This window comes from Massilia sp. TSP1-1-2 (genome assembly GCF_049896185.1).
GTDB lineage: Bacteria > Pseudomonadota > Gammaproteobacteria > Burkholderiales > Burkholderiaceae_D > Telluria_A.
In genome coordinates this window covers 1-94,555 of sequence record NZ_JAFCTU010000023.1, presented here as the reverse complement: position 1 = coordinate 94,555, position 94,555 = coordinate 1, and the positions used below count along the sequence as shown (strand labels likewise).

The following is a 94,555-nucleotide window of genomic DNA, read 5'->3' as shown; positions in this document are numbered from 1 at the left end:
TGACATCACGCTACAAATCCCTATTGCCGGCGCCAGATGACATCTCGGACGAGACTGCGGCGGTGCTGACCGGGGTCATGTTTGCACTGGCCAGTGTCTGCGAAGTACGCTATCTGGACAAGATTCTGCGCCACCAGGCAGTCAAGCTGGGGGCGAAGAGTCGGGACCATGATCCGGATCACCCTTGGGAGCGCCGCCCTCCGGATTAAGTGGCGCGCACAAATTCAAGCATGGCCCCTGCCAGCCGCTTTCAACGTGGTCTATCCGGCAGGGGCGATTCGAGCCGAGCGGATGCGAGGTCGCCCATTCAGGGCGTACCCCTGCGTTCGTCCGGAGCTCCTCCAGAGCGGTCGGCCACGGAACCAAATCTGCCGCCACTGTAATGCTCCCGCCCCATGAACGCAGGCGGAAAAGGTCCTCCGAAAAAACATCGCGACAAGTTCCAAAATTCAACCTCGAATAGGATGGTACGCCGCCCCTAAAATACTGCGGAACGTAACAATTGTGGGCGTAGCCGGGGTTTGAGGTGCAGTGGAACAGTTATGCAAAACTTTCCATGAACGTTCTATGGAAGTGCGTGGTTATGCCAGGTTGCGGTCGAACAACCCCGTAGATGCAAGGCGCAGACCTTGATTTTGCTTTCCATAAAATGCCACGTGTCAGCCGAAATTGGCACGATCAAGATAAATCTGGAATGACCGGTAACGCCCCGAAGCAGACGTAGCGCCAGTCGATCTGACCGCTACAAAGCGGCCACTCACGCTGCGCGTAGTGTCCCCTAGTCTCACTCAGCCTGGTCAGGCGTTCCTAGCCGCGCAATGATCAAGGACGAGAAGCTGCTTACTCCGACTCTGATGCTTTCTTCATCTACTTGAAAATCTGGAGCATGGTTCATAGCAATGAAACCTTTCTCGGCATTTGATCCGCCGAGGAGAAAGTACACGCCGGGAATTTTCTGTTGAAAGTAGGCGAAGTCATCATTGAAGAACGGTACCTGCCCAACAGCTTGCCTGACCGCGCCAACTCCGCGGCTTCGCTGCAGTGTGCGGATGGCAAAGCGAGTCAATGAGGCGTTGTTGAGCACAGTGGGATTGTCTTGTACGTATGACACGGAGACAAATTGGCTCTTGTGGCCGCTGGCATCAATCACGCGCTCGACGCGAGAAATGATGCCCCCCAGCTTCGATGCGGTGGTTTCATATAGATTGAAGTCAAGAACAAGCTCGTCGTTTTCTGTGCGAGTGTCAAAGGTCGCATCCATGATCAGGTAGTCCTGAAACACCGTACTCCGGGAAGTCAGTCCGATCACAGGATCGCCAATATGTTGAATCTCCCAAGGCTTCTCGCCAGTCCGGCTCCGAGACAGCTCACCGTTCACATTCTTCGTCAACTGCACTACATCCGCCCTCGACAATTCGTTTTTCAGCCTGATGCTCAGTCGCCGCTGATATGCGTACATCTCATCCGCCCGGACGACAATCTGTCCAACGGGCAATGCCGTCACGTGCAGGCCGTAGATCTCATCCGGGGTGATGGACGAGAAAACGCCCCGGTCGATCAGGGCCTTTGCGCCCTTGAAGGTCTCCTCTTCCGGCTGAAACACGAAGACAACCGTGCCACGCAAGGACTTCCGCTGCTTTGCAAGGACCTCGGCGATTCCTAGAGCAATTGCAATGTGGATATCGTGCCCGCAGGCATGCTGAACACCGGGATTCTGCGACCTGAAGAGTGCGGGATCACGGAACTCGCCAGGAAGCGCATCAAGCTCGGCTCGCCATGCAACCGTCTTTCCCGGGTGCACGCCTCGTAGTATTCCGATAACACTGTGGCCGTACTGGCCAGTGTGAACTTCTAGCCCCATTTCACGCAAGTGCGCGCTTATTGTCGCTGAAGTTCGAGATTCATAGCCCGCCAGTTCAGGGTGCTGGTGGAGATCTCGCCTGACGGCGACAAGCTTCTCGAAAAGGCCATCAGTGTGCATTTGAATCGCATCCGGGGCAGCGCGCTGGCTTGGGTTATATTGGCAAGCGCCGAGTAGCAGTCCGAAGACACTTGAGAGAATAGTTAAAAGTCGCTTCATGGTTCTGGGCTTTAGCGGTAGGGTGAAATTCCGTCTATGACCTCGAACATCATTCCTGAAATGTCTTCAGAATGTTCTTCGGGCAATGTGGGTCGGGCTATCCAACTTCGTAGAGATTGGCGAGTACCGCCGAAGTGCAGCCGTCGAATCGAGTATGTCACGCGTCAATTCACGTAGCACCCCAATTGCGACGAAACGCAGTTCACTGCGATGAAATCCAGGAAAATGCGGGTCAGCGCCGATGATCTGCTCACCGATACCGTGATGAGTTAAGCACTCTCGCACGTATTTGACATGTTTAAACTGATTGACGACAGCATGGGCCGGTCCAAGGGGGGCCTGGGTATCGGCCTATTTATCGTCAGGCGCCTGGTCGAGATGCATGGCGGGTCGATCGAGGTTCTAAGCGATGGCAAGGGCAATGGCAGCGAATTCGTGGTGCGCCTGCCCATAGCGACCTCGCTTGCGGCCCCGGAGCCAAGTATGCTGCCCGCCCCCCACATTGACGCACCTCACCACCATATCCTGGTGGTGGACGACAACGCCGATGCCGCAGAAACTTTGAGCATGTTACTCACCTTCATGGGAAACCGGACGCTGACAGCGCACGACGGGCCCCGTGGGCTGGAACTTGCGGCGCAGCTCCAGCCGAGCGTAATTTTTCTAGATATCGGAATGCCTACCCTCAACGGCTACGAAGTTGCCCGGCAAATTCGGCTGCAGGCGTGGGGCAAAGACATGGTGCTGATCGCCCTGACCGGGTGGGGCCAGGATGAGGACAGACGGCTGGCAAGCGAAGCTGGTTTTAACTTTCACTTGACCAAGCCGGTACTGCCTGCGGACCTGGAAGCGCTGTTAGGGCAATTTACTATTGCGAAAGATGGCGGGCTTTCAGCATGAAGCGATCCGACATTGTTGGAATTTTTCGAATATAGGAACGCGAGCTTGGGATCGGCCTAGGCAACCATAGGCCAACAGTGAATGTCCGCTCATGGCCGGTTGCCGTCGATTGTACCCGACACAACAGTACGAGGCTCCACAGGCGCCGGTCAGCGCCTACAATCGCCTGTGGCGATCAAGCGCCCGTGCGCACTACCTGGCCTTTAATGATTCGATCAGCTGGTCTGGAACTGTAAATCGACCTCGCTTCAGCCTTAACGGCGTTATACCTTCAACGGTCTCTATTTTTTCGATTGGATCAGCCGGTGGTGGGACAGCGCCAATCAAATCAAGAAGCGAGAAAGAATACAGGCACTCTGGTGGACATGGCGGCAATTGCCACTTGGGTAGTGCAGACGACCGCGGGCCGAAAGGAAGTCGCGCAGTTGCGTCACGGCAGCACGGTCGAGGGGAGCCGTACCGAGTCCGACCGATTCCGGCCACCGCCCACGCGGCAAAGTTGGCCACCTCTCGAACATGAGGCCTTATGGAGACACGTCGGTAGCTTTGGTTGGACCGCCAAGCGACGAAGCGGTCGAGATGCGGGCCGGCATTTCCGGCCCGATACCGCGCAATGGTTGGCGCAGATTTGAAATAGGCAGTAACCATGCTGCGCTCCTTCCTGGTTGCCCTGAAGGACGGCGGCATTCTGTGAAGCGAATCAGAGCAGTGTGACAGATCGGACCCAAGTCAAACAGGCGTCGCCGTCGCCCCAGATCGGTTTACTCCGCATAACAATATCCTTTTCATAAGAACGTATGCAAAGCTTTCCATAAACGCTCGACGACACCTCATACCCCTAGCCTGTAACAAACCCTTGTTTGCTTCCTGCCAGTCTCAAGGAAAGGGTGAGGCAATGTAATTTCACTACATCTAACCAAAAACCCTGGAAAGATTTTCATTGTTTTGATAGGAATCTATGTTATTTTGCTACAAAAACCAAAGGAGATGTGATGAAACGACTAGCCCTCATGCTGCTTGCCAGCGTGTTTTTATCCAGCGCCCACGCTGCAGACTTCCAAATCGCCCACGTTGAGCCGATGCACTGGTGGGTCGGCATGCACGATCCGCAATTGCAGGTGATGGTCCATGGCGAAAACATCGCCAGCCTCAAGCCGGAGGTCAATTACCCTGGCGTCAAGCTGGTGCGCGTCGACCGCACGGACAACAAGAATTATGTCTTTCTAAACTTTCAGATTGCCCCGAGTGCGCGCGCCGGCGCGTTCGACATTGCCTTCAAGCGCGGCGGCGCCACCTTGGCCAGCACCCGCTACCGCCTCGAGCAGCGGCGCCAGGGCTCGGCCCAGCGCAAAAGTTTTAGCGCCGGCGACGCCATTTACCTGCTCATGCCCGACCGCTTCGCCAACGGTAGCGCCGCCAACGACACGCTGCCCGGCATGGTGGAGCCGGCCGACCGCGCCAACCCGGTGGCCCGCCACGGCGGCGACCTGGCGGGCATGACGGCGCACCTGGACTACATCAAGCAGCTCGGCTTCACCATGGTTTGGCCGACGCCACTGCTGGAAAACAACCAGCAAGCGTATTCCTACCACGGCTACGCCCTGACCGATTTTTACCGCGTCGATCCGCGCTTTGGCAACAATGACGATTACCGGCGCTATGTCGCCGCCGCCAATGGCCTGGGCATGGGCGTCATCCATGACGTTGTGCTCAACCACATCGGCAACGGCCACTGGTGGATGAAGGACATGCCCGCCGTCGACTGGCTCAATGTGCCCGCCACGCGCGCGCTGACCAACAACCAGCACAGCACCGTGCACGACATCCACGCCGCACCCGAAGACCGCGCGCTGTTCCAGGATGGCTGGTTCGTCGATTCCATGCCGGACATGAATCAGCGCAATCCGCTGGTGGCCCGCTACCTGATCCAGAATACGATCTGGTGGGTTGAATACGCCAATTTGTCGGGTATCCGCGAAGACACGTTTTCCTACGCCGACTCGCGCTTCCTGTCCGCCTGGTGCAAGGCGGTGCTGGCCGAGTATCCGAACCTGAATATCGTCGGCGAGGAAATGGATGCGCAGCCCCAGCTGGTCGCGTACTGGCAGAAGGGCGCCCGCAACCGCGACGGCTACGATTCGGGCTTGCCGAGCGTGATGGACTTTCCCCTTGTTGAAGCGCTGCCCGCCACGCTGAACAACAGCGAACAAGGCTGGGACGGCTTCCACAAGCTGTACGACATGATCGCCAATGACTTCCTGTACCCCGACCCGATGAATCTGCTCGTGTTCGTCGACAACCATGACCGCTCGCGCATGCTGCCTTTAGTGCATGGCAATGTCGACCTGCTCAAGACGGCGCTGCTGTTTACGGCAACCACGCGCGGCATTCCCCAGTTCTTCTATGGCACGGAAGTGCTGACCAGCAGTCCGGTCGAACGCGACGACGGCCGCCTGCGCGCCGACATGCCGGGCGGCTGGGAAGGCGACCATGTGAACGCCTTCACCGGCGCCGGCCTTACCGCGCAGCAAACCGACATGCAAGCCTTCACGCGCAAGCTGTTCAATTGGCGCAAGGGCAGCGCCGCCATCGCCGGCGGCAAGCTGACCCACTTCATCCCGCAGGACGGCTGCTATGTCTACTTCCGCTACGACGGCGCGCACACCGTCATGGTCGTGCTGAACAAGAATGCGAGTCCGGCCACGCTCGACTTGACGCGTTTCAAAAGCATGATCAAGCAGGCCGCGCGCGGCCGTAACGTCTTGACGGACGAGACCGTGTCGCTGCGTGCGCCGCTGGCCATGAAACCGATGACCTCGCTCGCTATTGAGTGGTAGCGTCGTTCGCTTGAAGTGGGCAGGGCGGGCAATCCGCCTGCCCGCCGGTGCGCTTCGGCGTGCTGCAAAGCGCTTTCCCTCCGTACCACCCCCCAAGCCCTCATTTCATGTAGTAATACAACGCCGATCAACGTTCTAGTTTACATTGAAGTAAAAAACAAGTTTGCAGCACATTGCAAATTGCTGTTTTTTAGAGCTATTTCTACATTTTGTGTAATCGTCCTCATAAAAATTTCATGTTTTTCTGCCGGGTTGTAGGTTTACTACAAAATATCCATGTATTATTACTACACAATAATCTCGGTGACGGTCAGGATGAGCGCAGACATGAAGGTCGATAAATGGGCAGCGATGGCGCGACCGAAGTCGCTGGATGGCGTGCGCAGCTGGCCGCGACCGGCGCTCTTCAGCCTGTGCGTGCTTCTCTCAGGTATGGCATTTGGCGCCGACGGTTTCCAGGCCCGGCGGCTGCCGGCGAACCAGCAGATCCACCTGGACGGCACCCTCAACGACGCCGCCTGGGCCAGCGCCCCCGTCTACGACAGCTTCTTCGAAACCCAACCGGTCGACAACGTGGCCGCCAAAGTGCGCACCGAAGTGAAGGTGCTGTACGACCAGCGCTATCTGTATATCGGCGTGCGCGCCCACGACGGCGAGCCGGGCCGGATCCGCAGTCCTTTCGCCCGTCGCGACAAGCTGAGCAATGACCAGGACTACATCGGCTTGTTCCTCGATTCCGGCGGCAGCGCCAAATCGGCCCAGGTCATCTACGTCAACGCGCGCGGCGCCATCAGCGACGGCTCCCACAGTCCCGCCGGCGGCGACAACTTCGCGCCGGACATCGATGTCGACGCCGCCACCGCCCGCTTCGACGGCGGCTGGACCATGGTGGCGCGCATTCCGTTTGCCTCGGTCGCCTATGTGCGCGACGGCACGGCGCCGTGGAAGCTGCTGGTGATGCGCAACCTGACGCGCGAGCAGCGCTACCGCATGTACAGCGCCCCCGTCACCCGTAATACCAACTGCATCCTGTGCTTCGCCACTCCGGTCGCCCAACTGAACGATTTGCCTACGGGCTTGAGCTGGAGCGCCACCCCGCAACTGGTCATGAGCCGCAACCGCAGCGAGCAGACCGGCTCCGCCGATGTGCGCACCGACAAGCGCAAGCTCAGCCTGGACGTCAAGCTGCGGCCCGATTCGGCCAGCGTGGTCGACCTCACCATCGAGCCGGACTTTTCGCAGGTCGAACTCGATGCACCCCAATTGTCCGGCAACACCCGCTTCGGCTTGTTCGTGCCGGAAAAGCGCCCCTTCTTTCTTGAGGGGAGCGACCTGCTGCAGACGCCGCTGCGCGCCATCAACACCCGCACCATCGGCCAGATCGGGTTCGGCGCACGCTACACCCGGCGCGGCGAGAGCAGCGACCTGACCGCCTTGTACGCCAACGACCGCGGCGACAGCCTGGTCCAATTGCCCGGTCCCTACGGCACCGGGTATGCCCGCGTCAGCGAAGGCTCGAAAGCGGCGCTGGGGCGCATCCAGTTCAAGCGGGGCGATCTGGTGCTGGGCATGACCGGCAGCGAACGCCGGTATGCGGGCGCTCGCGGCTACAACAGCCTGGCCGGTCCCGACCTGAGCTGGCAGCCGGGCGCCTACGACCGCGTGCGCGCCCAGTTGCTGGTGAGCGCCACCACCGCCAAGGCCGACGGCCACGGCGCGCTGGTGGCAGGCGAGCGCAGCAGCGGCCACGCCGCCATGCTCGACTGGAGCCACGACCCGCAGAACTGGTCCCTGCAGGGCAGCCTGGAAGACGTCAGCGATGGCTTTCGCGCCGATAACGGCTTCTTTTCGCAAGTCGGTTACCGCTTCGTCAACGGCCAGACCTCGCGCAAGCTGGGCCGCACCGGTCCCTTTAATGAAATGAATCTCTATTTCTACGCCGATCGCCGCGTTGACCGCAGCGGCGCGCTGATCTCGACCGACATTTTTCCCGGCATCTGGATCGCCGGCCCCCTGGACAGCGAATTCGAACTGCACGTCAAGCCGGCCAACCGCACCCGTACCCTGGCCGGTGGCGAGGTGCTGACCACGGCGCTGGCGGGCGGGCGCGTCGGCATCACGCCGGGCCCGGTGCTGGCGCGTCTGCAGGCCGAACTGACGTACGGCGACCAGATCGACGTGCTGGCCACGCGCGTGGGCAAGGGCGGCACGCTGACCTTGTATGGGCGCGTGCGCCCGTCCGAACGACTCGAGTTCGAACCGACCTACACCATCAACTGGATCGATGGCAAGGACGGGGCTGAACAGGGCCAGCGCCTGTACACGGCGCAGGCGGCCCAGCTCAATGGCATCTATCACTTCAGCGCGCACGATTCGCTGCGCATGATCGCGCAGTGGACGCGCACCGAGCGCGCGCCGCAGTGGTATGCGCTGCCGGTCGCTGCCCGGAGTACCCAGCAGGTCGCCTCGTTCGTCTACGGCCACACTGCATCGTTCGGCACGGCGGCCTATGCCGGCCTGACCTTAACGCGCGGCGACGCCCCCGGCAGCGCGCCCCACACGGCGCAAAACGAGGTATTTCTCAAATTGTCATGGCAAATCTAAATCCCCAGCAGGAGAACCCAATGCAAACAGGCGTACATCACATCGACGGTACCTTCCATTCCCGCGCCGCGGCAGAATGGCGCTACAGCGTCGACATGACCGAGGGTGTTTTTGACCCCGACAACGAATTATTGGCCGGCTACTGCGAAGGGCGGCAGGTGCTGGTGTTTTCCAGCGGCGTGGTCGACTCCCTGTACGGCGAGGCCGTGCGCGCCTATTTTGCGGCCCACCTGCCGGAGGGCAGCTGGCAGTACGTGGTGCTGCCAACGGGCGAGCATAACAAGAATTTGCGCAGCGTCGAAGCGATCTGCGAGCATGCCAAACAGGCCCGCATCGACCGCCATGGCTTGCTGGTCGCCGTCGGCGGGGGCATCGTGTGCGACATCGTCGGCTTCGCCGCCTCGATCTACAAGCGCGGCATCGGCTTCATCAAGGTCAACACCACGCTGGTGGGCCAGATCGACGTCGGCGTGGGCATCAAGACCGGGGTCAACTTCCTCGCGTCCAAGAACATGGTGGGCACCTACTACCCGGCGCACGCATCGATCAACGACCCGCGCCTGCTGCAGTCGCTGCCGGCGCGCCAGATCAGCTGCGGTCTGGCCGAAATCATCAAGATGGCGATCATCGTCAGCGCCGAGCTGTTCGAACTGCTTGAAGTGCACGTGGCGTCGATCCGCGCGCGCCGTTTCGCCGATGGCAGCGTGCAGGACGGCCAGCGCGATCTGAAGGTGCTGACCATGGCGATCCGTCTAATGATGGACGAACTGTGTCCCAACCTGCAGGAACGCGAGTTGGCGCGGCTGGTCGATTTCGGCCACAGCTTTTCCCCGATGATGGAAATCGAAAGCGACCACCAGCTGCACCACGGCGAAGCGGTGGCGATCGACATGGCGCTGTCGGCCCGCATCGCCGTGCGTCTGGGCTTGCTGAGCGAGGCCGACTGCGCGCGCATCCTGGCGCTGCTGGTGGCCAGCGGCCTGCCGGTCTACCACGCCGCCACCTGCAGCGCGGCGCTGCTGGGCGAAGCCCTGCGCGACATGGTGCTGCACCGCGGCGGGCGCGTCAATCTGGTGGTGCCGACCGGCTTGGGGTGCGCCGATTTCATCCGCCACAGCGAGGCGCTGCCGGCCGAGTTGGTGGCCGCCGCCGCCGACGATCTGCGCCGCTATTGCAATACCCGCGCCGCGCTCAGCGAGGAGGACGTGCATGCGCTTGCCTGAGGCCGCCAGCGGCACGGTCAGCAATCTGTACCGTGACCATCTCGCCGAGCAGCCGCACTGCCATGACGGCCAGGGCAGCGTTTCCGTGTTCCGTCCGTTCCAGCGCTCCGCAGGCGCGCCCGGGGTCGAGTTCATCGACCTGGTCGTCATTCCGCCCGGCGCGAGCATCGGGCGCCACCGCCACGGCGACAACGTGGAATGGTATGTGATCCTGTCCGGCAGCGGCAGCATGTGGTTCGCCGAGCAAGAGCGCCGAGTCGAACCGGGCGATATCCTGGTCAACCCGCCCTTTGGCGAACACGGTTTGCGCAACGATTCGGCGGCCGCTATCGGCCTCTTGGTGTTCCAGGTCTCCGCCGCCGAGGCGCCATGAGCACGCCGGGAGCGCATCAGGCCGAGCAGCTCGCACGCGAGCAGCGCCACCTGGCCAGTGGCATTTCCGAAGAAGCGCAAGTGGGTGCGCGCGTGTTCGCCAGCGGCAGCGGCGACCATTTGTTCGACACCGAGGGCAATCGCTATATCGATTTCGCGGCCGGCATCCTGACCCAGTCGGTCGGTCACTGCCACCCGCAGGTGGTGGCGGCGATGCAGGAGCAGATCGGCAAGCTGTGGAACGTGCACGACTGCGCCACGCCGGGCCGCGCCGCGCTGGGCGAGATGCTGGCCAGCCTGATGCCGCACGGCCTGGACGCGTTTTGTTTTCTGTCGACCGGGGCCGAGGCGGTCGAGGCGGCGATCCGCGCCGTCTGGTCGATCGCCGCACCGGGGCGCAACCGGGTCGGCGCGCTGCGCTACGGCTTTCACGGCAAGACCGCCGGCGCGCGCCAGCTGGTGCATTGGGATATCGGGCACCAAAGCTTTTCGGGCAACAGCATTCTGGCCTATTCGCCGTATTGCTACCGCTGCCCGCTCGAATTGAGCTACCCCAGCTGCGATCTGCAGTGCGCCAAGCTGGCCAAGCGCCATATCGCGCGCGACAACGTGGCCGCCTTCTTTTTTGAGCCGGTGCTCGGCGCGGCCGGCGTGATCGTGCCGCCGCCCGGCTACTGGGACATCATCGGCGAAGCTTGCCGCGCACACGGCGTGCTGCTGGTGGCTGACGAAATCGTCACCGGCGGCGGGCGCGCCGGGACCTTTCTGGCCTCGACCCGGCTCGGCATCGAGCCCGACCTGGTGACCATGGCCAAGGGCCTGGGCTCGGGCTTTCCGTTCGCGGTGCTGGCCGGGCGCAAGGAGATCATGAATTCGCCCGCCTTCGGCGCGCCGGGCAGTTCCTCGTCGACCTTCGCCAGCAATCCGCTGGGACTGTGCGCGGCGCAGACGACGCTGGACGTGATCGTGGCCGAGGATTTATTGGCGCGCGTGCTGCGCCTTGAGCTGCGCATCGCGCCGCAGCTGCAGCAACTGGCCGAGCGCTTTGAGGCGGTCGGCGAGGTGCGCGGCCTGGGCTTGTTGTACGGGATTGAATTCGTGCGCGACAAGGCCAGCCGCACGCCCAACCCGCAGGCGGCACGGCGCGTGTTTACGCTGTGCCTGGACATGGGGCTGCGCCTGTGCCTGGGCGGGCATATCCTGCGCCTGGCGCCGCCCTTCAACGTGGCCGAGGAGAGCGTCGACGAAGCGCTCGCCATCCTCGAGCGCGCCATCGCGCAACAGCAACAGGAAGCTTGAGATGGCACCCATTATCCGGGTCGAGGGATTGACCAAGCAATACAAACTGTACGAGCGCAAGCCGGGCCTGTGGGGCAGCGTGTCGACCCTGTTCTCGCGCCGCCACCGCATCGTGCGCGCGGTGGACAATATCTCGTTCAACGTAGCGCCCGGCGCGCGGGTGGCCTACCTTGGGCCCAACGGCGCCGGCAAATCGACCACGATCAAGATCCTGGCCGGCATCGTCACGCCCACCAGCGGGCGCTGCGAAGTGGCCGGGGTGGTGCCGTACCGCGAACGGGTGCGCAACGCCGCCAATATCGGCGTCGTGTTCGGCCAGCGTTCGCAGCTGTGGTGGGACTTGCCGGTAGCCGATTCGTTCGCCATCCTGCGCCGCATCTACGCCATTTCACCGGCCGTCTACGACAAGAACATGCGCCTGTTTCGCGAGTTGCTCGACATCGACCAGCTGGCCGCAGTGCCGGTGCGCAAACTGAGCCTGGGCCAGCGCATGCGGGTCGAAATCGCCGCCAGCTTCCTGCATGATCCGCGGGTGGTGTTTCTCGACGAGCCGACCATCGGCCTGGACGCCATTCTCAAGCAAGCCATCCGCACCCTGATCCGGCGCATGAACGAGGAAGTGGGCACCACCATCGTGCTGACCAGCCATGACATGGATGACGTCAGCGAAATTTGCGACGACCTGATCTTGATCGACAAGAGCCGCGTGGTCTACCAGGGCACGGTGGCCGCTTTGAATAGCATGGAGCAGCGCCGTTCGGTGCTGTTCGACTACCGTCCGGCGCCGGCGGCGGCCGAGGCGCTGGCCCGGCTGGCACAGCATTTCCCAGCGATCGACGCGGTCACGCCGCAGGCGCAGGGCAGGGCGCGCATCGACTTTCGGCGCGACGCGCTGGACTTGCCGGCCCTGATCGCGCACCTGTTCCGCCAGTTCGACATCGTCGACTTCTATTCGCTCGCGCCCGACCTCGAAGAGATCATCCGCGGCGTCTACCAGGCCGGCATGCCCAACCAGAGGGCGGCATGACGGAGGGCAGCATGACGGAGGGCGGGATGACAGAGAGCGGGATGACAGAGAGCCGCATCATGACGACGCTTCGCCGTTACGGCCTGCTGACCGCCTGCGCACTGCAGGCGCAACTTGCCTACCGCGCCAGCCTGGTGCTCACGCTGGTGGCCAGCGCCACCAGCCTGCTGGCCCAGTTGTACCTGTGGCGCGCCATCTACGGCGCTGACGGCCACGCGGTGCTGGCCGGATTCCGGCTGGCCGACATGACCAGCTACCTCCTGTTTAGCAACCTGCTGTTCCTGATGCTCGACAACCGGGTCGATCACGAGATCGCCGCCGACATCATGCGCGGCGATATTCTGATCCACTTCGTGCGCCCGGTCAGCTACACGGTGCAAAAGTTTTTCACCTCGCTGGCCACGGTGCTGAGCAACGGCGTGCTGGTCGGCCTGCCTCTGTGCGTTCTGGGCGCCGTGCTGTTTGGCCTGACAATGCCGCGCGGGCCCGACGTGCTGCTGTTTGCCGTCAGCGCCACCCTGGCGCTGCTGATCGGCTTTCTGCTCAACGCCTGCGTCGGGGCGCTGGCCTTCGTCACCACCAATCTGTGGGGCATCCAGATGATGAAAACGGCTACCGTCGGCATCCTGTCGGGCTATCTGATTCCGCTCAGCTTTTTCAGTCCGCCCTTGCGGCAGGTGGCTGACTGGCTGCCATTCCAGTCGATGATTCACACGCCGGTCGCGCTATTACTGGGCAAGGCCGGCGGCCTGGGCGCGGCGTTTGCGCTGATTGGACAGCAGCTGTGCTGGGTGCTGCTGCTGGGCGCCGCCTGCGCCGCCCTGTGGCGCCAGCTGGGCAAGCGGCTCGATGCGGTGGGGGGCTAGCATGCACACTTACAAGCACTACCTGGGCCTGTCCCTGTTTCTGGGCGGCGTATTTCTGCGCAAACTGATGCAGTACCGGGCCGACTTCCTGATCGGCGCCTTCGGCTTCGTCGTGTCGGTCTCGACCCGCGCCTTGTTCATCTACTTGGTGTTCCGGCACGTGAACACGATTTCGGGCTGGAGCTACCATCAGGTGCTGTTCCTATTCGGTTTTTCGCTGATCCCGCGCGGACTCGATCACATGTTCTCGGACCAGCTGTGGGAACTGGGCCGCAAGCTGATCCAGCGCGGCGAATTCTTCAAGTACCTGATCCGCCCCATCAATCCCCTGTTCCACCTGGTGTCGGAGCGCTTCTTCTACCCTGACGGGCTGGGCGAAATCGGCGCCGGCATCGCGATTGCCATCTACGCGGCGGGTTCCTTGCCGATCGCGATGAGCCCGACCAAGGCGCTGATGATGCTGCTGCTGGTGCTGTCGGCAGCGCTCATCTACCTGTCGGTCAAGCTGGCGTTCGCCTCGCTCGCCTTCTGGACCGTCAACAGCCTGCCGGCCATGAACGCCGCTTACCAGCTATCGAGCTTCGTCAAGTACCCGCTCGATATCTTCCACCACGCAATCCAGTTCGCGCTGTTGTGGGTGCTGCCGTTCGCCTTTACCGCCTATGTGCCGGTGCTGTACATCTTGCACGACGACTGCACGCTGGTGTACTGGACGCCGGTGGTGGCGCTGCTCAGCTTTACCGCCGCCTACCGGCTCTGGCTGGCCGGTATCGAACGCTACGACATGACGGGGAGCTGAAAATGGATGATATTGTCGATGAGGTGGCCATTGACGGCCTGTCGGCGTCGGTGCGGATCGGCATTGCCGGTACCACTGGCGCCCTGCGTTTCTTTGCCGTCTCCGGCAGCCGCGACGTGCTGGCCGAGCCCCTGTTCCAGCAAGAGGTGCTGGGCCGGTTGATCGCATGCGGGAGCGTGCCGACCCGGCATGGCGTGATCGAATTCGAAGCCGCTTCAGTGTTGCCCGCGCTGCCCTGGTCCCTGGCGGCGCGCGACACTGGTTCATCGAGCAATTGCGTCAGCCGCCTGTTGGCCGGCGCCGTCCCGCTGGTGCACAAAGTGTACCGCCAGCTAGCGCCCGCCAATGTCGAACTTGATGCCAGCATGCGTCTGGACCAGGCCGCGCCCGGCGTGCTGGCGCGCTGCCTGGGCGGCTACCGCTACCGTAGCACCAACGGCGAACAGCTGGTGCTCGGCCTGGTGACCGAATACGTGCGAGGCGAGGGCGTGTACGCCGCCATGAGCCGCGACCTGCGCGCGCTCTGGTCCGGCGACGCACGCCAGGCCGACCCGCACTTGCTCGAGCAGCTGGCCGGGTGGCGTGATTTTCTCGGCAGCTTCCATGACACCATCGAGCGCACTTTTGGCGGCGGCGCGGCCGCTCCGGATTTTGACCTGGCCGCCTTTTGCGCCGATGCCCGCGCGCGCCTGGGCCGCCTGCGGGCCCACCTGCACGGCGATCCGCTGCTCGGGCCGCAGACCAGCGGCCGCGTGGCCCGCTTGTTCGACCAGCTGGAGTCAAGCTGCTTTGCGGCCGGCGCAGCAAACGACCTGCGCGCCAGCGCCTGCCATGGCGACCTGCACCTGTCGCATTTGCTGGTGCAGGCCGAGGGCACGCAGCGCCGCCTGATCGACTTTTCGCCGCTTGCGCTGACAAAGGACGAGGCGCGCTTTCGCGCCAGCAGCAAGCTGCTCGACTGGGCCGCGCTGGAACGCGCGCTCGACTATTTTTTTCTCGACGAGGCGGCACTGGCGCTGTCGCAACACACGGGGCAGGACCAGCAACTGGCCATGCAGGGCTTGATCGGGGCCAGCGCGCCGCTGGTCGAGCGCGCCGGACAGTGGCGCACGCAGGTGCGCGCCGCCCTGTGCGGCCCGGAGCGCGCCAGCGCGGTGCGGCGGCGCTTCTACTTCGCCCGCCTGCTGCAGGAACTCGAATACAACTACGATCATCAGCGGCCCTACTACCGCTGCATCGACTTCTGTTCGCTGATCAAACAATTTTTACATTTACCAAAGGAGGGCACGCGTGCATATCGTTGAATGCTATTTCGAATCAGGCGGTTTCGATTTCAATCTGCTCAAGGGCGGCATTTCGGTCTATATGTGGAACCTGTCGCGCCAGTTCGTCGCGGCCGGACACCGGGTATCGATCATCACCGCCACCAACGGCCGGCTCGACTACCTGGCCAGCCACTACCAGCTTGAAACGGTCGATTACCGCTACGCTTACCGCTTGCCGCTGGTGCTCGATCCCCTGGTGTGGGAAGGCCAGAGCGAAGTCGAGGTGCCGCTTGAGACCAGCGTCTACAAGATGACGCTGGAAGGCATCGACGTCTACTTCCTCGACAACGAGATGCTGCGCCTGTATCCGGACACCTGCTATCCGCCCTACCAGAGCAAGGGCAGCGACATCGGCTTTTACAAGCCGCTCGCGTTCCAGGTCGACTGCATCAAGTTCATCCAGAAGCACTTTGCCGGCCAGCCTTTGCTGATCCACGCGCATGAGCCGTATTACCAATATCTGATGCCGTTCGCCTTCCGCGACGACCCAGACCGGATCATGGTCAGTACCGTGCAAAGCAATATGCCGGTCAACAAGAAGGTCTACAAACCCAAGGTGGCGCGCCTGCTTGCCCTGCTTGGCATCGAGGCCGACCTCGATCAGTTCGACGACCGGCTCGACCGCAGCGATCCGCTGCTGCGCTGCATGGAGCAGCACCTGCCCGCGTCCCATCTTTACTATCCGTACCGGGACGACTATCTGAACCTGCTAGCGCCAATCGTCGCCTACAGCGATTATGTCGATTTCCTCTCGCCCGGCCAGCTGCGCTTTTACACCAGCTTTGCCGACACGCCGTTCGAGCAGCTGTTCGGCCAACTGGCCATTGCCAAGGTGCTGGCCGAGCATCGCAGCAAATTGTTCGTAGGCTGGTGCGCCATTAGCGACAGCTGGCACCAGTTCGACCCGGCCAGCGTGGCGCGCGACGACGTGCTGCGCGGCCTCGGGCTCGACCCGGCCAACCCGACCTTCTATCACAACGCCCGTTACGCGGTCGAGCACAAGGGGCAGGTCGAGCTGATGCGCGCCATCGAGCAGGCGCTCGAGCGCGATCCGAAGCTCAACTTCATCGTGCGCTGCATTTCCGGCACCGGCATCGACAACCCGTACTTCCATCAGGTCAAGGCGCGCTTCCCCGCCAGTATTCACCTCGACTGGAGCATGGTCAGCGAGCAAACGCTGATGCAGTATGCCAGTGCGGCCGACTTCAGCCTGTTTCCGTCCAAGTTCGAAATGGACACCTTCCTCATCGCGCAGGGCGAATCGATGCTGTGCGGCGCAGTGCCGATCGCCACCGCCCAGGAAGGCACCAGCCACTTCGAACACGCGCTGCCGGTGACGCACCCGCGCGCCACCGGCCTGGCCGTGAACCGCTCGTTCGCCGAGGACGACCCGCTGCTGGCGCAAGCGCTGGCCGAGCGCATCATCGAGGCGGCCGCGCTGTATCGCCACGACCAGCCGTGCTACCGCAAGCTGGTGCGCAATGCGCGCGCGGTGGCATCCCAATTTACGTGGGAGATGGCGGCCCGCGCCCACCTTGACGTATTCGAGCGGGCCGAGGCCGAGCGCCTGGCGCGCCATGCCGATACCGAAGCGCCGGCCGCGCGCGCCGCGCAGCAGTTCGAACAAGCCTACGCGCGCGCCGATTTCGAGGCTTGCGCGGCGCTGGCCGGCCATCTGGACGCGCCGGCCCTGTCCGAGCGGCTCGCGCGCCGCTTCAGCGTGGCATCCAATACGGTGTCGTACCGGCACGAGCAAGTGCGCGGCGTGGAGCTGTTCGCCCGCTTCGACGCCGGCGTTGACCGCTTCGAGTGCGTCCCGATGCAAGCCAATGGCGCGCAGTTTGAAGTGGCGCTGCCGCAGCAGCCGGTCGAGCGTGAATTGTATTTCCGCCTGACGCTGGCCAACGGGCGCGTATGCTGGGACCGGAGCGGCCATGCGTGAAACCCGCTTGACTTTGCTGGCCGGCGGCATGGGCGTGCGCATGGGACGCCTGGGCCACGGCCGCCTGAAACCCCTGATTCCGTTTGGCGGCGCCTGCCACCTGATCGACTTCAGTATCGAAAACGCGCGCCGCAGCGGCGCCAGCGAAGTGCTGCTCATGCCCCAGTACAACACTGGCCAGCTGCTGCGCTACATGCTCGAGACCTGGTGCAGCGGGCCCGGTTTCCAGGTGCACCTGGGCGCCTACCAGGGCGTGCGCGCCGATAACGTGGACGCCACGCTGGAGCGGGTGCAGCGCCCGACCGAACGCGGCACGGCCGATGCGCTGATCAAGAATGCGCCCTATATCTTCGGTCCCGCCACGCGCGACGTGATGGTGCTGCATGCCGACCATGTGTACCAGTTCGACTACCAGCCGATGCTCGACCATCACCGCCGCAGCGGCGCCGCGCTCACCATCGGCTACCAGGAGATCGAACTGGAGTACGTCAAGCTGTTCGGCATGGTGCAGTTCGACGACGACGGTAATTTGCGCAGCTTCGTCGAAAAGCCCGCGGCGCCGACCGCCAACACCGTGTTTTCTGCCGTGTGCGTATTCAATGCCGAAGTCCTGCAGCGCTACTTGGCCCTGCTCGACGGCAGCAACTGGCAGCACGACATCAGCCGCGACGTGATTCCCGCCATGCTGGCCGGCGGCGAAACGATCAAGGGCTTTTGCTTTGACCACTACTGGGAAGACATCGGCACGGTTGATCGCTACCTGCGCGCCAACTTGCGCATGCTGGACGCGGCGCCGACAATGGCGCTCTCGCAGCTGCCGGTGACGATCGCGCCCGAGGTGGCGCGCCGCTACGTGGCCGCCGAGGGCAGCCTGAGGCAAGCCATCGTCGGCGCCGATTTCGACAGCGGCGCCAGCATCGAGCGTTGCATCGTGTACCCCGGGGCGCGCGTCGCCGACTCGGCCGTCATACGCAACAGCATCGTGATGCCGGGCGCCGTGGTGGCGCCGGGCACGCGCCTGGACAACGCGATCGTGCTCGCGTCCGACCAGCCGGGTGTCCCCGATCCGCTGGACGTGATCCAGCTGGAGGCTTCATGAGCGGCGCCTATATCGTGCTTGACATGGGCGGCACCACGCTGCGCAGCGCCTTGTACGATCCGGCCAGCGGCGTGTTGTCGAACACGCGCCGCGAGCCGACCGACAACTTCATCGGCTGGCCCGAGCTGACGCTGGCGCAGCTTCAGGACAAGGTGTTCGAGCAGCTGCAGCGCTGCATCGCGGCCCAGCGCGCATGCGCGCCGGCGGCCGCCGCCTGCATCTCGTTTGCCGGCCCGGTGGCGCCCGATGGCCGGGTGGTCGGCGCGCCAACCATCTGGGGCAAGACCGGCGCGCCGCTGGCGCTGGGCGCGCGCCTTTCCGCGGCGCTGGACATGCCGGTCCATTTGCTCAACGACGTGACTGCCGCCGCCTGGCGCTACAGCGAGCAGGTCGACGAGCCGTTCTGCCTGATCACGGTCAGCTCCGGCATCGGCAACAAGGTGTATTACGACGGCCAGACGCTGGTCAACGGCGACGGCTTCGGCGGTGAAATCGGCCACTTACGGGTTGACTTCGGCCCCGATGCGCCGCTGTGCGATTGCGGCGAACGGGGCCACCTTGGCGCGCTCGCGTCCGGCCGCGGCACGCTGGAAGTGGCGCGCCGCTTTGCACTTGCCGATCCCGACGCATTCGCGGCCTCGCTGCTGGCGCGCCTGTGCGGCGGCGAGGCCGACGCCATCACCACCTACCACCTGGTCGAAGCGGCCAAGGCCGGTGACGCCTTTGCCGCCGGCTGCGTGCGGCACGGGATCGGCTTCATGGCGCGCGCCATCGCCACCATCTATGCGGCCATCGGCGTGCGGCGCTACCTGTTCATGGGCGGCTTTGCCCTGGCGCTGGGCGAGCTATACCACCAATGGCTGGCAGCCGAACTGCGCACCATCGGCCTGTTCGGCGTGGCGCCGGAGGCCGTCGCCGATGTGCTGGAAATGACCGAAGAAGACGACGACCACGGCCTGACCGGCGCCGGTCGCTACCTGCGCCATACGCTGGCGCATCAAGAAAGGGAAACGCTATGAAGCATGACTACGATGTATTGGTGGTAGGCGGGGTCGGCATCGACACCATTGTGCGGGTTCCCGCGCTGCCGCTGCCGCTGGCCGATTCGATCCACGTGGGACCGGTGCGCGACTACGTGGCCCACACCGGCAACGGCGTGGCCCTGGCTAGCCACGCGCTTGGCCTGCGCACCAAGCTGGTCGACTTCATCGGCGCCGACGCCCAGGCCGAGCTGATACACGCGCGCTACCGCGACACCGGCCTCGATTTCAGCTATATCGTGCACCCGAGCGGCACCCGGCGCAGCGTCAATTTGGTCGACCCGAGCGGACGGCGCCTGTCGCTGTATGACGGGCGCCATCCGCACGAACTGCGCATGGACAGCGCGTTCTACCTGCCTTTCCTGCGGCGCGCGCGCCACGCCCACTTCTCGATCATGAACTGGGCGCGCGACCTGTACGAGGATGCGCGCGCGCTTGGCGTGACGGTCTCGAGCGACCTGCACGACTGGGACGGCGCCAGCGACTACCACCGCGATTTTGCCTTGCAGTCGGACCTGGTGTTTGTCAGCACGGCGGCGCTGGGCGGACGCCACGAACAAGTGATGCGCGCCATCCTGGACCAGGGCAGGGCGCAGACCGTGGTCGCCATGGCCGGCGACCAGGGCAGCTACCTGCTGCGCCGCGGCGACAGCGCGCCGCGCTACATGGGCTGTGCCCAGCTGGGACGCACGATTGTCGACTCCAACGGCGCCGGCGACGCCTATGTGTCGGGCTTTTTGTATGGCCACTTCAATGGCATGGGCAGCGACGCCTGCATGCGCCTGGGCGCGGTGGCAGGTGCCTACGCCTGCGGCATCGAAGGCACGGCCGAGGGCTTCCTCACGCGCGGCCAGCTGCTTGACTACGCCGCCACGGCGGCGCTCTGACATGGCGCTGCAATCGACGCCCCCACGCCAGAGCATGCTGGTACTGGGCGGCAGCAGCCTGTACATGCTGCTGCTGTTCAAGGCCATGTCCGCAGCCGGGCTATGGGACGCTCTGCAGCGCGTGACACTGTTCGGCCGCTCGGCCGAGCGCCTGGCGTTCCTGGCGCGCGCCGGCGCCGAGGTGGCGGGCGCCTGCCAGGTCGATTTTGCGACCGACTACGCCAGCTGCGTGGAACAGGACTACGACATTGTGTTCAACCAGATCCGCTTCGGCGGCCTGGAAAAGCGCGACCTGGACGAGCGCACCGCGATCGCGTGCGGCTTTGCGGCCGACGAAACGCTAGGCATCGTCGGCGTGAGCAACGCGCTGCGCACGATCAGCGGCATGGCGCCGTTTTTGGCCCCGCTGATCGGCCGCGCCCACCAGCCGCGCTGGATCAATTTCACCAACCCGTGCTCGATCGTCACCCAGCACCTGGTCAACACGCTGGGGCCGCGTTCGGCGATCGGTATTTGCGACTATCCGGCAGTGTTTCGCAACAAGATCGCGGACCATTTCAAGCTCGGCGCCGAGCGCGTCGAGATCGGCTACTTCGGCCTGAACCATTTCGCCTTCGTCTACGAGGTACGGGTCGATGGCCGGCAGCGGCTCGAGCAACTGCTGGCCGGGGGCTTCGCGCTGGCGATCGGCGCCCAGCGCTGGCTGGACTACCTGGTGGTGCCGTCCTGGAACATGGTGTTCGATCCGGCGCGGCTGCACGCGCGCCAGAGCGCCGAGCGTAACCGCGCCGGCACGCTGCTGGATATCGAACGCGACTGCGAGCGCCTGCTGGCCGCCGGCGCCGGCGCCGAGCGCCTGCTCGCGCTGCTGGCGCAGCGCGACTGCGCCTGGTACGAACTGGCGGTGGTGCCGCTGCTGGCGCTGTGCCTGGGCCGCCGGCCTGGCGAGGCGATCGTCAACCTGGCCACCGGCGATGTATTCGACCTTGGTCTGGAACACTGCGTGGTGGAAGCCAATGCCATGGTCGACGCCGCCGGCGCGCGCGCGCTGGCGTTGCCGCAGGCGCTGCGCCGCAGCGTGCTGTTCGACTACTGCCGCGCCATGAAGCGCGCTGAAACGACGCTGCTGGCCGGTATCTGCAGCGGCGACGGCCGCGCCGTGCTGCGCGCCTGTCTGGCCAACCCGATGATCGCATCGGCGCCCCGGAGCGCGCTGTACTTCGAACGCCTGGCCGCGCTCGACCCTGCGATCGCCTTATTTTTCGCCGGCCTGCCACTTGGCGCCGGCGCCTCGACTTCACCGGAGAGCATCCCATGCAGCCTTTGAAACTGTTATTCGTTACCTCGGAACTGGCGCCGTTCAGTTCAACCGGCGGGCTGGCCTATGTCGCCCAATCGTTTCCCAAGCACTTGCGCGAGCGCGGCGTCGACGCCCGCATCGTCGCCCCCAAGTTCGGCCGCCTGCTGGGCAGCATGGCCGATCGCCTGCACAAGGTGGGCGAATGGGACATCACCGTGGCAGGCGTGACGCGCCGCTGCGAGATTGAACTGCTCGAACATGGCGGCAACCTGATCTATTTTGTGGGCAACGACCATTACTTCGACCGCGAGAACCTGTACAACTACCCGGACGAAGCCGAGCGCTTCCTGTTCTTTAACGAAGCGATCGTGCAGATGGCCGCGCGCGGCGTGTTCGCGCCGCATATCTTCCATGCCAACGACTGGTTGTCCTGCCTGTTGCCGTTCCTGCTGCGCACCCGCTTCCACGACCACCAGGAACTATCGCGCAGCAAGGTCATGCTGAGCATTCGCAACCTGCGTTACCAGGGCGTCTTCCCCAAGCAGGTGTGCGAGCTGCTGGGCGTGGACTGGGCCGAGCTGGAAGCTGCGGACCTGGCCTTTTACGACTACGTCAACCTGCTCAAGATCGGCATTCATTACGCCGACATGATCGTCACCTCCAGCCCCAGTTATGCGCTCGAGATCCAGAGCCCCGGCTACGATCCGTTAACGGACGCCTTGCTGCGCCGGCGCGACGCCATCCACGGCGTGGGCGAGGGGCTCGACGTGCAGGTCGACGATCCGCGCACCGACCCGCGCTTGCTGCACAACTACGGCGAGGGCGACGTGGCCGAGGGCAAGGCCGCCAACAAGCGCGCCTTGCAGGCGCAACTGGGACTGCCGGTGCGGCCCGATGTGCCGTTGATGGGCTGGATCAACCGGCTGACGACGCAAAAGGGCGTCGATCTGTTGCGCCTGGCGGTCGGCAATGGTTTGCTCGACGAAGATATCCAGATCGTCGCCTGCGCCGACGGCGAACCCATTTTCGAGCATTTTTTCGCTGAGCTGGCGGCCTCCCGGCCCGACAAATTCGTCTACCTGCACTACGACGAGCGCACCGCTTACCGGCTGTATGCTGCGGCCGACATGTACCTGATGCCATCGAGCTATGAGCCGGGCGGCATCTCGCAACTGATCAGCATGCGTTACGGCACCGTGCCGATCGTGCGCGCCACCGGCGGCCTGCGCGACACGGTGGTGCCGTTCGATAGCGCCACCGGCATTGGCACGGGCTTTAGTTTCGACTTCAAGAGCACCTGGCTAATGATGCACACCATCCGGCGCGCGCTGCAGGCCCACCACGACAGCGCCGTGTGGCCGCGCATCGTCGCCAACTGCATGCAGCACGACTGCAGCTGGAACGGGCCGATCGACGCTTACCTTGCCCTGTTTGACACCTTGCGCCGCGCCCCCGCACCGACGCGCGCCATCGACCAGATTCCCGTTTAAGGAGCGCCATGACCATTCTTGCCACTCCCTTGCTGGCCGGCGTCGCGCTAGCGCTGGTGGCGCCGGCGCCGGCCCACGCCGGACCTGCCCAGCGTACGCTCAAAGCGGTCAGCGAGCGCGCCGGCAGCCTTGAGCTGACCACCAGCGACGGCAAATACGTGCTCACCGCGTATTCCGATCGCGTGGTCCAGACCACCTTCATCGCCACCGACGACCAGCCGGCGCCGCCATCGCACGCGGTGGTGGCCGCGCCGCAAGCGGTGCGCACCACGCTGCGCCAGAACGCCAAGCGGATCGAATACGCCACTGCCGGCATTGTGGTGACGATATCGCGCGCGCCATTCCAGATCGCCTATTCCTACCAGGGCCGCCCGCTGGTGGTTGAACGCGGCGGCTACCAGAAGGGCGCCGACGGCGAGAGCGTCGACTTCACGCTCGACGCCGACGAGGCGCTGTTTGGCGGCGGCGCGCGCGCGCTCGGCATGAACCGGCGCGGCCACCGGCTCCAGCTGTACAACAAGGCCCACTACGCCTATGAAAGCCGCAGCGAGCTGCTGAACTACACGATGCCGCTGGTGCTCTCCTCGAAGCGCTACATGATCCATTTCGACAACGCGACGGCCGGCTGGCTCGATCTCGACCAGCAGCACCGCAACGTACTGCGCTACGAGTCGGGCGGCGGGCGCAAGACGTACCAGGTGATCGCCGGCGCACGCTGGGAAGAGCTGTTCGACAGCTACACGGCGCTGACGGGGCGCCAGCCGTTGCCGCCGCGCTGGGCGCTGGGTAACTTCGCCAGCCGCTTCGGCTACCACAGCGAGGACGAGGCGCGCGCCACGGTGGCGCGCTTCGCCGCCGAAGACATTCCGCTCGACGCCATCGTGTTCGACTTGTACTGGTTCGGCAAGGAGATCCAGGGCAGCATGGGCAACCTGGCCTTCGACCGCGAGGCCTTTCCCCACCCGGAAGGCATGATCGGCGACTTCGCCAAGGCCGGCGTGAAGACCGTCCTGATCACCGAACCGTTCGTGCTGACCACGTCGCAGCGCTGGCAGGACGCGGTCACGCACAAGGCGCTGGCCACCAACGCAAGCGGCGCGCCGTACACCTACGATTTCTATTTCGGCAACACCGGCCTGGTCGATATCTTCAGCGATGCCGGGCGCAGCTGGCTATGGGATACCTACCGCCGGCTGCACCAGATGGGCGTGCGCGGCTGGTGGGGCGACCTGGGCGAACCGGAAGTCCACCCGGCCGACTTGCTGCATGCCACTGGCACGGCGAACCAGGTGCACAATATCTATGGCCACGCCTGGGCCGGGCTGATCGCGGAAGGCTACCGCAAGGAGTTTCCGAAAGAGCGGCCCTTCATTTTAATGCGGGCTGGCTATTCCGGCTCCCAGCGCTTCGGCTTGATACCGTGGTCGGGCGACGTCAACCGCAGCTGGGGCGGCCTGCAGCCGCAGCCCGAAATCGCGCTGCAAATGGGGATGCAGGGACTGGCCTACATGCACTCGGACCTGGGCGGCTTTGTCGGCCCCACGCTGGACGACGAATTGTATGCCCGCTGGCTGCAATACGGCGTGTTCCAGCCCGTGTTCCGCCCCCACGCGCAGGAAGAGGTGCCGTCCGAACCGGTCTACCGCGCGCCGCGCGCGCTGGCGTTGGCGCGCGAAGCGATCAAGCTGCGCTACGCGCTGCTGCCTTACAACTACACGCTGGCGTTCGAAAACAGCCGCACCGGCATGCCCTTGATGCGCCCGTTGATGATGGAAGAGCCGGACAACGTGCGTCTGCGTACGCTGTCGGCCACGTATCTGTGGGGCCGCGAGCTGCTGGTCACGCCCATCCTCGCGGCGGGCGTGCGGCAACAGCAGGTGGTGTTCCCGGCCACGGCCAGCTGGTTCGACTTTTACACCGGCCAGCGCCACGCGGGCGGCGGCAGCGAACTGGTGCCCGTGGTCGACGAGCATATCCCGGTGTTTGTGCGGGCCGGCGCTTTCCTGCCGATGGCCCCGCCTATGGCCAGCACCGACGCCTATACCGGCAGCGAGCTGACGCTGCGCTATTACCACGACCGCGCCGTCAAGGCGTCAGCCGGACAGCTGTACGACGACGACGGCCATACCGCACAGGCCTGGGAGCAGGGGCAGTTCGAGCTGCTGAAGTTCGCCAGCGAAAGCGCGGACGGCACACTGTCGATCCGCGTCGCCAGCGCGCCGGGCGCCGCCTACCGCGGGCCGGCGCGCGCCATCACGCTCGAAGTACACAACGTCGAGGCGGCGCCGGACGCAGTGCTGCTCGACGGCGGCCCAGTGGCCACCGCCTGGGACCCGGCGCGCAAGGTGCTCAGCTGCACGCTGACGCTGGCCGCCGGCGCCACCCGCACCGTGCGCATCATTAACAAGGAAAGCAAGCATGACTAAACAACCAAGCAACTACGGCATCACCGAGCAGCACATCGAACAGTTCCGCAACGACGGCTATTTCCTCCTCCAGTCGGCACTGTCGCCCGAACAATTGGCGCTGCTGCGCGCCGAAGCGCAGTTTTCCATCGACCGCATGGACGCGCAGATGGACGCGCTGCAGACCGACATGATCGGCATCAGCCACCGCAACCGGCGCTACTTCGCCGCCAACGTGTTCCGCCAGCGCCCGGCGCTGGAAAGTTTCCTGTTCGGCGACCTGATGGCCGAGCTGTGCCGCGCCACGCTGGGCCAGCAGGCGCACTTGTTCTGGGAGCAGTACGTGATCAAGTGCGCCGAGGGCGACATGCGTTTCTCGTGGCACCAGGACAGCGGCTATATCGGCCACAAGGTCAAGCCCTTCATGACGTGCTGGATCGCGCTGGACGACGTGGACGAAGAGAACGGCACGGTGTACTTGCTGCCGCAATCGGTGAGCGGCATTCGCACCTGGGTCAAGCATGAACGCGAGCCGGCCACCAATGACATGGTCGGCTACTTCGGACGCGAGCCGGGCGTACCGGTGGTGGGGCCGGCGGGCACCATCGCCTGCTTCGCCAGCACCACCTTCCACCGCAGCGGGCCCAATCTCAGCGGCAAAATGCGGCGCGTCTACCTGGCCCAGTATTCGGAAGAGGTGATCTGCAAGAACGATGGCACGCCGTGGGAAAACGATATCGCTTTCCTCGACGGCGGACGCATCGTGGCGCAGGGCCGCTAGTGACCGGCCAGCTGGCGCAGCACGTCGACCACGAGCGCGTGGTCCTGTTCCTGCGACAAGCCCGAGACGGTGATGGTGCCGATGCAGATGCCGCCCTTGAGCAGCATGGGAAAAGCGCCTCCGGCAGCCGCATACACGCGCGCGTCCAGGCCGGTGTGCGCTTCAAAGGTGGTGCCGCGCGCCCGGTAGCACGCACCCATGTACAGCGAACTGTGGCAGTAGCGCTCGACCACCCGGTTCTTGCGCGCGATCCATTCGACATGGTCGGGCGTGGTGCCGGCCATGGCATGAAAAAACAGCTGGGCGCCGTTGCGGCTGATGTCGACGGCGATCGGCTTGCCGGCGCGCTTGGCCGCCTCGATCAGACGCAGTCCCGCGTCGAGCGCCAGCGCGTTGCCAAAGCTGACGAACTGCAAGGCTTGTTCCTGTTGCAGAAGCTCGGCCGCGAGCAGTTGCAGGTCTTCCATTTGAACTCCCGGAAACAATTTGTATGAATACTACATGCGCAATTCCCCGATGACCGATTATCTGAGCAAAAAAATCAAGATCCTGTCCTTCCTCGCCATCGTGATGGTGGTGCTGGTCCACGCATACAACCAGCCGGAACGGGTGCTGCATTCATGGAAGCTGGTCAAGACGGGCGAGAACTGGAACGCCTGGGCGCAGCTGTTCATTTCGAACGGGGTGGCGCGCTACGGCATTCCCTTTTTCTTCCTGGTGTCCGGCTGGCTCAATTACCGCAAGGCGCGCGGCGCGTTTGCCGATCTGGCGCTGACGCGCCTGCGCACGCTGGCCTTGCCGTATTTTCTGTGGAGCGCCATCAGCCTGTTCGTATTCTGGCTGGCGCAGCAAAATGACTTCATGTGGGCGCTGATGCAGGCCAACCCGATTGGTCCGTTTGCCACCACCCGCTTGGCCGACTACAGCGCCAGCCAATGGTGGACGCGTTCGGTGGTGTACCCGGTGGCGTTCCAGCTGTGGTTCCTGCGCGACCTGTTCGTGTGCAGCTTGCTGGCGCCCTTGCTCATTGCTGCCTTTGCGCTGCCGCGCGCGCTGGTCGCGCTCATGTTTGCCGGGTTCGCGGTGTTGTTTTTCAACGGCGCCGATTTCTATCTGGTTGAAGGGGAAGGGCTGCTGTTCTTTTCCGCCGGCCTGCTGCTGGCCCACTGCGGGGCCGACGTGCAGCAGGCGCCGCGCTGGTTCCGACTGCGCTGGTGGGCCGTGCTGTGGCTCGCCGTGATCGCGCTGAAAACCGGGCTCGCGTTCGCGCACTGGGACGTTTCCCGGCCACTGGCCATCATCGCGCTGTACCGCCTCAGCCAGGTGATGGGCATTGCCGTGGTCTGGTTCGGTTACGACCGCGTCATGCGCGGCGCGGCGCCGGCGCCGGCCGCGCTGCGCATGGCATCGCACGCCTTCATCGTCTATGTTCTGCACGTGCCGTTGCTGAACCTGGCGACCCAGGCGGCGCTGACCCTGTTTGGCAACACCGATGCAATGCGCTTTGCCGTCTACGCCGGTAGCGCGGCCGGCAGCATCGGCGTGTGTGTGCTGGCCGGACGCGCAATGACGCGCTGGGCACCAACGCTATCGGCACTGCTCACGGGAGGGCGCGCCACGCCACCACCATCCACTCCAACACCGGCCACACCACAACAACTGACAAGCGAGACCGTATGACAAGCAAGCATTTTTTGAACGCAGCCGTCGCCTGCGGCCTAGCCCTGGCCAGCGCGCTGCCCGCAGCGGCGCAGGCGCCATTTTCGTGGAACAACGCCACCATCTACCTGGCGTTTACCGACCGCTTTAACAACGCCGACCCGAGCAACGACTTCCCGTACGGGCGCAAGGCGAAAGGTGCGCCGCTGCGTTCCTTTGCCGGCGGCGACCTGGCCGGCATCAGCGCCAAGATCAAGGATGGCTATTTCAGCCGCCTGGGCGTGGACGCCATCTGGATCACGCCGCCGGTCGAGCAGATACACGGCGCGCTCGACGACGGCAGGGGCGACATGTACGGCTTCCATGGCTATTGGGCCAAGGACTTTACCAGCGTGGACGCCAATGTCGGCACGGCGGCCGAGCTGCACACGCTGGTCGATACGGCGCACGCGCACGGCATCCGCGTGCTGCTCGACGTCGTCATGAACCAGACCGGCCCTGTGACCGCCGTCGACCCGGTGTGGCCGGCCGAGTGGGTCAGGACCGATCCCGTGTGCAGCTACAAGGACTACCGCAGCACGGTCGAGTGCATGCTGGTGCCCAATCTGCCGGATTTTCGCACCGACAGCAACACGGCGGTCGCGTTGCCGCCCGCGCTGGTGCAGAAATGGAAGGCCGAAGGGCGCTACGAGCGCGAAACGGCCGAGCTCGACGCTTTCTTCGCGCGCACCGGCTATGCGCGCGCGCCGCGCTACTACCTGATCAAATGGCATGCCGATTGGGTGCGCAAGTACGGCTTTGACGGCTTTCGCGCCGATACGGTCAAGCACGTCGATCCCATCGCCTGGAAGGAACTCAAGCGCGAAGCGAGTACGGCCTATGAAGAGTGGAAAGGCGCCCATCCGCGCCAGAAACTGGGCGACGACAAGTTCTACATGATGGCCGAGGTGTACAACTATGCGATCGGTCATGGGCAGTTGTTCGATATCGGCGGCGGCATGCGCATCAACTATTTCGACTACGGCTTCGACGCGCTGATCAATTTCAGCATGAAAAGCGACGCCCGGGCCGACGAGGAGACGCTGTTTTCCAGCTATTCGGCGCTGTTGCAGGGGCCGCTCAAGGGGAGGGGCGTGGTCAATTATATGAGTTCGCATGACGACGACAGCCCGTTCGACCCGACCCGCAAGCGTCCTTTCGAAACTGCCACCAAGCTGCTGCTGGCGCCGGGCGCGGCGCAAATCTATTACGGGGACGAGACCGCCCGCTCGCTGGTGGTGGCAAGCGCGCCGGGTGATGCCACCTTGCGCTCGTTCATGAACTGGGACGCGCTGGCCAACGATCCGGAAACGAAACGCATCCACCAGCATTGGCAACGCCTTGGCCAGTTCCGCCGCGCGCATATAGCTGTTGGCGCCGGCGTGCACCAGATGTTGCAGGCGTCTCCTTACGTTTTCAAGCGGACCTTTGAGTCCGCGGAGGTGAGCGACCGCGTGGTGGTAGCGCTCGGGCTTAGCGGCGACAAGCCGATTGCGATCCCGGTGGGCGGTGTGTTTCGCGACGGGCAGGTGGTGAAGGACTGGTATTCCGGCCAGCGCGCCACGGTGGCGGGCGGTAAGGTGGTGTTTGCAGCAGCTAGCGCCATTTTGCTGATCGCGCAAGAGTAGGGGCGCTACCTGAAAAGAGGAGGGCGGGGTTGCGCAAAAAAGGAGGCTGAGGCTTCCTTTTTTGTCGGGCAGGACCATCGCGCTATCAAGCGGTTGAGCAGGCCATTGCTTAGTTCTAAGTCATCATCGCGCCGCCAGGATTGCCCCCGAGTCCACAAGCTTGGAGATTGAGTCGACCGCGTTTTGTGTACCGTCCGGGCGCTAGTGCGGATTGAAGCGAACAGATTCCTTCATTTCATTGTTCAAGCCGCGGCACTGACGGTCCATTGTTAACAGCTCCCCCCTCATTACATTGCCGAAAAGCACAATATTCTCGCTCACGCCGCAGATTCCGCCAGTTCCTCGGTGCCAGACTACCCGCCATGCAAGCGCGCGACAATCTCTGTGACATCGACAAATTGCGCGGCGCTATAGATGGCCAGCAAGCCCAGTACAACAATAAACAGGGTACACAGTGATTTTTTCATGACATTTCCTTTAAAGATGCGACAGTGATTGCTGAATAGTGAAACGCGATGCCTTCCAAGCGGGCACTGCAGACGCTATAACCGCGCCGGCCAGGACCAGCCCAATCCAGATCAACACGGCTTTGGCAGAGAGCGCCAGCGGAAAGGCGACGCCAAATAGCATTTCGCCCAAAAAGGTGCCGATCGCCGCCGATATGGGCAAAGCCAGCAAGATGGCCAACGGCAGGCTAAGCAGTGCAATAAACACGCCCTCGCAAACAATATTGCGCAGCACCACACCGGAGCGCGCGCCAATGCAGCGCATGATGCCAAATTCGCGGCTGCGCTCGCTCACGCTGCTGCTCATGGCCGAGCCGAGGCCGACGCTGCCAACCAGTGCCATCAGGACAGAAATGAACAATAGCCCCGCGATCAGCAAGTCGAAATGTCCATCACTGTCCTTGCGCAGCATGACTTCCGTGATGCTGATGCGGGTACCGATACGATTTTGCGCCAGCGCCTTTTCGACAGCAGCAGTCACCACCGCGATACTGCGCTCGTCATGGGAACGCATCACTACCCGGTACGTGCTGGCGCGTCCTGCCTGCCCGGCCAGGTCGGCATAGCTCGCTGGCGTAACGTAGGCCGTGGCCGCCGCCATGGCTTGGCGCGCGATGCCCACCAGGCGCAAGCGCGCTACTTTGCCGTGGCTGGCCAAGCTGATGTCGTCGCCGACCTTCACATGCGGGAAGAAATCCAATGCCGCGCTGTTGAGCACCACTGTGCCGGGCTGGTCTGCCCTAAGCCAATGGCCTTCGCGCATGCTCAGCTTGAGCATCGTGCTCGATAGCGGCGGCGCCGCCATGCTCAAACTGCCGTGGACACCGTCAGGATAGACACGTTCAATTTCCAGACCGTCAGCGCGCGCCTTGCTGGTGGCGCTGCTGTTCCACGGCTCGACCTGCGCCACGCCGGGCACCGCACCGATGATGGCGCACACCGCGTCGATCGCTTCAAAGCGATTGAGCGCGATTTCCATATCATAGTGGCGCTCCAGTGCCGCCTCTACCAGGTGTTGTTGCGAGGCCTTGCGCACGTTCAGGCTGCTGACAAACATGGCGCCCGCCATGGCCAGCAAGGCGAGGATGAACAGCAGGCGGCTCCGACGCCGAAAGCTGTTTCGCAGCGCCATCAACAAGTTGCGGTCCAGCCAAGGAAGCAAGTTCAGCCAGCGAGCGCGGACGGGGTAATCCTGGCGCGCGCTGCCAAAATCGGTGATGGCGGCAAGCACCGTCATTTGGCTTGCCTGCCAAATAGGCACGGTTGCCAGCAGCAGCGGCACCAGCACACCGGTGGCGGCCAGCAACAGGTAACTAGACCAGGGCAGCGCGTCGCTGAACATCGTGAAGTTCAAGATTTGCCTGAGCACCACGGCAGAAAACGCGCGCCCGGCGGCCAGACCGGCCCACGTGCCAAGCGCTGTCGCCAACAGCCCTATCATGAGCACCATCGACAGATACAGCACAGCAATTTGGGTAGTGCGCGCGCCGATGGTTTTCATGACGCCGATCTGGCGCGTCTGCTGCGCCAGCATGCTGCCTAGCATCGTGGCCGTCAGCATCGCGCTCAGGACACACGCGATGCCGCTAAAAATGAGTAGCATGAACGTGATCGACGACATCACTTTCTGGTGCGGGTGCTGGCCTGGCGGCGGAATGCGGATCTGCTCGACGCTGCGGCCCTGGCTTTGCAGCCATAGCGCGAGCGGGGCGACGCTCGCTTCGATGGCCTCGATGTCGAAGGGGCGGTCGCGCACTTTCAGCTTAAGCTGGCGCAAATCGCCATCCAGACCCATGCCGGCCACGGTGGCCGCAGTCGCGTAGGCATACACGGTTGAACCGCGGCTGGCCGGTGGCAACGCCGGGTCGTGCAAGGTGCCTGAAATGGCCAGCGCATACTGCACGCCGTCTGCGGTTCTGACCTTAAGCGGCGCACCGATGCGCGCTCCCATCATGGGCAGCACGTCGCGTTCGAGCAGCAGCGTGGCCGGTGGCGGCGGCCAGGCGCCGGCCTCCCGGTACACGGTGTTGATGCGCAGCGCGCTAAAGTCATCGACGACAAATATGGTGAGTGGGAGCCAGGCGGCGCCGACCTGCACGGCCGCGCCCACGATCGAACTGGCCTGGGCGTCAGCAATGCCAGGAAAGCGCCGCACCGCCGCCATCAGCGGGGCGTCGATGCGGTCCAGCTGCATCGTGGCCGAGGGGGGATTGGTGTCCAGGTAGTTGCGGGTGGTTTCGCGGCTCAGGATGGTGTAGCTGCTGAGCATGGTAGCCATGCCGCACACGCCAGCGGCAATGGCCAGCACCATCAGCGCAATGCGGCCCGGCGTGGCTTGGGCGTCGCGCAGCAATTTGATCCAGCGCGGGCTAAGCATGCTGCACCCGGCTAGACGTCGTCGCTTCAATGGCGCCATCGCACAACGTAATGATGCGAGTAAAGTAGGGGCTGAAGTCGCGCTCGTGGGTGACCATCAGCACCGTTTTGCCTTCCGCCACCAGCGAGGCGAACAGTTGCATGATGCCGACGGTCGTGTCTGTGTCCAGGTTTCCGGTCGGTTCGTCGGCTACCAGGATCGACGGATCATTGGCCAAGGCGCGCGCAATGGCGGCGCGTTGCTGCTGGCCGCCAGAAAGGGCACTGGGCAGTTTGTCGGCCTGATCCACGATGCCCAACCTGGCCAGCAAGCGCAATGCGCGCGCGCGGCGCTCGGCGCTCGGCCAGGTTTTGCAAAAGTCCATGGGCAACATCACGTTTTCAGCCACGGTCAGAGTGGGAAGCAACTGGAAGAATTGAAACACCACGCCCATGTGCTTGCCACGCCAGCTTGCAAGTTCCGACGCGTTCATACGGTGCACCGGGCAATTGTCGATCCATACCTCGCCCGCGCTGACGGCATCGATGCCGGCCACCAGGTTGAGCAACGTTGACTTGCCGCTGCCGGATTTGCCGACCACGGCCACGAATTCGCCGCGTTGCACTTCGAGGTTGATGCGCTTGAGCGCGCTGAACGAACCGGCACTGGTGTCGTAGCGTTTCTCCAGCTCTTTCAGGGTGATCAGGGGTTTTTTCATAATGCTTTCATAGGGCAGGGCAACGGTGGGATGGCATGAGCACCATTGGAACCGGGACAGGTATCCTGAATGTGTCAAGCGCACCGCTTTTTGACGCGCTTGTGTATCCATCAGCGCGGGAAACAATCGAGAAACAAATAATCCGGATTGACCGATAGGAAATACGCTATAAAGCGACTATGGAAAAAATGGATCACATACTGATCGTCGACGACGATGAGGAAATTCGCGATTTGCTGGGTCAGTATCTGGAAAGGCACGGCTTTCGGGTCAGCACGGCGGCCAGTGGCCGCCAGATGCGCGCCGTGCTGGCCGCGACTGCGGTCGACATGATCGTGCTCGACCTGATGCTGCCCGGCGAAGATGGCCTGGCACTGTGCCGCAGCCTGCACGCCGACGCTGCAGCACCGGTCCCGATCCTGATGCTGACGGCAAAAAATGAAGAGGCAGACCGCATCCTCGGCCTTGAGATGGGGGCCGACGACTACCTGACCAAACCGTTCGCATCGCGTGAACTGCTGGCACGCATCCGCGCCGTGCTGCGCCGCGCGCGCATGGTGCCGGCCACTGTCTTGCTGCGCGACAGCGCACAAGTGCTGCGTTTTAACGCATGGCGGCTCGACACCCACGCGCGCCACCTGCTCGACGAGCAAGGCATCATGGTGGCCCTGAGCGGCGCCGAATACCGGCTGCTGCGGGTCTTTCTTGAGCATCCTGGGCGCGTACTCACGCGCGACCAGCTGCTGGGCCTGACGCAAGGCCGGGAAGCGGACGTGTTCGACCGCTCAATCGATATCCTGGTGAGCAGGCTACGCAAGCGCCTGCGCGACGATCCGCGCGAGCCGCGCCTGATCAAAACCATGCGCAGTGGGGGATACATCTTTGCGGCGGACGTGGGGTGCGAGGTGTGCGCGCCATGACCGCTTTGATGCCACGCACGCTGTTTTTGCGCCTGGCGCTGGCCTGGTGCCTGACATTGCTGGCCACGCACCTGATTACCGCAGGCGCCGGTCACTTCCAGATGGTCGGCGATCATACTACGGAGCGCAGCTACTACCTGGCCAAAGACCTCTCGCTGCTGGTTCCCGCGCTTGAGTCGTCAGACTGGCAGGCGCGTAGCGCATGGTTGAACCGGATGCAGCGCAAGGCGTACAGCTTTCATCTGGCGCCGGCGGGAACGCGTGCGCCGCGCGCAGACAAGGTGACGTCTGAGCGGGCGCGCGCCTTCACCGGGGTGATTGCGCAAGAATTGAACGGCCGCTACGCGGTAGGCGCCAGCGCTTCCCCCGATTCGGACCAGGCGCTGCACCTGCACCTGACGCTTACCGACGGCGCCCTGCTCACGGTCGCGCTGCACGCAACCGAACAGCAGGTGCATTGGTGGGGCGGCGTGATCTTCCTGCTGCAGGCGCTGGCGGTGGCGGTGCTGACTTGGATTGCCGTGCGCCAGGCCACCGCGACGCTGCAGCGGCTGGCCGAAGCTGCCGAAGAACTAGGCACGTCAATGCAATGTGAGCCAATTGCCGAGGATGGTCCGCTGGAGGTAGCCAGGGCTGCGGCCGCGTTTAACGCCATGGGGCGCCGCATCAAGGAGCACCTGGCCGAGCGGGTGCGCATTTTGGCCGCCATTTCGCATGATCTGCAAACGCCGATCACCCGCATGCGCCTGCGCGCCGACCTGATGGCCAACCCGGCGCTGCGCGCCAAGATGGAATCTGACCTCAATGCCATGCAGGTGCTGGTCGAAGAAGGCATCGCCTACGCGCGCAGCGCCGACCGGATTACCGAAGCGCCGTGCCTGGTCGATATTGGCGCCTTGCTCGACACCCTGGTGTGTGACTACGTCGATGCCGGCCACAGCGTACAACTGGGCGGCGATCTGGCGCAGGTGGCCACCACCCGCCCGCACACGCTGCGGCGCATTGTGATGAATTTGACTGACAATGCACTGAAGTTCGCCGGACCTGTGGAGATTGACGTTGGTATTGCCAAAGAAGGCTTGTTGGCCGTGCACGTGCGCGACTGCGGCCCGGGCATCGCACCCGAATTAATCGAGCAGGTGTTCCAGCCGTTCTACCGGATCGAGAGTTCACGCAACAGAGGTACCGGTGGCACCGGGTTAGGTTTAGCCATCGCGCAGCAACTGAGTCTGGCGCTGGACGGGACGCTGACCCTGGTCAATCGCGATAGTGGCGGGCTCGAGGCAACGCTGACGTTTCCCACATGGACAAGGAACCGCACTGCCAAGGCAATGCTCAACTTCACATCATGCCGCTCGGCTGCTTGCGTGCTCGCCGGCATCGAACTCATGCACATGAGAGGTCGGCCACACCTGCGAAGGGTAGGTCGACAGGCCGAGTCACCAACTTAATTCCATCTACCGAGGTTGCCGAAAATTGGCCGTCTTTATAGGTCCATGTAGGATTCATGGGAAGACTCCAAAGTCTGAATCGCCGGGGGATCCCGGTAACGCGACAGTGTTGCCACGACCAACGCGCGTCAACAAATATCTGCTATCGCAAACCTCGACCTGCGAGGTTCCATTGAAGCGGCGAGAACGGCGCCACGATAATGGGGCGGATTTACGCGAATATCATATGAACCAAAAATTGTGTCGTTAGAAGGGGGATCCTTGTGTCGGCTTACTGTCGCCATTCACCGGACGTTCACACCAACGACATCGATGCCATGACTCTCTCTGATTTGACATAATATAAATTATGCGAAGTTAGTGTGCCCTGGACTGCTGGTGTAAATACTTGCCCGCGACTGTCGCATGACCGGTCCGCGATCAACTGTTGCGTTGTCAGTTTTTTCATGTCAGCATGCGTGATCATCTAACAGACAAGTACCTGGAGATTCCATGAATGCATATTTACCGGCTTTGGTCTGGCTGCTGTCGAACGTGATCTGCCTCGGCATTGCGAAACACCGCAACGTTAAAGAAACGGCTCTCCGAACAATGACAGCGGCTCTGCTGGGCCCGATGGCCATACCGTGGGTACTGCTCGCAGCTCCTGAGAACTTGAAACCAGCATAATTCCATGACCGGCTGCCCAGACCAGCCGACCGGGATGGTTGTAGCAACCTTTTCAATACCGGCGTAACAGCCGCGTCATGCACGTCGTTCTGCCGATCCGCGGTTTTTGCTCGGTGTCAGCGGCGGCAACTGCCGCCCATACATATCCCTGCGCGTCTTCTCGTAGCCAGACGCCTGTACGTTCGCTTGCGCGCGTCGCGTTCATCACTCCCACTCGAATTGCCTGATCCGACAAGGGTGCAAGTGAGCCACCGGAACTGACCCGCGCAGTCTGGTAGACATCGCAGCGGCACCCAAATTCCGCACGTCAAAATGTTAATAAATTGAAAAAAGACCTTTGTCATGACCATTAATTAAACTTTTGTTTGTGCGTGATGTAAAAATGTCACACATCAACACAAATGTTTCGACAGCGGGATTTGTATCTACTAACCTCAGGCTGCAACGTTAATGGAAGATTAAGAAATGGCTGACCAGGCATACCGCTGGCGGCTCGACCATCTCAACCAAAAGGATATCTGCATGAAATTTCAATCACGACTGCTCTGTTCGATCGCACTGGTACTGGCGGCACTGGCACCTTCATTCGCCTCGGCAGACGCCAAGTTCATTTACCTGACGCGCCACGCCGAAAAGTCAGCCACCGGCACCGACCCCGTCCTGACCGCAGAAGGCGTCACCCGTGCCAACAATATCGCTGCATCGCTAAAAAAGTCCGGCATCACCAGCATCTACAGCACCAATTTTGCGCGTACCCGCCAAACAGCCCAGCCGCTGAGCACGCTAACCAGTGTCCCGGTTCAAATCTATGACGATAGCCAGATGGCAAACTTCGTTGCGCAGCTGAAGGCGCTGCCCGGCAACACCCTGGTCGTGGGTCACTCCAACACCGTGCCGGAATTGGTGCGCCTGTTGAGCGGCGACGTGGTTCCCGCCATCCCGGAAACCGAATTTGACCGCCTGTACCAGATCGCTATCGGCCAAGATGGCGATGTGACGACCACACTGATGAATTCGCTCCCCAGCGTGACCGCCACAACGTGCGCTCCCATGACCGTGAACCAGCCCAACCAATCAGCTGCTGCCGGCGCGTGGCTGTTTTACACCATCACCGTTCCTGAATGCGCCAACACGCTGACGGTCAAAACCAGCGGCGGCACAGGTGACGCCGATCTGTACGTCCGGTTTAACGCCAAGCCAACAAGCGCCGATGCGACCTGCCGTTCAACCAATACGGCCAACGCCGAAAGCTGCGTGGTAACAGACCCGGCCGCCGGTATTTGGCACATAGGCGTCCTCGCCTACAAGGCAATTGCAGGCGTGACAATGAGTGCCAGCGCCAACCCGTAAGCAGTGTGTAAGACCGGCCCATTGACGGGCCGGTTCCGGCGGCGGTAAGCTGGAAACTTATCTCATTGACAGGAGCTTCGAATTGCATTTGCGCGACGCCACCGCCGACGATGCCTGCGCCATCGCGGCTATCTACAATCACTTTGTCCGTACCACGACCATCAGTTTCGAAGAAGAACCCGTGTCCGAGGCCGACATGCAAATGCGCATTGCCGCCGTGCACAGCGCAGCGCTTCCATGGCTGGTCGCGACAATCGATGGCAAAGTTGCCGCCTACGCGTATGCCACGCCCTGGCGAGTGCGTCCCGCCTATCGGTTTTCAGTGGAAAGCAGTGTGTATGTCGCGCCGGAAGCTGCGCGGCACGGCTTGGGCCGGGCGCTGTACGGCGCGCTGTTCGAGCGGTTGCGCAATGCTGGCCGCCACCTGGTAATTGGCGGCATCGCCTTGCCGAATGACGCCAGCATCGGTCTGCATGAATCCATGAAGTTTGACAAAGTAGCCCACTTCAGCGAAGTCGGATTCAAATTCGGTCGCTGGGTGGACGTGGGCTATTGGCAACTGCGGCTGCAAGCGCCTTTGATCAATGCAATGCCGTGACGGCATATCCTTTTTCGGCAATCTGGTCCGACAGGTGCTCGATATCGTAATCGGTGATCCGGTCGGCCTGGTCTTCCACTTCCACCGCCCTCGCCTCCACTTCCCAGTCGGTATTGATGGCCTCATTAGGAATATTACGATCCTGAGGTACGGCCAGGTAGGAAAACTTGCCGTCGCTTTCGGCTCTGCGATAGATATCAAGACGCATGATGGATCCCGTTAAAGAAAGAATCCAACATACCGGTATTCCGGGAATACGTCTGTTAAATGACCCACTTAGCGGTTCGCTGCCGAACTGATGCCTAGAACGAAGAGGCGGCTGGCAATCTTACCGGCCGGGGCTGCTGCGCAGGATGCGCGCCGGCAGCATTACAATCGAGCGCAACAGTTCGAAGACCGCCCCCACGCCAATGCCGACCAGGCGAAACGGCAGCATCAGCAGCCAGACAAGCGGATAAAGGATCAGGGCCAGCAGTGCCAGCGGCCAGCACAGGATCAGCAATACAAGCCACAGCAGGAAACTTAACATCATTTGCTCCAGTCAGGAAAACGTTCAGGTGAAGTGACTGTAGCGCGGGCCTGCGACCGGTTCAATGGTGGTGCGACCAACTGCAACTGGGTGCGATGAAGCTGGAAAATGCTGCGACAAGCGGTCGCACCGGCGCCCAATTAAGCGCGCCTTTTACTGCCCGACACAAATGATCTTGGTCGCATACTCATGCGCGCCAACTTTCTTGCTCGACGCCCAGTCGATGACTTCCTGCGCTTCCGAAACCGTCATGATCGTGGCCTTTTCCTTGTTCTTGATAAAGGACACGCCTTCGAACTTGCCTTCCTTGCTGCGCATCACCTTGGCAAAAACAGGTGGCTTTTTGCCTTCGTCGCTGAGTTTGTTCTGTTGGACGAGATAGCGCTGATCAATAGTTTCCATGTGCAATATTTAAGAGTGGGAGTTGAAGCCCACATTTTAAGGCCTGGGCCGTCCGAACGGGCAGGAAATCAGGCGTACGCGGCCGTCACGGCGGCCGAGGCGTCCACCGTGGCGCGCTGCACTTCCACCTTGATGGCTGCTTCCAGGGCGGGAATCGAACCACCCGTGCGGTACTGGAAACTAACGTGGATGACATCACCCGCCTGCACCTGCACCGGCTTGGTCATGGGCAGGCTCATGTAATGATTCAACCAGTCAATCGTACTGTTTTCCTCTGGCACGACGGCCAGGATGTTTTTGGTAATGAAACGCATCGCATTGACGCAACCGCCCTTTTCGATCCGGAACGTGCCTTCCCAAGCGACCAGCGTATCGTTCGGCTGGCTGAAGTCGAGAATGCTGTACACCGCAGCCGGCGCCAGTTCGACCGTACCCGGCGCGTGCGAAGCCGTTTCCTGGAACTGGACAATCGGCGCGTAGAAACCTTCAAAATCATAATCTTGCTGCAATGGCTGCACAGCCATGATGACCGCTTCCGGCAAAAATACGGGCAACGGGCCGCCAAAGCGCGCCAGATAGCGGCGTTTGAACGATTCCAGCACTTCCACCTGTTTCTCGCGGACCATGGCAACGTGGATCATTTCGCAAATGACAACGTCGACCGGCTCAGGCGGCAGGTATTCAAAGGCGTCCGCATGCACGACCTCGACCTTGTGGCCGTTTGGATTCATCGCCAGCATCTTGCGCGCCGCCTGGACCATGTCGGGATTGAACTCGACGCAATACACCTTGGCCGCCTTGCCTGCCGCGAACCACGACAGCACGCCGGTGCCGCCGCCAAGTTCGAGCACCTTGGCACCCGGCTTGACCGCGTAGTTGATCGCGGACTTGAAACCGTGCATTCGGTTCTGGTCCATCAGCATATTGTGATGATAGTGGACAGGAATAAATTGTCCCAGATAGCAGCTTTCGATTTCGCGTTCGTTCAACATGGTTTTCCTTTAAGGCACTTGGGTCAGTTCGACCTACCTATTATGGGTAAAGGGCAGCTGCATCGAAGCGACGATGAAAATTGCTTTTACGCCTCAGTTCTTAGCTTGACGAAAAGTTCACCGCCCGCTCGACAACGCCGCGACATGCTTGTCGATGAGTGCTGCGATGCCGTCAAAGCCGGCGCGCAAGGCGATCTGGCTCGCGGTCAGTTTCTCGTTGTTGCGCAGGCGCGCGTCGGCGCCCTCGCGCAGCAGCAATTCGGCAACGTCCAAGTGCCCTTCCCTGGCCGCAATCATCAGTGGCGTGAGCTGGCTGGGCGATTCTGCATCGATATAGGCGTGGTGCTCGAGCAGGATCGCGGCAATGTCGCGGTCGCCGCTCGCGGCCGCGTAATGCAAGGCGGTCCAGCCTGGGCGCGTGACGACGGCGCCCCTCGCCAGCAAGGCCAGGACGGCAGTCTTGTTGTGCTTGAACGCAGCCATCATCAGGGCCGTGTTGCCGTTGGGGGCAAGCTGCTCCAGTTGGAGTCGTTTGTCGGCAATCAGTTCCGCAACGGCGCCTTCCGATCCTTCGCGCAAAGCGAGCATGAGCACGGCCTCGCCGCTGACGGGGTCGATCGTATTCGGACTCAGACCCTTGCCCAACAGTTTTTTGACCTCGGTAAAGTTGTCCATCTGCGCGGCAAGCACCAGGTCATGGACCGGGTCAGCCCAGGCCGGCGACGCCAGCAAGATGCTTACCAGCACCACAATGCGCGTTAGAATGAACATGAGCTTAATCGCGTACGATGTTGAATAGATTGAAGAAATTTTCGGTCGTCTGTTGGGCGACCTGGGCCAGCGGCACGCCTTTCAGGTCTGCCAGGTACTCGGCCACGTGGCGCACAAAACCGGGCTCGTTCATCTTGCCGCGGTGCGGCATGGGCGCAAGATAAGGCGAGTCGGTCTCGATCAGAATGCGTTCAAGGGGCACGAGGCGGGCGACTGCCTGCAAGTCCTTGGCGCTTTTAAAGGTCACAATACCCGAGAAGGAAATGTAAAAGCCCATGGCAATGGCAGCTTCAGCCACCTCCAGCGACTCGGTGAAGCAATGCATGACGCCGGCCACGCCACCATTGTCGGTGCCGGCACCCTCCTCCTGCATGATGCGAATGGTGTCCGCACTGGACGATCTTGTGTGAATAATCAACGGCTTGCGGGTGATTCTTGAAGCTTTGATGTGAGTTCTGAAACGTTCGCGCTGCCACTCCAGGTCCCCTTCCAGCCTGAAATAATCGAGACCCGTTTCGCCGATGGCGACAATCTTGGGATGGTCGGAGAGGGCAACGAGCTGCTCGACGCTCGGCTCGGGCGTGTCGACGTAGTCGGGATGCACGCCGACCGACGCATAAATATGGGGATATTGTTCGGCCAGCGCGAGCACTTGCGGAAAATCGGGCAGGTCGACCGACACGCACAGGGCGTGCGTGACTTTATTCTCGGCCATTTTGGCCAGGATTTCCGGCATCCGGGCTGCAAGTTCCGGGAAATTGATATGGCAGTGGGAATCGATGTACATCCCACAATTGTAACAATTAGGCGACGCGCCTGCCGAGGATAATCAAGTCGCGCTCTATGCCGTCGAGGTTTGCCACGCCCGGAAAATTGGCCCAGGTCGCAAAGCCAAACTTTTCGAACAGGGCCAGGCTGGGCAAGTTGTGGCCAAAGATAAAGCCTAGCAAGGTGTGCACGGCAACGTTGGGGGCAAAGGCGATCGCTTCAGCCAAGCAATAACGCCCGATGCCCTTGCCGCGCCAAGCTTCTGCAATGTAAATCGACACTTCGGCAGTGCCGGAATAAGCGGGACGGCCGTAAAAGTTGGAGTACGACATCCAGCCCACCACCTCGGGCGAGGCGGACTGGTCATCAGACCGATGAATCACCCACAGTGGCCGGCGCTCGGGGTTGTGGTCATCGAACCATTGCTGGCGCGACGCGACCGAAACAGGTTCGGTATCGGCGGTAACTTCACGGGAAGCGATGGTCGAATTGTAGATGTCGACGATGACAGGCAAGTCTTCAGGGCGGGCAATACGATGGATAAAGGACGGCATAGGGCTAAAAATAAAGTTACAAAGTGTGGGTTGCACGCGACGAACGCAGGGCCGCGCCGAGGATTTCCTCGATGCGCAGCTTGGCGCGCTGGCCGGTTTCATCGTCAGGAAAATGCACGCCGATGCCCTGCGCCTTGTTATTGTTGGCGCCGGCCGGCGTGATCCACGCGACCTTGCCGGCTATCGGGTACTTGTTCGGATCGTCCATCAGGGCAAGAATCAGGTAAATTTCATCGCCGAGCTTGTAGGGCTTGGTGCTGGGCACGAACATGCCGCCGTATTTTAAAAATGGCATATAGGCCGCATACAGTGCTGCCTTTTCCTTGATGGCAAGGGACAGTACCGACGGCCGTGCGGGTTGCGCAAGATTGGGGTCAGCTGGTTTGCCGTTCATCTATTTCCTTTCAAGTACAGCATGCGGTGTAATCGAGCAACATATCTTCCAGGAACAACCTTGGCGACAAGGGATGGTCCGCAGTCGCGCGCCTTTCATTGGCGCTCTTGATAGCCCGCATTAAGTTGGAAGTGTGCACTTTACTGGCAAGGGCTGCAAGTTCCTTCTGATATCGGGGGAAATATCTGATGCTTCCCGACAGTTTGTAGGAAAACACATCGTAAAGCCATCGTTGCTGCCAAGAAACTAGCGGACTGAGCGGCGATTTGCTCAATTTGTCGGCTGTTTTCAGCGCGCCATCAATGCTGGGGTTCGCCAATACCTGCAGCAACAGTTCCATGTCTTCGCGGTTGCCGGCCTCGGACTGCGCCAACGCGGCCAGTGGCGCGCCGCCCTGCTCGCGCAGCCAGCTGTCGGCGTCGGGCAAGCCTTGCGCATTCAGCCAGGCCGTTGCCTGCGCGTGGTCGGGCATCGGCAGCGCAAACTTGCGGCAGCGCGACAAAATGGTCGGCAGCAGGCGGTCCAGGCTGTTCGATGCGAGCAAAAATACCGTGCCCGGCGGCGGCTCTTCGAGCGTCTTGAGCAAGGCGTTCGAGGCCGGGGTGTTCAGCGCCTCGGCCGGATACAGCGCCACCACGCGCAAACCCTGCCGGTGCGTGGAAATGTTCATGAAGTGCGCCAGTGCGCGGATCTGCTCGATCTTGATCTCTTTCGACGGCCCCTTGATCGGCTTGGCCTTTTTGCCGGCGTCGGCGTCCGCGCCCTCCTCGCCTTCGGGCGCTTCGTCCTCCAGCGCTTCAGGGCGCACCCGGCGGTAGTCAGGATGATTGTGCTGAGTGAACCAGCCGCACGAAATGCACGTGTCGCAGGCATGCCCGTCGGGTCGCACGTTCTCGCACAGCAATGCCTGGGCAAAGCGCTCGATAAAGTCTGCCTTGCCGGTTCCGGCAGCGCCATGAAACAGGATTGCATGCGGCATGCGCGGGCGCAGCAATTGCAGTTGCTCCCACGAATGCGCCTGCCACGGATAAATCGATTTGTTCATACATTCAACGACTTGGCGCTTCTTGTTAAAGTGGTGTCTGGCAACATGTTAAAGCAGCTTCTCAAGTATGGCGCCGATCTGCTCGCGAATGGCGGCGATGGTCTGCGTCGAATCGATGACGACGATGCGCTGCGGGAACTGGGCTGCGCGGCGCAAGTATTCGTTGCGGCAGGCAGAAAAGAAGTCGGCCTGTTCCTGTTCGAACTTGTCAAGGGTGCGGGTTGCGTCCAGGCGCGCCCGTGCCACGGCGAGCGGGACGTCGAACAGCAAGGTCAGGTCGGGCTGCAGATGGGGATGCACCCAGTTTTCCAGCGCTTCCATCTTGCTGCGGTCCAGTCCGCGCCCGCCGCCCTGGTAGGCGAAGCTGGCATCGGTGAAGCGGTCGGAGATGACCCAATCGCCCCGCCTCAGCGCCGGTTCGATGACCTGGGCGATGTGCTCGCGCCGGCTGGCGAACATCAGCAAGGCTTCCGTTTCCAGATGCATCTTTTCGTGCAACAGCAAGGCGCGTAACTGTTCGCCCACGGCGGTGCCGCCCGGTTCGCGCGACGACACAACCGTCTTGCCGCGCGCGGCCAGCAGGTCGGCAACGAAGCCGATGTGCGTGGATTTTCCCGCGCCATCGATCCCCTCGAAGCTGATAAATTTGCCTGCGGGTTTGCCCGCGAGCGTGCCTACGAACATGTCTTTTTCTGTGCTGCTATCGGTCATAAAACTCGCGCTACTTATCGTTGGTACTGATTGACTGCTTTATTATGGTCCGGCAGGTTGTCCGAAAACTTGCTGCTGCCATCGCCACGCGAGACGAAGTACAGCGCCTCGGTCTTGGCCGGGCCCAGCGCCGCCGCCAGCGATTGCACGCCCGGCAGCGAAATCGGCGTGGGCGGCAAGCCGACGTGCGCGTAAGTATTGTACGGGGTGTCCGCTTCCAGGTCCTTTTTGCGGATATTGCCGGAATAGCTCTCGCCCATGCCATAGATGACGGTCGGGTCGGTCTGCAGCATCATGCCCTGCTTGAGGCGGTTGACGAAGACGCCGGCGATCATCGCCCGTTCCGACTTTTGTCCGGTTTCCTTCTCGACAATGGACGCCATGATCAGCGCTTCATACGGTGTCTTGTAAGGCAGGCTGGCATCGCGCTTGGCCCAGGCAGCGGCCAGGCGCTCCATCAGCAGGGCATGCGACTGTTTGTAAATTTTCAGGTCGCTCGATCCTTTGGCAAACAGATAAGTATCTGGGAAAAACAAGCCCTCGGGTGCCTTGTACTCCGTCGAAATCTTGGCCATCAATTCCTTGTCAGACAATTCTGCCGTGTCATGGTTCAGGCTCTTGTTGGCGGCAACGGCGGCGCGCATTTGCCGAAACGTCCAGCCTTCAATGATCGTCAGCGATTCTTGCGCAAACTCGCCGCGCACGAGTTGAGCGATCAGCGAGCGCGGCGTGGCGCCCGGTTTCAGTTCGTAGGCGCCGGCCTTGATCTTGGAAGCATTGCGCGTGATGCGCGCGAGCATCGAAAACATGAACGGGTTGACGGGCACGCCCGCCTTGGCGATCTGCTGCGAGGCAACACCGACCCCGCTGCCTGGCGTGATGGCAAAGGCGATCGGTTCGCCGCTGCTGGTGATCGGCTGCCCTGCCCAATAGAAAAAATAGACCGTGGAGATGATCGTAAAGAGGATCGCGAAGCTGATTAGTTTTTTTATGGATCGCATACTTGGCTGGTTGGTTTTGCGCGGTGTCCGGCGCGATTTTCTCGACATCTCTATAATGAGTCCGTAATGATAAAGCTTTAATCAGGAAACAATAAAATATTATGACCGACTGGAATGACTATCTACTGACCCAAGCTGCGCGCCATAGTGCCACAGAGCCGGCCCATGTGCGCGATTTTGGTCGCGAACTGAGCTGTGCCGAGTTGGCCGAAGGCTTTGTCGCCGTCATTGGCGACCAGGGCTTGATCGCCGTCAGCGGCGACGACGCCGCCACGTTTTTGCATAACCAGCTCACCAGCGACGTCCTCCATCTGGGCGCCACCGAAGCGCGCCTGGCCGGCTACTGCACGCCCAAGGGCCGTCTGCAGGCAACGTTTCTCATGTGGCGCAACGCCGCCGCCATCGTGCTGCAATTGCCGCGCGAACTACAAATGCCGCTGCAAAAGCGCCTGTCGATGTTCGTCATGCGCGCAAAGGCAACATTATCCGATGCTTCGGGCGCAAGCGCCAACCAGGTCATGCTGGGCTTTGGCGGCGCGCGCGCGCAGCAAGTGCTCGAGCAAATGTTCGGCAGCATCCCCGACCAGCCGTACGGCAAGCAAGAGCACGCGCTGGGCACGCTCATCAGACTGGCCGACGCGTTCGGCGCACCACGCTATGAATGGATCGCCTCTACCGAGGCGGCCCAGGCGGCCTGGCCGGCGCTCTCGCTTGCCTTGACGGCAGCTGGCAATGACGCCTGGCGCCTGGCCGACATTCACGCGGGCGTGCCGCAAGTGACGCTCAAGACGCAGGAACAGTTCGTGCCGCAAATGGTCAATTTTGAACTGATCGGCGGCGTCAATTTCAAGAAGGGCTGCTATCCGGGCCAGGAGATCGTGGCGCGCAGCCAGTACCTTGGCAAGCTCAAGCGGCGCACCGTGCTGGCCACCATCGATGCCAGCGCCAGCCCCGGCGATGAAGTATTTTCCGTCGCCGATCCCGAGCAGCCGTGCGGCATGGTGGTCAATGCCGCGGACAACGGCGCGGGCGGCGTCGATGCGCTGATCGAAATCAAGCTGGCCGCGCTCGACGACGGCGCAGTGCGGCTTGGCTCGGCCGGCGGCGCGCCGCTGCGTTTCCTGGCCATGCCCTATTCGCTGGACGCGCTCGTACTGTAAGTAATGACCGACCTGTACATCTATTACCGGGTGCCTGACGCGCACGCCGCATTGCTGGCCCCACGCGTACGCGCCATGCAAGAGCGGCTTGCCGTCGCTCACGGCGTCGCCGGGCAGCTCAAACGCCGGCCCGGCTCGCCAGACGGCGTGCAAACCTGGATGGAAGTCTACCCCGATACGGCAGCCGGCTTTGACGCCGCGCTTGCCGCCGCCGCGCAGGACGCCGCACTCTCTGCATTAATCGACGGCAAACGCCATACCGAAGTTTTTATGGACTTAAGCAAATGTGCCTGATTGTTTTTGCGTGGCAGGTTGTTCCTGGCGCGCCACTGATTGCCGCTGCCAACCGCGACGAATTCTATGACCGCCCGGCCGCAGCCGCCGGCGCCTGGCCGAACAACCCCAAGGTGTTTGGCGGGCGCGACCTGAAAGGCGGCGGCAGCTGGATGGGCATCACCCAGGACGGCGTGCACGGGCCCCGTTTTGCGGCGCTGACCAACATTCGCGGCCCGCAAGAGCGGCGCGTCGACGCTCCTTCGCGCGGGGCGCTGGTGGCGGACTTTCTGTCCGGCGAGATGAGTGCCGAGCACTATATCGCCAGTATCGACGGGGGCAGCGACGCCTACAATGGTTTCAACCTGGTGCTCGGCGACCGGGAGCGGCTGTTCTGGTATTCCAACCGCGGCGGCGAAGATGCGCGCAACGGCAAGGAACTCGCGCCTGGCATTTATGGCATTTCCAACAGCTTGCTGGATTCTCCGTGGCCAAAAGTGTTGCGGGCAAAAGCCGAGTTCGCCAGCCTGCTGTGCCAGGGCGCACCGGAAGACGCGTTTTTCGAAATGCTCGCCGACACCACGCGCGCGCCGGACCTGCGCTTGCCCGATACCGGCATCGCGCTGGAAATGGAGCGGGTATTGTCGGCGGTATGCATTGAAACGGCTGGCTACGGCACGCGCACCTCGACCGTCGTCAAGCTGTATAACGACGCGCCGGCAGAACTGCACGAGCGCGTTCTGCAGTAGCGCCGCCAGCATTTGCCACGACAGTTGCCACGACAGTTGCCGCGACAGTTGCCGCGGCAGTTGCCACGGCAGTTGCCCCTATAATATCGCAACGGGAATCTTTGATTAAACTGACAGGCTTGCGAATTTGATGGCAATACAGCGCACGACACTTTTAGCCACACCCATGCTGCGGATGGCTTTCGCAGTAGTTCTCGGCTTCGCCATCGACCAGCTTTCCAAGTTTTTCGTTCTCGACTGGCTCAATCTGGCGTCGGTGCACACGATCCATGTATGGCCGCCCTATCTGAATTTGATGATGGCGTGGAATACAGGCATCAATTTCGGCTTTCTGAGCAACTACGACGCCCACTGGCTGCTCGTTGCGTTCAGCGTCCTGATCTCAATCGGACTGACAGCATGGGTCAGCAACAAGCGCGGATGGCTGCTGCCGCTGGCAACCGGCGCCGTTGTCGGCGGTGCGCTTGGCAACGCTGCCGATCGCATCCTCTACGGCGCCGTGGTGGACTTTCTGAATATGAGCTGCTGCAGCATCAACAACCCATACTCATTTAATATTGCTGATGTATTGATCGCCTGTGGCATGGTGTTCATTGTCATCGGCAATGAGTCACCCCCGAGTCCCGAAAAATAATCCTCGCGGGGCGCCTCGGCGGATCAGTTCTTCTGTTCAGCCTGCATCTTGGCGCGCAGCATGTCCCGCACATGCGGCGTTGCCTTGTACGGATCACCAGGATTTTTCTGGTGGACAATCTCATCCATGCGCGCGGCGACGCCGGCCAGCGCGCCCGGGTGCGAATAAATATAGAACTGTCCATCGCGAATGGCGTCAAAAGTGATTTGCGACACGTCCGCCGCCGTGACCTTGCCCGACTCCACGGCCTTGACCGTCATGGCTTGCGCCGCCTTCTGGCTTGCCGTGGCGCCTTCCGTCATGGCCACGTCGGCCGGACGGTTGCGGTGCGATTGGCTGATGCCGGTCGGCACAAAATACGGGCACAGCACCGACGCGCCGATGGGCGCCTCGACCAGTTGCAAGTCGTGATACAGCGTTTCCGACAGCGAAACCACCGCATGCTTGGAAACGTTGTACACGCCCATCGTCGGCGCGTTCAACAGGCCGGCCATGGACGCCGTATTGACGATATGGCCTTCGTAAGAAGAGTCCTTTTTTGCGCATTCGAGCATCAGCTTGGTAAAGATGCGCACGCCATGCACCACGCCCCAGACATTAACGCCCAGCACCCATTCCCAGTCCGCGACCGAGTTCTCCCAGATCAGGCCGCCGGAACCGACGCCCGCGTTATTGAACAGCAAATGCACGGCGCCAAACTTTGCCATCGTCGCATCCGCCAGCGCCTGCACCTGCTCGCCCTTGCGCACGTCGCAGATCATCGTCAGTACCGTGGCGCCCTGCCCTTCCAGTTCGGCGCGGGTTTGGTCCAGCATATCTTGCTGCACATCGGCCAGCACCAGTTTCATGCCGAGCTTGTGTGCGGTGATCGCGAATTCACGGCCGAGGCCGCTCGCGCCGCCGGTGATGACGGCGACCTTGTCTTGGAAATTTTTCATTTAAGTCAGCTTTACCAGTTGTTTGCCAAAATTGCGGCCTTGCAATAGGCCGATGAATGCTTCTGGAGCGGCAGCCAGTCCCGGCGCCACCGTTTCGCGGTAAGTGAGCTTGCCGGCAGCAACCAGCGCGCCCAGTTCGCCCAAGCCCTGCGGCCATAGGTCAAGATGTTCGGTGACGATAAAGCCGCGCACCGACAGCCGGCTGGTCAGCATGAAGCGCATATTGCGCACCGCCAGGTCGTCGCCGTTGTACCCGGCGATCAAGCCGCACAGCGCGATGCGCCCAAACGCGTTCATCAGCGGCAAGGCCGCATCGAAGCCGGCCCCGCCCACATTTTCGAACAGGGCGTCGATGCCGTCCGGAACCGCGGCAGCCAGGTCGGCCGCCAGGTTGCCGGCCTTGTAATCGATGCAGGCACCAAAGCCCAGTTGCCCGACGACGTAGGCGCATTTTTCAGGGCCGCCCGCAATGCCGACAACGCGGCAGCCTTGTAGTTTGGCAAGTTGCCCCACCGCGCTGCCTACCGCGCCGCTGGCGGCCGACACCAGCACCGTCTCGCCCTTGATGGGCCGCATGATCTTGTTCAGCCCGTACCATGCGGTCATGCCCGGCATGCCAAGCAGGCCCAGGTAAGCCGACAGGGCAACGCCGCTGGCATCGACCTTGCGCAGCGTGTCGCCATGCGCCACCCCCATCTCGGCCCAGCCGAGCATGCCCACCACGCTCTCGCCCACCGCAAAGCGCGGATGCCTGGACGCCACCACCACGCCAGCGGTGCCGCCGAGCATGGTCTCGTCCAGCGCTTGCGCCGCAGCATAGCTTTTCGCTTCGCTCATGCGCCCGCGCATGTAAGGGTCGAGCGACAAGTACTCGTTGCGAACCAGCACCTGTCCATCGCCCACTTGCGGCACTTCCACTTGTTCCAAGCGGAAGTTGTCAAGCCTAACTGCCCCGCGCGGGCGCGAAGCGAGGACGATGCGTTGAAACGTGGTCATGTTCAAACCGCCGTCACGCCGCCGTCGACCGCGAGGGTCTGGCCGGTGATGTGCTTGCTGGCGTCGGAGGCGAACAGCAGCGCGGCGCCCTTCATGTCTTCGTCGTCGCCAATGCGCCCCAGCGGCGCATCCTTGGCCAGCGCTTCCTCGCCAATGCTGGCCAGCACGCCGCGCGTCATCCTGGACGGGAAAAAGCCCGGCGCGATGGCGTTGACGGTGATGCCGTATTCGCCCCATTCGCCCGCCAAGGTGCGCGTAAAGTTGATCAGGGCGCCCTTGGAGGTGTTGTAGGCCAGGGTTTTCATGGTACCCGGCGGGTTACCGGCCAGGCCCGCGATGGATGCAATATTGATGATGCGGCCGTACTTACGGGGAATCATCGACAGCTTGCCGACCGCCTGCGACACCAGAAAAATGCTGCGGATGTTCAAATTCATGACCTTGTCCCACGCTTCAATGGGATGGTCTTCGGCCGGCGCGCCCCAGCTGGCGCCGGCATTGTTGATCAGGATATCGATGTGGCCGAGGCGCTTGATGGCTTCGTCGACCATCGGTCCGATGTGCGCGTCCTGCGACAGGTCGGCTGCGATTGCCGTTGCCGTGATGCCTTTTTCCTTCAGGTGGGCGACCGCTTCGTCGAGGTCGGCCTGCTTGCGCGACGACAGCACCAGCGTGGCGCCAGCTTCGCCAAGCGCTTCGGCCATTTGCAGGCCCAGCCCGCGCGAACCGCCGGTGATCAGGGCCGTCTTGCCGACCAGCGAAAACAATTCTTGGGTAGTACGCATAGGGTTTCCTTCAGGTCAAATGTCGTAGTCCATGCATTGGCGCTCGTCGCGCACAGCGCCAATGAATGGAATGATGGCTTTGTGGGTTGGATGGGCGGCGTATTCAGCCAGCGCTTCCTTGTTGGCAAATTCAGCGTACAGAATCACGTCGTAAGTCGCTTCCAGTCCGGGTTGCGCCAGCGCCACTTCGAACTTGAGCGTACCTGGCAAGAGCTTGGCGCAGGCGTCGAGCTTTTGCTTCATCTTGACGGCATTGGCGGCGCGGTCGGCCCCTTCGGCAAAGTCTTTCAGCTTCCACATCACAATATGTTTGATCATGTTGTTCCTTTAAAACCACGCATCCTGCATGTCCAGCGTGGTCGTGTCGATGCTGGCCAGCAGTTCCAGCTGTTGCTGAACCTTCGGCAGCTCCCAATGGAAGAAATAGCGGCACGCTTGCAGCTTGCCCAGGTAAAAGTTGGTGTCGTCGCGACTGGCCCCCGGCAAGGCACGCGCCGCCACCAGGGCTTGCTCCAGCCACATCCAGGCGACGATCGTATGGCCGACCGCTTCCAGGTACAGGCTGGCGTTGGCCAAGGTCTTGTTCATGTCGCCCGCGCCATACAGCGTGGTGGTAACGCGGCCGATGCGTTCCCACGCTTGTTCCAGCAAGTCGGCGCTGGCATGCAGCTCGGCCGGCACATCGGCCGCGCGCACCTTGGCGATGCTGGCGGCAAGCTCGGCACTGATGGCTTTGAACAGAGCGCCATTCTGCATCGACACTTTACGGCCCAGCAAATCGAGCCCGTGAATGCCATGCGTGCCTTCATGAATGGCATTTAAGCGATTGTCGCGGTAAAACTGTTCTACATTGTATTCACGCGTGTAGCCGTAGCCGCCGTGCACCTGAATTGCCAGGCTGTTCGCCTCCACGCACCATTGCGATGGCCAAGACTTGGTAATCGGCGTCAGGAAGTCGAGCAGCATGCCGGCGCGTGCGCGCGCTTCGGGCGCGGGGGCGCTCTGCTGTTCATCCACCAGCCGGGCCGAATACATGACCAGCGCCATTGCGCCTTCGGCGTACGCTTTTTGTGCCAGCAGCATGCGCCGCACATCGGTGTGTTCAATGATCGGCACCTGCGGCTTGACCGGATCTTTTTCGGCGGGCGGGCGACCTTGCGGCCGGTTGCGCGCATAGTCGAGCGCGTGCAGGTAGCCGGTGACGCCCAGCACCGCCGCGCACATGCCCACGCCGATGCGCGCTTCATTCATCATGTGGAACATATTCATCAAGCCCTGGTGCGGCTCGCCCACCAGGTAGCCGATCGCGCCTGCGCGCCCGCCTGGCCGGTGGCGCCCTTCGCCAAAATTGAGCAGGCAATTGGTGGTGCCGCGGTTGCCCATCTTGTGGTTCAGGCCGGCGAGCACGACGTCGTTGCGCTCGCCGATCGCGCCATCGTCGCCCACCAGGAACTTGGGCACGATGAAGAGCGAGATGCCCTTGACGCCTGGAATCACGCGCCCATCCGGCCCCGGAATCTTGGCCAGGACCAGGTGGACAATGTTGCCCGCCAAGTCGTGCTCGCCGGCGGAAATCCACATCTTGTTGCCGCTTAGCCGGTACTGGCGTTCGCCTTCCGGCGCCGCAGTAAAATCCGGTTCTGCGCGGGTGCTGATGTCGGACAGGCTGGAGCCGGCCTGTGGTTCCGACAGGCACATGGTGCCAAAGAATTTTCCGGCAAGCATAGGCCGCACAAAGCGTTCGACTTGCTGCGCCGTTGCGCACTTGAGCAAGGTGTTAGCGTTGCCGACCGTCAAAAAGATATACGCCGAGGTGGCGATGTTGGCGGCCGTAAAGTAAGCCGACAGCGCCTTGCCTACCACGCACGGCAACTGCATGCCGTCAAATGCATAGTCCTGGCTTGCCGCCATCAGTCCGGCGGCGGAAAAGGCGTCGAGCGCGACCTTTACTTCGGGAATGATGGTGACTTTTTCGCCATCGAAATGGGGTTCGTTGCTGTCGTTCTTTTTGTTGTGGGGCGCGAACAGGTCGGTGGCGATCTGTTCGGCCGTATCGAGCGCGGCGTTGAAGGTTTCGCGGCTATGGTCCTGGAAACGGGGACGGCTGGTCAGCGTTTCCACATCCAGCCATTCATACAACAGGAAGTCGATGTCGCGGCGCGACAGAATTTTCGATTGCATTGGGTGTCCTGGCGAGTGCGGGCACCGCCGGGCCGGCGGTGCCCTGTCATAACGGGCTAAGGAAGCCTGCCTTGCAAGGCAGGCTCGCTACGCAGGGGCGCGGTACACGGCGCCAATTGCCTGCCCCCCGGTTTGGTTCAAACGACTTCGAACAGGCCGGCGGCGCCCTGCCCGCCGCCAATGCACATGGTAGCAACCACGTACTTGACGCCGCGGCGCTTGCCTTCGATGAGCGCATGCCCAACCAGGCGCGCGCCAGACACGCCGTACGGGTGGCCCACGGCGATGGCACCGCCATTGACGTTGAGGCGATCCATCGGGATGCCCAGCACATCGGCGCAGTACAGTACTTGGACGGCGAACGCTTCGTTCAGTTCCCACAGGCCAATGTCGGCAACCGTCAGGCCCGCTTTTTTCAGCAGCTTGGGAATGGCGAACACGGGGCCAATGCCCATTTCGTCCGGTTCGCAGCCGGCCACGGCAAAGCCGCGGAAAATGCCCAAGGGCGTGAGGCCCTTGACCTGGGCCATGCGGCTGCTCATGACCACGGCGACCGAGGCGCCGTCCGAAAACTGGCTGGCATTGCCGGCGCTGATCACGCCGCCCGGCAGCGCGCTGCGGATCTTGGACACCGCCTCGATGGTGGTGTCGGCGCGAATGCCTTCGTCCGCTGAAATGGTCACTTCGCGCGTTGTCAACAAGCCAGATTCCTTGTCGGCCACGCCCATGACCGTGGTCATCGGCGCGATTTCGGCGTCGAACTTGCCTGCAACCTGAGCATTGGCGGCGCGCTGCTGGCTTTGCACGCCGTATTCATCCTGGCGGTCGCGTCCGATGTTGTAGCGCTTGGCGACCGTTTCGGCCGTTTGCAGCATCGGCCAGTACAGTGCCGGCTTGTGTTCCTTGAGCCATGGATCGGCCAGCATGTGGGTATTCATTTCCTGCTGTACGCAGGAGATCGACTCGACGCCGCCGGCCGCGTAAATATCGCCTTCGCCGGCCAAAATGCGCTGGGCCGCGGTGGCAATGGTTTGTAGCCCGGACGAGCAAAAGCGGTTGATGGTCATGCCGCCGGTGGTGACCGGGCAGCCGCCGCGCAAGGCGATCTGGCGCGCGATGTTGGCACCCGTGGCGCCTTCGGGATTGGCGCAGCCGATGATGACGTCTTCGATCTCGCCCGCTTCGATGCCGGCGCGCGCAATGGCCGCCTGCAGCGCGTGGCCGCCTAGCGTGGCGCCATGGGTCATGTTGAAGGCGCCCTTCCATGATTTGGCCAAACCGGTGCGGGCGGTCGATACGATGACGGCATCTATCATTTGTGTCTCCTGATGTATGTGGACATGCTAGTTAGTGAGGCGCTGGGCCCTGTTGATTGATACGAGAATAGCACATTTTAGTACGGTCGTTCGCAAATTTTGCGATTCAAGTTTCGGCGCGCGGCGTGCGCTTGAAAACGTCCGGCGAGGTAGGGTCGCGGTGGCGTCAGTTTCGCGTAAGTTTCAAGCAAGGATGACGTAAGGTTATCGGAACAAACTGCATGCAGCTGAACAATTACCGGCTGATCCGATGAAGCACATAACTCAAATAGACGGAGACACATTATGGCAATATCCTCTGGCACCACGGCCAACGGAATGAAGGCGGTTCCTGCGTCCAAAAACCTGACCAAGGAAGAAAAGAAAGTCATTTTCGCTTCTTCACTTGGTACCGTCTTCGAATGGTACGATTTCTACCTGTACGGCTCGCTCGCAGCCATTATCGCCAAGCAGTTTTTTGTCGGCGACCCAACCACCACCTTTATTTTCGCGCTGCTCGCCTTTGCGGCCGGCTTCATCGTGCGTCCTTTCGGCGCGCTCGTGTTCGGTCGCCTGGGCGACATGATTGGGCGTAAATACACCTTCCTGATCACCATCCTGATCATGGGCGCCTCGACCTTCGTCGTCGGCCTATTGCCGAATTACGCTACGATCGGCATTGCTGCCCCAATCATCCTGGTCACGCTGCGCATTTTGCAGGGCCTGGCGCTGGGCGGCGAATACGGCGGCGCGGCTACCTACGTGGCTGAGCACGCTCCGGAAGGCAAGCGCGGCTACTTCACCTCATGGATCCAGACCACGGCCACGATGGGCTTGTTCCTGTCGCTGCTGGTGATCACCGGCACCCGCACTGCGCTGGGCGAAGCCGAATTTGAAGCCTGGGGCTGGCGCGTGCCGTTCCTGGTGTCGGTGCTGTTGCTGGGCGTGTCGGTATGGATTCGCATGTCGATGCACGAGTCGCCGGCTTTCGCCAAAATGAAAGCCGAAGGCAAGACGTCGAAGGCGCCGCTGACCGAGTCCTTCCTGAAAGGCAAGAACGCCAAGATCGTCCTGCTGGCGCTGATCGGCTTGACAATGGGCCAGGCAGTGGTATGGTACACGGGCCAGTTTTACGCGCTGTTCTTCCTGACGCAAACGCTGAAGGTGGACCTGCTCACGGCCAACATCCTGGTTGGTGTGGCACTGCTGCTGGCAACGCCGTTCTTCATCGTCTTCGGCATCCTGTCGGATCGTATCGGACGCAAGTGGATCATTTTGGGCGGCTGCCTGATTGCAGCGCTGACGTTCTTCCCGATCTTCAAGGGCTTAACGCACTTCGCCAACCCGGCGCTCGAAACGGCGTTGACCAATTCGCCAGTGACGGTAATTGCCGATCCAGCTACCTGCCACTTCCAGTTCAAGCTGACCGGCACCGAGAAATTCCCATCGTCGTGCGACGTTGCCAAAGGCATCTTGACTGGCGCATCGGTCAGCTACACGGCTGAAGCCGGCGCACCGGGTTCGGTTGCCCGGATCAAAGTGGGCGACAAGGAAGTAAGCTCGTTTGACGCCGTCATGACGGCTGACGGCTTGAATTTCGATGCCGACAGCAAGGCCAAGGAAGCGGCCATGAAGAAGGAAGTTGGCGGCATCATCAAGGCAGCCGGCTACCCATCCAAGGCCGATCCTGAGCAGATCAACAAGCCGATGACCGTTGTACTGCTGTTCATCCTGGTGCTGTACGTCACGATGGTATATGGCCCGATCGCTGCGATGCTGGTTGAAATGTTCCCGACCAAGATCCGCTACACCTCGATGTCACTGCCTTACCACATCGGTAACGGCTGGTTCGGCGGCTTGCTGCCAACCACTGCATTCGCACTGGTGGCATTGAAGGGCGACATCTACTACGGCCTGTGGTATCCGATCATCATTGCCCTGATCACCTTCGTGATTGGCGCCATCTTCGTCAAGGAAACCAAGGACAACGACATCTACGCCGCCGACTAAGCCGGCAGCACTCCCCATAAATGCCGCTAGCAATAGCGGCATTTTTTTCGTCAGTGCACCCCACTCCCGGGGGCAGTTCGCAATCCACCCAAGTTAGCGATGGGCGTGCACTTCAGTAAATTATGCGTTCTCCCGCTGCCGCAAACTGCTGCTGGTGACCTTGGTCGCTATCATGCTGACCGGCATGCGCATGCGCGTTCAGGCCGAACTGGACACTTTTTTTTGCGCATCTGCGTCTGCAGGTGCATCTGGCCCACGAGGTATCCGAACAGGCCTTCGCGCAGGCGCGCGCCAAGCTGTCCCTGGTTACTATTGCGGGACTCAACGACTGGCCGATTGCACGCGCCGAGCAGGATGGCTTTGTGCCGCGTTGGCGCGGCCTGCGCCTGGTCGCCGCCGCACTATGGTCAAGCGCGCGCCAACCGTGACCCACCGCACAGTCCACACCGAACTGATGGGCATCCTCGCCGAAGTATCTGCCCTGGGCCTGTTCGGCACCGGGCTCAGCCAGCATTCACGACTCGTAGCCCTGGCCAGCGCCGAAGACCGGGCTTTGCCCGAGTCGCTGATGGCTGAAAAATTCAGCGGCCGCGAGGCCGTCAACGAATTGTTTGCCTTCGATGTCGATGCTTTGAGCGTGTCGACCGACCTCGACGTGGACCTGTTCATTGGCGAAGAGCTGACCGTTGCACTGCTGCAGCCCAAGCACAAGCTGGTCGTATTCGACAGCAAGGCGCAAGCGCCCGCAATGCCGGGCGGCGACACAATCCGTTTCCACGGCGTACGCGCCACCGATACGGACGACGCGATCGACGAATTTCGCGCGCGGCGCCAAGTGCAGGCCAACGCGGTCAGCATCAGCAGCTGGGATCCGTTTCAACTCGTTGCGCCTGCGGCCGAGCACGAGTCCAGCCTGGAGGCGGGCGAACTGCCGGCGCTGGCCATTTACGACGGCAGCGGCGAGCGCATCGCCAGCGACAGCGGTGTGGCCGATTCGCACAGCGCATTGATGCTGCAGGCACTGGAACTGGATAACAAAGTCTTTGTCGGCGCCGGCGCTGTCCGGCGGGGGCTCGCAGTTCACACCGCGCATCGGCACGGAAGTGCTGGTCGATTTCATCGAAGGCGACATGGACCGCCCCGTCGTCGTCGCGCAGCTGTACACCGGATCGGATGCGCCGCCCTTCGCGGCCGGCATCGATTCCGGTGTCAACCATGCCGGCGTGCTGTCCGGGATCCACAGCCATAACTTCGACGGCAGCGGCTTTAACCAGTGGCAGCTGGACGACACGCCGGGCTAGGTGCGCACGCGCCTGGCAACCAGCACAGCGGCCACGCAACTCAGTCTGGGCTACCTGATCGCGCAGGCGCCCTCCTCCGCGCAGCGCGGCGAGTATCGCGGCAGAGGCTTCGAGCTGCGCACCGATGCCTGGGGCGTGGTGCGCGGCGGCGAAGGCGTGCTGCTCTCGACCACTGGCCGCTACCAGCAAGGCAGCGGCGTGGCCTCGACCCAGCTCGATGTAGCCGAGGCGGTTTCGCGGTCCACCGGGGCTGCCGACCTGGGCAAGCACCTGGGCGACGCGGCCGTGCAGCAAAAGGCCTTATTCAGCAAGGACGCGGACAACGCGCAGCAGGACTTCATCGCCCAGATCGATCCAAAGGCGAAAGGCAAGCACGCCGGACCGGTCAACGGTCAGGAAGCGGCCAAGGCGCAAGCCGGCGAGCGCGAACTCGACACCGAGCAACCAGTGGAGAAATTTGCGGCGCCGCTCGTGGTGATGGAGTCGCCGACCAATATCAACTGGGCGACGCCCGCCTCGACCGTCATCTTCGCGGGACAGCACATGCAGTGGACCACGCAGTCCGACCTGCACCTTGCTGCGGCGCACACGGTGTCGTCGGTGGCTGCGAACGCGGTCAACCTGTTCACGCATGCCGGGGGCATTCAGGCCATCGCCGGCAACGGACCGGTGTCGCTGCAGGCGCATACCGACCAACTGGAGATTTTGGCGGACAAGGCCATCACGATTGTTTCGGTGAACGGCAGTATCGAGATCAAGGGCAGCGAACGAATTACGTTGCAAGCAGGACAGTCATCGATCACGTTGGAAGGCGGGAATATTACGTTTGCATGTCCCGGTAACTTTTCTGTCAAGGGCGGACAACATGTGTTTGACGGGGGCGCGCGCGCCGAAGCGTCGTCGGCACCGCTCCCATCTTCAAAATTGAGCCTGTTCAATCGCCAAATGCAGCTCAGTGCGCTGGACACTGGCGAAATCCTGGCTGAGACTCCTTATTTCATTCGATTGGACGATGGCGTTGTGTACCACGGCCGAACCGATTCGGATGGGCTTACCGACCTGGCCCAAGACCAGGCCGCGCTCCAAGGGAAGGTCGATTTCGGCCATGAGGCAATGAAACTAATCGCAAATTTTAAGGCAAAAGCATGAGCTCGCCATTTAACATACTGAAGACTGATGTTAATGGCGTCGCGCTCGGCAAGCGCGCCGTGGGCAACCCTGAGCGGCTGAAGCTGACACCAGCTCAGGAAAAGGACAAACTGGCCAAGGGAAAACTATTCCGAAGGCAAGAAACCGACACGTATAAATTAGGACCGGCGCAGCGCCCCGTATTCGAACACGACAACGGGCACCTGGGGGATCGTGGCATGCCAAAGCAGCCGCTGCGAAAACCGACGGCACTCTGTCAACAACGCGACCAAGGCGCTCATGAAAACACAACAGGCAACAAATTCCCGATCGCTCCTTGGAAAAGCAGTCCGGATCGGGAAATGGGCATTTTTGATTTTCGTGGCGCTGCTCGCTCTGTCGATCATGTATCTTCTGACACGAACACCTGCGCCCACCGATCCTGCGCCGCCGATCGAGACCAGCATCGCCGAGCTTCGCAAGCGGATAGATATTCAGATTCCGATCAAGAGCGTGCAATGGCAGGAATTCGGATCACCCGAATACCTCGGCGCGGGGGCACCAGGCCCAACCGATAACGTCATCCTTGTTGCAGAGATGCAGACTAGCGAGTCCAACTGGTTTAAGCCTGAGCCGACGAGTGAATTCATCATGCGGGTGGTACCGGAATCTGCGCGTCCCTGGTTGTCCGAACCGTTTAAAGCCGAGATGAAAAAGTCCATGCCGAGAAACGATTATCGGCCAGCTATTGCGTGCAAGGACTACTCCACGACCTTTACGAAAACGAAAAACCCCGTGGAAGGATTTATTTGCGCGGCTCAAGGGAAGGTGCTTCTATACCTTTGGATATCGAGCTCCGGGACATAGCACCAACATTCGTTAGTGGACAATCTCATAGACCAAGTGCAGCACCCTCTCCTGCAAAAGTGCCGCCATGGAGCCACCGATTGAACCACGGCCTGGTACCACGGCCGGCCAAGGTCACTTCGACGTTGGCGGCTGCGGCCGACATCAGACCTCATCGCTGCGGTCGGCAACCTCAAGCTTGAACTGCCATCCCTCGAAACACATCAACGCATGTCCAAGCTCGTCCCAGGAGAACTCTTGCCCATCGATCGTAACGAGCGGCAAGCGGTCCTCGGCGGCATCGTCAGAGCCGATGCGCCCTCGGACGGTCTCCTCGATGATTTCCAGACCGAGCCTTCCGCGTCTAACGTGCATCACCGCCAAGGCGCGGCGCATTTTTTCCACGAGACGCCCACACAGGGCAAATAAGTCTTCGCGCGGATCGCCGATGATCTGGAATTCGTAGCCGCCCGGCGCGCCGTCGCGAAGCTCGAATGCCTCCAGCGAGACGATGTCACCGAGCAGATGGGTACGCAGGTGAAACTCGTGCATCACTCCGTTGCAATCGGATAGCTTGACTGGTTCAAGACGGACATGCTCGAACTTATCGAGACCAACACGCGTGGCTACCTCGCTGTTGAAACAACGGGAACACAGCACCCGATAGCCCACATCGATTGACCCGTAGTTGACGGTGTCGTAGCCCGCCGTGACGGCACCACACCCTGCACAGACGATTTCAGACACGCTGCTCCCTCCTCAATGCAGTGTTGATGGCGCCGTCGGCGTACCGCCACAGCATTTTTTGACTTTCTTACCGCTGCCACAAGGACAAGGATCGTTGCGCCCGACCTTCGGTGTCGCCCGGACGATGGGCATCGCCGGCATGGGGGCGTGGCCGCGCATTGCTCGCCGCGATTTCCAGTAGGTGGCAATCTCCACCAACGACGGCACTACGGCATCGATCCATCGGGCAGCATCGCCTTGCTTGTCGGTGATCGCCATGCCGTCTTCGGTCCCCAAGCGCATGAATGGCGCGAACCAGGTCGGTCGTCCGACGGCGAGCAGGCTCCATGCGCGCTCGTCGAACTGGAAACCGCAGAGGAAACCGTCTGACCATTCAGCGGCGCCGTAGTCTGCGCCGCGCAAGAACATGGGCTCGAAACCGGCCGGGTCGGTGTTGAAAGCCTCGACGACCGCATTGTAATGCCGCATCAGCAGCAAGAGGACACGGTTCGCATCCGAGCTCTTGTCGAACACGGGCTCGGCCCGGCCATCGACATGGTCCCATACCCATGGCAACCATGCGGACGGGGGAATCAGCTCGGGACCGATGGCGATCGCGGCAAGGTAGCCATCGAACATCGCAAGATCCATCGACGTCGATTCTATCGATTCGTGGGCAAGATAATCATCAAGTTGGCAAAGTTCGGCATCGGACAAGCCGTGCATTGCGTTGCGCTTGTCCTGACCAGACGGCGGGCCGATCACCGCATCGATGCCTTGTTCATCAATAGTACGCATAGCCTCGTCTAGCGCCGCCTGGTCGGTCGGGAACAGATCATCCCAAACGGTCGAGTTACCGTGCTCGTCGACCACCTCGAGTATCCAATCCTCATTCTCCGCGCGATAAATTTCCACCTGCACGCTCCTTCCGCTACGGCTTACGGTCTGATTCAGAGAGGAATAGATAATGGGCGTGTCTTCGTCGATATTTGTCACTTTTTTCAATCCTGATCGTGCTGCTTGTTGGTGCGTGCTAAAAGGGGAAAACAGGAGAAACTCTGGAAAGGGTACCTTAAGGTTTTTTCCATTGTTTATCTTCCCAGGTGTGTTGTTGTGCTTGTTGAAGCTGGGCGCGCCCGCGGTCGAGCTCGGCGCGCAGTTCGTCTTCGCTGGGCAGGACTAGTTTGTATTTGCTGGCCAACAGTTGCTCGTTGCCGTGCAAGACGGAATAGCGCACCACCGAGGCATTCTTGTGCGTGCACAGGATGATGCCGACGGTTGGGTTGTCGTCCGGGCCGCGCTTGAGTTCGTCGTACATGCGGACATACATGTCCATTTGGCCGATGTCCTGATGACTCAGCTCGCTCCGCTTGAGATCGAAAATGACGAAGCACTTGAGCAAGTAGTTGTAAAACACCAAGTCGATATAAAAATCGCGGCTTTCGGTACTGATGCGCTGCTGGCGGGCGACAAAGGCGAAGCCCTTGCCCAGTTCCAGCAGGAAGGCCTGCAGTTGGCCCATCAATGCCTGTTCGAGTTCGCTCTCCAACAGCGCGCCGGCACCCGGCAGGCCGAGGAACTCCAGCAGCACTGGATCGCGTACGAATTCGCGTGGACTCTCGCTCAGCGCCGTCAGTTGGCCGCTGGCTTCCCGTTCGACAGCGGCGCGGTCCTGGCTGGCCAGCAGGCGTTCGTAGTACAGTGTGCCGATCTGAAACCCTAACGCGCGCGAACTCCAGTTCTGCGCTGCCGCTTCGCTCATGTACCACTGCCGGGCCGTGTCACTGTCTACCCGCAATAGCGTCCGATAGTGGGTCCAGCTCAATTCGTGACGCAGTGCGTCACACTTTGGAAATGCCTGATAAAACTGGCGCATGTACCGAAGGTTGGACGCATCAAAACCCTTACCAAATTCGGCAGTCAATGCCGTGGCCAGTTCAGACAGTAGGCGCTTGCCGTAGGCTGCGCGCGCCGCGCCGCCCTGCTCGAACTCAACTATATGCCGGCCCAGCTCCCAACAAGTTTGCACTTGGATGACATCGACAGCGCGTAGCGCGCGCTGGCGTGCCGCGCGGATCAGCTCCCCAAGTTCAGCTAGCAGTGCAGGGATATCTGGTTCCGAACCGGGCATAAGATTCGATTCAGTCATTTGCGTGGTTTTCCTAGGTGTTCGACTGTCGTGATTGAAAGGTCGGGGACCGAGCTTAATGCTGCGTAAGCCACAGTATGCACAGCGTTGCTATCCCGCCAAGCGCGGAGATGCCGAGTAGCTTCAGAAAATTCCAACCGAACGCTGGGGGGGGAGAAGTACAGGCCAATTCTCGCGCCTCATGTTCGTCCAGCAGTTGTTGCGTCAATCGAATCGTCCTTTCATAGTTGTTCCTCATTGCGCTATGTTTTTTGGCCGTCGGCGAAAGCTTATCCAGTTCCTGTTGCAGCTCTTGCAGTGAATCTCGGAGCGCTTGCTTGCTGCCAGCCAGCGGAGAGGGCGGGACGTCGGCGGGATGTCTCATATTTTCCTATCTGTAATACGTTTTTCTGCCATTACCCGCCAGCAGATTACTCATCAAGACCGCGGCCAACCGCTTGAGCATATGGCTCTCCGCGTAGATGCCGCTCCAATATCGCTTGTTCAAGCTGATCGATCTTTGACTGAAGATGAAGCCATCGAGTCTTCTCCTTATACATATCGCCGGCTGACAAGCCTTGTGTCATAGGGACCGAATCCGCAAGCTTTTCGAACACTATTCCAAAACAAGATGGCTGGACTTATTGGGTGCACGACTGTGAGCGGAAAGCTGTATGTCTTTGCAAGCGACGTAAGCAACGCCAGCCCATACCCTTTTCGCCTAAAAGGAGGTGCAATCTTAATCTCAAAAAGGTATACACGGTCGGTTAATGGCGACACACCGTACTCAGTGCTTCCTACAGCCGCGCCCTCGGAATTGTGGATGGTCTCCGTGATATAGGGGTTGGGCGCCGTGAACGCTTCGGCAGAATATACCTTCTTCAAAATTTTTAAAGTAACTGCCGGTAAGGTACGCGAGGCGGGTGCATGACCACCGCTAAAAAAATCTGTAAATTTGCTCATTTGTTTCTCCTTCCTCCGACGGCCGGCCAGGTAACGGTAGCGGAAGCGCGGATGTCCCTCGAACTAAATTGACCATGAAATTTGTCGTGACCATCCAGGCGCTACTTTCTTTGGCGTTAAGTCGACGAGCAACGGCAAACCCGACGATGGCCATGACACCCATTCCGATAGCCTGCCATTCGAACCCATCGAAAACATCTGGTTCGCCGATGCGCGCGACCGTCTTGCCAAAAATTACCCACGCGAGCATAGGCAGGGCCAGGCCGAATAAAAATTGAAGCAGGACATCCAGGAACCGTTTCATAGTCCATTTTCCTATATATTAGGACCGCGGCACAGCAGCCAGGCGCTGACCAAGGGCTTCGAGCTCGCCCCCCATACGGCCAACCTCGAAACCCTTTGCAACACCGATGCCGGACAGGTGCGGATAGGCGAACAACTGGTGTCAATTTCCGGCATTAAGGCGCCACCCATTTCCGGCGTAATGGCGCCACTTTGACCACCAATTTTAGGGGCTCAAACTGGGTTGCAAGAATGCTCGATTTCGAGCGTTTTGGCAACATCGTTTTTGACGGAAATGGGAGTTTTTAGGCTGGCAATTTGTTGCCCGGAATGCCGCTCAGGCCCTCGGCGAGACCGGCGCGAGGTGCCGCGAAGGCCGCTGGGAGGTTCTTCCCAGTGGCAGCCCATGGCAGTGCGGGGTCTGGGGCAGAGTCCCAGCGTGGATGAATTCGCGCCATTTTGACCAGACTGGACGCCGGTCAAAGTAGAAAGGGGGAACTCACGCCGGGGATGGCCCAGAACGAATTCCCCCTCGCGTCGCTTGCCTATATAAACGATTTATATCGTTAATGCCAACTCATTTCGGCGACGCCTTCCGTCCCTTCTCGATTGGTGGTTTGGACACTTCCGATGCTGGCGGCAGAGCGCGCATCTTGTTCGCGGCGAAGGCCGCACCCCATTCGTCGGAGTGGAGATTCGACGTCAGGATCGTGGCCGTTCTCTCGTAGCGCTCAGCAATCAGATCGTGGAAGTCCTCGTCCTCGGGCGGACGGAGCGGTTTCAGCCCAAAGTCATCAATGATCAGCAGCGCCACCTTGCTGAGGTATTGCAGGCGCCGTTCGTACGTGCCCATCGCTTGCGCGGTGCGCAGGCTGGCCATCAGCTGGGTCTGGGTGATGAAGGCTGCATTGCAAGGCAATAGCGGGCAATCAGTCCTGCATCAATTGCATCATTTTTTTTGCGTATATTCTCGCTTTTCCCGAACCCCTTAATACAGGCTGGGTTGACACACTGACCCGGATGCCAGCGGCATGCAGGGCTATAGCGAGCGGGAGTTCCCCCATTACGACACGGCCCCAGCCGTAACGGGCCTCTACGGACCAGTTCGTGTCGTAATGGGGGAACTGACCCCGGGGGTGATTTTTAGTATGATGGCGGGATAGAGCTGTGCCTGCTGGCACTTTTTTCAATGTTGAGGATGAATGCGATGATGTCACGTCTGTTGATCATGGGTGCTGCAGTGTTGCCCGTTGTGCTGGGTGCGAATGCTGCGATGGCGGCGCCGCGCGGCTTTGCCGTCGAGGATCTGGTGCGGCTCGAACGCGTTGGCAGCCCGGCCCTTTCGCCCGATGCTTCGCGCGTGGTGTACACGGTGCGCAGCACGAATATGGAGAAGAACAAGGGCAACACGCAATTGTGGATGCTCGACCTGCGCAAGCCGAACGCGGCGCCGGTGCGTCTGACCCAGGGCGAGGCCAGCAGCACCGATCCCGAATGGTCGCCCACAGGCGACGCCGTCTATTTCCTGTCTTCCCGCTCCGGCTCGTCCCAGGTCTGGCGCCAGCCGGCAGGCGGGGGCGACGCCTTGAAAGTGACGGACTTGCCGCTCGATGTCGATAACTTCCGCCTCTCGCCAACGGGCGAGCGCATCGCCCTCGGCCTGGCCGTGTTTCGTGATTGCGCCGACCTCCCATGCAGCAAGAAGCGCATCGATGAAATGGAAAACAGCAAGCAACACGGCAAGGTCTATGACCGCCTCTTCGTACGCCATTGGGATACCTGGGCCGACGGGCGCAATGCGGTGCTGTTCTCGGCCCCGCTCGACGCCACCGGCCGCATCAAAGGCGCACCGGTCAGCCTGTCAGGCGCGCTCGACGGTGACGTGCCGTCCAAGCCTTTCGGCGACCGCGACGAATACCGCTTCAGCCCGGACGGCAAATCGGTCATCTTTTCGGTGCGCATCGCCGGCAAGACGGAAGCTTGGTCGACCAACTTCGACTTGTTCCAGGTGCCGGCCGAAGGCGGCGCCGCGCCGCGCAACCTGACGCCGGAAAATCCGGCCTGGGATACCAAGCCGACGTTCTCACCCGACGGCAAGACGCTCGCTTACCTGGCCATGAGCAAACCGGGCTTTGAAGCGGACCGCTTCCAGCTGATGATGCTGGACCTGGCCACCGGCAAAAAGCGCAAGGTTGCAGCCAGTTGGGACCGCTCGATCGCCGATTTCCGCTTTACGCCCGACGGCAGCGCCGTGCTCGCCACTGCGGACGACGTGGGGCAGCATCGCCTGTTTTCGATCAACGTTGCCAGCGGCAAGGTCACGCCGCTCAGCGACAAGGGTTACGTCAGCGCCTTTGACGTGCGCGGCGACACGATCGTGATGGCGCAAGCAAACCTCAGTTCCCCGGCGCAGTTGTTCAAGACCACGCTGGGCGCCACCGCTCCCGTCGAACTGGCCCAGCTTACCCAGCTTACCCAGCTCAACGCAGAGGCGCTCAAGGACGTGCGCTTTGGCCAGGCCGAGCAGTTCTCGTTTCAGGGCGCCAATGGCGACACGGTCTACGGTCACGTCATGAAGCCGTGGAACGCGGTTGCGGGCGTCAAGTATCCGATCGCCTTTCTGGTCCACGGCGGCCCGCAAGGCAGCTTCGGCAATGCGTGGAGCTATCGCTGGAACCCGCAAACCTATGCCGGCGCCGGCTACGCGACGGTTTTCATCGACTTTCACGGTTCAACCGGCTACGGCCAGCAATTTACCGATGCGATCAGCAATGACTGGGGTGGAAAACCGCTGGTTGACCTGAAAAAAGGCCTGGATGCAGCGGTCAAGAAGTTTCCATGGCTGGACCGCAACCGTAGCTGCGCGCTGGGCGCGTCCTATGGCGGCTACATGATGAATTGGATCGCCGGCAACTGGTCCGATGGCTTTCGCTGCCTGGTCAACCATGACGGTGTCTTCGATACGCGCGGCATGGCGTACTCGACTGAGGAACTGTGGTTCACGGAATGGGAAAATGGCGGCACCTATTTTGACAAGCCGGCAAGCTACGAGAAATTTAACCCGGTCCATTTCGTCAAGAATTGGAAGACGCCGATGCTGGTCATCCAGGGCGACCTCGACTTCCGCATCCCGACTTCGCAGGGCCTGGGGACCTTCAGCGCGCTGCAGCGCCGCGGTATCGAAAGCAAGCTGGTCGTGTTCCCGGATGAAAACCATTGGGTGCTCAAGCCGGCCAATTCCGTGCAGTGGCATCACACTGTGAACGCATGGTTGGACAAGCACTTGCAACCCGCGAAGTAAATTGTTCAAGCCAAGCTGAAAAGGCCCGCCGCGCGCGGGCTTTTTCATGTCTGCCGTACTGCTCGCACTAGGTTAATGTTGCCGCACGGAAAAACAATTCTCGGCAAATTGGTTTATTGGTACAATGACATCAAGAAGCGCCGACCTGCATTTGCAGCCGGGCGACCAACCGGAGATTGACCTTGCGTACACCATTTTTGAAATTGACTGCCATTTGCGCCCTTCTGATTGCAGCCGGTTGCCAAACGACCGGCACCTCCACCAGCGGCAACGCACAGCAGGAAACGCCACCGCCGAAAAACCCGGCCTTTGCCACCGAGATGAGCAAGTTCGATGCGCAATTCCCTAGCGCCAAGGCGAGCAAATACGAAAACGAATCCCTCGCTTTCAACAATGCCCAAAAGCTCGATGAAAAAGGCAATTGCCATGGCAAGTCGATGTATCCAGTGACCATTGTCCTGGTCCTCGACGCTTCCGGCCGCGTGGCCAGCAGCACTACCGACGTTGAAAACGGAAAAGCTGCCTGCTTCCGCGCCGCGTACGCCGGCGTGCAATTTCCCAAGCCGCCAATGGCCGGCTACCGCAAGCCAATTTTGCTGAAGTGATAAAAGCGGCCCGCCATGGGCCGCTGTGTGACCGGCCGTCGCCGCGCGCCTCAGGAAGGCGACTGGCGCCGGATCGCAATGGCCAGCGCGCTCAGCCCGGCCAGCAGTAACACTTCCGACGCAGGTTCCGTGACATCTTTGACGGCCGCGCCTGGCTGTGCCAGCGTCGACTGCACACGCAAAACTTCGGCCCTACCGCCATTCCCATCCAGGTAATGAAACGCGTTGGGCAAGTTCACATAGCTCAGCAAATGATTGATTGTCAGTTCATCCCTGCCGTCAGTTCGCATCACTGCGACAGGATTTGCGACTGTGGAAGGAAGCGGGAACGCACGAGCGTCCTGGAAGACAACAGAAGCGCCGGCCGCAGATGCCAGCACCGGACGCTGCGCGGTGGCGGATGCCGCGTGAGCCCCCTGCACAAGCGCGCTTGAAAACAATAAACCAACGACGAATTTATAATTCTTCATGGCATCATCTCTTGTCGAAATTGTACTTCCATTAGAACATAATTCCTGTCGAAAAAACACTGCACGTTTGCATCCGGGACAGAATTACAACGAGTTACTGATGAGCATTTATTCCCGGCGATTCCCGATCATGTCGGATCGCCGCTGAGTAGTCATTTGGACCCGGCGAACAAAGCGTGGTTCACTGCCGATGGCATCAGACGAAAAAAAACCGCTATCGCTAGCGGTTTTGTTCAGCGCGACAGCACTGTCTATCCGTTAAATCCCTTGCCCTCGGCGGCGAGCCTGACCATCAGCGGCGCCGGTTTCCAGGCGTCGCCGTGGCGAGCCGCCGCGTACTTTTCCATCGCGATCAGCACGTTCGACAAGCCAACCGCATCGGCGTAGAACATCGGCCCACCGCGAAACACGGGGAAGCCATAGCCGGTCAGGTACACCATGTCGATGTCCGAAGCGCGCATCGCGATGCCCTCGTCCAGGATCTGCGCGCCCTCGTTTACCAAGGAATAGACAAGCCGTTCGACGATCTCCTGGTCGCTGATCTTGCGCCGCTCCACACCAATGTCAGCCGAGTGCTTGACGATCATGTCATTGACTTCCTGCGACGGGTAAGCTTTGCGGTCGCCCGCCTTGTAGTCGTACCAGCCGGCGCCGGTCTTCTGGCCGTAGCGGTTCATTTCGCACAGCAGGTCAGCGGTTTGGGAGTAGGTGATTTCCGGCGACTCGACATAACGACGCTTGCGGATGTACCAGCCGATATCGTTGCCGGCCAGGTCGCCCATGCGAAACGGTCCCATCGCAAAGCCGAATTTTTCGACTGCCTTGTCAACCTGTTCCGGCAAACAGCCTTCTTCAAGCAGGAAGCCGGCCTGGCGGCTGTATTGCTCGATCATGCGGTTGCCGATGAAGCCGTCGCATACGCCCGACACCACGCCCGTTTTGCGCAGCTTTTTCGACAGCGCCAGCGTAGTAGCCAGCACGTCCTTGCCGGTGTGCTTGCCGCGCACGATTTCCAGCAACTTCATCACGTTGGCCGGGCTGAAAAAGTGGGTGCCGACCACATCTTGCGGGCGACCGGTAAAGCCGGCAATCTTGTCCAGGTCGAGCGTGGAAGTGTTCGACGCGAGGATGGCGCCGCTCTTCATTACCGCATCCAACTGCTTGAACACGGCTTCCTTCACGCCCATGTCCTCGAACACCGCTTCGACCACGATGTCGGCGTCGGCGATGTCGGCGTACGCCAGCGTGCCGCTGATCAGCGCCACGCGCTGTTCAAATTTCTCGGGCGTGAGCTTGCCCTTTTTCATCGTGTTTTCGTAGTTCTTGCGGATCGTGGCGATGCCCTTGTCCAGCGCTTCCTGCTTGGTTTCCAGCAGCACGACGGGAATGCCGGCGTTGACGAAGTTCATCGCGATGCCCCCGCCCATGGTGCCAGCGCCGATAATGGCGGCTTTTTTGATCTCGCGCGTCGGTGTATCGGCCGGCACGTCGGGGACCTTGCTGGCGATCCGTTCAGCAAAGAACGCATGGCGCAGCGCCTTCGATTCCGGGGTCTGGATCAGATGCAGGAAACGCTCGCGCTCGAATTTCAGGCCATCGTCGAATTTTTTCGTGACCGACGCGGCCACGGTTTCAACGCACTCGAGCGGTGCGGGGAAAGCACCGGCCATGGCCTTGACGGTATTGCGCGTAAATTGCAGGAAGGCTTCGTGGTTCGGATAGTCAACCTTGCGGTCGCGCACGCGCGGCAAGGGGCGCACGTCAGCGACCTTGTTGGCAAAGGCGATGGCTGCGTCGAGCAGGTTGGCTTCTGGCGCGAACACTTCGTCAAACAGGGCGGTCTTGGCCAGCCGTTCGGAGGCAATCGCGGTACCGGAGACCACCATGTTCAATGCCATCTCCAGGCCCAGCAAGCGCGGCAGGCGCTGGGTGCCGCCGGCACCTGGCAGCAAGCCAAGCTTGACTTCAGGCAGGGCGATCTGGGCGCCGGGCATGGCGACGCGGTAGTTGCAGCCGAGCGCAAGCTCAAGGCCGCCGCCCATGCAAACGCTGTGGATGGCCGCAACGACCGGCTTGGTGGAGCCTTCGGCAACGTTGATCAAGGTATGCAGCGTCGGTTCGGCCAGCGCCTTGGGGGAATTGAATTCCTTGATGTCGGCGCCGCCTGAAAAAGCCTTGCCGGCGCCGGTGATGACGATCGCCTTGACGGCGGCATCAAGCTGCGCGCGGCGGATGCCGGCTACGGCGGCGGTGCGCGTTTCAAGGCCCAGTCCGTTGACTGGCGGGTTGTTGAGTGTGATGACAGCGACGCTGCCATGAACTTGATATTCGGCACTCATGTCTCTTCCTTTATTGGTTGAATCAATCTGTCAACTATACATGATAATAGAACGGTCGTATTATTTTTTTGAGAGTCCCAACAGCGTCGCCACGTCGTGCCGACGCAAGGAGATTCCGCAAATTGATTGGTACCGCGTAGGTCGGAAAAGCGCAGCGCATTCCGACACTGCCGGCGTTACGATAACGCATGCAATGTCTACACTGTGTGCCTACACCTCCAACCACTCCTTGCGCACCACCGCATCGGCGCGCAGCGCCGCCGGCGTGCCCTCAAACACAATCGCCCCATGCCCCATCACATACACGCGCTGCGAAATCTCCAGCGCAATGGCCAGCTTTTGCTCCACCAGCAGCACCGAAATCCCCTTCTCCTTCAACGCCAGCAGATACTGCGCCACCAGCGCCACGATCTTGGGCGCCAGGCCTTCGGTCGGCTCGTCGATCATGATTAAATCCGGGTCGCCCATCAAGCTGCGGCACAAAGTCAGCATCTGCTGCTCCCCGCCCGACAAGAATCCCGCCGCCACCGTCCGCCGTTCCTCCAGCCGCGGGAACATGCGGTACATGTCGGCCAGCGACCAGCGTCCCGGCTTGCCGGTCTTCTTCTGCCCTAAAATCAGGTTCTGCTCCACCGTCAGCGTGGGGAAAATATCGCGGTTCTCCGGCACGTACGCCAGGCCCTTGTGCGCGATCTGGAACGCCTTCAGTCCCAGCATCTGTTCGCCCTTGAACAGCACCGAACCGGTGGCGCTGACCTGCCCCATCACCGCCTTGACCAGCGTCGAACGCCCCACGCCGTTGCGCCCCAACAGGCTCACAATCTCGCCCCGGCCAACCGTCAGGTCCACGCCATGCAAAATATGACCCTTGCCGTAGTACGCGTGCAGCCCTTTGACTTCAAGAATCGCGTTCATGCGTGCTCCTCGCTCGCGTCATGCCCAAGATAGGCCGACTGCACCGCCGCGTTGGCGCGGATATTGGCGGGCGTGTCGCAGGCGATCACTTCGCCGTAGACCAGCACCGCAATCTTGTCGGCCAGGCCGAACACCACGCTCATGTCGTGCTCCACCATCACCAGCGACTTGCCCACCGTGACCTTGCGGATCAACTCCACTGCCGCATCGGACTCGGAACGGCTCATGCCGGCCGTCGGCTCGTCGAGCAAAATGACGTCGGCGCCGCCGGCAATCGTGATGCCGATTTCCAGCGCGCGCTGTTCGGCGTAAGTCAGCACCCCGGCCAGCATCTTGCGCTGGCGCTGCATGCCGATCTGTTCCAGCACCTGCTCGGCGCGTTCGTGCGCGTCGCGCAGGCCGTTCAGGCGCTGCCAGAACGAGTACTTGTAACCGAGCGACCAAAGCACCGCGCAGCGCAGGTTTTCGTACACCGAAAGATTGACGAACAGATTACTGATCTGGAAACTGCGCGCCAGACCGAGCCGGTTGATCTCGAAGGGCTTGCGGTTTCTGATGCTGCTGCCATTTAAAAAAATATCTCCGTCGCTGATGCCAAAGCGGCCAGACACCAGGTTGAACAAGGTTGACTTGCCCGCCCCGTTCGGTCCGATCACGGCCACCCGTTCGCCCTTGGCCACGGTCAGGTTGGCGCCGCGGATAATTTCGGACTTGCCGAAGCTTTTTCTGACATCCTTCAGTTCAAGCGCGTAACTCATGTAGTCATCCCCGAGCGCTGTTTGGCCACGATGTCGGCATGTATTTCACTCCACAAGGCGTCGTAATGCGGCTGCACTTTCCGGTACAGCAGCAGCGCGCCGCCCACCAGCACGGCCACCACCACCCAGGGCGCGGCGCCCTTGGTGTCGATCTGGTGCCCCAGGCGCGTCATGATGGCGCCGTTGGCGCCTTCCAGCGTGATGTGGTACAGCATTTCGATCCCCATCACCACGCCGAGCAAGCCGACCAACCCCACCGCGCACACGGCCAGCAGCGGCTTACAGATGCGGCCGAACTGGCCATGGTTTGCCACCCGCAGCAGCATCAGGATCAAGCTTGCCAGCCCGGCCGGCGCATAGCGCACCAGCAGGATGAAGAACAGGCCCAGGTACAGCTGCCAGGCCGGCGTATAGTCCGACAGCATTACCGAAAAGAAAACGCCGACGATGGCGCCCAGCAGCGGCCCGAAAAAGAACGAGATCCCGCCGATGAACACGAACAGCAGTACCGCGCCCGAACGGATGGCGCTGACGTTTTCGGCGCTGACGATCTCGAAGTTGATCGCCCCCAGGGCGCCCGAAATGCCGGCGAAAAAAGCCGACAGGATCAGCGTCAGGTAGCGCACCGACTGCGTGTCGTAACCGATGAATTCAACCCGCTCCGGATTGTCGCGCACTGCGTTGACCATGCGCCCCAGCGGCGTTTGCGTGAACGCGAACATGGCAATGGTGCTGATAAAGAGCCAGAACGCGATCAGGTAGTACACCTGGATCTGCGGCCCGTAGCTGATGCCGAACAGTGCCTCGCCGCGCACCCGGTTGGTCGTGATGCCGCCCTCGCCGCCAAAAAAGCCCGGGAACATCAGCGAACTGGCGAACACCAGTTCCACCAGGCCGAGCGTGATCATGGCGAACGTGGTGCCCGATTTTTTGGTCGTTACGTAGCCGAACAACACGCCAAAGAACATCCCGGCCAGGCCACCGGCCAGCGGAATGAGCGTGGTGGGAATATGCGCGCCGACGCCGGTGCTGTTCATCATGTGGATGGCAAAAAACGCGCCCAGGCCCGAATACACCGCGTGCCCGAACGAGAGCATGCCGCCCTGCCCCAGCAGCATGTTGTACGACAGCGCAAAGATCATGACGGTGCCGATCTGCGACAGGATCGACAGCGCCGCGCCCTTAGTAAACACGAGGGGCGCCGCCAGGAGGACCAGCGCAAAGCCGCCCCACACCAGGTAGCGCGCCGCGTTCACGGGTGTGTAGGTGAGCCTCATTCGCGTGTCCCCATCAAGCCCTTGGGGCGGAAAATCAAAATCAGCACCAGCAGCAGGTACGGCAGGATCGCCGCGCTTTGCGAGATCGACAGCTTGAGTAGGTCGTAGCCTGGCGTGGCGTCCGTGATGTTGGCGCCCATGCCGTTAAACACCGACATCAACGAGTAGTCGAGCGCCACGGCGAACGTTTGCAGCACGCCGATCAGGATCGAAGCGACAAAGGCGCCGGCCAGCGACCCCATGCCGCCGACGACGACCACCACGAAGATGATGCTGCCCACGGTCGCGGCCATCCCCGGCTCGGTGACAAAGGCGTTGCCGCCGATGACGCCGGCCAGAGCCGCCAGCGCGCAGCCGCCGCCAAACACCCACATGAAAATGCGCGGCACATTGTGGCCCAGTGCTTCGGCGGCGTCAGGATGGGTTAGCGCGGCCTGGATCACGAGGCCCACGCGGGTGCGCGTGAGCACCAGGTAGATTGCCGCGAGCATCAGCAGCGCGACTAACATCATGAAGCCGCGGTACATGGGAAAGCTGGTTGAAAACAGGGTAAATAGCGCTCCGTCGAGCGAAGGCGGGATCGAGTACGCCACTGCGGCGCGGCCCCAGATCAGCTGCACCAGTTCAACGATCAGGTAGGACAGGCCGAAGGTAAACAGCAGTTCGGGAATATGGCCGTATTTGTGCAGCGGGCGCAGGCCATAGCGTTCGACCAGCGCTCCGATCAGGCCCACGGCGAGCGGCGCGAGCACCAGCGCGGGCCAGAAGCCCACCACGGAACTGATGGTGTAGGCCATGTAGGCCCCCAGCATGTAGAAACTGGCGTGCGCAAAGTTGAGCACGCCCATCATACTGAAGATGAGCGTCAGGCCGGACGAGAGCATGAACAGCAGCAGTCCGTAGCTGACGCCGTTCAGCAGGGTGAACAGCGTAAATTCCATGGAAACAATCGCAAAAGAAGAGGAAAACGTAGGGCAGAAAAGCGCAAGCGCATTCCGCCAATGCCTGCGTCTCGTTGACGCAAACATGGCGCAATGCGCGCAAAAAAAGCGCTTTTGCGCCCTACGAAGGCAATTACATCGCCGGGCGCTTCATCTGGCAAGACGTCGGCTGCGCCGCATAATACGCATCGATCTTCTTGTCCATTTTCCAGCCATAACCAGTATTTTCCTGGTCAAATTTGACAGCCTTGCCGTCAACCTTGCTCCAGGTGCCGATGTACAGCGGCTGCTGCAGCTGGTGGTCAGCCTTGTTCATCATCACGCCGCCGTTCAGGCTCTGGAACTTGGCGCCTTCCATCGCAAACGCGACCTTTTTCGGGTCGGTCGACTTGGACTGTTTGATCGCCTGCGACAGCAGGCCGATGCTCGAGTGCGTCTGCGCGGTGTAAAAATCGTCGTTGTACTTCTTTTTGTAGCCTTCGACGATCTCCTTGCCGCTCGCCACGTCGCCATTGATCAGCCAATTACCCACGATCTTGACCCGGTCCGCACCCGCCGCGCCCATCGCCGTCGGCACGCCGGTGGTCACCGCGTAATAGGTGTAGAAATTGGCCTTCAAGTCGGCATCCTTGGCAGCGCGGATCAACAGCGCCAGGTCGGCGCCCCAGTTGCCGGTAATGACGGTGTCCGCCCCCGACGCCTTGATCTTGGCAATGTAGGGCGAAAAATCCTTGACCTGCGCAATCGGGTGCAAGTCGTCGCCAACGATCTTGATGTCCGGGCGCTTGCGCTTGAGGTATTCCTTGGCGGCCCGGCTGACGGCCTGGCCGAACGCGTAGTTCTGGCCGATGATGTAGACGTTCTTGATGTCCTTGTTCGGCGCCATGTACGACGTCAGCGCTTCCATTTTCATGTCGGAATTGGCGTCAAAGCGGAAGTGCCAAAAGCTGCACTTGCTGTTGGTCATGTCGGGATCGATGGCGGCGTAGTTCAGGTAAACCACTTCCTTGCCCGGATTGCGCTCGTTATGCTTGTTGATCGCGTCCAGCAGCGCCAGGCCCACGCCGGAGCCATTGCCCTGCGTGATGTAGCGGTAGCCCTGGTCGATAACGGCCTTGAGCTGGGTGAGCGACTCTTGCGGGCTGCCCTTGTTGTCGAAGCCGACCACCTGGATCTGGTGTTCGCCCGCCCATTTTTGCGCGTTGGCCAGTTCGGCGATGGTCTGGAAACTCTTGAGCTGGTTTTGTCCGACCGGGGCGAACGGGCCCGACAGCGGGTCGATAAAGGCGATTTTGACCGTTTCGGCCTGGGCCGCAACGCTCAGCAATGCAAGTGATACAGCCAGGGTCAGCGGGCGAATAGTCTTGATCATGTGTCTCCATCCTTCTTGTAGTTGGGTCTGTGCCCATTTGCAGCAAAGCGCTGCCCATCGTCGAACTTGCCGTCGTCAAACTGGTCATGCAGTGGGCAGCAAATGCCCCTTGTACTGGTCGCGCAGCTTGTTTTTCTGGATCTTGCCGGTGGCGCCAGTGGGCAGCGCCTCGACAAAGATGACGTCGTCCGGCATCCAGAACCTGGCGATCTTGCCGTCGAAATAGTGCAGCAAGTCTTCGCGCGTCACGTCCTGCCCTGGTCGTTTGATCACCAGCAGCAGCGGCCGTTCATCCCACTTGGGGTGGGCAATGCCGATGCAGGCCGCCTGCAGCACGGCCGGATGCGCCATTGCGATATTTTCCAGGTCGATGGTGCCGATCCACTCGCCGCCGGACTTGATAACATCTTTGCTGCGGTCGGTGATCTGCATGTAGCCGTCGGCGTCGATGGTGGCCACGTCGCCGGTAGGAAACCACCCGTCCTGCAATACGTCGCCACCCTCGTTCTTGAAGTAGCTGCTGATGATCCACGGCCCCTTGACCAGCAAGTGGCCATAGGTGGCGCCGTCCCACGGCAACTCCTTGCCGTCGTCGTCGACAATTTTCATGTCCACGCCATACACGGCGTGACCTTGCTTTTGCAAGATCTTGCGCTGCGCTGCCTTGGGCAGACTCAGGTGCTTCGATTGCAGGCCCCCGGCCGTGCCCAGCGGCGACATTTCGGTCATGCCCCAGGCGTGGATGACCTGCACGTCGAGCTGGTCGATCAGCGTATCCATCATCGCCGGCGGGCAGGCCGAGCCGCCAATCACGGTGCGGCGGAACGTGCTGAAGCGCAGCTTGTTTTCAAGCGCGTAATTGACCAGGCCCAGCCATACGGTGGGCACGCCCGCCGAAAACGTCACGCCTTCGGCCTCGAACAGCTCGTACAACGACTTGCCGTCGAGCGCGGCGCCCGGATACACCATCTTCGCGCCCGACAGCAGCACCGAATACGGCAGCCCCCAGGCATTCACATGGAACATGGGCACCACCGGCAGCACGGTATCCGTGGCCGAGACGTTCAGCGCGTTGGGCATGGCCGAACCATAGGCATGCAGCACGGTCGAGCGGTGCGAGTACAGCGCGCCCTTGGGGTTGCCCGTGGTGCCCGAGGTGTAGCACAGCGAAGCGGCCGAGTTTTCGTCAAACAGCGGCCATTGGTAGTCGTCGGAGCTGCTTGCCATCAAGTCTTCATAGCACAGCAGATTGGCAATTTTTGTGTCCGTCGGCATCCGCTCGCGCCCGGCCATCAGCACAAAGGCCTTGACGCTCTTGCAGTGGGCGGCGACCGCTTCGATCAGCGGCAGGAAAGTCAGGTCGAAAAACAGGTACTGGTCTTCGGCATGGTTGGCGATGTAGGCGATCTGTTCCGGATGCAGGCGGGGATTGATGGTGTGCAGCACCGCGCCCGAACCGGAAACAGCGTAATACAGCTCCATGTGGCGGTAGCCGTTCCACGCCAGCGTTGCCACCCGGTCGCCCATGGTCACGCCCAGGCTGGTGAGCGCATTGGCCATCTTGCGCGCACGCACGTGGCAATCGCGGTAGGTGTAGCGATGCATATCGCCTTCCACGCGGCGCGAGACGATTTCTGTGGTGGGATAGTGTTTTGCTGCGTAGTCGAGAATGCTGGAAATGAGCAAGGGCTGGCTCATCATTTGGCCCATTAACGGACTCATCGGGTATGACGACATCGACACTCCTCTTAGTAGGAATCCTCAGTTTCGTACGACCGTGCTATTCCCGTCAATGTATTTCGATGGTGCGATGCAGCATGACGAAAACACGGCCAAGTTGTCTATGTGAGCGCCTTGTTGGTTCAAGGCGCGCGCGGCTTGAATTTGCCTATTACGGTAAAATTCTGGCACGACACAGAGCTACACCGAACACTACCTTACTGCGACTGGAATTGCCATTAACGCTGCCGATCTTCCACTTAAAAATGCCTTTGCCGAGTTGCCGAGTGCGTTTTACACCCGCCTCATGCCAACACCCTTGCCTGAGCCCTACTTTGTCGCGGCCAGTAGCAGCGCCGCCGCGCTGGTCGGGCTTGACGTTGCCGCGCTCGCGCAAGACGATTTCGTGGCCGCCTTTACCGGCAATGCCGTGCCGGCGCGCGCCAAACCCTTGTCGGCCGTCTACTCCGGGCACCAGTTTGGCGTCTGGGCCGGCCAGTTGGGCGACGGGCGCGCCATTTTGCTCGGCCAGCTGGACACACCTGCCGGGCCGATGGAGTTGCAGCTCAAGGGCGCCGGCCTGACGCCGTATTCGCGCATGGGCGACGGGCGCGCCGTGCTGCGCTCGTCGATCCGGGAGTTTCTCTGTTCCGAAGCCATGGCCGCCTTGAACATTCCCACCACGCGCGCCTTGATGATCACCGGGTCCGACCAGGGTGTGATGCGCGAGACGGTCGAGTCGTCGGCGGTCGCCACGCGCATGGCGCCCAGTTTTGTGCGCTTCGGCTCCTTCGAGCACTGGTATGCGCGCCAGCGTCCCGACGAACTGCGCATTCTGGCCGACCACGTCATCGCCGCTTTTTACCCTGAGCTGGCAGGCGAGTCCAACCCGTACAAGGCGCTGCTGGCCGAGGTGACGCGCCGCACCGCGCACATGATCGCCCACTGGCAGGCGGTCGGCTTCATGCACGGTGTGATGAATACCGACAATATGTCGATCCTCGGCCTGACGCTCGACTACGGTCCCTTCGGCTTCATGGAAGCGTTCGATTCCCAGCATATTTGCAACCATACCGACCAGCAAGGCCGTTACTCGTACGCCAACCAGCCCGATGTGGGGCACTGGAATTGCCACAAGCTGGGCCAAGCCCTGCTGCCGCTGATCGGCGCCGTCGACGACGCGCAAGAAGCGCTGGACGTCTACCAGAGCGCGTTTGCCGCCAAGATTGACGAACTGCTGCATGCCAAGCTGGGGCTGGACGTGGCGCTGCCGGAAGATGGCCAGCTGTTCGCCGCCATGTTCGCCCTGCTGGACCGCCACCATGTCGACTTTACCCAGTTTTTCCGCAAGCTGGGCATGCTGCAACTTGAGCTGCCGGCGCTGGACGCACCCGTGCGCGACCTGTTCATCGAACGCGACGCTTTCGACGCTTGGGCCGTGACTTACCGCGCGCGCCTGCGCCACGAGCACCGCACCGACAGCGAACGGCGGCGCGCCATGGACGCCGTCAATCCCAAGTATGTGCTGCGCAATTACCTGGCCCAGGTCGCCATCGACAAGGCCAACAACAAGGATTTTTCCGAAGTGGCCACATTGCTCGCCGTGCTCGAGCACCCGTTCGACGAACAGCATGACAACGAAGCCTATGCCGCACTGCCGCCAGACTGGGCTAGCCATCTTGAAGTAAGCTGCTCTTCTTAAAGTAAGCTGCTCCTCTTAAGTAAGCTGTTCCTCTTGACCCTACAGAAAGACTTGCCATGACCGACGAAGCGAACGAGATGAAAAAGACCGTGACCAAGACCGACGAGCAATGGCGCGCCATGCTCGATCCGATGCAATACCAGGTTACGCGCCACGCGGCCACGGAACGCGCCTTTACGGGCGAGTTCTGGGACCACCACGAGCACGGCATCTACACTTGCGTGTGCTGCAACACGCCGCTGTTCGCGTCGGACGCCAAGTTTGACTCCGGCTGCGGCTGGCCAAGCTATTTCAAGGCGCTCGATCCGGCCAATGTGATTGAAAAAGTCGACCGCGCCCATGGTATGCTGCGCACCGAGATCATTTGCGCGGTCTGCGACGCCCACCTGGGTCACGTTTTCCCCGACGGCCCGCCGCCAACGGGCCTGCGTTATTGCATCAATTCCGCGTCACTGCGGTTCGACCCAACCTGACCATTACCACATGAAACTTCTGTTCGACTTTTTCCCGATCCTGCTGTTTTTCGTTACGTTCAAAGTTGCCGGTCTGTACGAGCAGGCCTCGTTCAAGCTTGCCTCCAAGCTGATCGGCGGCTTTGTCTCGGGCGACGGCATTGCACCCGACCAGGGACCGATCATGCTGGCCACCATCGTGGCCATTGTCGCGGCCGTGGTGCAGGTCTGCTACGTCAAGCTGCGCGGAAAAAAGGTCGACCTGATGCTGTGGATTTCAGTGTCCGTCATCACGATTTTCGGCTGCCTGACGATCTACTTCCACAATGCAAAATTCCTGATGTGGAAGCCGACCATCATTTACTGGCTGCAAGCGGCTGCCTTCCTGATTGCGCTGTTCGGCTTCAAGAAAAACCTGATCCGCGAAGTCATGCAGGCGCAAATCAAGCTGCCCGATCCCGTGTGGACCCGCCTGTGCCTGGCGTGGATCGTGTTTTTCATCGGCATCGGCTTGCTGAACCTGCTCGCCGCCTTCGTCATTTTCGCCGGCAATACCGACGCCTGGGTCAACTTCAAGACCTTTGGCATGACCGGCCTGCTGTTCGCCTTTATCGTCGGCCAGACCTTTTATCTGTCCAAGTATATTGAAGAGGAAAAAGTATGAGCGCGCTCACCCGTCCCGAGCGCATCCGCGCGCAGCTGTCCGCCGCACTCGCGCCTTCGCAGCTCGAACTGACGGACGAATCGGCACTGCACGCGGGCCACGCCGGCGCTGCCTCCGGCGGCGGCCACTACCGCTTGCGGATCGTCTCGGAGCGTTTTGAAGGGCTCAGACTCGTCATGCGACATCGACTCGTGTATGATTCCGTGCACGATATGATGCACACCGAAATTCACGCTCTCGCCATCACCGCTTTGGCTCCGTCCGAAGTGTGATTGTCTTCGCGTGATTCAGTGTTCCTTAAGTAATCTGTCGGACAATTGACTTGCTAAGTAAAAAAATTAATCTTGTCCAAGCAACCTTCCCAATTCAGGAATTTCATAATGACTTTTAAGCCAGCCCGTTTGCTGTTAGCACTGATCGCCGTAGTCGCCATGCCTGCCTTCGCGCAAAACGTCGCCGTCGTGAACGGCAAAGCCATTCCCATGTCGCGCGTCGAAGCAACCGTCAAGCAGGTCGAGGCCCAAGGCCAGCAAAAGGATTCCCCTGAACTGCGCGACATGATCAAGAAAGACTTGATCGCCCGCGAAGTGATGATGCAAGAAGCCCTCAAGCAAGGTTACGACAAGAACGAAATCGTCAAGCAGCAACTCGATGGCGAGCGTCAGCGCCTGGTCGTCAGCGCCATGATGCGCGACTACGCCGACAAGCACAAAGTGACGGACGCCGAGATCAAGACCGAATATGACCGGATCAAGGCGCAGGCCGGCGACAAGGAATACCATATCCGCCATATCGTCGCCGAGACCGATGCTGAAGCGAAGGCAATCATTGGCAAGCTCAAGGGCGGCGCCAAGTTTGAAGACCTGGCCAAGACCTCCAAGGACGCAGGCAGCGCGGCCACCGGTGGCGACCTGGACTGGGTAACGCCGTCGGAGTCCTTCCCTAAGGAATTTAGCGAAGCCTTCACCGCACTGCAAAAAGGCGCCGTCACGCAAGCGCCGGTGCAGACCCCGATCGGCTTTCACGTGATCAAGCTGGACGACACGCGTGCGCTGAAATTCCCGTCGCTGGAAGAAGCCAAGCCGCAGATCGCCGAGGGACTGACCCGGAAAAAAGTGCAAGCCTATCAGGAACAACTGGCCAAGAAAGCCACGATCTCCATTAAGTAATTTCAATAGATTGAGTCCGCGCATCAGCAGTATGTGCGGCGCCCGCCATTTTTAGAGGAACCGAACAATGATTTTGAAGCCTGCCCGCCTGATGATTGCCCTGCTTGCCCTGGTTGCCGCACCTGTGTTCGCACAGAACGCCGCCACCGTGAATGGCAAGCCAATCACGAACGCGAAGATCGACCTGATGGTCAAGCAAGTGGTTGCCCAAGGCAAGCAAACCGATTCTCCGCAATTGCGCGAAGCAATCAAGCGCCAACTGATCGGCCTCGAAGTGCTGATCCAGGAAGCGGACAAGCAAGGTTTCGGCACGCGTCCGGAAGTCAAAGCTGCGCTCGAGAACGCCCGTCAGAGCATCATCATCAATGCCATGCTGGCCGATCAGGTCAAGAAGAATCCGATCAAGGAAGCCGACATCAAGGCCGAGTACGACAAGTACAAGGCACAGCAGGGCGACAAGGAATACCACGTTCGCCACATCGTCGTGCCAACCGAAGAAGAAGCCAAGGGCGTGATCGCCAAGCTCAAGACTGGCAGCAAGTTCGAAGACCTGGCCAAGGCGCAGTCGAAAGACGGCGCGGCAGCCAATGGCGGCGACCTCGACTGGATTACCCCGGCCGCGTACGTGCCTGAGTTCTCGACCGCCATGGTCGCACTGAAAAAAGGCGCCGTGAGCGACGTCCCGGTCAAGACCCAGTTCGGTTTCCATGTCATCAAGCTCGAAGATACGCGTCCATTCAAGATGCCACCGTTTGAAGAAGTAAAGCAGCAGTTTGCCGAGTCGATGCAGCAGAAGAAGCTGCAAGCGTTCCGCGAACAGCTGATGAGCAAGGCAACCATCAAGTAAGTACGCAAGTTCGTACGCAAGCAAGCACTGAAAGGTGCAGGAACAAGCCGCCACGGTTAGCCCTGGCGGCTTTTTTTTCGCCACCCGCTCGCCTTGCGGCGCGCGTTAAGCGAACGGCGAGGAATATTGATATCATGAACCCATGTCCCGCGCCGTCCGCCATCTGTTCGCCTGCCTGCTCCTCGTGCTCCTGCCCTGTCAAGCACTGGCCGCGAGCTTCGCCATGGCCAAGGCTCCCTTGGTCACCTGCGCCGACCAGATGATGGAAGGCATGGATTGCTGCGACCAGGATAGCGGCACTTGCCCCGATGCCAGCAATTGCGCGCTGCACCTGGCTGCAATCGCCCTGCCCGTCCAGACTGCCGCCGCGCCGGCATTGGGCGGCTGCGGCGCCGCCGTGGCGCCCATAGCCACTCTGCACGACTCCTTCATTCCCGACGGCCCGCAACGCCCGCCCCAAGCCCTCCCCTGACCTGACTTTGCCCGGCTTATCTGCTCGCATTCTGCGCGCAACCGGCATGCTCAACCAGAGGATAACAATGACAACTTCAATGGCAAGGTCATGGACCTGTGACGCCCTGCTCGCGGCCGCCCTGCCTGCCGCGGCCGCCCCCATGGGCTTCCAGGGCTCGACAATGGCCATGGGCGACTTTGGCGCCAACTGGCGCGAGCAATACGTCAACTACGCGCTCACGCCGCGCGACGCCGTTGGCGTGAGCGCCACGTGGATGCGTTCGGACGACCGCCAGCTGACGCGCGAGGTTGACGAACTGACGTACACGCGGCTCGTGAAACGCTGGAACAGCAAGCATGCGCAGGCCAACGTCTGGTTCTTGGGCGGCATTGGTCTCTTGCATCGTGACGGACGCAACCGGGCCATGGCGACGCCGGGCGTGCAGGTCGACTACGAAACCACCCGCGTCTACCTGGGCGCCACCGGAAGGCTGTATCGCGCTTCCGGCGTCAACCATGACTTCGCTTCAGCGCGCGCCGGTTTTTCTTTTTACGCGGCTGAATACGAGCAAACGCAACCCTGGCTGATCGTCGAAGCACGACGCATGCGCGGCCTCAGTGAACGCACCGAAGTCACGCCCATGCTTCGCTTCATTAACAAGAACTATTTCGTGGAAGCCGGCGTCAACAACATGCGCCAGGCCCGCTTTAATTACATGTACATCTTTTAGGAGTGACCATCATGAAATCTATTATCGCCATCGCACTGCTGGCAGCCTCGCTTTCCGCGCAGGCGGCGCAATCCTTGAAGGCCGAAGTCAACGGCATGGTCTGCGCTTTCTGCGCCCAGGGCATCGAAAAGAAATTGCGCGCGCTGTCGCAAGCGCAAGATGTCTACGTCAATCTCAAGGACCGCGTGGTGGTCGTTGAACTGCGAGAAGGCCAGACCATCGCGCCGCAGGTATTCAAGGACCTAGTCAAGGATGCCGGCTACGATGTGGTCTCGGTGGAGACGGTGGCCCAGTCCGCCAAGCAGATCAAGGCTGGCGTCAAATGAGCCGTCATGCCTCCATGCTGTCGCTGTTTACCAGCGGCAGCACCTTGATTTGCTGCGCGCTGCCGGCGCTGCTGGTATCGATCGGGGCCGGCGCGGCCTTGTCGTCGCTGGTGTCCGCGGTGCCGCAGCTGGTCTGGTTTTCGCTCCACAAGGGTCCCGTGTTTGGCGTTGCGGGGATCATGTTGCTGGCGTCCGGCCTGTTGCAATGGCGTGCCCGCAACCTACCCTGCCCGCTAGATCCTGCGCTGGCCGCTTTGTGCACCTCGACGCGCCTAGCCTCGCTGCGGCTGTACTGGCTGTCGGTGGGCATCTTTGCGATCGGCGCGTTTTTTGCGTTCATTGCTCCGCTGCTGTGAGCTGCGCGCGGGCGGCGGTGCGCGATACGAGATGGCCATTGCGGCTGGCGCGCAGCAAAAGCAAGACGGTAAAGAGCGCGATCATCACCAGCGTCACGGCCGACGCTTCCACGCCGTAGGCGCCGCCGGCAAGCCAGTCCGGCCCGGATAACTGCCCCTGCAACAAGCCGCGCGCCGGGTGGCCGGAGGTTGGGATGCCGAAGACGCCATCGGAGACAAAATTCCAGGCAAAGTGCATCCCCACAGTCAGCCACAGGCGGCGGGTAATCAGATACGCGGCGCCAAAGAGCAGGCCTGCGAGCGCCGTGTTGGCGACAGCGATGGCCGTGATGCCATCGTTGGGCAAGTGCGCGACGGCAAAAATGACCGCCGACAGCACCAACGCCACCCGGCTGCCGAGCGAGCGCTCCATCAAGCGCAACAGCACGCCCCGAAACACCAGTTCCTCGATCAGGGCGACAAACAGCATCTCGACCAAGGACTTGGCTACCGGGGACCAGTTGCCGGTGCCCGTTACGTGAAAGCTTCCAACGGCGGCCAACAGGCCGATGACCGTTAAAAATAGTAGCGTGCCGAGCAGCAGGCCGGCACCGAATTCGACGCCGGCTCCCGTGCTGCTTAATTCGGTTGCAGGCCGGTGCTCCACTTTGCGTACGTAAAAAAGATAGCCGCTAATGCCGACCAGCGCGGCCAGCAGCGGGGGCCAGAACGCGCGCAGCGATTTGTCGGGTATTTGATTGGACAGTATCAGGACCAGTGCCACGGGCAGGCATACCGCGACGATGCCGAGCACGATGCGAATAAGAGTGAAGCGGGTAAGTGAGTTGGAGAGGGGGGCGGCGTGTACGGGTGCAGTAAGTGGAGCATTCATGGTCTCAATTCCTTGGCAATTTCGAGTATTGAACAAGCCCATTGTATAAGGGCTTATATAACTAGGCAAGCGAACTTTGGACAAGTCAACAGACGCCAGGAACCCGGCACGCTCAGCGGATGGGGCAGTTGCAGTGGAACGGTTACCCTTACGAATGACCGTTTGCGCCCACGCCCCCAAAGCCGCCCTTCGAGCCGACTCGACGGTTGATGACACAGCTGATTCAACTTTATTGATGGCTTTTGACCGTCCTCATGTGCCGCGCTTGGATAATCGCCTGCCAGTAAGCTAAATCGTATCCAGTGAGGTTCAAGGAGGCAACTTCGACCAGCTCCGTAGTAAGCGTCTGTGTGATTCGCAAGTTGCTAGTATGCGGCCGACGGGTATTGTTGGCCGGACCACTCAATTATGTCGGAACAGCACAGACCGTGAAGTGCGACCGCGTTCATTCGCACGACTATTTCGAAGCAAATATCGCTTGGGTGGCAATCAGCGCAGCCCCACAGGTGGTTTTGTGGCCTTCGTATGCAACGGCAATGCCGTCGATGAGGTGGATGGGATTTCCTTCAGCGATGGTACACCCGTCGTGGCCGCTGATTGGACATGAGCACAGGTCGCCAACCCGAGCCACGGGTATGCCATCGATTATGTAATTTGTTGCCGCGACCCGGACAACCTTTCCGCCGTGCGTTGTCGAGTCTCCTAGGCGAATAGCGTTTAGCAACTTGATGCTCCAAAGTCAGACTTCATTAGTTAAAACGAACTTGGTCCCGAAAGTCGTCCTGACGGACAATTTGGCGCTATCAGGCGCGCCCGGGGGTAGAATCGTCAACATTGCTAGAGTTTGGCAGTGCAGGTTTGCCGCCAATTTCAGGATTGCTATCGACTTCATCTTCATCGGGTAGTGTGGTGTAATCGACCAGCCTCCAGACTGTGGAAATATGTTCGGAACGGGACTCGCCGCTAAGCTTTCGCCAAAAACTCGGCGGCGCGGTCAGGGTCGCGGGAGGCATGTTTTCGCCTTCCCGGAAGAATCTGCGCGATCCGCCAACAACGTTTTCTGATTCCTTGCATTCCCAGAAGCCAGCTTGTGGACAAGCGCTACCCGTTGCGGCAAGTTGTCCTAGCGCGACTTTTGAGGCAGCGGCGGTCTTGCCGCCGCTTACCGTGGCTGTAGCGCGAATTTTCAGGCTTGAGGAAACGCGTTGCCAAAGCTGAAGAATCTCCTCGTCCGACAGACTCGAATTGATCGGCTGGCCAGGTCGTCCTTTTCCAGTTTGTATTTCGAGCGTGATCGTTGGCGCCAGCACATCGTTCATCAATCCAGGCCCTTCCCACATGAAAGCGTGCGCACTTGTGCCATTCAAATCCTTAACTCTATCCAGCACCTCTTCACCTGGAATGGCATTGATGATGCGCTGCCCTTTACCAAGCGATTTGAAATGCGATGCATATTCACGCTTGGTTTCGCTTTCCGAGTCTCTAACGAGTAAGGAATCCTCAATCTGCTTTCTGTTTATTGACGTGTCGAGCCGAATAGCAACATCAGGATGTCCTTTTAACGAGGCGAACATCGTTACCGATTCGTTATCGGCCGCATCTAGCGGATCACGGATCAGTCCCTTTTCGATGCAAAAACCGGGATGGGTGGGAATCTGGTTTGGCATGAGGGCTTCGAAGTTCTTGACCAGCTTGAGCACATTGTTTTCGCTGCGCGGCACCGCTAAACTCTTTCCCGTGAAATGGTATGCGACTGAATTCTTTAAGCCAAACGCCTCGATACTGATTCCTTCCTCGGTGCCAGGAACACGCTGTCCATACTCCATAATCGCGACCGGCTTTTCACGACCGTAATACACTAAAGTAGACTTAAAGTTGATCGCCTCGACGTCCAATTTCTTTTCCATGGAAGGCCGGTCGTACTCATTTTTCTTGAGCGCCACCGCTTGCTCTAGTTGTTCGAGTTCTGATCGTAGTTGCTGGTCTGTGTAGCCGGACTGCACCTGGATATCTACGCTCGCGATACGAGCAGGGGTAAATTCTACCTCCGCGCCTTCTGGCAAATCGATCGTAAATCGCCCTACGCATACTGTCATCATCTTTTGTGTCATGTTATTCACTTTGGTCTTGTCGTGATTGTGGTTATTCCCAAACAGTAGCCCCGCTGTGGTGATTACGATCATCGCCGTTACCCCGGCCACCCACATTTTTCGTGAAAGCGTCCATTTCATTTTGCCACCTGCGCGATTTTAACAATCAGATGATGTGTCAGCATTAGCATTGCCTCGTTCTTATAGCTGCCTTGGTGGTCATAACCTTTAGTCCGGAAAAGACGCTTTACTTTGCCTCGCGGTCCCGCGCCCGACTGTTGAGACACGGTTCCGTCTCCCGGAGCGTCCTGCACGCCTGGGCCAAAAAGAAGCCCTTCATCTTTCGCAACTGTGTAGGCCGGGAACCGAATCGCGCGTGCTCCCCCCGAGTGAAGTCCCTCCGCTGTTTGGCCCAGCGGCATAAGCGGACCGACTTCCTTCCCCAGCGCGTATTGGTTATCTGTTACCCAGCGAAATACGCCAAATGACATTTGATCTTCGTCGGCGCCATAATACGCATAGGAAATTGGGTGGTAATAGGTATTAAGCAACTCCATGTGGAAGTGTTCCGCCTGACATACCGCTTTTTCGATCGCCACATTAACGCCGCCTTTATCGCCGGCAAATTTTCCTGCTGGATCGGCCAGATCCGGATTAATTAGTCGATACCATATCTTGAGATCACGATAAAGATCATATGGATTGTCCGGTTGTAGCGCTGCGATATCTTTAAGTTTCTCGTTCGGTTGTTTTACCGAGGCAAACAACCACGGTTTGGGGTAGAGGTGATTAGGAAGAAGCTCCAGCGCACCGCACGCCGTAGCCATCGCCGGCGTAGTACGGTCGGCCGTTCTCCCGGCAATGTCGGCGAACTTGCCCATCGCCAGACTATCCAACATTCCTTTTCCAGGTGCAGTTGCCTCGGTTCCGCAGGTGACTCTGCGGTAGGCGAGTGGTGCGCCCAATGCTGGCATGACGCCGTGCACGATCCCCGCAATCTGATTTGGGATTTGTTTGGCGCACGCGCGTGCGACCAATCCGCCCATTGAGTGAGTAACGAGGATGACTTGTTTGCAGTCATGCTTACGCTCCGTCCAGAATTTAATGACTTCCTGAATACGCAGTTTTAGTCGTTCTGCAGAACGTTCATTTGACTGAATCCAGTTGTATCCGCACGCGTAGACCGGGTACTGAGCTTTAGAGAATTTTTCGAGTTCTGCCTCAGTCAAGGCAGCCATATCGGACGCATCCCAATCGTCCTTGTCGTATTCGATAACATCCTCCCAGTGACTGTTCGGTATCCGATTTCTGAACAACGACAGTGTGAAGGTTTTGTTTAATTTGAGGTGTAGATCGACAAGCAACTCTCCATAGCTGTCCCAATGAAGTTCGCCCCACCAACGCATGCGCAGTGCCGCTTCGTCTCCTGGGGCAAAATCATCATCGTCCAGTTCAATCAAACCGCTGTCATCGACTTCGACGGTATCTCCGTCAAGAATCCTCTGCCGCTGTTTTGGATTACGTTTTTCCCATAAAGAAGCTTCGCTTAAGCCAGCCATCTTTCCGTTCGGAGGTGACCAAGCGGGCCTGCCAGGGTTCAGCGCTTTGTTTCGCTCCGACTCGTTAGCTGGCTTTCTCTTAGCGCACAAATTGCTGCCCATGATGCCAGGAACCATAATGACGGGGATGACTTTGTTCGGCCGCACTGGAATTGCGCCGCGTGTTTTCATTGCCGCTGGGGTTAGACTGCTTTTTCCCGCGAGTTTACCGTCCACGCCAACTTTTGGATCGGGCAGACGTCGTACAGGTTCGGCCTTTGGATCGGACATAATTAATCTTTATAAATTTAGCGGACTATTAGCTGTCTTCAGGCTGGTCGATGATGATTTCAAAGTCGCCCATGGCGCTCGATTTCATCAGACTCGTCCGGCCTTGCGCGTCAGTTTTACCTTCAACGACCTGGCCGTCAGGCAGGGTGGCACGGTAGCGACGACCGGTCACAGGCAAGCCGCTCTGCGGATCGAACAGATAGATCCGCTCATCGGTTTTAATGTCACTGGTCGGCATTGTGATGCCAGGCGCACTCCCACCACCGCCGGTAACATGGGCAAACTTCGACGACTTGATGGTATGGGTATTGGTACATTGCTGTACGATTGCATCACCGCCAATATCAACTTGAGCCCCGGTGGTGGCAATGCGTACTTTAGGCGCCTGCAGGATGATTTCATCGGCCGCGCTGAGGACTATACGCTTCGCTGAAGTAATCTCGATATTGCCCTTATGGGTTTGTAGTTCCATCTTTCCAGATGCAGCAATTAATTTCATCCCCAGTTTGTGGGCGAAAACGCTGATACTTTCCGCTGCGCGGAGAAGGATCTGTTTTCCGCTTGTCATCTGTGAATTGCTCACACTTATTATATCGATCTGGGCCTGCGCTCCGAGCAGGATACTGTCCTGGCTACCGATGGCAACTCCGGCAGGCGCGCTAATGGCAACCATTGGCGCTTTGCCTCCGGCACTATTTGGCTCGGTATTCGAACCTGCCTCCCATTGTTTTAAAGATTCAATCATCTTGTCCATTTTCGCCGTCGCGGTCGCGTCGGCATGATGCGTCTCGGACAACTGGGATAGTTGCTCCTGGACGCTTTTAAGAACTTCCGCCAAGCCGAGCAGCGAGTCACGCTGCAACAGTCTGCCATCTGCGCCCGGTTGGCCATCGGCGCTAATGAATACTCCGCCTTTGCCACGAACCGAGACTGCCTTGTCCGAGCGTAACTCTGCTCCCTCTCCGCGCGCCTGGCCTTTTCCGTCGCGCCGGGGACGCGTCAGCCACCCGAGATTGAGCTCGCTGTGGCCATGCTCGCTTGCTAGCTGCGCGTTGATCTGACCGGTTGTGTCATCAAGGCGCAACTGGTTGGCCCGAGCGCCGTTAATCTCTTTGCTTTTTATGCCCGCTAAGAATCTGTTGCCAGGTAACCCGCCTGACTGGCTGAAGGCTGGCGGTCGAGCCGTCCCGTATACGCGGCCAACGACGACTGGCTTGTCGGGATCGCCGCCGATAAAGTCCACCAGCACTTCGTCGCCAATGCGCGGAAGGCTGATGCTGCCCCACTGATCGCTGGCCCAGTGGCTAGCCACGCGCACCCATGCGGAATCAGCGTCGCTATTGGATGCGCCTGGTCCGTTGTCGTGGTCTTGTTCGCGGGTGCCGGGAAAGCGGAGTTTTACCCGGCCTAGAGCATCGCAGTGGACTTCTTCGCCTGGCGGTCCGACAACAAGGGCGCTCTGAATGTAAACCCGCGGCAGGTCCGTACGGGGATCAAAAGCAGGGACGATGGGTATCCCCCGTCGCACGCAGGAAAAGCGATTGCTGTACTTTACATCGCGTTGTTCGCTCGCAGCGGTCAGTGCCGCAGCGGTCAGGGACGCTTGCCATCCATTTGCGGCGAATAGCCGGCGCACCTGGTCATCGAGGGTCTTGGGGAGATTGCTTTCAGCGTGGAGCGACAGCGCAGTCAGCACAAATTCTCGCTCGCTTTCGGCATGCTCGTCAATTTCTGGTTGGCCGTCCAGACGGATCCATTCGCCGATACAAAAATCGCGTACGCCGCTTTCGCCGTGAAAGCATTTTGCTTCGTACTCGTGGCGCTGCATGCGAAGCTTACCGAGCCGCTGATAATCAAACAAATTGTCGCCCACATGAGGCGCGTCGATAACATAGTCGTCTAGACTGAAAGCGAATTGGTCCCCAGCGTCCCCTTGCTGCATTGTTGTGGGAAGTTGCGCTGCCGTCATTCCGCCCTTGCGGTAGTCCCAACTTTGACGCATGACGCTGCCCGCTTTGAGGTTGCGCACGGCTCCCCAGCTAAACACGCTGTCGGCGGTTTGCGTCGCCGTATCGCGATGGAAGCGCACTGTGCCTGCCGCGTTTTGTGTAAGTGAGTCGGGCGTGTCGAATAACACGAGGGTGTGGGACGGGGTTACATCGTTGTCAATCTCGCTGGGTTTGCCGGGGCGAAAAAACCATGAAATGCCTTGCCGTTTCCACATGCGGCGCAGGAACGCCGCGTCCGATTCGTTGTACTGCATCGTAAATTCGCGGGACGGATAGGACGCTGTAAGACCTGAAGTATCGATATCGAATGCTTTAGCAAGAACAGGATTGACTGCGCGCCACTCGCTCACCATCGCAACCGTTAGCTCTACTTCGCTAGAATTGCGGAAGACCCGCGTGTTCGTTCGCTGTTCCATCAGAGCCAGCGCATCGCGTACAACTAATTGATAGGTCGCCAGGCCGCCGTCGCTTTCTCCAGTCGCCGCCTCCGATACGATTCCGCACACTGAACGAAGCTGGCCAGTTGCGGTAACAAATTGTAGCTCGACGGGTAGCGCTATAAAGTCCTTGAGCGGTAAGTTCGCATAGGTTGATACGCACAACAGCCGATATTCGATACCACCACAAATGGCTTCGTCTCCCGTCACCTGCTTTATGAGCAGTGCGTCGTCATGGATGCGGTGTTGGCCGGACAAACGCAGGCGAATTGGCCGATTTGCCTCGCTCAGGCCGGAGAAATGGGCGGCGAGCTCGATTAAATTCATTTTTACATGTCTTTTTTGATGAGATGGGAGACTATGGCCGAACGAATCGCATCCGTTGGGTAATTTTAAATTAAACATCATTGTTTTTGCAATAATATACTAAACGTTGAGTGGACTCAAAAAGTTAGTATCATTTATCGAATTAGTTGAAGCTGATGTGGCGCAAAAATCGATGCGCAGGCCACTGCCTGATCACCTATCACGCGCCGAAAAGGTGTATGCGCCTAACGAATAAGGTTAGATCGAGCGAGCGTAGCGACGCCTCGATCTGAACCGTTTGTTGGACAAGCCCGGTCCGTGAGCCGCGTTGTAGGCATATAGGAAATATATCTTTGGAAGTTCGGTGCGCTGCCCCCTGTTGCGGGGTGCAGGCGGGGCGGAGGCTGGACCGAAGCGGAATTGTCCGCTGTCTGATTGGCGTTGGGCTTGGTTTTGAACGGTTTTCGCCCTATTTCAGGCGAACGGAGTGCTCAGCCACGGGGAAGCTGCAACCGTCTTTCGTTCCGATTGTCTGCGCGTTCACATGGTAGTCGTGCCCGCCTTCGTCGCAATCGGTGATGGTGGTCGCCGCAGGCGCGTTTGTACGATCGACATTTTCGCCCCGCAGCATGGACACGCGACCGCTGATCGCTTCCTGAGCACGGCGGTAACGCGCGGCGGCAGGCATTTGAGCACGATGTGAAGCAAGGCGATCAGGCGCTTGCAGTTGGAGTGCAGAATGCCGAAATTGCGCGCGCGCCGGAAGCCTTTGGGCAGCACATGCTGCAGCACGAGCCTGAGGAAATACGCACCGGGCACGGTGCGTATTTCCATCTTCCTGGTCTTCGCATTCTGGTACCGGAAGCTCACCTGGCCACCGTTCACGGCGACGATATTCTTCTCCGCGATGACGCCCCGGTAGAGATAACGCCCGAGGTAGACGAGCGCCTTGTCGCCGCTGCCCACGCTCTTACAATCGACGACCCAGGACACCGGATGGCGCGCTGGAAGGGCCAGGCCCGCATAGGCGATGCCGGCGAGGATCTTGGCCCGGAACACCTTGGCCAGTGCTTTGTGGCTGAAAAGATAGCCCCCTTTGGCCCCGGGCGCGCGCTTGGTGTTCCAGCGCTTGCGCACGGCATCAACGGCGCCCGCCGGCATGACCAGATGGACATGCGGATGGTAGTCGAGCCGGCGCGTGTGCGTGTGCAGCACTGCGATGGCGCCGGGTGTGCCGCGCAACTGCTTGTCGTTCTCGCTGAAGGTGCGCACCGTGTCCCACGCAGCACGCATGAGCAAGTCGTAGCGCACGCTCTGGTTGCCCTGCCAGAGAGGACGAAATTCGGCCGGCAACGTAAATGTTAGCAGGAAGTATTCCGCGGGCAGTTGCCTGGCGCGCTGGCGGGCAAGCCACTGCTCGCTCTCGTGATGCTGGCAGTGTGGGCAATGGCGGTTGCCGCAGGAGTGCGGCACGTAGACCTGGTGCTCGCAGTCGTCGCAACGGACCTGCATCTTCAAGCTGGCCTGATTGCGGCAGCGTTTCATCGCCGCGAGCGCGCGCCGCTGATCGGTGTTGAGCCTGCTGCCGTACTGCGCCAGCAAGTCGGTGTCGAAGGCATTGATGACGGAGGCGAGGCGCGTCATTTGACCTTCCCCCAGGTCACCGTGAAACTGTCCATCAGGCCATTGATGCGGTCGATGGCGTTGTGCCTGGTCTGCTCCGTCAGATGGGTATAGCGGGCGGTGGTGAGAATGGACTCGTGGCCAAAGTATTTCTGTACTTCAAGCAGGTCGACGCCCGCCTCGATCAAATGGGTTGCAAAGGCGTGGCGCAGTGAATGGGGTGTGATCTTGTTTTTAGACCGCAACTGGCAACGACCTGGTGCAGGGTTGCCGCCACGCCGCCGCGTCGAGCGGTGTAGTGGCGCACGAGCCACCCTTGATGCCGCCGGCCCGGCTCGGAAACACCAGCACCGGATTGCGGTGCACTTGCCAGTAGTCGCGCAGAAGACTGTAGGTCGCCTTCGGCAATGGTACAAAACGGTCCTTGTTGCCTTTGGCATTGCGTATGTGCACCCGCCTGCGCGCGCCGTCAATATCGCCCACTTCCAAACGCAGCCCTTCGCCCAGACGCAGGCCCAGGCTGTAGAGCGTGAAGAAGAGCACGCGGTAACTGAGCACCCGCGTGGCGCTGACCAGGCGCTGCATCTCCTCGACCGTGACAATGTCGGGCAGGCGTTGACTACGTGGAGGCTTGACCAGTCCGGGCGCGGGCCAGGGCTTGGCCAGGACATGCTCGTAGTAAAAGCGCAGCCCGTACAGGTCAAGCTTGACCGCGCTCCAGGAATGCGTGGCTAGACGCTCGCTGAAATAATCGGTCAGCTGCTGCGCGGACAGGTCGTCGATGCTCTGCTCGAAGCGCTCGCCTGCCTGCCGAATAGCGCGCGAGTAGGCGTCAATCGTCTTCGGTTGCAGCCCTTTGAGCTTCAGGTGCTGCAGGTGGCGTTCGTAATTGCGTTTGAAATTTGCGGCGGTATGTGTTTCCATAGCGATGTGACCTCGTTTCGTATGATTCAAACCCTCGGACAAGGGGCGAGGTCACATTCTGAATCATCCAGCCGGATCGATCATCAGCCCGGATCGCAATCCTGCCGCGTAGCGGCTTCGTCCAACTCTGACGCGTGCCCGGCCTGCGGTGGCGAACTGCGCGCCACTTGGGCGAGGACGTGGCCGAGCACCTAGAATATGTGCCGGCCAGCTTCCATGTGAGCCGCCATGTCCGCCCAAAGCTGTGCTCGACGCGTGGATGTTGTTACGTCCTTTGAAATCCTAGGCTCGCCGGGGCGCTAAATCCCGGGCTCTTCGAGGGCGTTCAGTAAGCTTT

General features: G+C 60.8%; 90 protein-coding genes and 4 pseudogenes. 50 read left to right on the top strand and 44 right to left on the bottom strand.

The annotated features are described in order from the left end of the window. Positions 1-209 (top strand): hypothetical protein (locus ACP7BV_RS19000; protein WP_426106022.1); only part of this gene is annotated, 209 nt, incomplete at its 5' end. Positions 210-784: 575 nt separating this feature from the next. On the opposite strand, the gene ACP7BV_RS18995 is transcribed toward ACP7BV_RS19000, so the two are convergent. Then, positions 785-2,080 (bottom strand): M20 metallopeptidase family protein, encoded by a 1,296-nt coding sequence (locus tag ACP7BV_RS18995; protein WP_426106021.1) that lies wholly within the window; start codon positions 2,078-2,080, stop codon positions 785-787. Between the two features lie 291 nt (positions 2,081-2,371). On the opposite strand from ACP7BV_RS18995, the pseudogene ACP7BV_RS18990 reads away from it, so the two are divergent. From ACP7BV_RS18990 to ACP7BV_RS18900, 19 genes and pseudogenes are all read left to right on the top strand, one after another. Further along, positions 2,372-2,524, top strand: a pseudogene (locus ACP7BV_RS18990) (ATP-binding protein); the annotation flags it as partial. Positions 2,525-2,563: 39 nt separating this feature from the next. After that, positions 2,564-2,980, top strand: coding sequence for a response regulator (locus tag ACP7BV_RS18985; RefSeq protein ID WP_426106032.1), 417 nt, complete (start codon positions 2,564-2,566; stop codon positions 2,978-2,980). Positions 2,981-3,972: 992 nt separating this feature from the next. Continuing rightward, complete coding sequence (locus ACP7BV_RS18980) at positions 3,973-5,817, top strand: glycoside hydrolase family 13 protein (RefSeq protein WP_426106019.1); 1,845 nt, start codon at positions 3,973-3,975, stop codon at positions 5,815-5,817. A 327-nt stretch (positions 5,818-6,144) separates the two neighbouring features. Continuing rightward, positions 6,145-8,421, top strand: a complete 2,277-nt coding sequence (locus tag ACP7BV_RS18975; protein ID WP_426106017.1) for a carbohydrate binding family 9 domain-containing protein — start codon at positions 6,145-6,147, stop codon at positions 8,419-8,421. 20 nt (positions 8,422-8,441) lie between these two features. Beyond that, the gene (locus ACP7BV_RS18970; protein WP_426106016.1) at positions 8,442-9,644 is read left to right on the top strand and encodes a sedoheptulose 7-phosphate cyclase; all 1,203 of its coding nucleotides are present in this window, start codon (positions 8,442-8,444) and stop codon (positions 9,642-9,644) included. Beyond that, positions 9,631-10,017: a cupin domain-containing protein gene (locus ACP7BV_RS18965; protein WP_426106014.1), complete on the top strand. Its 387-nt coding sequence runs from the start codon at positions 9,631-9,633 to the stop codon at positions 10,015-10,017. The genes ACP7BV_RS18970 and ACP7BV_RS18965 overlap by 14 nt, the downstream gene beginning before the upstream one ends. Then, positions 10,014-11,315 (top strand): aspartate aminotransferase family protein, encoded by a 1,302-nt coding sequence (locus ACP7BV_RS18960; protein WP_426106012.1) that lies wholly within the window; start codon positions 10,014-10,016, stop codon positions 11,313-11,315. Before ACP7BV_RS18965 ends, ACP7BV_RS18960 begins: the two co-directional genes overlap by 4 nt. A 1-nt stretch (position 11,316) precedes the next feature. Continuing rightward, entirely contained in the window at positions 11,317-12,342 is a 1,026-nt protein-coding gene (locus ACP7BV_RS18955; protein WP_426106011.1) for an ABC transporter ATP-binding protein, read from the top strand. Between the two features lie 59 nt (positions 12,343-12,401). Beyond that, positions 12,402-13,208 (top strand): ABC transporter permease, encoded by an 807-nt coding sequence (locus tag ACP7BV_RS18950; protein ID WP_426106010.1) that lies wholly within the window; start codon positions 12,402-12,404, stop codon positions 13,206-13,208. A 1-nt stretch (position 13,209) separates the two neighbouring features. Then, entirely contained in the window at positions 13,210-14,007 is a 798-nt protein-coding gene (locus ACP7BV_RS18945) for an ABC transporter permease (protein ID WP_426106009.1), read from the top strand. Between the two features lie 2 nt (positions 14,008-14,009). Continuing rightward, complete coding sequence (locus ACP7BV_RS18940) at positions 14,010-15,311, top strand: phosphotransferase (RefSeq protein ID WP_426106008.1); 1,302 nt, start codon at positions 14,010-14,012, stop codon at positions 15,309-15,311. Then, positions 15,298-17,274 carry a glycogen/starch synthase gene (locus ACP7BV_RS18935; protein WP_426106007.1) on the top strand — a complete coding sequence of 659 codons (1,977 nt, stop codon included), beginning with the start codon at positions 15,298-15,300 and terminating at the stop codon, positions 17,272-17,274. Before ACP7BV_RS18940 ends, ACP7BV_RS18935 begins: the two co-directional genes overlap by 14 nt. Further along, complete coding sequence (locus ACP7BV_RS18930) at positions 17,267-18,373, top strand: sugar phosphate nucleotidyltransferase (RefSeq protein WP_426106005.1); 1,107 nt, start codon at positions 17,267-17,269, stop codon at positions 18,371-18,373. The genes ACP7BV_RS18935 and ACP7BV_RS18930 overlap by 8 nt, the downstream gene beginning before the upstream one ends. Further along, positions 18,370-19,392 (top strand): ROK family protein, encoded by a 1,023-nt coding sequence (locus ACP7BV_RS18925; RefSeq protein ID WP_426106004.1) that lies wholly within the window; start codon positions 18,370-18,372, stop codon positions 19,390-19,392. Before ACP7BV_RS18930 ends, ACP7BV_RS18925 begins: the two co-directional genes overlap by 4 nt. Further along, a complete protein-coding gene (locus ACP7BV_RS18920) occupies positions 19,389-20,300 on the top strand; it encodes a carbohydrate kinase family protein (protein ID WP_426106003.1) in 912 nt (303 codons plus the stop codon). Before ACP7BV_RS18925 ends, ACP7BV_RS18920 begins: the two co-directional genes overlap by 4 nt. Before the next feature lies 1 nt (position 20,301). Beyond that, positions 20,302-21,627: a hypothetical protein gene (locus ACP7BV_RS18915; RefSeq protein WP_426106002.1), complete on the top strand. Its 1,326-nt coding sequence runs from the start codon at positions 20,302-20,304 to the stop codon at positions 21,625-21,627. Beyond that, positions 21,615-23,090 (top strand): glycogen synthase, encoded by a 1,476-nt coding sequence (locus tag ACP7BV_RS18910; protein ID WP_426106000.1) that lies wholly within the window; start codon positions 21,615-21,617, stop codon positions 23,088-23,090. The genes ACP7BV_RS18915 and ACP7BV_RS18910 overlap by 13 nt, the downstream gene beginning before the upstream one ends. Positions 23,091-23,098: 8 nt before the next feature. After that, a complete protein-coding gene (locus ACP7BV_RS18905; protein ID WP_426105998.1) occupies positions 23,099-25,516 on the top strand; it encodes a TIM-barrel domain-containing protein in 2,418 nt (805 codons plus the stop codon). After that, the gene (locus ACP7BV_RS18900; RefSeq protein ID WP_426105996.1) at positions 25,509-26,276 is read left to right on the top strand and encodes a phytanoyl-CoA dioxygenase family protein; all 768 of its coding nucleotides are present in this window, start codon (positions 25,509-25,511) and stop codon (positions 26,274-26,276) included. Before ACP7BV_RS18905 ends, ACP7BV_RS18900 begins: the two co-directional genes overlap by 8 nt. On the opposite strand, the gene ACP7BV_RS18895 is transcribed toward ACP7BV_RS18900, so the two are convergent. After that, positions 26,273-26,743 (bottom strand): heme-degrading domain-containing protein, encoded by a 471-nt coding sequence (locus ACP7BV_RS18895; protein WP_426105995.1) that lies wholly within the window; start codon positions 26,741-26,743, stop codon positions 26,273-26,275. The two genes, ACP7BV_RS18900 and ACP7BV_RS18895, sit on opposite strands and share 4 nt — an antisense overlap. 34 nt (positions 26,744-26,777) lie before the next feature. On the opposite strand from ACP7BV_RS18895, the gene ACP7BV_RS18890 reads away from it, so the two are divergent. Both ACP7BV_RS18890 and ACP7BV_RS18885 read left to right on the top strand, forming a co-directional pair. Further along, on the top strand, positions 26,778-27,956 hold the full coding sequence (locus tag ACP7BV_RS18890; RefSeq protein WP_426105993.1) for an acyltransferase family protein: 1,179 nt from the start codon (positions 26,778-26,780) through the stop codon (positions 27,954-27,956). Continuing rightward, positions 27,953-29,602: an alpha-amylase family glycosyl hydrolase gene (locus ACP7BV_RS18885; protein ID WP_426105991.1), complete on the top strand. Its 1,650-nt coding sequence runs from the start codon at positions 27,953-27,955 to the stop codon at positions 29,600-29,602. Before ACP7BV_RS18890 ends, ACP7BV_RS18885 begins: the two co-directional genes overlap by 4 nt. Positions 29,603-30,079: 477 nt before the next feature. Here the strand turns inward: ACP7BV_RS18885 and ACP7BV_RS18880 are convergent, their stop codons facing one another. Together ACP7BV_RS18880 and ACP7BV_RS18875 are read right to left on the bottom strand one after the other, a co-directional pair. Next, positions 30,080-32,485: an ABC transporter permease gene (locus ACP7BV_RS18880; RefSeq protein WP_426105989.1), complete on the bottom strand. Its 2,406-nt coding sequence runs from the start codon at positions 32,483-32,485 to the stop codon at positions 30,080-30,082. Beyond that, a complete protein-coding gene (locus ACP7BV_RS18875) occupies positions 32,478-33,182 on the bottom strand; it encodes an ABC transporter ATP-binding protein (RefSeq protein WP_426105987.1) in 705 nt (234 codons plus the stop codon). Before ACP7BV_RS18875 ends, ACP7BV_RS18880 begins: the two co-directional genes overlap by 8 nt. A gap of 179 nt (positions 33,183-33,361) precedes the next feature. On the opposite strand from ACP7BV_RS18875, the gene ACP7BV_RS18870 reads away from it, so the two are divergent. The 5 genes from ACP7BV_RS18870 to ACP7BV_RS18850 all read left to right on the top strand — a co-directional run bounded on the left by ACP7BV_RS18870 (position 33,362) and on the right by ACP7BV_RS18850 (position 38,170). Beyond that, entirely contained in the window at positions 33,362-34,102 is a 741-nt protein-coding gene (locus ACP7BV_RS18870; protein ID WP_426105985.1) for a response regulator, read from the top strand. Next, positions 34,099-35,553 (top strand): sensor histidine kinase, encoded by a 1,455-nt coding sequence (locus ACP7BV_RS18865; RefSeq protein ID WP_426105983.1) that lies wholly within the window; start codon positions 34,099-34,101, stop codon positions 35,551-35,553. The genes ACP7BV_RS18870 and ACP7BV_RS18865 overlap by 4 nt, the downstream gene beginning before the upstream one ends. Before the next feature lie 492 nt (positions 35,554-36,045). Next, complete coding sequence (locus ACP7BV_RS18860; protein WP_426105981.1) at positions 36,046-36,222, top strand: hypothetical protein; 177 nt, start codon at positions 36,046-36,048, stop codon at positions 36,220-36,222. A 465-nt stretch (positions 36,223-36,687) separates the two neighbouring features. Continuing rightward, positions 36,688-37,572, top strand: a complete 885-nt coding sequence (locus tag ACP7BV_RS18855) for a pre-peptidase C-terminal domain-containing protein (RefSeq protein WP_426105979.1) — start codon at positions 36,688-36,690, stop codon at positions 37,570-37,572. Positions 37,573-37,654: 82 nt separating this feature from the next. After that, positions 37,655-38,170 (top strand): arsinothricin resistance N-acetyltransferase ArsN1 family B, encoded by a 516-nt coding sequence (locus tag ACP7BV_RS18850; protein ID WP_426105977.1) that lies wholly within the window; start codon positions 37,655-37,657, stop codon positions 38,168-38,170. On the opposite strand, the gene ACP7BV_RS18845 is transcribed toward ACP7BV_RS18850, so the two are convergent. From ACP7BV_RS18845 to mltG, 11 genes are all read right to left on the bottom strand, one after another. Continuing rightward, a complete protein-coding gene (locus tag ACP7BV_RS18845) occupies positions 38,154-38,378 on the bottom strand; it encodes a DUF6139 family protein (RefSeq protein WP_426105976.1) in 225 nt (74 codons plus the stop codon). The two genes, ACP7BV_RS18850 and ACP7BV_RS18845, sit on opposite strands and share 17 nt — an antisense overlap. 120 nt (positions 38,379-38,498) lie before the next feature. After that, positions 38,499-38,699 (bottom strand): hypothetical protein, encoded by a 201-nt coding sequence (locus ACP7BV_RS18840; RefSeq protein WP_426106030.1) that lies wholly within the window; start codon positions 38,697-38,699, stop codon positions 38,499-38,501. 153 nt (positions 38,700-38,852) lie between these two features. Then, entirely contained in the window at positions 38,853-39,101 is a 249-nt protein-coding gene (locus tag ACP7BV_RS18835) for a hypothetical protein (protein ID WP_426105975.1), read from the bottom strand. 68 nt (positions 39,102-39,169) lie between these two features. After that, positions 39,170-40,093, bottom strand: a complete 924-nt coding sequence (locus tag ACP7BV_RS18830) for a methyltransferase domain-containing protein (RefSeq protein WP_426105974.1) — start codon at positions 40,091-40,093, stop codon at positions 39,170-39,172. 117 nt (positions 40,094-40,210) lie between these two features. Continuing rightward, positions 40,211-40,864 (bottom strand): ankyrin repeat domain-containing protein, encoded by a 654-nt coding sequence (locus ACP7BV_RS18825; protein WP_426105972.1) that lies wholly within the window; start codon positions 40,862-40,864, stop codon positions 40,211-40,213. 4 nt (positions 40,865-40,868) lie between these two features. Beyond that, positions 40,869-41,651 carry a TatD family hydrolase gene (locus tag ACP7BV_RS18820; protein WP_426105971.1) on the bottom strand — a complete coding sequence of 261 codons (783 nt, stop codon included), beginning with the start codon at positions 41,649-41,651 and terminating at the stop codon, positions 40,869-40,871. A gap of 16 nt (positions 41,652-41,667) precedes the next feature. Continuing rightward, complete coding sequence (locus ACP7BV_RS18815) at positions 41,668-42,186, bottom strand: GNAT family N-acetyltransferase (protein ID WP_426106028.1); 519 nt, start codon at positions 42,184-42,186, stop codon at positions 41,668-41,670. 16 nt (positions 42,187-42,202) lie between these two features. Then, entirely contained in the window at positions 42,203-42,580 is a 378-nt protein-coding gene (locus ACP7BV_RS18810; RefSeq protein ID WP_426105970.1) for a PilZ domain-containing protein, read from the bottom strand. A gap of 10 nt (positions 42,581-42,590) precedes the next feature. Continuing rightward, on the bottom strand, positions 42,591-43,625 hold the full coding sequence (locus ACP7BV_RS18805) for a DNA polymerase III subunit delta' (RefSeq protein ID WP_426105969.1): 1,035 nt from the start codon (positions 43,623-43,625) through the stop codon (positions 42,591-42,593). Between the two features lie 48 nt (positions 43,626-43,673). Beyond that, positions 43,674-44,309: a dTMP kinase gene (gene tmk / locus ACP7BV_RS18800; protein WP_426105968.1), complete on the bottom strand. Its 636-nt coding sequence runs from the start codon at positions 44,307-44,309 to the stop codon at positions 43,674-43,676. 41 nt (positions 44,310-44,350) lie between these two features. Then, on the bottom strand, positions 44,351-45,337 hold the full coding sequence (gene mltG, locus ACP7BV_RS18795) for an endolytic transglycosylase MltG (RefSeq protein ID WP_426105967.1): 987 nt from the start codon (positions 45,335-45,337) through the stop codon (positions 44,351-44,353). A 101-nt stretch (positions 45,338-45,438) separates the two neighbouring features. Between mltG and ACP7BV_RS18790 the strand changes: the two genes are divergently transcribed. From ACP7BV_RS18790 to lspA, 4 genes are all read left to right on the top strand, one after another. Continuing rightward, positions 45,439-46,497, top strand: a complete 1,059-nt coding sequence (locus ACP7BV_RS18790; protein WP_426105965.1) for a YgfZ/GcvT domain-containing protein — start codon at positions 45,439-45,441, stop codon at positions 46,495-46,497. A 3-nt stretch (positions 46,498-46,500) separates the two neighbouring features. Beyond that, on the top strand, positions 46,501-46,791 hold the full coding sequence (locus ACP7BV_RS18785) for a DUF4936 family protein (protein WP_426105964.1): 291 nt from the start codon (positions 46,501-46,503) through the stop codon (positions 46,789-46,791). Then, on the top strand, positions 46,782-47,519 hold the full coding sequence (locus tag ACP7BV_RS18780; RefSeq protein ID WP_426105963.1) for an NRDE family protein: 738 nt from the start codon (positions 46,782-46,784) through the stop codon (positions 47,517-47,519). Before ACP7BV_RS18785 ends, ACP7BV_RS18780 begins: the two co-directional genes overlap by 10 nt. Positions 47,520-47,649: 130 nt before the next feature. Continuing rightward, positions 47,650-48,153, top strand: coding sequence for a signal peptidase II (gene lspA / locus ACP7BV_RS18775; RefSeq protein WP_426105962.1), 504 nt, complete (start codon positions 47,650-47,652; stop codon positions 48,151-48,153). A gap of 23 nt (positions 48,154-48,176) precedes the next feature. On the opposite strand, the gene ACP7BV_RS18770 is transcribed toward lspA, so the two are convergent. The 6 genes from ACP7BV_RS18770 to ACP7BV_RS18745 form a co-directional block, all read right to left on the bottom strand. Continuing rightward, a complete protein-coding gene (locus tag ACP7BV_RS18770) occupies positions 48,177-49,091 on the bottom strand; it encodes an SDR family oxidoreductase (RefSeq protein ID WP_426105960.1) in 915 nt (304 codons plus the stop codon). Beyond that, positions 49,092-50,087, bottom strand: a complete 996-nt coding sequence (locus tag ACP7BV_RS18765; RefSeq protein WP_426105958.1) for an NADP-dependent oxidoreductase — start codon at positions 50,085-50,087, stop codon at positions 49,092-49,094. Positions 50,088-50,089: 2 nt separating this feature from the next. Then, positions 50,090-50,872, bottom strand: coding sequence for an SDR family oxidoreductase (locus ACP7BV_RS18760; RefSeq protein ID WP_426105957.1), 783 nt, complete (start codon positions 50,870-50,872; stop codon positions 50,090-50,092). 15 nt (positions 50,873-50,887) lie between these two features. Next, positions 50,888-51,190 carry a Dabb family protein gene (locus ACP7BV_RS18755; protein ID WP_426105956.1) on the bottom strand — a complete coding sequence of 101 codons (303 nt, stop codon included), beginning with the start codon at positions 51,188-51,190 and terminating at the stop codon, positions 50,888-50,890. 9 nt (positions 51,191-51,199) lie between these two features. Next, complete coding sequence (locus ACP7BV_RS18750; protein WP_426105955.1) at positions 51,200-53,053, bottom strand: acyl-CoA dehydrogenase; 1,854 nt, start codon at positions 53,051-53,053, stop codon at positions 51,200-51,202. Positions 53,054-53,190: 137 nt separating this feature from the next. Then, a complete protein-coding gene (locus ACP7BV_RS18745) occupies positions 53,191-54,369 on the bottom strand; it encodes an acetyl-CoA C-acyltransferase (RefSeq protein WP_426105954.1) in 1,179 nt (392 codons plus the stop codon). A 285-nt stretch (positions 54,370-54,654) separates the two neighbouring features. Here ACP7BV_RS18745 and ACP7BV_RS18740 point away from each other — a divergent pair, with 285 nt between their 5' ends. The 6 genes and pseudogenes from ACP7BV_RS18740 (at position 54,655) to ACP7BV_RS18715 (ending at position 59,654) form a co-directional block, all read left to right on the top strand. Beyond that, on the top strand, positions 54,655-56,358 hold the full coding sequence (locus tag ACP7BV_RS18740) for an MFS transporter (RefSeq protein ID WP_426105953.1): 1,704 nt from the start codon (positions 54,655-54,657) through the stop codon (positions 56,356-56,358). Positions 56,359-56,600: 242 nt separating this feature from the next. After that, the gene (locus ACP7BV_RS18735) at positions 56,601-56,786 is read left to right on the top strand and encodes a hypothetical protein (RefSeq protein WP_426105951.1); all 186 of its coding nucleotides are present in this window, start codon (positions 56,601-56,603) and stop codon (positions 56,784-56,786) included. Beyond that, positions 56,762-57,367: pseudogene (locus tag ACP7BV_RS18730) on the top strand (contractile injection system protein, VgrG/Pvc8 family); the annotation flags it as partial. The gene ACP7BV_RS18735 and the pseudogene ACP7BV_RS18730, both read left to right, overlap by 25 nt. A 94-nt stretch (positions 57,368-57,461) precedes the next feature. Further along, a complete protein-coding gene (locus ACP7BV_RS18725) occupies positions 57,462-57,659 on the top strand; it encodes a hypothetical protein (protein WP_426105950.1) in 198 nt (65 codons plus the stop codon). Next, entirely contained in the window at positions 57,660-58,808 is a 1,149-nt protein-coding gene (locus ACP7BV_RS18720; protein WP_426105948.1) for a DUF2345 domain-containing protein, read from the top strand. Positions 58,809-59,087: 279 nt separating this feature from the next. Next, on the top strand, positions 59,088-59,654 hold the full coding sequence (locus ACP7BV_RS18715) for a hypothetical protein (protein ID WP_426105947.1): 567 nt from the start codon (positions 59,088-59,090) through the stop codon (positions 59,652-59,654). A 144-nt stretch (positions 59,655-59,798) separates the two neighbouring features. Here the strand turns inward: ACP7BV_RS18715 and ACP7BV_RS18710 are convergent, their stop codons facing one another. The 7 genes and pseudogenes from ACP7BV_RS18710 to ACP7BV_RS18680 form a co-directional block, all read right to left on the bottom strand. Next, the gene (locus ACP7BV_RS18710; RefSeq protein WP_426105946.1) at positions 59,799-60,380 is read right to left on the bottom strand and encodes a DUF7686 domain-containing protein; all 582 of its coding nucleotides are present in this window, start codon (positions 60,378-60,380) and stop codon (positions 59,799-59,801) included. Positions 60,381-60,392: 12 nt separating this feature from the next. Further along, positions 60,393-61,355, bottom strand: a complete 963-nt coding sequence (locus ACP7BV_RS18705; RefSeq protein WP_426105944.1) for a UPF0149 family protein — start codon at positions 61,353-61,355, stop codon at positions 60,393-60,395. 76 nt (positions 61,356-61,431) lie between these two features. Continuing rightward, a complete protein-coding gene (locus ACP7BV_RS18700; protein WP_426105943.1) occupies positions 61,432-62,508 on the bottom strand; it encodes a PDDEXK nuclease domain-containing protein in 1,077 nt (358 codons plus the stop codon). A gap of 55 nt (positions 62,509-62,563) precedes the next feature. Then, positions 62,564-62,872 (bottom strand): hypothetical protein, encoded by a 309-nt coding sequence (locus ACP7BV_RS18695; protein WP_426105942.1) that lies wholly within the window; start codon positions 62,870-62,872, stop codon positions 62,564-62,566. A gap of 167 nt (positions 62,873-63,039) precedes the next feature. Next, on the bottom strand, positions 63,040-63,450 hold the full coding sequence (locus ACP7BV_RS18690) for a hypothetical protein (RefSeq protein WP_426105941.1): 411 nt from the start codon (positions 63,448-63,450) through the stop codon (positions 63,040-63,042). Continuing rightward, a complete protein-coding gene (locus tag ACP7BV_RS18685) occupies positions 63,425-63,754 on the bottom strand; it encodes a hypothetical protein (RefSeq protein WP_426105939.1) in 330 nt (109 codons plus the stop codon). The genes ACP7BV_RS18690 and ACP7BV_RS18685 overlap by 26 nt, the downstream gene beginning before the upstream one ends. 627 nt (positions 63,755-64,381) lie before the next feature. After that, positions 64,382-64,633: pseudogene (locus tag ACP7BV_RS18680) on the bottom strand (ATP-binding protein); the annotation flags it as partial. Between the two features lie 306 nt (positions 64,634-64,939). Here ACP7BV_RS18680 and ACP7BV_RS18675 point away from each other — a divergent pair. Further along, a complete protein-coding gene (locus ACP7BV_RS18675; RefSeq protein WP_426105937.1) occupies positions 64,940-67,033 on the top strand; it encodes an LpqB family beta-propeller domain-containing protein in 2,094 nt (697 codons plus the stop codon). A 182-nt stretch (positions 67,034-67,215) separates the two neighbouring features. Further along, positions 67,216-67,638, top strand: coding sequence for a hypothetical protein (locus ACP7BV_RS18670; RefSeq protein WP_426105935.1), 423 nt, complete (start codon positions 67,216-67,218; stop codon positions 67,636-67,638). Between the two features lie 50 nt (positions 67,639-67,688). Here the strand turns inward: ACP7BV_RS18670 and ACP7BV_RS18665 are convergent, their stop codons facing one another. From ACP7BV_RS18665 to ACP7BV_RS18630, 8 genes are all read right to left on the bottom strand, one after another. After that, entirely contained in the window at positions 67,689-68,108 is a 420-nt protein-coding gene (locus tag ACP7BV_RS18665) for a hypothetical protein (protein WP_426105934.1), read from the bottom strand. A gap of 251 nt (positions 68,109-68,359) precedes the next feature. Continuing rightward, positions 68,360-70,447, bottom strand: coding sequence for a 3-hydroxyacyl-CoA dehydrogenase NAD-binding domain-containing protein (locus tag ACP7BV_RS18660; RefSeq protein ID WP_426105933.1), 2,088 nt, complete (start codon positions 70,445-70,447; stop codon positions 68,360-68,362). Positions 70,448-70,657: 210 nt separating this feature from the next. After that, on the bottom strand, positions 70,658-71,362 hold the full coding sequence (locus ACP7BV_RS18655; protein ID WP_426105932.1) for an ABC transporter ATP-binding protein: 705 nt from the start codon (positions 71,360-71,362) through the stop codon (positions 70,658-70,660). Then, on the bottom strand, positions 71,359-72,120 hold the full coding sequence (locus ACP7BV_RS18650) for an ABC transporter ATP-binding protein (protein ID WP_426105930.1): 762 nt from the start codon (positions 72,118-72,120) through the stop codon (positions 71,359-71,361). The genes ACP7BV_RS18655 and ACP7BV_RS18650 overlap by 4 nt, the downstream gene beginning before the upstream one ends. Continuing rightward, complete coding sequence (locus ACP7BV_RS18645) at positions 72,117-73,397, bottom strand: branched-chain amino acid ABC transporter permease (RefSeq protein WP_426105929.1); 1,281 nt, start codon at positions 73,395-73,397, stop codon at positions 72,117-72,119. Before ACP7BV_RS18645 ends, ACP7BV_RS18650 begins: the two co-directional genes overlap by 4 nt. Further along, positions 73,394-74,338: a branched-chain amino acid ABC transporter permease gene (locus ACP7BV_RS18640; RefSeq protein ID WP_426105928.1), complete on the bottom strand. Its 945-nt coding sequence runs from the start codon at positions 74,336-74,338 to the stop codon at positions 73,394-73,396. Before ACP7BV_RS18640 ends, ACP7BV_RS18645 begins: the two co-directional genes overlap by 4 nt. Positions 74,339-74,471: 133 nt before the next feature. Continuing rightward, positions 74,472-75,707 (bottom strand): branched-chain amino acid ABC transporter substrate-binding protein, encoded by a 1,236-nt coding sequence (locus tag ACP7BV_RS18635; protein WP_426106026.1) that lies wholly within the window; start codon positions 75,705-75,707, stop codon positions 74,472-74,474. Positions 75,708-75,794: 87 nt separating this feature from the next. Beyond that, complete coding sequence (locus ACP7BV_RS18630; RefSeq protein ID WP_426105927.1) at positions 75,795-77,447, bottom strand: 3-(methylthio)propionyl-CoA ligase; 1,653 nt, start codon at positions 77,445-77,447, stop codon at positions 75,795-75,797. A gap of 214 nt (positions 77,448-77,661) precedes the next feature. Between ACP7BV_RS18630 and ACP7BV_RS18625 the strand changes: the two genes are divergently transcribed. The 10 genes from ACP7BV_RS18625 to ACP7BV_RS18580 all read left to right on the top strand — a co-directional run bounded on the left by ACP7BV_RS18625 (position 77,662) and on the right by ACP7BV_RS18580 (position 84,129). After that, positions 77,662-79,131 (top strand): protein adenylyltransferase SelO, encoded by a 1,470-nt coding sequence (locus ACP7BV_RS18625; RefSeq protein ID WP_426106024.1) that lies wholly within the window; start codon positions 77,662-77,664, stop codon positions 79,129-79,131. Between the two features lie 77 nt (positions 79,132-79,208). Next, complete coding sequence (msrB, locus tag ACP7BV_RS18620) at positions 79,209-79,604, top strand: peptide-methionine (R)-S-oxide reductase MsrB (protein WP_426106023.1); 396 nt, start codon at positions 79,209-79,211, stop codon at positions 79,602-79,604. 10 nt (positions 79,605-79,614) lie between these two features. Next, on the top strand, positions 79,615-80,247 hold the full coding sequence (locus ACP7BV_RS18615; protein WP_426105925.1) for a septation protein A: 633 nt from the start codon (positions 79,615-79,617) through the stop codon (positions 80,245-80,247). Further along, positions 80,244-80,519: a BolA family protein gene (locus ACP7BV_RS18610; protein ID WP_426105924.1), complete on the top strand. Its 276-nt coding sequence runs from the start codon at positions 80,244-80,246 to the stop codon at positions 80,517-80,519. The genes ACP7BV_RS18615 and ACP7BV_RS18610 overlap by 4 nt, the downstream gene beginning before the upstream one ends. A gap of 108 nt (positions 80,520-80,627) precedes the next feature. Beyond that, complete coding sequence (locus tag ACP7BV_RS18605) at positions 80,628-81,416, top strand: foldase protein PrsA (protein WP_426105923.1); 789 nt, start codon at positions 80,628-80,630, stop codon at positions 81,414-81,416. A 67-nt stretch (positions 81,417-81,483) separates the two neighbouring features. Next, entirely contained in the window at positions 81,484-82,263 is a 780-nt protein-coding gene (locus ACP7BV_RS18600) for a peptidylprolyl isomerase (protein WP_426105921.1), read from the top strand. Between the two features lie 223 nt (positions 82,264-82,486). Then, positions 82,487-82,735: a hypothetical protein gene (locus tag ACP7BV_RS18595; protein WP_426105920.1), complete on the top strand. Its 249-nt coding sequence runs from the start codon at positions 82,487-82,489 to the stop codon at positions 82,733-82,735. A gap of 67 nt (positions 82,736-82,802) precedes the next feature. After that, a complete protein-coding gene (locus tag ACP7BV_RS18590; RefSeq protein WP_426105918.1) occupies positions 82,803-83,447 on the top strand; it encodes a hypothetical protein in 645 nt (214 codons plus the stop codon). Between the two features lie 11 nt (positions 83,448-83,458). Further along, positions 83,459-83,773 (top strand): heavy-metal-associated domain-containing protein, encoded by a 315-nt coding sequence (locus tag ACP7BV_RS18585; protein ID WP_426105916.1) that lies wholly within the window; start codon positions 83,459-83,461, stop codon positions 83,771-83,773. Then, positions 83,770-84,129 carry a hypothetical protein gene (locus ACP7BV_RS18580; protein WP_426105915.1) on the top strand — a complete coding sequence of 120 codons (360 nt, stop codon included), beginning with the start codon at positions 83,770-83,772 and terminating at the stop codon, positions 84,127-84,129. Before ACP7BV_RS18585 ends, ACP7BV_RS18580 begins: the two co-directional genes overlap by 4 nt. Here the strand turns inward: ACP7BV_RS18580 and ACP7BV_RS18575 are convergent. The 8 genes from ACP7BV_RS18575 to ACP7BV_RS18540 all read right to left on the bottom strand — a co-directional run bounded on the left by ACP7BV_RS18575 (position 84,110) and on the right by ACP7BV_RS18540 (position 94,218). Further along, positions 84,110-85,000, bottom strand: coding sequence for a CPBP family intramembrane glutamic endopeptidase (locus ACP7BV_RS18575; RefSeq protein ID WP_426105914.1), 891 nt, complete (start codon positions 84,998-85,000; stop codon positions 84,110-84,112). The two genes, ACP7BV_RS18580 and ACP7BV_RS18575, sit on opposite strands and share 20 nt — an antisense overlap. A 457-nt stretch (positions 85,001-85,457) precedes the next feature. Continuing rightward, positions 85,458-85,724 (bottom strand): PAAR domain-containing protein, encoded by a 267-nt coding sequence (locus ACP7BV_RS18570; protein WP_426105912.1) that lies wholly within the window; start codon positions 85,722-85,724, stop codon positions 85,458-85,460. Positions 85,725-85,803: 79 nt separating this feature from the next. Next, on the bottom strand, positions 85,804-87,231 hold the full coding sequence (locus ACP7BV_RS18565; protein WP_426105910.1) for a T6SS immunity protein Tli4 family protein: 1,428 nt from the start codon (positions 87,229-87,231) through the stop codon (positions 85,804-85,806). Then, positions 87,228-88,919, bottom strand: a complete 1,692-nt coding sequence (locus tag ACP7BV_RS18560; protein ID WP_426105909.1) for an esterase/lipase family protein — start codon at positions 88,917-88,919, stop codon at positions 87,228-87,230. The genes ACP7BV_RS18565 and ACP7BV_RS18560 overlap by 4 nt, the downstream gene beginning before the upstream one ends. A 28-nt stretch (positions 88,920-88,947) precedes the next feature. Further along, positions 88,948-91,773 carry a type VI secretion system Vgr family protein gene (locus ACP7BV_RS18555; RefSeq protein ID WP_426105908.1) on the bottom strand — a complete coding sequence of 942 codons (2,826 nt, stop codon included), beginning with the start codon at positions 91,771-91,773 and terminating at the stop codon, positions 88,948-88,950. 438 nt (positions 91,774-92,211) lie between these two features. Further along, positions 92,212-93,315, bottom strand: coding sequence for an IS91 family transposase (locus ACP7BV_RS18550; RefSeq protein ID WP_426105907.1), 1,104 nt, complete (start codon positions 93,313-93,315; stop codon positions 92,212-92,214). Beyond that, positions 93,312-93,539, bottom strand: coding sequence for a tyrosine-type recombinase/integrase (locus tag ACP7BV_RS18545; protein WP_426105905.1), 228 nt, complete (start codon positions 93,537-93,539; stop codon positions 93,312-93,314). The genes ACP7BV_RS18550 and ACP7BV_RS18545 overlap by 4 nt, the downstream gene beginning before the upstream one ends. Then, positions 93,529-94,218: a tyrosine-type recombinase/integrase gene (locus ACP7BV_RS18540; protein WP_426105904.1), complete on the bottom strand. Its 690-nt coding sequence runs from the start codon at positions 94,216-94,218 to the stop codon at positions 93,529-93,531. Before ACP7BV_RS18540 ends, ACP7BV_RS18545 begins: the two co-directional genes overlap by 11 nt. Before the next feature lie 129 nt (positions 94,219-94,347). Between ACP7BV_RS18540 and ACP7BV_RS18535 the strand changes: the two are divergent. Further along, a pseudogene (locus ACP7BV_RS18535) lies at positions 94,348-94,484 on the top strand (IS66 family transposase zinc-finger binding domain-containing protein); the annotation flags it as partial. Between the last annotated feature and the right edge of the window lie 71 nt (positions 94,485-94,555).

Excerpts from the sequence above, each read along its gene's own strand:
- ACP7BV_RS18995 (WP_426106021.1), bottom strand. The coding sequence starts at position 2,080 with ATGAAGCGACTTTTAACTATTCTCTCAAGTGTCTTCGGACTGCTACTC.
- ACP7BV_RS18985 (WP_426106032.1), top strand. The coding sequence starts at position 2,564 with ATGCTGCCCGCCCCCCACATTGACGCACCTCACCACCATATCCTGGTG.
- ACP7BV_RS18980 (WP_426106019.1), top strand. The coding sequence starts at position 3,973 with ATGAAACGACTAGCCCTCATGCTGCTTGCCAGCGTGTTTTTATCCAGC.
- ACP7BV_RS18975 (WP_426106017.1), top strand. The coding sequence starts at position 6,145 with ATGAAGGTCGATAAATGGGCAGCGATGGCGCGACCGAAGTCGCTGGAT.
- ACP7BV_RS18970 (WP_426106016.1), top strand. The coding sequence starts at position 8,442 with ATGCAAACAGGCGTACATCACATCGACGGTACCTTCCATTCCCGCGCC.
- ACP7BV_RS18965 (WP_426106014.1), top strand. The coding sequence starts at position 9,631 with ATGCGCTTGCCTGAGGCCGCCAGCGGCACGGTCAGCAATCTGTACCGT.
- ACP7BV_RS18960 (WP_426106012.1), top strand. The coding sequence starts at position 10,014 with ATGAGCACGCCGGGAGCGCATCAGGCCGAGCAGCTCGCACGCGAGCAG.
- ACP7BV_RS18955 (WP_426106011.1), top strand. The coding sequence starts at position 11,317 with ATGGCACCCATTATCCGGGTCGAGGGATTGACCAAGCAATACAAACTG.
- ACP7BV_RS18950 (WP_426106010.1), top strand. The coding sequence starts at position 12,402 with ATGACGACGCTTCGCCGTTACGGCCTGCTGACCGCCTGCGCACTGCAG.
- ACP7BV_RS18945 (WP_426106009.1), top strand. The coding sequence starts at position 13,210 with ATGCACACTTACAAGCACTACCTGGGCCTGTCCCTGTTTCTGGGCGGC.
- ACP7BV_RS18940 (WP_426106008.1), top strand. The coding sequence starts at position 14,010 with ATGGATGATATTGTCGATGAGGTGGCCATTGACGGCCTGTCGGCGTCG.
- ACP7BV_RS18930 (WP_426106005.1), top strand. The coding sequence starts at position 17,267 with ATGCGTGAAACCCGCTTGACTTTGCTGGCCGGCGGCATGGGCGTGCGC.
- ACP7BV_RS18925 (WP_426106004.1), top strand. The coding sequence starts at position 18,370 with ATGAGCGGCGCCTATATCGTGCTTGACATGGGCGGCACCACGCTGCGC.
- ACP7BV_RS18920 (WP_426106003.1), top strand. The coding sequence starts at position 19,389 with ATGAAGCATGACTACGATGTATTGGTGGTAGGCGGGGTCGGCATCGAC.
- ACP7BV_RS18915 (WP_426106002.1), top strand. The coding sequence starts at position 20,302 with ATGGCGCTGCAATCGACGCCCCCACGCCAGAGCATGCTGGTACTGGGC.
- ACP7BV_RS18910 (WP_426106000.1), top strand. The coding sequence starts at position 21,615 with ATGCAGCCTTTGAAACTGTTATTCGTTACCTCGGAACTGGCGCCGTTC.
- ACP7BV_RS18905 (WP_426105998.1), top strand. The coding sequence starts at position 23,099 with ATGACCATTCTTGCCACTCCCTTGCTGGCCGGCGTCGCGCTAGCGCTG.
- ACP7BV_RS18900 (WP_426105996.1), top strand. The coding sequence starts at position 25,509 with ATGACTAAACAACCAAGCAACTACGGCATCACCGAGCAGCACATCGAA.
- ACP7BV_RS18895 (WP_426105995.1), bottom strand. The coding sequence starts at position 26,743 with ATGGAAGACCTGCAACTGCTCGCGGCCGAGCTTCTGCAACAGGAACAA.
- ACP7BV_RS18890 (WP_426105993.1), top strand. The coding sequence starts at position 26,778 with ATGCGCAATTCCCCGATGACCGATTATCTGAGCAAAAAAATCAAGATC.
- ACP7BV_RS18885 (WP_426105991.1), top strand. The coding sequence starts at position 27,953 with ATGACAAGCAAGCATTTTTTGAACGCAGCCGTCGCCTGCGGCCTAGCC.
- ACP7BV_RS18880 (WP_426105989.1), bottom strand. The coding sequence starts at position 32,485 with ATGCTTAGCCCGCGCTGGATCAAATTGCTGCGCGACGCCCAAGCCACG.
- ACP7BV_RS18875 (WP_426105987.1), bottom strand. The coding sequence starts at position 33,182 with ATGAAAAAACCCCTGATCACCCTGAAAGAGCTGGAGAAACGCTACGAC.
- ACP7BV_RS18870 (WP_426105985.1), top strand. The coding sequence starts at position 33,362 with ATGGAAAAAATGGATCACATACTGATCGTCGACGACGATGAGGAAATT.
- ACP7BV_RS18865 (WP_426105983.1), top strand. The coding sequence starts at position 34,099 with ATGACCGCTTTGATGCCACGCACGCTGTTTTTGCGCCTGGCGCTGGCC.
- ACP7BV_RS18860 (WP_426105981.1), top strand. The coding sequence starts at position 36,046 with ATGAATGCATATTTACCGGCTTTGGTCTGGCTGCTGTCGAACGTGATC.
- ACP7BV_RS18855 (WP_426105979.1), top strand. The coding sequence starts at position 36,688 with ATGGCTGACCAGGCATACCGCTGGCGGCTCGACCATCTCAACCAAAAG.
- ACP7BV_RS18845 (WP_426105976.1), bottom strand. The coding sequence starts at position 38,378 with ATGCGTCTTGATATCTATCGCAGAGCCGAAAGCGACGGCAAGTTTTCC.
- ACP7BV_RS18840 (WP_426106030.1), bottom strand. The coding sequence starts at position 38,699 with ATGTTAAGTTTCCTGCTGTGGCTTGTATTGCTGATCCTGTGCTGGCCG.
- ACP7BV_RS18835 (WP_426105975.1), bottom strand. The coding sequence starts at position 39,101 with ATGGAAACTATTGATCAGCGCTATCTCGTCCAACAGAACAAACTCAGC.
- ACP7BV_RS18830 (WP_426105974.1), bottom strand. The coding sequence starts at position 40,093 with ATGTTGAACGAACGCGAAATCGAAAGCTGCTATCTGGGACAATTTATT.
- ACP7BV_RS18825 (WP_426105972.1), bottom strand. The coding sequence starts at position 40,864 with ATGTTCATTCTAACGCGCATTGTGGTGCTGGTAAGCATCTTGCTGGCG.
- ACP7BV_RS18820 (WP_426105971.1), bottom strand. The coding sequence starts at position 41,651 with ATGTACATCGATTCCCACTGCCATATCAATTTCCCGGAACTTGCAGCC.
- ACP7BV_RS18815 (WP_426106028.1), bottom strand. The coding sequence starts at position 42,186 with ATGCCGTCCTTTATCCATCGTATTGCCCGCCCTGAAGACTTGCCTGTC.
- ACP7BV_RS18810 (WP_426105970.1), bottom strand. The coding sequence starts at position 42,580 with ATGAACGGCAAACCAGCTGACCCCAATCTTGCGCAACCCGCACGGCCG.
- ACP7BV_RS18805 (WP_426105969.1), bottom strand. The coding sequence starts at position 43,625 with ATGAACAAATCGATTTATCCGTGGCAGGCGCATTCGTGGGAGCAACTG.
- tmk (WP_426105968.1), bottom strand. The coding sequence starts at position 44,309 with ATGTTCGTAGGCACGCTCGCGGGCAAACCCGCAGGCAAATTTATCAGC.
- mltG (WP_426105967.1), bottom strand. The coding sequence starts at position 45,337 with ATGCGATCCATAAAAAAACTAATCAGCTTCGCGATCCTCTTTACGATC.
- ACP7BV_RS18790 (WP_426105965.1), top strand. The coding sequence starts at position 45,439 with ATGACCGACTGGAATGACTATCTACTGACCCAAGCTGCGCGCCATAGT.
- ACP7BV_RS18785 (WP_426105964.1), top strand. The coding sequence starts at position 46,501 with ATGACCGACCTGTACATCTATTACCGGGTGCCTGACGCGCACGCCGCA.
- ACP7BV_RS18780 (WP_426105963.1), top strand. The coding sequence starts at position 46,782 with ATGTGCCTGATTGTTTTTGCGTGGCAGGTTGTTCCTGGCGCGCCACTG.
- lspA (WP_426105962.1), top strand. The coding sequence starts at position 47,650 with ATGGCAATACAGCGCACGACACTTTTAGCCACACCCATGCTGCGGATG.
- ACP7BV_RS18770 (WP_426105960.1), bottom strand. The coding sequence starts at position 49,091 with ATGAAAAATTTCCAAGACAAGGTCGCCGTCATCACCGGCGGCGCGAGC.
- ACP7BV_RS18765 (WP_426105958.1), bottom strand. The coding sequence starts at position 50,087 with ATGACCACGTTTCAACGCATCGTCCTCGCTTCGCGCCCGCGCGGGGCA.
- ACP7BV_RS18760 (WP_426105957.1), bottom strand. The coding sequence starts at position 50,872 with ATGCGTACTACCCAAGAATTGTTTTCGCTGGTCGGCAAGACGGCCCTG.
- ACP7BV_RS18755 (WP_426105956.1), bottom strand. The coding sequence starts at position 51,190 with ATGATCAAACATATTGTGATGTGGAAGCTGAAAGACTTTGCCGAAGGG.
- ACP7BV_RS18750 (WP_426105955.1), bottom strand. The coding sequence starts at position 53,053 with ATGCAATCGAAAATTCTGTCGCGCCGCGACATCGACTTCCTGTTGTAT.
- ACP7BV_RS18745 (WP_426105954.1), bottom strand. The coding sequence starts at position 54,369 with ATGATAGATGCCGTCATCGTATCGACCGCCCGCACCGGTTTGGCCAAA.
- ACP7BV_RS18740 (WP_426105953.1), top strand. The coding sequence starts at position 54,655 with ATGGCAATATCCTCTGGCACCACGGCCAACGGAATGAAGGCGGTTCCT.
- ACP7BV_RS18715 (WP_426105947.1), top strand. The coding sequence starts at position 59,088 with ATGAAAACACAACAGGCAACAAATTCCCGATCGCTCCTTGGAAAAGCA.
- ACP7BV_RS18700 (WP_426105943.1), bottom strand. The coding sequence starts at position 62,508 with ATGACTGAATCGAATCTTATGCCCGGTTCGGAACCAGATATCCCTGCA.
- ACP7BV_RS18695 (WP_426105942.1), bottom strand. The coding sequence starts at position 62,872 with ATGAGACATCCCGCCGACGTCCCGCCCTCTCCGCTGGCTGGCAGCAAG.
- ACP7BV_RS18690 (WP_426105941.1), bottom strand. The coding sequence starts at position 63,450 with ATGAGCAAATTTACAGATTTTTTTAGCGGTGGTCATGCACCCGCCTCG.
- ACP7BV_RS18685 (WP_426105939.1), bottom strand. The coding sequence starts at position 63,754 with ATGAAACGGTTCCTGGATGTCCTGCTTCAATTTTTATTCGGCCTGGCC.
- ACP7BV_RS18675 (WP_426105937.1), top strand. The coding sequence starts at position 64,940 with ATGATGTCACGTCTGTTGATCATGGGTGCTGCAGTGTTGCCCGTTGTG.
- ACP7BV_RS18665 (WP_426105934.1), bottom strand. The coding sequence starts at position 68,108 with ATGAAGAATTATAAATTCGTCGTTGGTTTATTGTTTTCAAGCGCGCTT.
- ACP7BV_RS18660 (WP_426105933.1), bottom strand. The coding sequence starts at position 70,447 with ATGAGTGCCGAATATCAAGTTCATGGCAGCGTCGCTGTCATCACACTC.
- ACP7BV_RS18655 (WP_426105932.1), bottom strand. The coding sequence starts at position 71,362 with ATGAACGCGATTCTTGAAGTCAAAGGGCTGCACGCGTACTACGGCAAG.
- ACP7BV_RS18650 (WP_426105930.1), bottom strand. The coding sequence starts at position 72,120 with ATGAGTTACGCGCTTGAACTGAAGGATGTCAGAAAAAGCTTCGGCAAG.
- ACP7BV_RS18645 (WP_426105929.1), bottom strand. The coding sequence starts at position 73,397 with ATGAGGCTCACCTACACACCCGTGAACGCGGCGCGCTACCTGGTGTGG.
- ACP7BV_RS18640 (WP_426105928.1), bottom strand. The coding sequence starts at position 74,338 with ATGGAATTTACGCTGTTCACCCTGCTGAACGGCGTCAGCTACGGACTG.
- ACP7BV_RS18630 (WP_426105927.1), bottom strand. The coding sequence starts at position 77,447 with ATGTCGTCATACCCGATGAGTCCGTTAATGGGCCAAATGATGAGCCAG.
- msrB (WP_426106023.1), top strand. The coding sequence starts at position 79,209 with ATGAAAAAGACCGTGACCAAGACCGACGAGCAATGGCGCGCCATGCTC.
- ACP7BV_RS18615 (WP_426105925.1), top strand. The coding sequence starts at position 79,615 with ATGAAACTTCTGTTCGACTTTTTCCCGATCCTGCTGTTTTTCGTTACG.
- ACP7BV_RS18610 (WP_426105924.1), top strand. The coding sequence starts at position 80,244 with ATGAGCGCGCTCACCCGTCCCGAGCGCATCCGCGCGCAGCTGTCCGCC.
- ACP7BV_RS18605 (WP_426105923.1), top strand. The coding sequence starts at position 80,628 with ATGACTTTTAAGCCAGCCCGTTTGCTGTTAGCACTGATCGCCGTAGTC.
- ACP7BV_RS18600 (WP_426105921.1), top strand. The coding sequence starts at position 81,484 with ATGATTTTGAAGCCTGCCCGCCTGATGATTGCCCTGCTTGCCCTGGTT.
- ACP7BV_RS18595 (WP_426105920.1), top strand. The coding sequence starts at position 82,487 with ATGGCCAAGGCTCCCTTGGTCACCTGCGCCGACCAGATGATGGAAGGC.
- ACP7BV_RS18590 (WP_426105918.1), top strand. The coding sequence starts at position 82,803 with ATGACAACTTCAATGGCAAGGTCATGGACCTGTGACGCCCTGCTCGCG.
- ACP7BV_RS18585 (WP_426105916.1), top strand. The coding sequence starts at position 83,459 with ATGAAATCTATTATCGCCATCGCACTGCTGGCAGCCTCGCTTTCCGCG.
- ACP7BV_RS18580 (WP_426105915.1), top strand. The coding sequence starts at position 83,770 with ATGAGCCGTCATGCCTCCATGCTGTCGCTGTTTACCAGCGGCAGCACC.
- ACP7BV_RS18575 (WP_426105914.1), bottom strand. The coding sequence starts at position 85,000 with ATGAATGCTCCACTTACTGCACCCGTACACGCCGCCCCCCTCTCCAAC.
- ACP7BV_RS18565 (WP_426105910.1), bottom strand. The coding sequence starts at position 87,231 with ATGAAATGGACGCTTTCACGAAAAATGTGGGTGGCCGGGGTAACGGCG.
- ACP7BV_RS18560 (WP_426105909.1), bottom strand. The coding sequence starts at position 88,919 with ATGTCCGATCCAAAGGCCGAACCTGTACGACGTCTGCCCGATCCAAAA.
- ACP7BV_RS18555 (WP_426105908.1), bottom strand. The coding sequence starts at position 91,773 with ATGATGTTTAATTTAAAATTACCCAACGGATGCGATTCGTTCGGCCAT.
- ACP7BV_RS18550 (WP_426105907.1), bottom strand. The coding sequence starts at position 93,315 with ATGACGCGCCTCGCCTCCGTCATCAATGCCTTCGACACCGACTTGCTG.
- ACP7BV_RS18540 (WP_426105904.1), bottom strand. The coding sequence starts at position 94,218 with ATGGAAACACATACCGCCGCAAATTTCAAACGCAATTACGAACGCCAC.